The sequence below is a fragment of the Flagellimonas sediminis genome, from assembly GCF_010500845.1.
GTDB lineage: Bacteria > Bacteroidota > Bacteroidia > Flavobacteriales > Flavobacteriaceae > Flagellimonas > Flagellimonas sediminis.
The window spans coordinates 115,344-230,686 of the sequence record NZ_JAAAMI010000003.1 but is presented as its reverse complement, the minus strand read 5'-3'; the positions used below and the strand labels follow the sequence as shown (position 1 = coordinate 230,686).

Genomic DNA, 115,343 nt, shown 5'->3' with positions numbered 1-115,343 from the left:
CCTTCCTTGGGTGTTCAACGCGCCTGAGTTGGTCTACCAGACCCTATTCCAATTCGGTTTCTGCACTTTCTTTGGCTACTTGAATTTGGCCTGGCTCAATTGGAATGGGGAGAAGGGCAACAAACACCTAGTGAAGAACCTGCTTTCCAACGCCGTATTTTTCGCTGTGCTTTTGGCCATTGGTTCCGCCTCTCAAAAGTTGTTTTTCCAGAACGTGACCAATGTAAGGCTCTTTCGTTTGGGGTACTTTTTTAGATTGATCACCAGTTTGGGATTGATCGCCATTTTGGTCAAGATTGTGCTGCTAAATCGGATTCAAAAACGGAAGGAACAGGAGAATGAGCATTTGAAAACCGTCTATTTTGACGCGGAGATCAAAAATCTAAAGGCCCAGATCAACCCCCATTTTTTGTTCAATGCCTTGAGCAGTCTTTCGGCTTTGGTCAGGGAGAATCCCCAAAAGGCCCAAGACTATATAACCCACCTTTCCAAGGTGTTCCGATATTCCCTTGGCAACCACCAAGAGCAACTCATTGGTCTGGACAAAGAGCTGGAACTGTTGGACTCCAACATCCAATTGTTGAAAATGAGGTTCGAGGAAGCCCTTCAGGTGCATATTGATGTCCCGAGGACCCAAGACATCCGATTGCCCCACATGTCCTTGCAACCTTTGTTGGAAAATGCGGTAAAGCACAATTATGTTTCCAAAGAGATTCCCCTGCGTATCGATATTTATCAGGAAAATGGGGCCCTGTTTTTTAGGAACAACCTGAATGAAGCCGTGTACAAAGAACCATCCACGGGAATTGGCTTGTTGAACTTGAACGAACGCTATCAAATTTTGATGGGCCAATCCATAGAAATTGTAAAGACCGAAGCCCATTTTTCCATAAAATTACCTTTAAACCTCTGACCAAATGCCAATAAACATTGCCATAATTGAAGACGAACCGGTCATTGCCAGAAATTTGGAGTTCACCCTTAAAGAACTGGAACCAGAGATTCAGGTGCTGAACAAAATGGACAGTGTAAAGAGTTCAGTTGCATGGTTGCAGGAAAATATGGATGCCTGCGATGTACTTTTTATGGACATTCGGTTAACAGACGGACTCTCGTTCGACATCTTCAAGACTATAAAACCCTCAGTTCCTATCATATTCATTACCGCCTATGATCATTACGCATTGGAGGCCTTTAAAGTAAACGGATTGGATTACATCTTAAAACCCTTTGAAAGGGTAGAAGTGGCCAATGCCCTCGAAAAATTCAGGGAAACCAGAGGTCATAAATTGCCCGGCAATGATAAGATCCAAGAATTGTTGAACTACCTTCAAACGAATGAGAACAAGTCCTATCGGGAGGCATACTTGGTGCATTATCAAAATAAATTGATCCCCTTGCCTGTGGACAAGATCCATTGGTTCTTTACCGAACAGGAAGTAGTCTATGCCCACACTTCGGATGGCAAAAAATATATCATCGACTCTACTTTAGATAAAATCATGACAGAAATATCCCCAAAACGATTTTATAGGGCCAATCGCCAGTTTATTGTGCAACGTTGGGCGGTAAAGGATATTGACTTTTATTTCAACGGAAGATTGATCATCAATGTGGAACCCAAACCCCACGAGAAGATCATCGTAAGCAAAGCCAAGGCTCCAGAGTTCAAAAATTGGCTGGATGAATAAAAATATTCTATTATAGCTTTTATAACGCAATGATCACTCTCATGTAGCATTTGCATTCCTGAAATCCCATGATCAAGTCTGGGGAATTTCAACCCTATTTTTTTCAGCCTCACCCGTTCCCCCTCTACTCTTCTTTTCATTTTGCGCCAACTTCACCAAAAAAACAAGGTTATGCAAAACGATACACGTATTGAACAGGGAGGAGCCATTTTTTTGATTTTGCTGGGTTTGGTAATTTTGGAGATTATCTGGAATTGGAGAAAGGATAAAAAAGCATACGACATAAGGGATACTCTGGCCAATTTGGCCATTTTCTTAGGGTTTCAATTATCGAAAGTCCTCTTTTTTGGATTTCAATATGCCATCATGGGATACCTATCCCAGTTTACATTGTTCCATTTTAAGAGCACCCCTTTGGTCTTCCTGATCAGCTTCGTGGCCGTGGACTTTGTATACTATTGGTACCATCGGTTATCGCACAAAATAAAATTGTTGTGGGCATTCCATTTAGTGCACCATTCCAGTCTGTTCATGAACCTTACCGTGTCCTATAGATTGAATTGGCTCAGTGCCCTGCTCACCCCTTTTGTGGTAGCTCCTCTCATACTTATTGGCCTGCCGTTTGAGTTTATTGCGGCTTCCTTTGGGCTCAACCTGCTCTATCAGTTTTTTCTCCATACCGAAGCCGTGGGCAAGTTGGGTTTTATTGAAGGTCTGCTGGCCACTCCGTCTGCACATCGGGTACACCACGGATCTAATGAGCAATATATCGACAAAAACTTTGGAGGTGTGTTTATGATGTGGGATCGATGGTTCGGCACCTATCAACCCGAAACCATAAAACCCACTTATGGGGTAACCACGGGCTTTATCAGTAACAATCCCTTTGTGTTGGTCTTCAAGGGGTTCGTGGATTATTTCAAAGGAAAAATGGACTACAAGGGATAACAACAGGCTCACCCCTAGAATTGGCAGGTTCGCCTTTTTTCTACCCCTTTGACCCTTGACATAGGAGTAGTTTAGCCAAAAAAAGAAAAAGAAAATTAATCTTAAACCTTTAAAAATCATGAAACATCTAATCTTACCCAAAACAACAATGAAAAGAAGCAACCTAATGATGCTTGGCTTAGCCATTTTGGCACTTTCAGTAGCATCTTGTAGCAAGGATGACGACTCCAATGATGGCACCGAAACCGCCATCACCGAAGAGGAGGCCGCTGAAGCCATGGCCATGGCCGTATCCCCGGAATCTGGTGGTATGGTGGAACAGACCAATCAGGCCATTTACACTTTGGAAGAAGACAATTCTGCTTCCAATAAAGCCGAAGATTACGAGTGTGGTGTGGAATATGGTTCCTCCTACAACATTGCCGGGCAGTCAGGAAGCATTACTTACAGTGCCAGCTTGGTTTGGAGCTGGATCATTGACTGCGGCACAGGGATTATTCCTTCTGCGGCCGATTTTGATCTTACCGGAACCTCCAGCTATGATGGTCCAAGGATCTCTTCAGAGGCCAACACCAGTGCAAGCATCAATATCCAGGACTTAGACGATGCGCAATCCAGCTATGTGGTAAATGAAACATTCACCATGGCAGGTTCACAAGAATCCTTTGTACACAACGAAAATGCCTTTACCAGTACCATTGAGTTTACCACCACGGATCTTACCATCTTGAAGGCCAACTATAATGTGGTCTCAGGAACAGTTTACGCCAGCTTTGTGGGCAAAGCTTCCAATGGTAATACTTATGATTATTCCGGCACCTTGGTATTCACCGGAAACCAGACTGCAATACTAACCATGGGCAGTGGGAACACCTACGATTTGGCTTGGTAGCGTGGTTCCATAATTCTAGAGAAAAAGCCCCTTTTTAAGGGGCTTTTTATTATTTCAAATAATCTGTCTTTAAACTTGGTCTTCCTTGCTATTGATCAAAATCATCCTCAAAAGTAATCTCGTGGTCCCCATTGGAAAGTTGAACGTATTGAATGGAACCTGTTCCCTCGAAAATGTAGCCAAGCCCCATGATATTGCCCAAATCTTCTTTAAAAAGTTCGTTGTAGGCTTCCTCTCCATTTATAAAAATGGTAGCTTTTTTATCCTTGACCCGTATTTCCAAATCGTTCCACTCATAAAGATCAGCCCCCAATTTGGAGAGGTTGTTATCCTTCCCTGATCTATAAATTTCGCCCAACTTATAACTGGCACCGGTCTCACATCCTTTTCCGACCATCCCTACCGAGAAAATATTCTCTGTGGTGACAAGGATCACATTCATCCAAGGACAATTGGAATCTAGGGCATGGTCTGATCTCAACCTCGTCCGAAAGGTAAAGTTATCGGAGGAAACCCCATACTCATCACTATGTGAAATTCGGGACATGAAATGGCGGGATGTATCCACGCCCCTTTTTTTAAGCAGCTCCATAGGCAAGTGCAACATACTATCCGCTATAAAGGATTCCCCTTTAAAATCAATGTAACGGTCATCCGCCTCTGTATAATATACGTGTGGCTCCCAACCGTCACTGATGATATGTACCGGTTGGGTGGCAATTACGTCTCCATTGGCAATCAATTTGGCCCTGTGGTAACCACTTTCATAATAAATGGACGTGTAAACGGATTTCTTCGGATCTATTCTTTCGCGTCGAAAAGCATTCCAGGACTGTTGGATAAAAAAGCTATCGGCCTGTACATGGCTCAGATCATAGTTGAAGATAAAGGTGTTCGGAACACCTTTGTCCACCGTTTTATTGGCAGTAAACGTAACGGGACCATCAATCTTTACGTTACTGGTCCCACTTTTTCCAAAGGAAAATGCCAAAACCACTACTAGGACCACCACAATTCCCGCAGCTACATAAAGTGGCGTTTTGCTCCTGGGCGGGTTCTTGTCCTCCGTAGCAATCGGTTTTTTATGTTGAAGCTTGAAGTCTTGCCAGTTTTTGTATCCCAGCACCTGTACAAGCGCGTTCAAAGTTGCCAACTGGGGTTGGGTCTTGTACCCTCCTTTCCATACCCGTTTTAAGGTGGAAAGACTGATATAGTACCCCGTATGTTCCTCAATATAGGAAGAAAGTTGCTCCAGATCCTTTTGGGTATAACCGTGCCCGTTGCCGAAAGAAAACTTCTCTTCCAGCATTTGCTTACATAGGGCAATATGGTCATTTTCGATGTTCGCCATTTGACAAGTCAAGATATCAATAAAAGCTGAAAATGATAAGGAAATTAACTCATGACCGACTTTTGACCGAGGATTAAACCGCTTTTGCTACCCTTCGTGATTTTTACGGACCGTAGTTTTGGTATTGAATCAAATCAGAAAACAAAATGAAGCAATTTTCTTTTAGCCCTACATGGGCAATTATGTTACTTCTGTCCTTTACTATGATGGGGCAATCGAACAAGAAACTGACCAATCCCGATAGCTGGGAAGTACAGAACCGAGACGTCTCCTTTGACATGGGTGTCATCCATTTGGATGATCGTCCCGGTGATGGAGTTCTATGGTTGAAGGGTTCCGATTTCCATAACGGGACCATTGAACTCGATATTAAAGGAAAGGACAAGACAGGTGCCAGTTTTGTTGGCTTGGCGTTCAACGGAAAAAACGATTCCATCTTTGATGCCGTCTATTTTAGACCCTTCAATTTTAATGATCCCGAAAAACAGGACCATATGATGCAATACATTGCCATGCCTCATTTGGATTGGAAAAAATTACGGGAAGAGTATCCTGGAAAATACGAGAACACCATCTCTCCTGCTCCGCAGCCTAATGATTGGTTTCATGTTACCCTTAACATCAACTACCCAGAAGTGAAGGTGTATGTGAACCATTCCATGACACCATCGCTTGTTGTGGAACAGATCAATCTGAGTGGCCATGGAAAAATTGGTCTATGGGTTGGGGAAAGCAGCGAAGGCTGGTTCAAGAACATCTCCATAAAAGAAAACAAAATGAATTCCCTTACCCATATTTTGATGGACGTAGGACATAACCCAGTGTTCTGGAACGACCCAAAATCCATGAGCATGGAAAATGAAAAAATCGGTAGGGTCTATATGATGTCCGAAGAATTGATGAAGACGGCCAATAACGTCCATGCACAGGTCGATTATGCCTACGGCGAACTCAGTGACGACCTTCTTGCGAACACGGACATCCTGTTCATCCATATCCCGAAGAAAAAATATACGGAAAACGAGGTAAGGGCCATCCATCGGTTTATTGATGGAGGTGGAGGCTTGTTCCTCGTCATGGATAGTGATTACTGGTCTTCCCTGAATGACACCAACGTGAACGACATCATCGCCCCGTACGGAATCCAATATGGGGATGCCATACCCGACAAACTGCCCGGAGGACATACCGTTAAAAGTGAGATTACCGACAAACCCTTAAAGATTTCCTATCACGAAGCCAGAAAAGTATTGGGTGGGACCCCATTCTGTTATGGGGATGAACTGGATAAGGCATATCCTTTTGCGACCTATACAAAAACCATGAAAGGCGGCAAATTGGTTGTCCTGGGCGAAGCCATGGCATCATTGTACATGACCAGTTGGCAAGGGGTTGACGACTATCAATGTCAAGATTTTATGCAAGATGTCTTCAATTGGCTCAAATAGCCGTTGCAGCTTCCATTGCTGGAATAGTATAGAAGTTAAGCCAAGCCTTTTTTCTTAAGGGTAATCACAGAGATTTCGGATTGGATTCAAAATCATTTTAATAAAATAAATCAAGGTTAACATAAAATACCATTGATAACCTAATAACATGTGTATATCTGAAAAGAGTGATAGAATACTTTCTTTTAATTCATGTATCTTTCAGATAAAAACATTACAATGCCCTTCGGTTCAATTGTTTACTTACTACTTGGATTAGTCATTCTTGGTCTCCAATTATTTAATGATTGGAAGAAAAAGAAAAAACAGGTAAAATACATTTCGGCATTTGTTTTCATTTTCTTTTTTGGTTTCACATTTTATGAAGCTTATGAAAATTTCACAAAAGATGAGGATTCGGAAAAAAATCTAGGAAATATCAAGACCCTGACGGAAGATATTATTAAAAATTTGGGTGATATCGATAAAGAATTAGACCAGTCTACCCTTAAATCAAGTAAAATCATAGACGAGGTTTCTTTAATTGAGAGGGAATTGAAAAATTCCAACACACTTGCAAAAGAATTAATTGAAAAACAATTAGATATTAAAAATTACTTAACTGGTGGTGACAGCTTTGTTTATTTTCATTCAGGTCAAACATCATTCGAAAATAAAAGGATTTACTTTTTAACCTTAACCCATTCAGGCGATTATCCACTTGTTAATTTTCGTATACAAATTTACGATAATATTAAATTTTGGGAATTAACGCATGCATCTAATAAAAAGAAACAAATTGACCCTAAAATGGCTAAAGATGCTAGTAAAATTTATGACAGCCTTTATCCGATAATTTATCCTAATAGACGGATAGAATTTCCGGATAAGATATCGAAACTAATTTTTATCCCTGAAAGACATAGTGTTGATTTTGATGTCAGCTTTGAAGGAACTAATGGATATTCCTATCAAAAGTATATACTTTTGGACATATGGGGGCAGCCAGAAAACGCAACGATTTTAAAGAAAAATGGAAAAATAATTTGGTCAGATTGCTACGATGAAGATTTTCCCAAAGGGAAAAATGGAAATATATTATGGTCCAACGCAATGGAGTCTTATGAGATTTTGATTGAAAATAGAAAGCTAAAAGTTAAAGTTTAGCTTTTCTCAAATATCATATCAAGCCTTTTTTCTTAAGGGTGATCACAGAGATTTCGGGCCAAATGCCAAATCGTCCCGGATAACCGATAAAACCAAAACCACGGTTCACGTTGATGAATTGGTTGAATTCGCTATAAATGCCGGCCCAGTATTTGTAGCGCCATTTGGCAGGACTCCATTTTACCCAACCTGGGATTTCCACACCAAACTGCATCCCATGGGTGTGTCCGCTCAAGGTCAAATGGAAATGGTAGTCATCATCGAGCACCACATCTTCCCAATGGGAGGGATCATGGCTCAACAATATTTTAAAGTCGTCATGGGCAATGCCCTCTTTCGCCTTTTGCAGGTCACCCGCTTTTTTGAAGCCTCCGCGGCCCCAGTTTTCAACCCCTAGCAAGGCAATTTTTTGGCCATCCTTTTCCAAATAACGGTTGGAGTTCAAGATGAGGTCAAAGCCCATATCCTTCTGCATAGCTTTGAGGTCTTCAAGATTCTTCGCCTTGGCTTCTTCGGTATCCCAAGAGGCATAATCCCCATAATCATGGTTGCCCAAAATGGAAAATACCCCATCCCTGGCATCCAATCGGGCAAAAACCTCTTTCCAGGGTTCAAGTTCTTCCGATCGGTTGTTCACAATGTCACCTGTGAAGAAAATCACATCACTTTTCTGTTCATTGATCAGATCCACACCATAGGCCACTTTGTTGTAATCATCAAAACTACCGCTATGCACATCGGAAATCTGGGTGATCTGATAATTGTGGAAAGCATCGGGAAGGTCATCGAACTCCAATTCATATTTCAACACCTGATAGTTGTATTTACCGCGGTACATGCCATACAACATGGCGCCGAATGGCAACGAGGCCAACCCAAGGGCCAATCCACTGATGAATTTTCTTCGGGAAGGGAAATGACTTGCATCAGCATTGGACATCCCAGCAATTTTGTTGTACCCGAATCCAACCAAACGAACAATGTCTTCCAACAAAAGGAAAAATCCCAACACCAAGGCCAGCAAAAAGAAGGCGGCAAAGATGCCACCAGCCACCGCCGCCGAACCTTTAAAACCATCCCCTGGCACATAGGCGATTACCTTAATGGTCAGAAAAATGAGGGCTGCCAAAAACAACACAATATAGGCCCAGTGCATCAACGGACTTTTGAACAAGGTCCGGAACGCCTGAAACCCATACGCGGCTAACACCACATAAAGGACAGCAAGGATTACAAATCGAGACATACAATTTTTTTTGCAAAATTATGGGTAATCAACTAGAATCTAGGGCTTTTTAGTATTATTTAACGGCTTGGAGTATCCTTCGGACAGTTTCCACATTGGTGGACGCAAAGGCATTCTCCACCAAATGCTTGGGGGAATTCATACTGATTTTTCCCTGTAGTTCAATACTGTTTCCAAAGGAGGTCCCCGAACAATGCACGGCCCGCAGCCCTATTTTTTTGAACAATACAGCGTTGTCGGGAGACACTCCTCCCCCGGCCATAATGGTCATACTGGTTTGTTTTTGCCATGCTTCCAGAAGGTAAAGCCCCTGTTCCGCAGAAGGGAATTGCCCTGAGGTCAAAACCGTATCCACACCCATTTCCTCCAAAGCTTTCAAACTTTCCATGGGTTGGGCCACCCAATCAAAAGCGCGGTGAAACGTAAAATGCATCGGTTTGGAAAGTTCCACCAAGGCCTTGGTCCGTTCCACATCCACCGAAAAATCTTCCTTCAAAATTCCAGAAACAATACCATCCACCCCTAGTTCCTTACAAGCTAAAATATCGGACTTCATCACCTCGAACTCAGTATCGGAATAGGTAAAATGTCCGCTTCGTGGGCGTAACAAAACATGCACGGGAATGGACAACCGTTCCTTGACCAAACGGATCAGTCCCACAGACGGGGTGATGCCCCCCACCCCAAGTTCGGAGCAAAGCTCAATCCGCTCCGCTCCGGCCTCTTGGGCATTTATAGCGGATTCCAGCAAATTGGCACAAACTTCTACGAGCATATTGCTATATTTAACCACCTTAAAAATAAACATCCCCTGCATGAAACGACGCAAATTTCTGAAAAATTCCAGCCTAACCGCTGCTGGATTGGTTTCTGCCTCGGCCGTGGCCGCCTGTAGAACCGAAAACAAACCAGAAGAAGCTGCTATGGCGACCAATCCTGTCAATCCGATAAAACCTATCGTGGTCTGTACCTGGAACTTTTTAAATGCCACCGATAAGGCTTGGGAAGTGCTGAAATCGGGCGGAACCTCTTTGGATGCCGTGGAACAAGGCGTGATGGTGGAAGAGGCCGATGAGACCAACGAGACCGTGGGCAAGGGCGGCCGACCCGATCGTGACGGCAATGTGACCCTCGATGCCTGCATCATGGACAAGGATGGTAATTGTGGTTCTGTGGTGTATTTGCAGAATATAGTGCACCCCGTTTCCGTGGCCAGAAAGGTGATGGAAGAAACCCCACACATTATTTTGGCAGGAAAAGGTGCCGAGAAATTTGCTTATGAGCAGGGCTTCAAAAAAGAAGACCTGATGACCGAAAGCACCCGAAAACAATACGAAGAGTGGTTGAAGACTTCCAAATACGAGACCACCATCAACATAGAAAACCACGACACCATTGGGATGTTGGCCATTGATGCCAACGGTGACCTATCCGGGGCCTGTACCACCAGTGGTATGGCCTACAAAGTCGGTGGCCGTGTGGGCGATTCCCCCATCATTGGGGCAGGGTTGTACGTGGACAACGAAGTAGGCGGTGCCACAGCAACAGGTGTGGGCGAGGAAGTCATCCGCACCGTGGGCAGCTTTTTGATCGTGGAACTGATGCGCCAGGGTAAAAGTCCACAGGAAGCCTGTGAGGAAGGTGTAAAACGTATCATGAAGAAAAACGAAGGCCGAAAAGATTTCCAGATTGGATTCTTGGCCATCAACAAAAATGGGGAAACAGGCGGGTATTGTGTACATCCCGGGTTTACCTATCGCGAATACAGTGAGAGTGGCCATGTAAATAGGGAAGTGAAGAGTTTTTACAGTTAGATGCTAGACCGCTACGCTTATTAGATATTGGAGCGCTTCGCTTTTAGATACAAGAATCAAGAGGTATTGATACTTGACTCCTGAATCTTGTCTCTTGATTCTTGACCTTTGTTTCTTGATTCTGAAATCTTATATCTGACATCTGATAGCTTTTAAACCGCAATTCGTACTTTTAATCCCCCACCATTTTTTGCTAATTGAACATTGCTAATTGTTTATTGAACATTGATACTAGAATAACATGTCCGAACAAAAACGACTCTTTTTACTTGACGCCTACGCTTTAATTTTCCGTGGATATTACGCCCTGATCAAAAACCCAAGGATCAATTCCAAGGGAATGGATACGTCCGCCATCATGGGGTTTATGAACTCCCTTTTGGATGTGATCAAGCGTGAACAACCCGACCATTTGGCCGTGGCCTTCGATAAAGGAGGCAGTGTGGAACGCACCGAGCTTTTTGAGGACTACAAGGCCAATCGGGATGAAACCCCGGACGCCATCCGGATTGCCGTACCCTATATCCAACAAATTTTAAAGGCCATGAAGATTCCCGTGGTGGAACTGCCCGGGTATGAAGCGGACGACCTCATCGGCACCTTGGCCAAACAGGCCGAACAAGAGGGATACAAAGTATTTATGGTGACCCCCGACAAGGATTTTGGCCAGTTGGTGAGTGAAAATATCTTCATGTACCGCCCTGCTAGAATGGGCAACGGCATCGAGATTTGGGGCATCCCCGAAGTGCAAAAGCGTTTTGGTGTACAACGTCCGGAACAGGTCATCGATTACTTGGGAATGATGGGTGATGCCAGTGATAACATTCCCGGGTTACCCGGTGTGGGCGACAAGACCGCCAAAAAATTCTTGGAAGATTTTGGTTCCTTGGAAGGGCTGTTGAGCAATACCGACAAGCTTTCAGGGAAAATGAAGGAGAAAATAGAGGAAAATGCCGAATTGGGCAGGCTGTCCCGAAAATTGGCCGAGATCAAAACGGATTGCGACGTGCAATTCCATGCCGAGGATTACGAAATGTGTCCGCCTGATGCCGAAGAAGTACAAAAAATATTTGAAGAACTCGAATTCCGACGCTTGAAGGAGCAGTTCCTCAAATTGTTCTCAGGGGAAGTGGAACCCAGTACCCCAGTAACCAGTGCCGAAACGGCAAAACAAGAAGCCAAGGTAGCGGGTAGCGGACAGTTCACCCTTTTTGGAGGCGACCCCTCGGAGGCTGCGGCCACCATCAAGGATGTGAACAGCCGAAAAACCATTGCCGATGTGCCCCACTTCTACCAATCCGTGCAAGGGGGTATGGCCATGGAACTCTTTTTGCAAAACCTGATGAAGCAATCTTCCGTTTGTTTTGATACGGAAACCACTTCCATCAATCCATTGGAAGCGGAATTGGTGGGCATTGCCTTCAGTTGGGCAGCTGGCAAAGGGTTTTACGTGCCTTTTCCCGAAGGGAAAAACGATGCCATGCCCTTGATTGAAAAGTTGCGACCTTTCTTCGAATCGGAAACCATCGAGAAAATTGGCCAGAACCTGAAATACGACATCAAAGTGATGCTGAACTACGGTGTGGAGGTCAAGGGCAAACTGTTCGATACCATGTTGGCCCATTACCTCATCAACCCCGATATGCGCCACAATATGGATGTGCTTTCGGAAACCTATCTCAATTATACCCCTATTTCTATCACCGAACTCATCGGTAAAAAGGGCAAAAACCAATTGAACATGCGTCAGGTGCCGTTGGACAAACAGACCGAATATGCTGTAGAGGATGCCGATGTCACTTTTCAGTTGGCGCAACATTTTGCACCCGAACTGAAGGAAACCGAAACCGATAAATTGTTCACGGACATTGAAGTGCCCTTGCTTCGGGTTTTGGCGGATATGGAACGGGAAGGCATCAATCTGGATGAAACCTATCTGAAAGACCTGTCCAAACAATTGGATACCGATATCCTGCAGTTGGAGAAAAAAATATACGAACTGGCCGGTGAGGAATTCAACATTGCATCCCCCAAGCAGTTGGGCGATATCCTTTTTGAAAAATTAAAGCTGGTTGACAAACCCAAAAAGACGAAAACAGGTCAATATTCCACGGCAGAGGATGTGCTTTCCTATCTGGCCAAGGACCATGAGATCATTCAAAATGTGTTGGACTACCGCGGACTCAGCAAATTGAAGAGCACCTATGTGGATGCGCTTCCGAACGAAGTGCAAAAACACAGTGGTAGGGTGCACACGGACTATATGCAAACCGTGGCCGCCACGGGCCGTTTAAGCAGTAACAACCCCAACCTGCAGAACATTCCCATCCGGACGGAACGGGGAAGACAGGTACGCAAGGCCTTTATCCCACGGGATGAAAACTACCTGTTGCTTTCTGCGGATTACTCCCAGATAGAATTGCGCATTATTGCGGCCTTGAGCGAAGAGGACACCATGATCTCCGCCTTTAAAAATGGGGAGGACATCCATGCGTCCACAGCATCCAAAGTGTTCAATGTGCCGATTGACCAAGTGACCCGCGAACAGCGTAGCAATGCCAAAACGGTGAACTTCGGGATCATTTACGGGGTGTCTGCCTTTGGGTTGAGCAACCAAACGGATTTGAGCCGTACCGAGGCCAAGGACTTGATCGACACCTATTACAAAACTTATCCAAAGTTGCGCAATTACATCAGTGAGCAGATTGATTTTGCCCGCGAGCATGGGTATGTACAAACGGTTTTGGGCCGTAGAAGGTATTTAAAGGACATCAACGCGGGCAACCAGGTGGTGCGCGGGGCCGCGGAACGCAACGCGGTGAACGCCCCCATTCAGGGAAGTGCGGCGGACATCATCAAAATTGCGATGATCAACATCCATAACAAACTTTCCGAAGGAAAATACAAGACCAAGATGTTGCTGCAGGTACACGATGAATTGGTATTCGATTGCTACAAACCTGAACTGGAGGAAATGAAAAAACTCATCAAGACCGAAATGGAACATGCCTATACCCTAGCGGTACCCTTAGAGGTGGAAGTGGGCGTTGGCGAGAATTGGTTGGAGGCGCATTGATAGGTAATTCGATTGGTATGTTTATCCATAATTGTTTTTAGACATATGATTATGATGAGACAATTTGCATCAATTCTTTTACTCTTATGTTTCAACCATTTGTTTTCCCAAAATGATTCGATTAAATCATTGGTGACGGCGACAAATAAAAAGAATTTTGATATTGAGGAGCTTGTCGATTTTGCTGGGGACAATTTAGATTCCGAACTAAGTCTTGCTCGCTTTTTTTATCTATGGATTGGAAATAACATTATCTACGACTATCAACTTCTAGAGGAACTTGAAGAAGGTGTTATATCTAATGAGGATTTTTGGGCAAGTCAAAATGTTTACTCGGTTTACGAGAATCGCAAAGGGGTTTGTGCAGGATATGCACAGCTATTCAAATGGTTCATGAATAAATTCAATATAGAAACCGCTGTCATTTCAGGACACATCAGAGATGAACGAAATCATTATGTTGAAATAGAATCTGATGATAAATTTAGACATGCATGGAATGCAGTGAAATTAGACCAAAAATGGATTCTGCTAGATGCAACATGGGGCACTTCCGGTGATTCTTCAGTTTCTGATTTCTACTTTAATATAAAACCTGAATTAGCCATAATTACCCATTTCCCCGAAAATGATAAGTGGCAACTTTTGGAACGACCATTAAGTCTTCAAGATTTCAATAATTCCAAATTTATTAAACCCATCTGGTTTCAAATAGGATTTAAGAATATCCCAGAGCTTAAACAAGATGATGAATATTATTATTTAGTCTATGAGAGTAACCCAAATAATAATTGGTCTGTGACATTAATGATTGGTGATGACAATGCTACTTATGAATGGATAAGTGACGTTACGTCAATAAATCAAGATGGATTCACATACTTGAGATTCAAAAAATCTGGAATACCTGAAAAGGCATATTACAAACTGGATTTAAAATACAATGATCAGGAAAATGGAACCTCAACTTTTATTTTTAATGTTTTTTATTTCAAAACTTAATTACCAATGGTAATTAAAACTTAAATATTAAGGTTTTAAACAAATACCCTATCTCCAACCTCCTCATTACAAAAAACTCCATAAAATCCTATCTTTAATTTACGGCTCAAATCCCTAACGAGGGTTTATCAAAAATTCCAAAATGAAACCATCCAAAACCATACTTCCCATTATTGTGGTATCGCAGTTTTGCTGCACCTCGCTTTGGTTTGCCGGGAATGGGGTCATGCGCGACCTCATCGTAAATTTTGGTTTGGCCGAAAGTGCCTTGGGCCATTTAACCTCGGCGGTACAATTTGGTTTTATTTTGGGCACCCTCATTTTTGCCGTGCTGTCCATCGCGGACCGGTTTTCTCCCTCCAAAGTGTTTTTATGCTGCGCTATATTGGGCGCCATCTTCAATTTGGGCACCATTTGGGAAGGCAATAGCTTGGGCAGCATCCTGACTTTTCGGTTTTTTACAGGTTTTTTCCTTGCCGGGATCTATCCCGTAGGGATGAAAATTGCCGCTGATTACTTTGAGAAAGGCCTTGGTAAATCGTTGGGCTATTTGGTCGGCGCCTTGGTGGTAGGCACTGCCTTTCCCCATTTGTTAAAGGACATGACCACGGCATTTCCATGGAAATATGTATTGATCGGCACCTCCTCCTTGGCCGTATTGGGCGGTGTTTTGATGGCAAGTCTGGTCCCCGATGGCCCGTACCGAAAACCAGGTCAAAAAATATATGTATCCGCATTTCTACAGGTGTTCAAAAATCCTAATTTCCGTTCAGCTGCATTCGGATACTTCGGCCACATGTGGGAACTGTACGCCTTTTGGGCCTTTGTTCCCGTAATGCTAAAAACGTACAGTATCATCCATGCCGATGTTGCCTTCAACATACCCTTGTTATCCTTCCTCATCATTGCAACAGGAGGTTTTGCCTGTGTGCTGGGAGGGTATTTGGCCCAAGCTTTGGGAACTAAAAGGGTTGCCTTTTTGGCACTGACACTTTCTTGCAGCTGTTGTTTGGTTTCCCCATTGGTATTTGCCCAAGGGGAAGCAATTCTTTTTGTGGCATTCCTGCTCTTCTGGGGTATGGTGGTCATCGCTGACTCCCCCCTATTTTCCACCTTGGTGGCCCAAAATGCCCAACCCGAAATTAAAGGGACCGCGCTCACCATTGTGAACTGTATCGGTTTTGCGATTACCATAGTCAGCATCCAATTACTCACTGGTATAAAGGAAGTGACCGCCTCAAATTCCGTTTACATGCTATTGGCCCTTGGACCCATTTTGGGATTGATGGTTTTATCGAAAAAAAAGCCAACAAAGTGGTATCTTTAATCCTCGCACCACAAACTAAACAACACCTAAAATGAAAACACTACAATTCCTCTCCTTGCTCTTTGCCACCTTGGTTTTGACCAACTGTGGCAATCCCCAACCAGAAACTACCGAAACTCCGGAACCGACAGAAACCGTTGCCCAAACCCGCGAATTTTATCAGCTTAAAGTGTATTCCTTTAGTTCAGAAAGCCAGATAGCCACCACGGACGACTATCTTCAACATGCCTATATGCCCGCCGTAAAAAAACAGGGAATCCAAAATATTGGGGTGTTTAAATTCATCACGAACGAGAAGGACACCGTGCCAAAAACCTATGTGCTTACGCCATTCCAGTCCATGGAGCAATTTTTAGCATTGGAAAATCAACTCAACGCGGATGCTGAATATGTACAAGCAGGCAGTGCCTATATTGATGCACCATATGACAACCCACCGTATGACCATATCGAGTCCATTTTGATGCAGGCCTTTACCGATATGCCCATGATGGAGACGCCCAAGTTGGACGGCCCACGCTCGGAGCGCATATACGAATTGCGCAGCTATGAATCCCCCACCGAAAAACTATATTGGAACAAAGTGGATATGTTCAACGCAGGCGGGGAAGTAGCTCTTTTTGACCGTTTGGGGTTCAATGCCGTGTTTTATGGCGAAGTGATTTCGGGATCTAGAATGCCCAATTTGATGTATATGACCACCCATGCTGATATGGCGACCAGGGATAAAAATTGGGAGGCTTTTGTGGATTCCCCCGAGTGGAAGGCCCTGACCGCCATGCCCAAGTATGAGAACAACGTTTCCCATGCCGATATTTGGTTTTTGTACCCCACGGAGTATTCGGATTATTGATGGAAACACCCAAAATTGAACTCCTTTATTTTACCGGTAAAACCTGCGGGGTCTGCAAAGTATTGAAGCCAAAGTTGCTGGAAGCTGTGCAGGAAAACTTCCCAAAGGTGGACATCCGCGTAGTAGATGTGGAAGAAGAAATCGAATTCACGGGACAGTCCATGGTTTTTACCTTACCGGTCGTGATCCTAAAGTCAGATGATAAGGAAATGTACCGATTTGCAAGAAGTTTTTCGGTGTATGAAGTGTTGGACAAATTAAAGCGACTAAGTGGGGAGTAAATAGTATAAACAACATGATCAACACCTTAAAATCGCTCTTTAAAAGAGACCTGGAAAAACTCAAGACCGAAATTGAACAGTACTCCTCCGAAGAAAACCTTTGGCGAACCGATAAATGCATAGCGAATTCGGCAGGGAATTTATGTTTGCATCTCATTGGCAATCTCAATGCCTTTATTGGAGCCGGATTAGCCAAAACCTCCTATGTTCGGCAACGGGATCTGGAATTTTCTTCAACAAGTATTCCCAGAACTACACTTTTGCGGCAAATTGATGAAACCATTGTTGTAGTTGAAAAGGGACTCAATAATGTGACCGATGACCAATTATCGGGTAATTTTCCGATTGTCATTTGGGACCAACCTACGGGAATGGAATTTACCCTGGTTCATTTATTGAGCCATTTGAATTATCATCTAGGGCAGGTCAATTATCACAGGAGATTACTCGACTGAAACGCAAGGCTATTCCATATTCAATGAGTTGATTTACAGAGCCTTAAATGATGATGTAAAAATTATTTCACGCCCCTAAAATTTCCATCAACGGATCGAACAATTTTATACCTTCATTCGAAAATTCATTACGTATAAAATGATTCATCCAGATACAGAATTACGCTTTATCAGTAACGAAATTGGGTATGGCGTGGTGGCCACCAAGTTCATTCCCGCAGGTACCATTACCTGGGTGCTCGACGAATTGGATCGCGAGTTCACCCCATTGGAACTGCAACGGATGGCCCCTATCTACCAGAACATTTTGGATACCTACACCTTCCGCAACAACAAGGGCAATTATATTCTCTGTTGGGACAACGGTAGGTACGTGAACCACAGTTTCAACTCCAATTGCCTAACCACCGCCTACGATTTTGAGATTGCCATCCGCGACATCCAGCCTGGGGAGCAGCTCACGGACGACTATGGCTACCTGAACATTCCCATGCCCTTTAGGGCAGCGGATGAGGGTACGCGCCGAAAAGTGGTGTACCCCGATGACCTATTGAAATACTACAAGGTCTGGGACAACAAAATCAAAAAGGTGTTCGGTAACATCACTCAGTTGCAACAACCTTTGCGGTCCATTCTTGACGAGGGGCTTTGGGGCAGGATAGAGGACATTATTGGCGGCAAGGAGGAACTGGAATCCATCTTGGCCAATTTTTATAACGGAAACCACATGGAGCATTCCAAATAACCTACCAAAACCAAAAAAGGGCACCCAATTGGGTGCCCTTTTCTTTTCTTTTTCATAGCATTAATTGCCAAAACTATTGGCCAATCGTGGTGCTGGACTTTTGCTCCTCATAAACAAATCCGTAAGCGGTTTAAAGTGTCGCTTCCACTGAAATGGAGCAAAATCGAACCACAATTTAACTTCTAGGGTCTCTCCACCGTTCACCTGGAAACCGTTTTCCACGGCAAAGTCCAAGCGATCGAACTGATTGGCGGATTCTTCGACCCCGTCCTGATAAATGAACTGGTTGCCCCAACCTGCCAAATAAAATCGGAGGGTGGTATATTTCCCTTCGGGAAGGGTCAATACGCTCTTGGAGCGTAAAAAGCTTCCGGAGGGAATACCTTTGATGGAAACAGGGTTCTGACCAGGAAAATCTATTATAAAGTGCTCATTACCTAGTTCGTCCAATGCAGAAAACTTGATAATGTTAAGGGACATTTCAGAAACTTTGAGGGCCTCAGCGGCCTCATTTTTCAAGATCAACTCGGCCCCCTTCTCTGGGGAGGCGTACCAATCCGCCATTACATTTGGGGTGTAAGGCGATGTTGACCATAACGTGGGATAAAAGCTCGTTTTTTTCATAGCTGTATAGTTTAACGTATACAAAGACAAAGTTGCGGTGGTTTTCCTGCCCTCACTTCCAATAGATTGACCAGTTTCTATGCTACATTACCCTAATTATCCTATTTTAAGATTTTATTTGGTTAAAATGACATAATTCAAGAGAAGCTGCATTAAAACTTATTGTCCAATAAGGACAGGTATATCCTAAAAGACTGTATAAAGAATATACGCTATGGCCATATGTCAGCTTTTACCTTTGCCAAAAAGAGTATCTTTCTTTTTTGTTAAGTCAAAAAATGAAAATCAACTATTTTTTTTTGCTACTGGCATTGGTGGCCGAGATTGTAGGCACCGTTGGAGGGTTTGGTTCCTCGGTCTTCTTTGTGCCCATCGGCAATTTTTACTTTGATTTTTATTCTGTCCTGGGCATGACGGCCATTTTCCACCTCTCGAGTAATCTTAGTAAAATATGGCTTTTTAAAAAAGGGTTGGACAAAATGTTGCTCCTGTATATTGGGCTGCCCTCCGTGGTTTTTGTGATCTTGGGCGGATTCATGTCAAAATGGGTAAACAGTGGTGCCCTTGAGATTGTTTTGGGGGTATTCCTGGTAGCCTTCAGTCTTCTGTTTCTTATCAAAAGTGAAATTGTGGTGCTTCCCAACAAAAAGAATGCGATGATTGGGGGTACCTTATCCGGGTTTTCTGCAGGTCTTTTGGGTACTGGTGGTGCCATTCGGGGGCTAACCATGGCTGCCTTCAATCTGGAAAAGAATGCCTTTATCGCCACTTCGGCCTTTATCGACTTTCTAATTGATTTCTCCCGAACCTTTGTTTACTATGAGAATGGCTACATTGGAAAACAGGAACTTACCTATCTTCCCTTTTTATTGGTCATCGGATTAGTGGGAACCTATTTAGGAAAAAGGATTTTGTTCCACATCCCCCAAGAAAAATTTAGGAACTTGAGCTTATTGTTCATCCTGTTCATCGGATTGGCCACCATAGCCAAATTGGCTTTTGATCATTGGAGTCAACTTTCCTCATAATTGTCCCCCATTTGGTCCAACACCTTTAAAAAGATTTCAAATTCAGATGGATTAATGTTTTTCACGGCAATTTTCCGTAATTGTATGGCGGATGGAAGGGTCAAATCCAATATGTGCTGACCATCTGGAGTCAATGCCAATTTAAAACGCTTTTGATCGCCTTCAAATCGGGTTTTGGTAATCCACCCCTTCCGCTCCAATCCACCGATAACACGTGAAATAGTGGCACGGTTTCGGAAATTGCTCTTCACAATATCCCGTTGACTTGCCTTTTTACCCAACTGATGGATTTGGTATAAAATCACCCACTGCTCAATGGTAATGTCCACCCCGAGCGCATCAAATGCAAGCAAATAGGCCTTTTGAATTTTGCGGAGCACCAGGTCCAAGTGTAGACCCATCCCCTGTATTTCATCGATACGGTTGAGCATTCTTCCTTCAATTGCCACAAAAATAGTAATTCAGTTTTTGATGGAGTTTATTGCATGCTGACCACAACCATCAACTTTAACCTAAAATTTGATCTACGAAAACGCTTTCGTATCCAAAAATATGTATTTTTGTTGCATCAACAACAAAATTGACTGAAAAACAAAAACATAGCATATTATGCAAACATCGACCCTAAACAAAACAGCGGATACCTCACAAGATTTCATGCCCATCAATGGCACGGACTATATTGAATTGTATGTGGGCAACTCCAAACAAGCCGCCCATTTTTACAAGACTGCTTTTGGATTTCAGTCTCTGGCATACGCCGGATTGCAAACCGGACTCAAAGACCGTGAAAGTTATGTGGTGGTACAGGACAAGATCCGTTTGGTGCTGACTTCCCCGTTAAAAAGTGGCACCGAAATCGGGAAACATATTGACAAACATGGTGATGGTGTTAAAGTAGTTGCCCTTTGGGTAGACGATGCCACCTACGCCTACAATGCTGCCATGGAACGCGGTGCCAAATCTTACATGGAGCCCAAAGTTGAGGAAGATCAAACTGGAAAAGTGGTTCGCTCCGGTATCTATACCTATGGTGAAACGGTTCACATCTTTGTGGAACGAAAAGATTACAATGGTACTTTTTTGCCAGGTTTCAAAAAATGGGAAACCCCGGATCATAACCCAACATCCACCGGATTGATGTTTGTAGACCACATGGTGGGCAATGTGGGATGGAACAAGATGAACCATTGGGTGGGCTTCTATGAAGATGTACTTGGGTTCCGAAATATCCTATCTTTTGACGACAAGGACATTTCCACGGAATACACCGCCTTGATGAGCAAAGTGATGAGCAACGGCAACGGACGCATCAAATTCCCGATCAACGAACCTGCCGAAGGAAAGAAAAAATCCCAAGTGGAAGAATACCTTGATTTTTACGAGGGTGAAGGTGTGCAGCATATTGCCGTGGCCACGAATGATATCATCAAAACCGTGCGAGAACTTAAAAGTCGCGGTGTGGAATTTCTTCAGGTTCCGGCTACGTATTACGATGCCGTGACCGACCGCGTAGGGGAAATCGATGAGGATATCGCCCCGTTGAGGGAACTGGGCATCTTGGTGGACCGTGACGATGAAGGCTACCTACTCCAGATTTTCACCAAGCCGGTGGAGCCACGTCCAACCATGTTCTTCGAAATCATCCAAAGAAAGGGTGCACAATCGTTTGGAAAAGGTAACTTTAAGGCACTGTTCGAAGCCATTGAACGAGAACAAGAGCTTCGCGGCACTTTACATTGATCAATTGTTAGTGTTACATGCTGCGTTTTAAATTTCAATTACTCAACATTTAGCACTTAGAACTTAACATTAATCCAAATGCCTATATACCACAAACTCGGGAAAATTCCACATAAACGGCATACCCAGTTCGAAAAACCGAACGGAGGGCTCTATTACGAGCAGCTTTTCGGTACTATCGGTTTCGATGGCATGTCGTCCCTGTCCTATCACGTCCATCGCCCTACGCAGGTGAAGGAAATTGGAAAGGCAGTTGATATGTCACCCAAAATTGCGGTGGAAAAGAACATCACCAGTAGAAAACTCATCGGGTTCGATGTGCAGCCCAAAGATGATTTTTTGGAAGCCCGTGAACCTCTTTTGGTGAACAACGATGTGCACATTGGTCTGGCAGCGCCTAAGAAATCCATCACGGATTATTTTTATAAGAATGCCGATGCCGATGAGATGCTCTTCATCCACAAAGGATCGGGAACCTTGAAAACCTTTTTGGGCAACATTCCGTTTGAATATGGGGACTACCTCATCATACCACGGGGCATGATCTACCAAATCGAATTTGATACCGAGGATAACCGTATCCTGTATGCGGAATCCTTTCATCCGATTTATACCCCAAAGCGATACCGAAACTGGTTCGGGCAGTTGTTGGAGCATTCCCCCTACTGTGAACGGGACTATAAACTGCCGCAAGACCTTCAGACCTTTGATGAAAAAGGGGCGTTTTTGATGAAGATCAAAAAGCAGGGCATGTTGCACCAATTGGTGTATGCCACCCATCCTTTTGATGTGGTCGGTTGGGACGGGTATAATTTCCCCTATGGATTTTCCATCCACAATTTTGAACCCATTACGGGCCGTGTGCACCAACCACCACCGGTACACCAAACGTTTGAGACGAGTGCCTTTGTGGTGTGTTCGTTTTGCCCAAGATTGTATGACTACCATCCCAAAGCGATTCCGGCTCCCTACAACCATTCCAATATAGACTCGGACGAGGTATTGTATTATGTGGATGGGGACTTTATGAGCCGCACGGGGATTGGCCCAGGATATATTTCGTTACACCCGGCGGGTATTCCACATGGGCCGCATCCAGGCACCTATGAGGTCAGCATTGGCAAAAAGGGCACGGAGGAATTGGCGGTGATGATCGACACCTTCAAACCGTTGATGGTAACCGAAAATGCCTTGAAAATTGATGATGGCAAGTATTACAAATCTTGGTTGGAGTAAAAAATAATAACTAAGTGTCATTTCGAAATGAGTCCCGATAACTGTCGGGGCGATTGAGAAATCTCAAGTAATTAGATTTCTCACATTCGTTCGAAATGACAAAAAGTATAAGATTCCCGTTTTCACGGGAATGACATAAAAACGCATTCATGATCATAAACATCCCTGAAAACTCAGATTTTTCAATCCATAACATTCCCTTTGGGATTTTTTCCACCGAAGACAGAAGCCCGCGTCTAGGCGTGGCCGTTGGGGAACACATTCTCGACTTGGCCGCCGTGGCGGAACTGGATGTATTTGAATTCAACACCGCTGTATTGGAAAAGGACACGCTCAATGATTTTATTTCCCTCGGGAAGGAGATTACCAATCGGGTCCGAAAAAAAATCCAATATTGGCTAAAGGACGATCAATCCCCATTGGCCGGAAAACCGGAACTTTTTGTAAAACAGTCCGAGGCCCAAATGCACATGCCCGTTTCGGTGGGGGACTATACCGATTTTTACTCCAGTATTGAACACGCCACCAATGTGGGAAAAATGTTCCGCGACCCTGAAAATGCCCTTTTGCCGAACTGGAAACACATTCCCGTGGGCTACCATGGCAGGGCGAGTTCCATTATTGTGAGCGGACAGCCCATCCATCGACCCAAAGGCCAGACCTTGCCCAACAATGCGGATGCCCCGGTATTTGGCCCAACACAGCGATTGGATTTTGAACTGGAAATGGGCTTTATCTGCGGCAAGGATACCCAATTGGGTGATTCCATCTCCACTGAGGATGCCGAGGATTACATTTTTGGATTGGTCTTGTTCAACGATTGGTCCGCCCGTGACATCCAGAAATGGGAATATGTACCGCTTGGACCCTTTTTGGCCAAGAACTTTGCTTCTTCCATCTCGCCTTGGGTGGTAACCTTGGAAGCCTTGAAACCTTTTCAAGTGGCAGGACCAACGCAAGAGCCTAAAGTACTGCCCTATTTGGAATACGAAGGTGACAAAAACTACGACATCAATCTGGAGGTGAGCATTACCCCCGATGGAAGCGAAGAAACCACCGTTTGCCATAGTAATTTCAAGTATATGTACTGGAACATGACCCAACAGTTGGCACACCACACCGTGAATGGCTGCAACATCCATGTGGGGGATATGATGGCTTCGGGAACCATTTCGGGTAAGGAAGACAATTCCTTCGGATCTATGTTGGAGCTGGCCTGGATGGGTACCAAACCCGTAAAAATGAAGGATGGCTCGGAACGAAAATTCATCAACGATGGGGATACGGTAACCCTACGAGGTTTCGCCCAAAATGGCGATATTAGGGTCGGATTCGGGGAAGTTGCCACGAAAGTGCTTCCTGCGAAATAATTCAAAAAAGATTCCCGCTTTTGCGGGAATGACATAACAGTACTCATGATCAAAACCGTAGACCCAACCCAAGTAAGCCAACCGGAACTGCACAGCATTTTGCTCACGGCAGTGGCCCCAAGACCCATCTGCTTTGCCAGTACCATTGACAAAGATGGGAATGTGAATCTGAGCCCGTTCAGTTTTTTCAATGTGTTCAGTTCCAATCCACCCATCATGATCTTTTCACCTTCACGAAGCGGTAGGGACAATTCCTTGAAACACACCCACGAAAATGTATTGGAAGTCCCCGAAGTGGTCATCAACATTGTGAACCACAACATGGCGGAACAGATGTCGCTCTCCAGTACGGCCTATGCCAAAGGGGTGAACGAATTTCAAAAGGCGGGCTTTACCCAAGTGCCCAGTGAAAAGGTACGACCACCCCGCGTGGCGGAATCCCCTGTTTCCTTTGAGTGTACGGTGCAAGAAGTCATCGAATTGGCGCAAACACCCGGAGCGGGCAACCTGATCATCGCCAAAGTGGAGCTTATTCATGTGGACGATGCCTATTTTACCGATGGCATTTTGGACACCGAAAAATTAGACCTCGTGGGCCGCATGGGAGGCAATTGGTACATCCGGGCCATCAAGGATTCGTTGTTTGAAATCCCGAAACCACTCCGCACCCACGGCATTGGGGTGGATGCCTTGCCAAAAGGCATTCGGGAAAGCGAAGTGCTTACCGGAAACAATCTGGGACGATTGGGCAATGTGGAAAGCCTGCCCTCTACCCTAGAAATTGATATTGCCAGTGTGACGGAGCATGCCAAACACCTTTCCAAAAAAGAAATTCATGTATTGGCGAAACGTATTTTGGAAGAAGGGGACACTGATAAGGCCATGGCGTTGTTGTTGTTTGGGGAGCATAAGTAGCGACCCCTAAAGATTGAATATCAATGCAATCAAGCGAAGGGATTTGATATTTGTTTTTACGTTTCAATAAAGGTGGCGTACCTTGAAACTTTCACATCTAGAAACAAATATTTTAAAACCATCCACATCATGAAAAAAATACAATACAAAAAAGACATTAAGGCATCTGCTGAAAAGGTTTACAACACCATGTTGGGCTTGGATACCATTAAGACCTACGAGCAATGGACCTCAGAATTCAACCCAACCTCCACGTATGAAGGAAGTTGGGAAAAGGGATCAAAAATATACTTTGTGGGAACGGATGAAAACGGAAAAAGAGGTGGAATGGTTTCTGAAATTGCAGACAATGTTCCCTTCCAGTTTGTTTCCATCCGCCATTACGGGATATTGGATGGTGATACTGAAATAACCGAAGGTCCTGAGGCTGAAAAATGGGCAGGCAGTCTGGAAAATTATGCTTTACAAGAGCATAACGGCGTAACCACATTAACCGTAGAGACTGATGTGGCAGACGACTACCTTGATTATTTTAACACGACTTGGCCAAAGGCGTTGGACAAGCTCAAGGAGCTTGCTGAAAAATAAGACCTGGGAGGAGATTTGGAAAAGACCGTTGCTTATTTGTTATATGGGTTGGGCTTCAAAAGTTGAAAATAATAATTTCTAAATGTCATGCAAACATTTACAAATCTTCTAAATCAAATATCAGTTATTGCTTTAAAGTTAGGAGATATAGAATTTTCAAAGAGTCATATCGACAATCAATGGCTAGGCAATACACCTGTTGACGAATCCAATATTTTGGAGGAAGAAAGAAGACTAAATATCAAATTTCCAGATGATTACAGGGAATTTCTTTTGATTTCCAATGGGTTTTCCGCTCCCAATGATATTGAGCCAACCTTCGTATCAATAGAAGAAGTTGATTATCTTAAAAATTTGGATAATGACCTAATTGAAATTTGGACCAAAGATGGAATACCCGAAATCGGAGAGGAATTATCAAAAAGTATTGTTGTTGGAGGAATAAAGGAAGAACAATATTTTCTTATCATACCTCCAGATTCCAAAAACCTAAAATGGAGGTATTGGAAATTTGCAAGTTGGATTCCTGGTGAAGAAGAATATACAAGTCTGAACAATTATTTTGAGGAAGTCTTAGATTTTTTGAATCAACAATTAGCAACAGATTCATAAGATGAGATCCATATTAATATTTAAGTTCAATTATCAATGAAAAAAAACATCCAATCCATCTTCAAGCCCCATTTGGAGCCCAAAGAGGTTTATAAGGGAGGAAAGAACATTCCACCCTCAGATAAAAAAATCTACAAACTGTCCTCCAACGAAAATCCGTTGGGGGCATCACCCAAAGCGGTGGTGGCCATGAAAGCGGCCTTGGAGCATATCGACATCTATCCCGACCAAACCGACATTCGCCTGCGGGAAGCCTTGGTCAAGGATTTTGATGGAAAATTAAGTGCCGACCAATTTCTTTGCGGCAATAGCGGTTCGGAAATCATCGATATCCTTTTGAGGGCCTTTATCAATGAAGGAGACGAGGTCATCTATTCCAACCCCTGTTTTTTGCCTTACTCTGTTTTTTCCAGATGGTATGGGGCCAAGACCATTGATATCCCTTTGCTTTCCCCCAACTACGATTTGGACGTAGAAGGGATTTTGAACGCCATTACGGAGCGAACCAAGGTCATTTTCCTCACCAGTCCGAACAACCCAACGGGTACTTATATTCCCAAATCCGTGTTGGACGACTTTTTGGAACGGGTTCCCAAGAACATCCTTATCGTTTTTGATGAAGTATACCGCCACTTTGCGGATGCGGAGGATTATGTGACCGGCCTACCCTATGTTTTGGCTGGACACAATGTGCTTGGTCTGAACAGCTTTTCCAAAACCTACGGTTTGGCGGGACAGCGTATCGGCTATGCGTACACTACCGCCACCATTGCCAACTATATCCGGTTGATCCAAAAACCCTTTTTGTTGCCTTTGACTTCTATTGAAGCGGGCATCGGTGCCTTGAACGATTCGGAGTTTATTGAAAAAACGGTGCAGACGGTTCTCGATGGCAGAACATATCTTGCCCATGAATTTGACAACATCGGCATCAAATACTGGCCTAGCCAAGCCAACTTTTTTATCATCGACCCGCCCTTACCCGAAATGGAATTCACGGATCGGATGATGGAAGAAGGCATTATGGTGCGGCCCGTTTCGCAATTTGGTGCCCCTGGAAAGGTACGCATCACCATAGGTGACCATGAGGCCAATGAGGCTTGTGTTAAATCGATTCGGAAAATAAAACCTTGATTGGATCTGTTTTCTAATCTCTCCTTTCAAATACCAAGGTTACCTGACCAAAATCATCGTCTTCCCCTGTAACCACCAATCTGTCTTTGGTTACAGTTACTGTGGATTCCACTTCTCCATCTTCATCAATGGTCACCAGAGTGTTTCCATCCAAGGTATAGGTGCCCGAAGTGGTCTCGACGCCATCGCAAGTAATGAAAAAACTACTTTCGCTGGCCTCAAAATAAATACCTGTAGTCGCTGTTGAATATCCACCATCCGCGGCGAAGGTAGCAGTAGATGCGAAGCAGTCCAATTCATCCAATAAATTATCGGAAGCAGTACCGTCGTCATTCAGATCAACAGCCTCACCCATGTTAAACTCAATGGCATCCCAAGTACCTACAATGGAGGAACCATCGGATTCTCCATCGTCTGAAGAACAGGAAATTATTAGGGCCGAAGCCAATAAAAGCATGTAAAATCTTTGTTTCATGATTTTAGTTTTAGTTGTGTAATAAAACAACGAACAAAGATTACTTGTAATATTTCGGCTACATGATTTTACAATACAAATCGATACGTGGCTTTTAACAAAAAGATGTTGTGCGGTTTTTGTCCAAAAATGTTATCTCCCAAACTAGGTAAAAGTCCATCGGCCGGATTTCCAGATTGGGTAACGTCTTGGGACCACACCAAAAAGATTTCGGAGCCTGGAATATACTCCCATCGGATCACCAAATTGGAACGGAACTGCACAAAGGAGAAATCGGGGTCATCAAAACTGAAGTCCGTTACACCATCCAGATTTTCATCAACGGAATAGGTTCCATCCGCAAATGATGTTTGAGCTTCATTGTATTGCACAAAACGATCTTCAAAAGTTTGGGCCAAAGGATCGGACACGTGTTTGAACTCGCCATACCTTCCCCTAGAAATAAAGGGTTGCCCCCAATATTGAATGGTCAGGTTGGGATTGATGGTATAGTTCAACCGAAAAGACATGCTTAAAGTACGTTGATCAATCTTCCCATTGAGATATCGCGGAGAGCCATTTACATCATCAAAATTATCAATGAACTGCAGTTTATCATGATTGAGACTCAAGGACGGAAAGGCAGAAATCCTCAAGGCATTAATGGGTTGATATACAAAGCCACCTTCAATATAGTAGGACTTTACAGAATTATCAACCGCCTTTCTCCCCTCATGGAAAACGGAAAACCTGATTTTTTTTCTATTATCCGTATTGATGCCATTCCAAAAACTGAACCATGGCGTTTGTCTTAACCTTGGCCCGCCGCGGAGTGCAAAATTGGAATAATCGACTACTGCATAATTCAGCCCAAGGTTGGTTTGCCAATTGTTTTTCCAGTTTTGCCAGCTATTGGTATTGAACTGCATATAATTATGGTTGCCGCCAAAATCCCAAGCGGTCCAATGGTTATAATTGATTCCTACTTGTCTAAAGGTGTTATCCGGTTTCAGGGTTTGATAACCGATCCAGGTGTAGTGACGGATGTCATCTGCCTGGCGCTGAAAGCCAATATCGTTCAGTTCCAGTTCCGGTGACCTAAAGGTAGCACCTGACTCAAATTTCCAGTGGCCATTCCCTATTTTCCCGATTTGTACATTGCCTCCGGAACCAGTAAGGGAGGTACGGGTTGTATCCACCGCCACATGATCGGCATCTACCCTGTTGAACAAATGGGTGATGGATTGCTGCGTATTGGTGATAGCTTCTGTACTACCCTTAACATGGCTAAACGTAAAATTGCCCCCAACATACCAATCTCGGTTGTTCCACTGGTGCTTAAAATCCAATCCACCGGTAAATGCGCCTTCATGTAAAAAGTTGAGGTTCTGTGGAAGGGTTTCCCTATTGACGGCGGTAAAAATTCCACCGATATACGAATTGCGTTCGTTAAAATCCTTTTGAAGTCTACCTACAAAATAATTGGTGAGCGGTTCCACCATCTCCTTTCTTCTATCTCCTTCCCCATTGATGATCGTAGCCTGTCTTTGTGCTGTCACACTTTCCAACACACCAATGGCCCATCCATTTTTGGTCTTTCCACTGAACTTGGCCGCCCCAATGATCGGGGTATTGTTAGGTTGATCCACAAATTCACCATCGTCCGCATTGGGATATCCTTGGGGACTACGGCCAATTCTCCTTGAGTAAAAGATATTGTCAGAACCAAAAGTGTTCCCTGCTTCGGATTGCGATAGGCGAAAATCGAAGATATTTTTGTTCTCCACAAAAAAGGGTCTTCTTTCCTGAAAGAAAATCTGAAACCCATCCAGTGCTATGGCCGAAGGATCCGCATCTACCTGACCGAAATCGGGATGCACGGTAAGGTCCAAGGTAAGGTCATTGGTAATCCCGATCTTGGCATCCAACCCTCCCGTAATATCATTGTCGCTCCCATCCCTGAAAGGATTTCCTGGCTCTGCCTCATAGGTTTCCATTTTGGCCACGGTGTAAGGTTGAATTTCCAATTGCTTCTGGGGTTCAATGTTCTTCAATCCGTGAAGCTCGCCAAACTCACTGATGAACCCGGCCACATCCCGTGGCAATCGCTGCCAAACGGAACGTTCCTCATCCCTGAAATAGCGTCTCATGACCTGTAGCCCCCATACTTGGTTTTCTTCATTACCGAACTTGATCTGGCTTAGGGGAATGCGCATTTCTGCGGTCCAACCTTCGTCATCAACATTGGTGGCCACATACCAAATGGGGTTCCAGCTATCGTCTTCATTGGAACCGTTGTTGGATTCCAATACATCTCCCTTTACGCCAGCTGCGGTAACGATGAAACCAAAACCGGTCCTTTTGTCATGGTAGCTGTCGATGAAAACACCTATCCAGTCTCCTTCAAATCCATCCCTTCTGGACAATCTTTTTACGATTTTATCGGGTTCGGAATCGTAACAACGTACTCCTATATACAAAGACTTTTGGCCATAAACGATCTTAAATTTGGTCTGATGGCTGGGCGGCGTATTCTCGTCCGGGCGTTGCTCTATAAAATCACTGCCCCACTCCACAAGGTTCCAGGCAGCATCATCCAAAATACCATCGATCACGGGATGGGCCTCTTCAACCAAGGATCGGGTCATGTATATTTTTTTGGGTACTTCTACCTGAGTGGAATCTTGGGCTTTTAGAATAAAAGAAAATAAAAAAAATGAAAGAAAAAGACGCGCCTGTTTCACTTGGTTAGTTTTTTGATTGATTGACACCGTAAAGACCACCAAAAAGGGGAACAGTTACAGTCAATATGTTTTTTAAGGTTTTTTTAACAGAAACAAAGGCGAAATTTGAAGCAGGAAAAGATGCTTCGTGGTAAAATGAAAAAAACAGAAAAAATATTCCCAACCAACCGTTTGTAATTCAATCTAATAATTGTACATTTGCAGCCCGTTTATCGGGATAGGTTATTAAATCAATAATATTCGAGAAGTGGATACATTAAGTTATAAGACTATTTCCGCCAATAAATCTACTGTTGACAAGCAATGGTTATTGGTTGATGCTGAAGGACAGACCTTGGGAAGATTGGCGTCTAAAGTAGCCAAATTGCTTAGGGGAAAATACAAGACCAACTTTACTCCCCACGTTGACTGTGGAGACAATGTTATTGTCATCAATGCCGAGAAGATCACCATGACCGGCAACAAATGGGATGACAAAGTATATTTGAGATATACCGGATATCCTGGAGGACAACGTTCCGCAGGTGCCAAAGAGGTATTGAACAAATACCCTGAGCGTATTATAGAAACCTCTGTAAAAGGAATGTTGCCAAAGAACAAACTAGGCGCAGAAATTTTCAGAAACCTTAAAGTATACGCTGGTGCCGAACACGGGCAAGAAGCACAAAAACCAAAGGCAATAAACTTAAACGACTACAAATAATGGAAGTGGTTCACAAGATAGGCAGAAGAAAAACTGCTGTAGCAAGAGTATATGTTTCTGAAGGTTCCGGTAACATAACCGTGAACAAGAGGGATTTGAACGATTACTTTTCCACGGCCACCTTGCAATACAAAGTAAAGCAGCCCTTTACTTTGACGGAAACCGCAGATAACTATGACGTAAAAGTAAACGTTTACGGAGGTGGTATCACTGGTCAGGCCGAAGCTGTCCGTTTGGCTTTGTCAAGGGCAATGTGCGAGATCAATGAGGAAAACAGAGGAATCCTTAAGCCAGAAGGCCTATTGACAAGGGATCCAAGAATGGTGGAAAGAAAGAAATTCGGTCAGAAGAAAGCCCGTAAGAAATTCCAGTTCTCCAAACGTTAATATTTTTTGGTGCCTTTGCACCCATACAATAAGTTCATTGAAAACCCTGGAAACATTTTTCAGGGTTAAATTTTTAACCAAGTTGTCGTTGTTCCAAAAAGGAAAAGTATCGACTTTTTGGAATTTAGTTTAGCATCTAAATGCATCGGGCGAACCAAAAGTGACCACCAGTGCATTGCTACTACAACGGAACGTAAACTAAGTACTAAAAAATGGCAAGTAAAATTGAAGTAAAAGATTTACTCGAAGCAGGTGTACACTTTGGACACCTAACAAGAAAGTGGAACCCCAACATGGCTCCTTACATCTACATGGAGCGTAACGGGATCCACGTGATCAACCTATACAAAACGGTTGCAAAACTTGAGGAAGCCAACGAGGCCCTCAGTAAAATTGCTGCCTCTGGAAGAAAAATCCTTTTTGTAGCCACAAAAAAACAAGCTAAGGACATTGTTGCGGACAAAGTTTCCAAAATCAACATGCCATATATCACCGAAAGATGGCCCGGTGGAATGTTGACCAACTTTGTGACCATCCGTAAAGCCGTTAAGAAAATGGCTTCCATTGACAGGATGAAAAAAGATGGTACTTTCAACACCCTTTCCAAAAAAGAAAGACTACAGGTAGACCGTTTGCGTGCCAAGTTGGAAAAGAACTTGGGTTCCATTGCCGACATGACCCGTTTGCCAGGTGCCCTTTTTATCGTGGACACCATGCGTGAGCACATCGCCGTAAAAGAGGCCCAAAAATTGAACATTCCGATCTTCGCCATGGTAGATACCAATTCTGACCCAAGGCCAATCGATTATGTGATCCCAGCCAACGATGATGCCAGCAAATCCATCGAAGCCATCTTGGAAGAAGTAACCAAGGCAGTTGCCGCTGGTTTGGCAGACCGCAAAAATGACAAAGCCAGTGACAAGGAAGATGATGAAGACGATTTCTTGGACACTAAAGCTGTTTTGATCGATGAGGATGACGAGGTTCTTGCCGAGGCAAAAAAAGCCAAAAAAGCAAAAGCGGTTGCCGCTCCTAAGAAGGTAAAAGCCGATGAGCTTACCAAAATTGAAGGTATCGGACCAAAAGCTGAAGAGGCTTTGATTGGAAAAGGAATCGCCACTTACGCCGATCTTGCTAAGACCGCTCCTGAAAAAATCAAGGAAATCTTGACCGATGCAAGTTCAACCATGGCCCATTTGGATCCAACTTCTTGGCCAAAACAAGCCAAGTTGGCCGCCGCCGGCAAGTGGGACGAACTGAAAGAATGGCAAGACAGTGTTAAGGGAGGAGTTGAATAAACCGACCTTGATTTAACATTGTCCTAAAACGAAACACTTGAATAGTGTTTTACTTTACATAAATTTTTAAAAAGCATAGAAAAATGGCACAGATTACCGCCGCAGAAGTAAATAAACTAAGACAGACCACAGGGGCTGGAATGATGGATTGTAAAAAAGCTTTGGTTGAAGCTGAAGGCGATTTTGAAAAAGCGATAGAGATCCTTCGCAAAAAAGGCCAGAAAGTAGCCGCCAACAGAGCTGACAGGGAATCCTCTGAAGGTGCGGCCATTGCAAAAGTGAGTGCAGACAACACCCAAGGCGTCGTGATTTCATTGAACTGCGAAACCGACTTCGTTGCCAAAAACGAAAGCTTTGTGAAATTGGCCAACGATCTGGCCGAGCTTGCCCTAGGTTTTGACAGCAAGGATGCATTCCTAGCCGCTTCTTTTGAAGGCATTACAGTTGCCGATAAATTGACCGAGCAAACCGGTGTGATCGGCGAGAAAATCGAAATTGGAAGTTTTGAGAAATTGAGCGCTCCCTTCGTTGGATTTTACATCCACGCTGGTAACAAGATCGCTACTTTAGTAGGTATGTCCGCTAATGTTGCAGGTGTTGCCGAAGCTGCCAAGGATGTGGCCATGCAAGCCGCTGCCATGAATCCAGTAGCCCTTAACGAAGAAGCTGTGGATCAGTCTATCATCGATAAGGAAATTGAGATTGCCAAGGAGCAATTGCGTCAAGAAGGCAAACCAGAAGCAATGTTGGACAACATCGCCAAAGGTAAATTGAACCGTTTCTTCAAAGACAATACCTTGGTCAACCAAGATTTCATCAAGGACAGCAAAGTGAGCGTTGCCCAGTATGTGAAATCTGTTGATGCCAACTTGGTTGTAACCGGTTTCAAAAGAGTAGCTTTGGGATAATCCCGAATTATAGAAATAAAAAAAGGCCCCATTTTAAAATGGGGCCTTTTTTTATGCTTGGATTTTTCCTCATTACTTTGACTTGATCATGATGTCACCATTAAAGGTCTTGAACAAAAGTTCGGGACCTCCTCCATTGATCTTGCCCTTTACCCATTGTTCCAACTTCACCTTATAACTGCCAGATGTCTGCTTTTTGTCAACCAATGGTTTGTTCTCCGAAATGTCCATATCAAAATCGGTGTAAACATCACCCATATCCGATTTGGCCTTTACACTGGCCTTTAAAGCATTGGGGAAGGTCACTTCAACGTTTCCATTGAAACTGCTAAAAGCCATGTCCGTCATATTTCCCATCCTCTTGAAATCCACTTTTACCGGGCCATTGGTCGTATTCGCCGATACGGCACCTTCCACATTCAGAAGGGAAATGCCCCCGTTCACATTGCTGATCTCCAAATCACCGGACACACCAAGCACTGAAATATCCCCATTGTTTACCGTGCTCAATTTCAAGGAGAAATTATAGGGCACCTTGATGTCGAAATCCGTCTCTTTACTCCACATTTCATTGTTGATCCGCACCACATTGTTCTTCTCCTCGGCACTGATGTTGAGTCCAGACCCCCCTACACGCTTCATGCCATTTTTCTCCTTATTGGGTGATTTTCCGTCCTCCGCTACGGCAACCTTAACAATGACCTCCTTTCCTTCGTAACCAGTCACAGAAATAGACCCGCTGATTTGGTTAAGTTCCAATTTTCCTTCTTGCCCTGGATTACTCAAGGGAATGGCAAACAAATCTATTTCCTTTTCCTGTGCGGACAATACGCCTGTAAATAACACAAGGGCACCAATAATTATACTTTTGATCTTCTTCATGACTTGTTATTTTTTTTGATGAATACATTCCCGTTCAAGGTTTCAAAATCAAAATCCACTTGACCGCTACCGATCTGGACCACTGGCCTTGACTCGAACTTGAATTTTGGCTTGTCGCCTTCACCTTCATTTTTACTGGTCTTTACAAATTGCTTGTTGATATCGAAATCCGTGAACATTTCTCCGTTCATGCTTTTGAACGAGATATTGGCAGAGAGTGATTGCTGGTAAGCAATATTGATATCCCCGTTCAAGGCATAGTACCGCGAAGCCACATTGGGATTTTTTGAATATGAAATATCCACATCACCATTAATACAGCTTACCTTGGTTTTTCCTGTGATGTTGTTCAAGGAAATACCCCCGTTTATGTTGTTGGCCTCAACGGAATCGCCATTCGTATTCTCGACCAAGATATCGCCATCGTTAACGGTACTTACATTGATTTTAACTGAATTTGGCACCTTTAAATTAAAATTCAGCTTGTGCTCATAGGGCACGTCATCATTTTTATTGCACCAGTTATAACTTAGCTTATCCTTATCAAATTGTATGTAAGGAGCATCCGGATGGAGAATGATACGATTGCTTTCCGCAATAACTTGGAGCTGCAGTTCCTTTTTTCCCAATTCCAGATCCTCCACATTTTTTGCCGTAATGATACGCTCTACTTCCAGCACCACCTCATTTCCGTTGTAGCCTTCCACGTTCACCGATCCGAATACATTCTTCACTATTAGACTGTTGTGGATATCATTGGTAAGGGCAACACCTTTTTTGATGACCTCCCTAAACTCTTTCTTCTGTGCCTTGGCACCCAACATGCCCACTCCCAAGGAAAGGCACGTTAAAATAAATAACCGTTTCATCATTTTAAAAATTAGACTGTTCGTAATTTGATTTGCGCCCAAAGGGCGGATTGATAAATAAACTATATGATGGATTCAATACTCCTTTCTATTCGTTTTTTGACCGTGGTATCCAACTGTTTTTGCTTCAACAACTGCTTGAAGGGTTCTATGGACGCTTTTTCTTGAAGGGCCACCATCAAATTGGCCAAGGTTATCTGCAAAATGGGTGACTCCTGGTTCGGAATGGATTGCACCAACCCTTGCCTAACCTCAGGTTTGTCCACATAATTGGTCAAGGATTCTATGGCTGCCAACCTCACATTTACATTGGGGTCACTATTGAGTGTTTTTAAAAGTGCCTTGATTACAATATCGTCGGCGTTCTCAAACTTATTGGCTTCACTCACTCCTTGCAAACGTTGGTTGGCCGATGGCTGGTCCAATAGGGTCAATACCAACTTTTGGCGCACCTCTTCGGTTTCATTGTTGGCAGCAATGGTTTGCCTTGGAATCGTTTCCACATCGGGCCTTAAAAAATACCCGAAACCCAAACCGATCAGGAGCAGAAAACTACCGATGACCCATTGTGGCCTAAAAAATACTGAAAGTATGGATGTAAAACTTTGTTTGGGCACCCTTCCCTGTTCCTTTTCCATTTCTGAAGACAGCATGCTAAAAAAGGCATCGTCCATTTTTCCCGAAGGTTCGGGAGTTTGCATGGTATGTAGTAGCTCCCAAGCTTTCAATAATTCATCGTACTTTTCACGATACTCCATACGCTCTTTAAGGAATGTTTCAAATTCCTTTGCTTCGCCTTCTGAAAGGTTTCCGCACAGATAGTCCATCGTCCATATTTCAAACTTTTCTTCCATCATCTCGTTTCCAATTGTAAAAAAATCGTTTTCAAATCCTTCAACGCCCGGTGCACCCTAACCTTGGCAGCTCCTTCGGAACAGCCCAAAATCTCCCCGATTTCTTGAAATTTTAGTTCCCTGTATTTGCTCAACAGCAGTATTTCCTTTTTTTCGGCGGACAGAAGTCCCAATGCCCTTCTCAATAAATGGGCATCCCCTTGCAGATCCATTGCCTCGTTCAAGTAATCCCCCGTTCCCCTATCCACTTGTTCTGGGGACACATTCCTAGAGACTCCTTCACGAGAAACTTTTTTGTGATGATCGTAATGGACGTTTCGGGCCATGCTGAACATCCAAGCGGTAAACGGACCTTCACCTGTAAAGGATTGCCTATACTTTAAAATCCTCACGAACACATTTTGCACCAGATCTTCGCTTAATGAAGGGTTGTTGCCCATATTATAGAAAAATCCAAATAGCTTCTTTTTATGTCGCTCGTAGAGCAGGCCCAACTTGTCCAAGTCGCCACTTTTCACTTTCATCATTAAAACGTTGTCGGTCAGTGTTTGCAATGATTTGTTTTTTGGTCTGTTGAAGGATATACCGTTGTTTTTGAAAAAGGTTACAGAATGTATGCAATTTTTATTCAATCGAATCTCAGGTACACCCCTTTTTCAATAGTTTCCCATAATTTTTTTTGATTATTTTTGTCCCGACTTCAAGAAACCTTCAATGCGATACAATAGAATTTTATTAAAACTGAGTGGAGAGGCCTTGATGGGCAAAAAGCAATACGGAATAGATGGGGACCGTCTGGCCGAATATGCCGATGAGATCAAGAGCGTAGTGGATAAGGGTATTGAAGTGGCCATCGTCATCGGCGGCGGTAACATTTTTAGGGGTCTTGCCGGGGCCAGCCAAGGAATGGACCGTGTTCAAGGGGACCACATGGGTATGTTGGCCACCGTAATCAACGGATTGGCCCTACAGAGTGCTTTGGAGCTTAAGGGCATCCAGACCCGTTTGCAATCTGCCATCAAGATCAACGAAGTTGCAGAACCCTTTATCAGAAGAAGGGCTATACGCCATTTGGAAAAAGGCCGGGTCGTCATCTTTGGAGGTGGAACCGGAAATCCATATTTCACCACAGATTCCGCAGCCGTTTTGAGGGCCATCGAAATAAATGCCGATGTGATCCTGAAGGGAACCCGAGTAGATGGAATTTACACTTCCGACCCTGAAAAAGATAAAAATGCGACCAAGTTCGATTCCCTTTCTTTTCAGGAAGTACTTTCCAAAGGATTGAAAGTAATGGATACCACCGCTTTTACACTAAGTCAGGAAAACGAACTACCTATTGTGGTATTCGATATGAACACGCGCGGAAATTTGATGAAGATCGTATCCGGGGAAAACATTGGAACAGTGGTCAACGTATAATTTGATATTGAACTAAAAAATAAGAGCATGGACGAAGAAGTAAAATTTGTACTTGATAGCGCAAAGGAAAGCATGGATGCCAGCATTTCCCACTTGGAAAAGGCCTTTATAAAGATCCGTGCCGGAAAGGCCAGTCCCGTAATGTTATCTTCCGTAATGGTGGATTATTATGGCTCCCAAACACCGCTTTCCCAAGTGTCCAACATCAATACTCCAGATGCCCGTACCATTTCGGTACAGCCTTGGGAAAAAAACTTGATCGGTGAAATTGAAAACGCCATCATGAACGCCAATTTGGGTTTCAACCCCATGAACAATGGTGAAACCGTCATCATCAGCGTACCACCCCTTACCGAGGAAAGAAGGGTGCAATTGGTAAAACAGGCCAAAGCCGAAGCGGAGGACGCCAAAGTGAGTATCCGTAGTGCCAGACAAGAGGCCAATAAGGAATTGAAATCCCTTGAGATTTCCGAAGACCTTTTAAAAAATGCCGAGGCGGACGTTCAGGAACTTACCAATACCTATATCAAAAAAGTGGACTCCCTGCTTACCGTGAAGGAAGCAGAGATCATGAAGGTTTAAAACTTGATCATTGATAAGCTGCTTTCCTAGGAACACAGCCAATCATTTTTTACCTTTGCGCCCAATTAAACCAAAATGGTAGCAAAGCTCACACAAGGTTTTTGGACCAAGGTCGCACGCATTATTCTTCGAAATAGGATTTTGATCCTAGTCGGCATTGTGGCCGTTACTGTTTTTCTGGCTTTTCAATGGAAAAACATCAAGTTTTCAAATACGGAGGCAAACCTCTTGCCAGACGACCACCCTGCAACCATCCAATACAATAACTTCACTAAAATATTTGGGGAAGAAGGAAACGCCATTGTGCTGGCCGTGAGGGATACCGCTTTGTTCAACCCAGAAAATTTCAACCGCTGGAACCGTTTGGCCAAACAGTTGGACGCCTTCCCGGAAATTGATTTTGTGGTTTCCCTTGAAAACTTGAAGGTTCTGGAGAAGGATGACAAAACCCAGACGTTTGTCATGAATCCTTTCATCAAATCGCCTCCAAAGACCAAAGGGGAAATCGATTCCTTAAAAAATCACCTTTTTAACGAGTTGCCTTTTTACGACAATCTGGTCTACAATGCAAAAAGTGGTACCATTCAGACCATTGCCTATTTGGACAAGGATATCCTGAACACGGCAGTTAGGAACCAGTTTATATTGAACGACCTTGGCGATCTGGTAAAAACCTTTGAAGAGGACACCCAATTGGATGTAAGGGTGTCGGGCATGCCCTATATCCGAACCTGGAATACCAAATCCATTGTGGATGAAATCGGAATCTTCATTGGGGCCGCCCTTTTGGTCACCTCCTTGATTTTCTTCTTTTTCTTCAGGAGTTTCAGGGCCACATTTATCTCCATGTGCATTGTGATTATCGGGGTCATGTGGGCTTTCGGTATATTGGGGTTATTGCAATATGAAATCACGATCCTTACCGCATTAATCCCCCCTCTGATCATTGTGATCGGGATCCCAAACTGTATATTCCTCATCAACAAATACCAACAAGAGGTTAAGAAACACGGTAACCAAGCCTTGTCATTGCAAAGGGTCATTTCCAAGATTGGAAATGCTACCTTGATGACCAACATCACCACTGCTTCCGGTTTTGCCACCTTCATTATTTTGGACAGTGACCTATTGAGGGAGTTCGGTATCGTGGCATCCATCAACATTATTGGAATCTTCGTGCTTTCCTTGTTAATCATACCGATCATTTACAGTTTTATGGCGCTTCCGAAAACGAAACACCTAAAACACCTGAACAAAAAGTGGATCGATCTTTTTGTAGGTAAGATGGAGCACCTTGTCCGTGAGCATCGAATTGCAGTCTATATGGTAACTGTTGGCGTTTTGGTAGTGAGCGTAATCGGTATCAACCAGATGAAAATTACTGGAAGCAGGATTGAAGACTTACCAAAGAACACCGAATTTTATAAGGACATCCAATTTTTTGAAGAAGAGTTCGACGGTATCATGCCCATGGAAATTGTGGTGGATACCGAACGGAAAAATGGGGTGATCAAGCCAGCCACCCTAAAACGAATGGACCAATTGGGAACTGTCATTGATGAAATTCCGGAATTGTCCCGACCCATTTCCATCGTTGATTTGATCAAATATTCAAAGCAGGCCTTTTACAATGGCATCCCAAAGTATTATCAATTGCCCACCAGCCAAGAAAACACCTTCATCATGGATGCAGCCAGGAAGTCATCCACAGAGGGCAATCTTTTGGAAAGTTTTGTGGACAGCACTGGGCAAATCGCCAGATTGACTACCTATATGCAAGATGTGCCCATCGATCGTATGGAAGAAATTGAGAAGGATGTACAGGAGGCCATAACCAAATCCTTCCCTCCGGATAGGTTCAATGTGTACATGACGGGTAAAGCATTGCTGTTCCTGAAGGGCACCAAATATTTGGTTGCAAACCTTGTGATGTCGCTGGCTTTGGCTATCGGCCTAATTTCACTGTTCATGGCCTATTTGTTCCGTTCGTTTAGGATGGTCATCATATCCTTGGTACCCAATTTGCTGCCCTTACTGATCACCGCAGGACTCATGGGCTATTTAGGCATCCCGATCAAACCATCGACCATTTTGGTTTTCAGTATTGCATTTGGGATTTCGGTAGATGACACCATACACTTTTTGGCCAAATACCGGCAAGAACTGGCCACACACAAATGGCACATTAAAAGATCCGTCTATGCCGCTCTACGGGAAACAGGGGTGAGCATGTTCTACACCTCCATCGTATTGTTTTTTGGTTTCTCGGTGTTCATCCTCTCCAGTTTTGGGGGAACAAAAGCCTTGGGAGGTCTGGTATCGGCCACTTTGTTATTTGCCATGTTGTCCAACTTGATCCTGTTGCCTTCCCTACTCCTTTCCTTGGAAAGAAGTATTGCCAACAAAGAGGTGCTTAAAGAACCTCAGATCGACATTTTGCCCAAAGAAGAGGACAATCCCAAGCACAAATCCTAGGAAAAGGGCCATAAATTACACGGTGGCATTGCCATCGTTTTTGTCCAAAAACCTATCTTTACCGACTAAATTACGATAGCCTAACAATGAAGTCTTATTCCATAAAAGAATTGCTAGAAAAGCAGCCCGTAGGAGATTCCGTAGTAGTTAATGGATGGGTAAAAACATTTAGGAGCAACCGATTTATAGCCTTGAACGACGGTTCAACCATACATAATTTGCAATGCGTCGTGGATTTTGAGAAATTGGATGAAACGGTACTCAAACAGATTACGACCGGCTCGGCCCTGAAAATTTCCGGGACGTTGGTGGAAAGCCAAGGAAAGGGACAAAGTGTGGAAATTCAGGCCGAAGATGTTTTTGTACATGGTACTGCCGACCCTGAAACCTACCCCATTCAACCTAAAAAACACTCCTTGGAGTTCTTGAGGGAAAAGGCACACTTGAGGGTAAGGACCAACACTTTTGCCGCGGTAATGCGGGTGCGATCAGCTTTGGCTTTTGCCATCCACAGTTATTTTCAGCAAAAAGGGTTCTATTATATGCATGCCCCGATCATTACCGGTTCCGATGCCGAAGGTGCCGGGGAAATGTTCAGGGTGACCAGTTTGGATGCCAAAAAACCTCCCTTGGATGAAAACGGCAATGTAGATTACTCAGAAGACTTTTTCGGGAAGGAGACCAACCTGACCGTATCAGGGCAATTGGAAGCGGAAACCTATGCAATGGCATTGGGGAAAGTGTATACGTTCGGGCCTACGTTTAGGGCAGAGAACTCCAATACCTCCCGCCACTTGGCCGAATTCTGGATGATCGAGCCCGAGGTGGCTTTCAACGATTTGGCTGCCAACATGGACCTGGCCGAGGATTTCATCAAATCCATCATCCGATACGTGTTGGAGCATTGCAAGGACGACCTTCAATTTTTGGAAGGCCGTTTGTTGGACGAGGAGAAATCGAAACCACAAGCCGAACGTTCCGAAATGACGTTGTTGGAAAAGCTGAGATTTGTGGTGGAGAACAACTTCAAAAGGGTTTCTTATACCGAAGCCATCGATATTTTAAGGAACAGCAATCCCAACAAGAAGAAAAAATTCCAATATATTATTGAAGAATGGGGTGCCGACCTACAAAGTGAGCACGAACGCTTTTTGGTGGAAAAACACTTTAAATGTCCGGTGATTCTTTTCGATTATCCTGCCAAGATCAAAGCATTCTATATGCGATTGAACGAAGATGGCAAGACCGTTCGGGCCATGGACGTACTTTTCCCCGGTATCGGGGAAATTGTTGGAGGATCTCAAAGAGAAGAGCGTTTGGAAGTGCTTCAACAAAAAATCAAGGACCTCGGCATTGATGACAAGGAATTGTGGTGGTATTTGGACCTTCGCAGATTCGGTACGGCCGTACACAGTGGTTTTGGCCTTGGGTTTGAACGTATGGTGCAGTTCGCCACGGGTATGGGCAACATCAGGGATGTGATCCCTTACCCTAGAACCCCGCAGAATGCGGAGTTTTAAATTGAATTAATACCTTTATGGTCAGGAAGATTTCAATTCTATCCTTATGCTGAAACAACATCTACAGTTTAAGCTTTCCCAGAAACTGTCTCCACAGCAGATCCAGCTCATGAAGCTCATTCAATTGCCAACCCAAGCTTTTGAACAACGCTTAAAACAGGAGTTGGAAGAAAACCCTGCCCTAGAAAGTGGAAAAGAGACGGAGATTGAGAACATGGATGATGTTTACGATGACACCTATGACGATTCCGGGGACAACGAGACCATTGAGGCAGATGACATCAATATTGATGATTATCTAAGCGATGACGAAATTCCCGATTACCGCACTCAGGCCAATAACTACAGCTCGGACGATGAGGAAAAAAGCATTCCGTATGCCGCGGGAATATCCTTCAACCAGCACTTGATCAACCAACTCAACACCTTTTACCTAGATGATGAGGAATGGTCCATTGCCGAATTTTTGGTGGGCAGCGTAGATGAAAGTGGTTATATCCGAAGGCCGATTTCCGATATTATGGACGACCTGGCCTTTACCCAAAACATTTATGTGGATGAAAGCAAGATCCAATCCGTGCTCAAAATAGTACAAGAACTGGATCCACCGGGAGTGGCGGCCCGTTCTTTGGACGAATGCCTGATCCTTCAATTGAAAAGGAAAGAGCGAAAACCTTCGGTAGAGTTGGCCATCAGTATCCTTGATAAGTCCTTTGAACAGTTTACCAAAAAACATTACGACAAGCTCATTCAAAAACACCATGTGACCGAGGAAGAGTTAAAGGATGCCATTTCGGAAATAGAAAAACTGAACCCAAAACCGGGTGGCTCCTATTCTGGAGGCACAAGGATGATCGAACATATTGTTCCCGATTTTTCCATCAGAATTGTTGATGGTGAACTGGAACTAAGCCTTAACGGCAGAAATGCCCCTGAACTTCACGTTTCCAGGGAATACAGCAATATGTTGGAAGGTTATAAAAACTCCAAGGAAAAATCCAAATCCCAAAAGGATACGGTACTGTTCATCAAACAGAAATTGGACGCGGCCAAATGGTTCATTGATGCCATTAGACAGCGCCAACAGACCCTGTACATCACCATGAAGACCATCATGGACTATCAGGAGGAATATTTCCTGACGGGTGATGAACGTAAACTGCGACCTATGATCTTGAAGGACATCGCGGATAAGATCGATATGGATGTTTCCACGGTTTCGCGTGTGGCCAACAGCAAATATGTGGATACACCCTATGGCACCAAATTGATCAAGGACTTTTTCTCCGAAGCCATGAAGAATGAACAAGGGGAAGATGTGTCCACCAAGGAGATCAAAAAGATTTTGGAGACCGTAATCGGTGACGAACAGAAAAAGAAACCGCTAACGGATGATAAACTGGCTAAGATCTTGAAGGAAAGGGGCTACCCCATTGCACGGCGTACGGTGGCCAAATACCGGGAACAGCTAGGTATTCCCGTGGCGCGGCTTAGAAAGCAGATCTGATGCGCCATGTTTTCCATATCATCTCGTACATTTTCCATCCACTTTTTATACCATTTGGAGGCACGGTCATCTATTTTGTAATTGCCCCGTACAGCACATTGGAAATTGAAAGTGGGAACATCCTTCCCATCTTCATCCTAACAGTGATCATCCCCATTATCTTCTTTTTGATCCTAAAAAATTTAGGGGTGATCAGTTCCATTTTTCTGCCAACACTCCACGAGCGCAAATACCCGCTTTATATCAGCTGTGTCATCTTTTTGATGATCTTGTACAAGGTAATACCGAATAATTACGTAAACGAGCTCTTTTACTTTTTTACGGGCCTATTGACCGCCTCTAGTGCGTGTCTTATTCTACTTTTTCTCAAATTCAAGACCAGTATGCATCTATTGGGTATGGGAACCCTGTTGACATTCATGATCGCCCTCAGTATCCACTTTGAAAGGAACATCACACTTGCAATCAGCCTGTTTACCTTGTTCACGGGATTGGTGGCCACTTCTAGACTTTACCTAAAGGCTCATGACAGAAATGAATTATTGATAGGTTTTTTGATCGGGTGTTGTTCCCAATTGATCATTTTAAAATATTGGCTATAGGATGTAGAAAATCACTCCTATTCGCAAGGCCCTGATATCGATGGATTCCCCTGTACCAAGCACCGTCCCATTCTTCAATAACGGATTTAGGGCGTAATAGACATGGATGTTCCAGGTATTGTAGCCAAAATTGACCATAATCCCGTACTGCCATTTTTCAATATCATCATTGACAAAACCATTGGTTCCGATATCAGTCACTACCCTTGACCGTGCAGAAAAAACATAACCCAATTTGGCCCCGGCATAAATCCGCCAGAATTTATATTCCTCTGAGGTTGATGTTCTCCAACGAATTTCAAAGGGCAATTCCACGGCGTGGGTACCGAACTTGCTGCGATTAAAATCAGAAACATCCTTTACCTCATACACCAGTGTATTGGCATTTTGGGACACTACAATATTGGAATAATAGGAATTGACGGCATAGCCCAAGCCAAGCCCAATACCAAAATTTCTGCGTTGATTGAAAGGAATATCCTTTATAAAGCCAGCTTGAAGATTATAGGAAAGATTACGCTGCACTACACCATCCGGTTTTCCCAATAGTACATTGTACCCGAACCCTGCATAGAACTGATCCTCCAAATACCTTGAAAGATCCTTTTGATCTGTCTTTATTTCTGTTTGGGCATTGAGTCCGAGGGAAAGAAACCCAAGAAACAACATCCACAAATTCATAATCGATTTACCCATTGTATTTCTATAAACAAAAAACGCTCCAAATTAGTCATTTGGAGCGTTTCCCACTAAATCTAAGCTATTGCCTACTGTAGATTGTTAAAAGCATCTCCCTCATAAGTGGTGTAGTTCACCTTTAGGGCATTCACTTTCCTCAATTCTTGTTTTATATCGGTGATAAGACCCATATTGGCATTCTTATCAACCTTTAATGCAGTAGTCAATACGTTTTGAAGTTCTTGAGGTTTTTTTGCACGCTCCGCCAAAATAAAAGAACCAACTTCGTCCACATTGGCAAATTTATCGTTCAACTGGATTTTTGGTTCAGAACCAAAAACTTTTTGATACTCTTGGGTAGGTTTACCGACATAGATATAGATCACACGGTCCTTTTTTTCCAATTTCTTTATCTCAGTTGCATTAGGAAGCGTGTTCTCAACCATTAAAGAACTGTCTTTCATTGTGGTTACGGTCATAAAGAAGAACAGTAACATGAACACGATATCCGGCAAAGATGCTGTAGACACCGCAGGCAAATCTCCATCCTTCTTTTTTGTAAACTTAGCCATACTAAATTCTAGTTTTAATTGGTTGATGTTTCGGCTTCTGAAAGTTTTTGTGGGAACATATCCTGGATACGTTTCACTTTGTCTTTCAAATCGTCCCTTACCGCAGAAGGTGTTTCTGGGTTCAGGTACTCGGCTTCCATTTTGGTGAAATCCTGTCCATAAAGCTTTTGGGCTTCACGGTTACGCAAATCATTATAGGCACCAACCAATTCGTTCTGTACCGTAATGTAGGTGCTATATTTGGTCTCCCTATCATTTTTCAATGAAATGATGGCCTTTGATGGATTATCAGAGGAAGCAGGATCCTTTTTACCTTTACAATAAGTACAGGAACCATCCGCATTGTTTTCCAAAAATGCGGTAGCTGCAGCCCTTAAATCTTTAAGGTTCATCAAATTATCCTCTACCAACAGTTGACCATTTTTATTGATGTTCACCGTAAAAATGTTCTTCTGCCTTATAATTACTTCTGTATCATCTGGCGGCTCGATTGGTGGCAACATACGGTCCAAACCTGCATCCGTTTCAATGGTGGTGGTCACCAAGAAAAAGATAAGCAAGAGGAAAGCGATGTCTGCCATGGAACCGGCATTGACTTCCGGCGCTGCTTTTCTTCTAGGCATAGTTCTATTTTTACTTTACAAACATTTTCTTCAATCCTGGGAATACCATTAGAACTACCGCTACTACGGTTAGGATGAAGAATACGTTCAATCCCATTCCAATGTTTTTCACAGTTCCTTCTGTGGTTGTGATACCTCTTCTTGCCATTTCCTCAACAACAGGAGCGTTGTTGGAAGAAAGTCCGTAGGATACAGCCACAACAATGGCCAATCCACCTAGGGCAAACAGGGTTTTCTTAAGGCTTCCCGGAGTGGAAAGCAATTTGCTCAATCCAAAGAACAGTGCTGCCACTACGGCAATGGCCAACAAAATGTACATGATAATGAACATGAAGTTCATTGACCCACTGCTGATTGCATTCGGATCTTCCGCTGATGGCAATGAGAACCATAGTACGGCAGAAATCAATCCGATTGCAATGAGTGCTATTTTTACTATTTTATTCATGTTTCCCGATAGTTTTTAATTCCGTAATTATTTCTTGTGCGCTGCCAACATATCAATCAAAGATATAGAGGCATCTTCCATGTCGTTTACGATACTATCGATCTTGGCAATGATATAGTTATAGAAAATCTGAAGGATGATGGCCACGATCAAACCGAATACCGTGGTCAACAACGCCACCTGGATGTCACCTGCAATCAAAGAGGCGCTCAAGTTACCAACAGCGGCGATTTTTTGGAAGGCCTGGATCATACCGATTACCGTACCCATGAACCCAAGCATCGGGGCCACAGCGATAAACAAGGACAACCATGATACGTTTTTCTCCAATTGGCCCATTTGTACACCTCCGTAGGCAACCACTGCTTTTTCAGCAGATTCCAAACCTTCGGACGATCTGTCCAATCCTTGGTAGAAGATGGAAGCAACAGGTCCTTTTGTGTTCCTGCAGACCTCTTTGGCTGCTTCTACACCTCCAGAAGCCAATGCATCTTCCACTTGTTGTTTCAATTTGGCAGTGTTGGTGGTTGCCAAATTCAAATAGATAATTCTTTCAATGGCAACTGCCAATCCCAATATCAAACAAAGAAGTACGATACCCATGAAGGCAGGACCTCCTTGAATAAATTGTTCTTTCAATACCTGGGTGAAACCTTTGCTGGCTTCAGCTTCTTCTTGCAACATTGCTGCAGACGCAGTTGTAGTTCCCATCACAAACATTCCGGCAGCAGCCAGAGTAAAGGATATTTTTTTCATTTTACTTAAAACTTAAATTTAGTTAGTTAATAATGTTAAAGATATAAAAATTTTGCAATTGAAAAACTAAAATACCTTGCAGAGAGGAAGGGATTCGAACCCTCGATACACTTTTGGTGTATACACACTTTCCAGGCGTGCGCCTTCGACCACTCGGCCACCTCTCTATTCCTTCATTTAGGCCGACCAATAAACGAAAAAATAATCAGTTATAGAAATTTGATGCGTTAATTTTACACCATTTCACCACGTAAAGGCGTCTCGTAAATTGTCTTGAACAATGCATCGGGAACACCAGTGCCCAATAGGTACATAGCCTTTGCAATAGCAGCCTCCGTCGTAATATCCTTGCCGTTAATCAGTTGCATCTCCTTCAGCTTTTCACTGGTTTCGTAATGACCCATAAAAACACTGCCACCGGAGCACTGGGTAACATTTATAATGTGCAGTCCATTTTTTACCGCTGTTTTTAATTCTTGTAAAAACCACTCATCCATTGGGGCATTTCCTGAACCATAAGTTTCCAAAACAAGGGCCTTTAAATGGGGTATTTGCAGCACTGCCTTCATCACATCCTGATTGATTCCGGGAAACAATTTGAGAACCGCGACCCGGTCATCCATCTTTTTATGCACCAGAAGGGACTTGTTCTTGGCAGGTTTTTTCAACAAATAGTTATCATGTACTTTTAAATGCACCCCCGATTCCACCAAAGGTGGGTAATTCAAGGAAGCAAAAGCTTCAAAATGTTCGGCGTTGATCTTGGTGGTCCTGTTACCACGATACAACTTGTATTCAAAGTAAAGCCCCACTTCCTGCACCACGGGTTTGCCATTTTCATGCAGCGAAGCAATTTCTATGGACGTGATCAAATTCTCCTTGGCATCCGTTCTAAGGTCCCCTATTGGCAATTGCGATCCCGTAAAAATGACCGGTTTGTCCAGATTCTCCAACATAAAGCTCAATGCGGAAGCCGAATAACTCATGGTGTCGCTGCCATGCAGCACCACAAAGCCGTCATTATCTCTATAATTGTCTTCGATGATGGAGGCGATCAGGGCCCAATATTTGGGATTCATATTGGAAGAATCGATGGGCTCCTTAAAAGAAACGCCTTTTAGCGTACAGTCCAACTGGTCCAGTTCTGGAATGTTCTTGATAAGCTCCTCAAAATTGAAAGCACGCAAGGCCCCGGTTTTGTAATCCTTGACCATACCGATGGTGCCCCCGGTATAGATCAATAATATGTTGGTCTTTTTCTTCATGGGCTATGCTACAAATACCTCCACCGAATTCTGGGTGGTAATTTCAGCAATTTCCTCGACAGGCTTACCATATATATAGGATAACTTTTCCAGCACCTGAATCACATAGGCACTTTCGTTCCGTTTGCCGCGATAGGGAACCGGTGCCAAATACGGCGAATCGGTCTCCAAAACAATATGCTTCAAATCAACTTGATCCAAAAACTGGTCGATCTTCCCGTTCTTGAACGTGGCCACGCCCCCAATGCCCAACTTCATATTGTAGGATAGGGCTTGGTGCGCCTGCTCCAAGGTTCCTGTAAAGCAATGGAAAATTCCAAAAAGGTCATCCCCTTTTTCTTGTTCAAGGATTTCAAAGATCTCATCGAACGATTCCCGGCAATGGATTACAATGGGCAATTGGTGCTTTTTGGCCAAACGGATCTGGTACACGAAGGCTTCTTGCTGTTGTTTCAAAAAAGTCTTGTCCCAATACAGGTCGATACCGATTTCACCCACGGCGTAGAATTTCCGTTTGGCCAGCCACTCTTCTACCAGTGAAAGCTCTTCCTTATAATTTTCCTTTACGTGGGTAGGATGCAGCCCCATCATCAAAAACACGTTTTCAGGATAATCGGATTCCAAATCCAACATGGCCTGGGTATATGTGGAATCGATGGCAGGGATAAAAAAGCGCTTCACCCCGGCATTCAGTGCCCGTTGCATCATGGCATCTCGGTCCTCGTCAAAAGCTTCACTGTATAAATGGGTGTGGGTGTCGGTAATGATCATATCACAAAAATAGATTTATCTTAGTTGTCCCAAAACTTTGTAATGCATTATATGTAAAGATGCTTCGCTTGCTCTCAGCATGACATCACTCAATAAACAATATGACATCATTAAAAAAGTTCCTGAAATCCAAAAACTATATTAAAATTCCCTTGGTGTTCACCGAAACGAACCATTTTGAGATCGTAGCCAAGATCAATGGTATTTCCGGCAAGTTCATTTTGGATACAGGGGCGTCCAATACCTGTGTGGGCATGGACAAGATCGCCTTTTTTGCCATGGCCTCCGAGACCACCGATGTGAAGGCCGCCGGTGCAGGTGCCGTTGAGATGGAAACCTTGATTTCTATCAAGAACACCATCGAAATCGGGAAATGGAAAAAAAAGAAACAAAAAATTGTTGTTTTTGATTTGGTCCATGTGAACCAAGCCTTGGTTTCACACAACGCACTTCCGGTAGATGGAATTATCGGGGCCGATGTCCTTAAAAAAGGAAAGGCTGTGATCGATTACAATAAAAAATGCCTCTACTTGAAAAAGTAAAGGCATTTGTTCCTTACCCCTCGTAAATCCACTTCAACTTCGCTGGGTGGACCCGTCTGGAATGATTTTATTTTATAGCTCCAACGCTTTTTTCACGTTGTTGTCCATCAACAATTCTTCAGGACTTTCCAAAGCTTCCTTAACAGCCACCAAGAACCCAACAGATTCTTTTCCGTCGATGATTCTGTGGTCGTAGGACAAGGCCACATACATTACCGGGGCAATGGCAATGGCACCATCTCGAACAATGGCACGATCCACAATATTGTGCATACCCAAAATACCACTTTGTGGTGGGTTGATGATGGGTGTACTCAACATGGAACCGAATACTCCCCCGTTGGTAATGGTAAAGGTACCCCCGGTCATTTCATCCACGGTGATTTCCCCCTCCCTGGCACGAAGCGCCAAGCGTTTCACTTCGGCCTCAATGCCCCTAAAAGTCAAGTTTTCGGCATTTCGAATTACGGGCACCATTAATCCTTTGGGTCCGGATACGGCGATGCTGATATCACAGAAATCATAGGTAATCATTTCCTTACCATCGATCATGGAGTTCACGGCAGGGTACATTTGCAAGGCACGGATCACCGCTTTGGTGAAGAAGGACATAAAACCTAGGCTTACCCCATGCCTATCCTTGAACTCATCCTTGTATTGGGAACGCAACTCAAATATGGCAGACATGTCCACTTCGTTAAACGTGGTCAACATGGCGGTTTCATTTTTGGCAGCTACCAAACGCTCTGCCACTTTTCTGCGAAGCATGGACAATTTGGAACGGGTCTCGCCACGGTTACCACCAGTTGGGGTACCCATAGATGGAACAGCCTGCACGGCATCTTCCTTTGTGATACGGCCATCCCTTCCTGTACCTGCTACAGATGAGGGGGCAATACCCTTTTCATCCAATATCTTTTTAGCTGCAGGTGAAGGAGCACCAGAAGCATAGGTTTCTTTTTTAGGCTCCGCCTTTTTAGGTTCCGCTTTGGGCTCCTCCTTTTTAGGCTCCGCTTTTTTCTCCGCTTGGGGAGCAGCACCATCAGGTCTTGGGGCACTGGTATCGATAAGGCAAACTACCTCACCAACAGCCACGGCATCCCCTACCTCGGCCTTAAGGGTTATAATTCCGCTTTCCTCCGCCGGAAGCTCCAAAGTTGCCTTGTCCGAGTCCACCTCGGCTATGGCCTGGTCCTTCTCCACGTAGTCACCATCTGCAACCAACCATTCGGCGATTTCAACCTCTGTAATGGATTCCCCTGGTGAGGGAACTTTCATTTCTAAAACCATGCTACTATAGTTTATACTTGTATTATCGAATTAACATATTGTCCTTACTCTTATCGAAGACATACTCCAACACTTGGGCATGTCGTCTTTTGGAACGCACCGCACTACCCGCGGCAGGGGCCCCATAAAATCTTCGGGATGCCACCCTGAATTGCTTGGCCTCGTCCAAATGCATCAACATATGGCCCCAAGCCCCCATGTTCCTGGGTTCTTCCTGAGCCCAAACGATGTCGTCGGCATTCTTGTATTTCTTGATGATATCACGCATTTCGTCCGCTGGCAATGGGAACAATTGCTCCACCCTCACCAAGGCTACATCGTCTCTGTTCAACTCCTCCTTTTTCTCCAAAAGATCATAATAGAACTTACCAGTGCAGAACACCAAGCTTTTTACTTTGGACACGTTGGCCTCGGCATCATCTATAACCATTTGAAAACTTCCATTGGCCATTTCTTCCTTGGTGGAGACCACTTTGGGATGCCTCAACAAACTTTTCGGTGTGAATACCACCAAAGGTTTTCTAAAATTGGCCTTCATCTGTCTCCGCAACAAATGGAACAGGTTGGCAGGCGTGGTTACATCGGCAACGTACATGTTATCCTTGGCGCATAGCTGAAGATATCGTTCCATACGTCCCGAGGAGTGTTCCGCTCCCTGACCTTCATAACCATGGGGCAACAACAGCACCAATCCGTTTTGCAATTTCCATTTGTCCTCGGCAGCGGATAGGTATTGGTCAATGATGATCTGGGCACCATTACTAAAATCCCCAAATTGTGCTTCCCAAATGGTCAACGTTTTGGGGCTTGCCATGGCATATCCATAGTCAAAGCCCATTACGGCATATTCCGAAAGCAAGGAGTTGTAGATATGGAACTTACCGTTCTGGTTGGAACCCAATTCGTTCAACAAGGTAATTTCCTCCTCGTGCATTTCGGTCTTGATCACAGCATGGCGGTGGGAGAATGTTCCCCGCTCCACATCCTGACCTGACATACGCACATCATACCCTTCTTCAATCAACGACCCATAGGCCAAAAGTTCCCCCATGGCCCAATCCAGGTTGTTGTCATCAAAATACATGGCATGACGGGCCTCGACCAATCGTTCCAATTTTCTCAAGAATTTTTTCCCTTCGGGAAGTGCAGTGATGCTTTTGGCAATCTCATCCAACTTCTTAACATCATAAGTGGTATCCATTGCGGAAAGCATCGCCTCTTCGGTCACTTGCTCAAATCCTTCCCACTCATCTTGCATGAAAGGAGTAATCCTGGTTTTTTCTATTTTGCGGGAATCCAAAAGATTTTCTTCCAAATTCGTTTTGTATTCCTCTTCCAATCGGCTCACATAATCCTTGTCGATGATACCTTCTGCCAATAACTTTTGTGCATAAATATCCCTTGGATTATCGTGCTTGGCAATGGCCTTGTACAACAATGGCTGGGTGAACTTTGGTTCATCCCCTTCGTTGTGCCCATACTTTCGATATCCCAACAGATCAAGGAACACATCGCGTTGGTACCTCATCCTATACTCCAATGCAAAAGTGGCAGCATGCACCACGGCCTCTGCGTCATCGGCATTTACGTGAAGTACAGGTGACAGGGTTACCTTGCCCACATCAGTACAATACGTGGAGGAGCGGGCATCCAAATAGTTGGTAGTAAACCCGATCTGGTTGTTAACCACAACATGAATGGTACCCCCGGTATGGTATCCTTCCAAACGAGCCATTTGTATAACCTCATATACCACACCTTGACCCGCAAATGCGGCATCCCCGTGCACCAAAATAGGCAATACTTCGGAGACATTATCACTATGGTCATGGTCTTGTTTTGCCCTAGCAATACCTTCCACCACAGAATTTACGGTTTCCAAGTGGGAAGGGTTGGGGGCAATGTTCATGTTTACCATTTTCCCTGAATCGGTTTCACGCATGGAAGTCCAACCCAAGTGGTACTTTACGTCCCCATCAAAGATGGTCTCTTCGTAATCCTTGCCATCGAACTCGCTGAAAATATCTTTTGGGGATTTTCCGAAGATGTTGGTCAATACGTTCAACCGTCCGCGGTGGGCCATACCCATCACAAACTGTTTCACCCCTTTGTCGGCCGCTTTTTCAATGATTACATCCAAAGCTGGGATCAACGTTTCGTTCCCTTCCAAGGAAAAGCGTTTTTGCCCAACATATTTGGTATGCAAGAAGCTTTCAAAGGAAACCGCCTCGTTCAATTTTCGGAGAATGTTTTTCTTCTCGTCAGCAGTAAAATTGGGGCGATTGTCGTTCACATTCAACCAATCCTGGATCCATTGGATACGTTCCGGGGTGCGGATGTACATATACTCCACACCAATGGAATTGCAATAAATGCTTTCCAAGTGGGCAATGATTTCCTTCAAGGTAGATGGACCAATGCCCAAAATCTTCCCTGCATCGAAAACAGTGCCCATATCATCTTGGGTAAGGCCAAAATTGACGATTTCCAAGGTAGGCTCATATTTTCTACGTTCCCTAACCGGATTGGTCTTGGTAAAAAGGTGACCACGGGTACGGTAGCCGTCTATAAGGCGAATGACCTGAAATTCCTTTTGAAGGGTCTCGGGCATTTCTACCTGCCTACCATTGGTAAGCACGACCATCCCGGTCTTTTCGGATTCAATTCCCAAATCGTCCAAGGAGCTTTCGAGTCCGAAATCAAATCCTTGAAAAAAAGCCCTCCAACTGGGCTCAATACTATCGGGGTTCGTTAGATATTTATCGTACAGCTCCGCAAAAAACGAGGTATGCGCAGCATTTAAAAATGAATATTTGTCCATTCTTTCTGTTTCTCCAAAACTTTATGGAAAATTTTGTCAAAAATACGGGTTTTACCATTCATACAAATGGCTTTTAACCAAATATTGTCCAAAAATTACATCTCTGTTACAGAACTAACGGGAAAGCTGAAATAATGAAATTTTTAACGCAAAACGGCCCAATAAACTAAAAAAAACATAACTTGGTTTCACCTGAAAAACCAACCTAACATGTCCGAACTTAAAAATCGCTATCTCTCCCTTGATGTTTTTCGCGGGTTGGATGTTGCCCTGATGATTGTAGTCAATTCCCCCGGAAATGGCGATACCACCTTTGCTCCCTTGAACCATGCCAGCTGGAATGGCTTTACGCTCACCGACTTGGTATTCCCGACTTTTTTATTCGTTGTAGGGAATTCCATGAGCTTTAGTATGAAAAAATATGAGAGCATGGGCAATGGCGCCGTTTTTAAAAAGATCTTCAAACGGACTGCCATCATTTTCTTATTGGGATTTTTGATGTATTGGTTCCCGTTCTTTGATGATGGACATTTCAAGCCTTTTGAAGAGACCCGAATTTTTGGAGTGTTACAGCGTATTGCCCTGTGTTATATGTTTGCCTCGATCATCCTTCATTTTGTGAAGTCGAAGACAGCTATTTGGTTGAGTCTCATATTTCTGGTGGCTTACCACCTTATCCTGATCGGTTTTGGGGATTTGACCCTGACCGGGAACGCTGTTTTGAAATTGGACGAATGGCTCGTCGGCCCAAAACATATGTACCATGGCGAGGGAATCGCTTTTGATCCCGAAGGGTTCTTGAGCACCTTACCGGCCATTGTGAACGTTATCATCGGTTTCCTAGCCGGGAAGTTCATTCAAAAGAACGGCCAGAATTTTGAGACCATCTCCAAATTGATGATGGTAGGTTTCGCACTTGTCTTTGCGGGTTTGGCATGGGACCTATTGTTACCTATCAACAAAAAATTATGGACCAGTTCCTTTGTACTGCTCACTTGCGGAATCGACCTGGTTGCCATTGCCACTTTGATCTATTTTCTTGATATGAAAAAGACGAAAGGGTGGAGCTACTTTTTTGAAGTATTCGGCAAAAACACTTTGTTCATCTATCTACTATCGGAAGTCTTTGTGATATCACTTCACTCCATCAACACCAATGGCGAATCCCTTTACAAATGGATCGCCGACAACGTGTTCATTTCCTGGTCGGGGGGTTATGTGGGTTCCCTTTTATTCGCCCTTTGGATCATGCTTACCTGTTGGGTAGTGGGGTATTTTATGGACAAGAAAGGTATCTATGTGAAAGTGTGACAAGGTCAGCTACTATATTTGGCCTTGTACCAAACTTTTTGCCATTCGCGCTTCAATACTAAAAAAGCTGCCTCAGCGGCAACATCCACCGCATCGGATGGAGCTATTTTCTTTACTTCGTTTTCCGAAATGTCCACAACATATAATAGGTTGAGGTATTCGGAAAACTTTTCCACTATTAGAAAATAGATTTTTTCATGAAGGAGGCTTTTCAATTCGGCAGGGGTCGCATCCATTGTTATTTGGATGGGCACATTGGCGAGGTCAAAATCCTTTTGGAGCTGGAGCAATAGCTTTTTGTACAATTGTTCCCGTTGAACTACCTCGAGCAGCTCCATACTTGTATTATAATTGGACAGCATATCTTATTTACGTCCAAAAGCCGCTATTAGGATTTATCCTTATCCGAATTTCTTACTTTCCTCTCCCAGTCCCAAGCAGTTTTCATGGCTTCATCCAAAGTGGCCTTAGCTTTCCAGCCCAAAACTTTGTTGGCTTTAGTGGTATCGGCATACGCCTGGATGACATCCCCTGGTCTTCTGTCCACAATCCTATATTTGAGTTTTTGGCCAGATACTTTTTCAAAGCTTTGGATCACCTCCAGGACCGAACTTCCTTTGCCCGTGCCCAAGTTGAACACTTCATAGTTGGACGCATTTTCTCCTTTCAACAAACGCTGTAACGCTTTCACATGTGCCTTTGCAAGGTCTACCACATAAATGTAATCACGGATGCAGGTACCATCTTCCGTTGGATAATCATCTCCAAAAACCGATAATTGTTCCCTTAGGCCGATACCGGTTTGGGTAATGAACGGAATCAAATTTTGAGGTACTCCCAGTGGCAATTCACCAATTTGATTGGATGGGTGGGAGCCGAACGGGTTAAAATATCGGAGTGCTATTGCCTTCAGTTCAGGGTTCACCTTACAGGTATCCCGGATGATTTCTTCACCTATCTGTTTGGTATTGCCATAAGGTGATTCCGCTGGTTTAACGGGTGCATCCTCAGTAATGGGCATCTCATCAGCCTGCCCATAAACGGTGCATGAAGAACTGAAAATAAAATTTCCTCCACCTTTTTTCTCCAATTCCTGAAGAATATAGACCAAAACCCCCAAGTTGTTCTCATAATACAAAAGCGGTTTTTCCACGCTTTCGCCAACAGCTTTGGATGCAGCAAAATGGATGACTCCATCAATGTCGTATTTTCCGAAAAACTCCTGTACCTTCAATTTATCACGAAGATCAAACTTTTCAAAAATGGGTCTTTTCCCGGTAATGGCTTCTATACCGTCCAAAACATCGATGGATGCGTTGGAAAGGTTGTCCACTACGATAACATCAAAACCTTCGTTCTGTAGTTCTACAACAGTATGTGAGCCTATGAACCCAAGGCCGCCCGTAACAAGTATTTTCATTTTATTGGTTTACAAAGTCTATGACCAATTTGGTGATAAAGGCAATCTGCTCCTCATCCAACTCCGTATGCATGGGTAACGAAATCACTTCTTTGACCAATTGGTTGGTCACTGGAAAATCTGCCTCATTGTACCTACCATCCACATATGCCTTTTGCTTGTGAAGGGGAACTGGATAGTACACCCCACACGGAACGCCATTTTCATTCAAATGTTTTACAAGGGCATCCCTTTTTCCATTTATTATTTTTAAGGTATACTGATGAAACACATGGCAATCGCAGGTACTTGGCTGTATTCCACAGGCACAGGAAATCTTGGGCACCACAATATGTTCTTGTCCTTGAAAGGCTTTCGTGTATTTTGCCGCGGATTGCCAACGTTTCATATTGTATCCATCGAGTTTGGGAAGCTTAGCCTTCAGAACGGCTGCCTGAATGGAGTCCAATCTTGAGTTCACCCCAACCACATCATGATAGTAGCGCTCGTACATTCCATGGTTAACAATACCCCGAATGGTGTGGGCCAAATCATCATCATTGGTAAAAATGGCGCCACCATCACCATAACAGCCCAGATTTTTGGAGGGGAAGAACGAGGTGGAAGCCACATGCCCAATGGTTCCCGCTTTTTGCTTTTCTCCATTCTTGGAAGTATAGGTTGCCCCGATGGCCTGTGCGTTATCTTCGATCACATATAGATTGTGCTTTTTGGCGAGATCCATAATGGCATCCATATTGGCACATTGCCCGAACAAATGCACGGGAACAATGGCCTTGGTCTTTGGGGTGATGGCTTTTTCAATGGCCGCGACATCGATGTTGAAGGTATCCGGTTCCACATCCACCAAAACCGGGGTCAGGTTCAGCAGGGCAATTACCTCAACAGTGGCGGCAAAGGTAAAATCGGCCGTGATAACTTCATCCCCTGGCCGCAGGCCCAATCCCATCATACAGATTTGCAAAGCATCAGTGCCGTTTGCACACGGAATCACATGTTTCACGTCCAAATATTCTTGCAGTTCCTTTTGGAACGCATGCACATAGGGACCATTGATGAACGCCGAAGTTTCCAAAATCTCGGCAATGGAATCGTTGACCTCTTTTTTTATGCCCTCATACTGACCATTTAGGTCAACCATCTGTATTTTCTTCATCGGAATTGATTATGCGGCAAAATTAAGAAATTAAGATACCATAACGGCCTCTTGTGGAAAGAATGTATTTTAGCAAAAATTGATGCCCTTGCGTTTTTTGTACAACATTTTGGTCAACATTGCTTGGATTGGATTAAAAGCAATCGCCTTGTTCAAACCCAAGATAAAATTATTTGTCTCTGGCAGAAAGAAGACATTTCCGCATCTTCAGACAAAACTTTCCCCTAATGCCAAGACCATTTGGATGCACGTGGCCTCCCTGGGTGAATTTGAGCAAGGTCTCCCTATTCTGGAAAGACTGCGTTCCAAACATCCCAACCATCAAATAGTGCTTACCTTTTTTTCCCCTTCGGGATATGAGGTAAAAAAGGATACCCCAGTAGCTGATGTGGTGACCTACCTCCCCATCGACACTTCTTACAACGCCAATCGGTTTTTGAATTTAATCAGACCGGAGATCGTCGTTTTTGTAAAATATGAAATCTGGCCCAACTATCTTGATCAATTAAAAAAGAGGGGCACACCTACCTTTCTTGTCTCGGCCATATTTTCCAAAAGGCAGGTTTATTTCAAAGGGTATGGCAGCTTTATGCGAAGGAGCCTAAAAACTTTTTCCCATTTTTTTGTCCAAGACGGAAACTCCAAAAACCTATTGAAATCCATCGGTTTTGAAAATGTTACAGTAGGCGGTGATACCCGACTGGACCGCGTTTCCGAAATCTTGAAAAGGGACAACGGATTGGAGTTCATGGAACGATTCAAGAAAGGGCAATTTTGTTTGGTTGCAGGAAGCACGTGGCCCGAGGACGAGGAAATATTGATCAACTACATCAATTCGGTGCAAGAGCCCATAAAATTTGTCATTGCACCGCATGAGATCAAACCTGTCCATGTGGAAAAAATCACCAATGCCCTTCAAAAAAAGGTGGTCTGCTATTCAGGAATGGATAATACCCGGTTAGAGGAATACGATGTGCTGGTATTGGATACCATCGGTATCTTGACCAAGGTGTACAGCTATGCAGATGTGGCCTATGTGGGAGGAGGATTTGCCACAGGATTGCACAATACCATGGAACCTGCCGTATTCGGAATTCCCATCATCATTGGTCCCCAGTACCATGGTTTCAAGGAAGCTGAAGACTTGGTGGCCAAAGGTGGTATTTCTCCCATATCCGACCAAGCCGGATTTAACAATTTGATGCAGTTATTTACTGGAAATCCAGCAAAAGTAAAGGAACAAGGCAAAATCAATTCCAACTATATCAACTCCAATGTGGGGGCCGCCGATCGCATTCTGGACCATATCTCTGGATTTTTATAAAATTTGGTTAGCTTTAACAAATTTCAACCAACATGGACAAACGTATTTTCAGAATTTCATTGACCGCTGCCCTTGCGGGATTTTTGTTCGGTTTTGATACCGTAGTCATCTCCGGGGCCAACCAACCTATAAAGGAACTTTGGAACACCAACTGGTTTTTGGGGGATTCCATTTTCACTTTCCACGGTATTTTTATCATGTCCATGGCCCTATGGGGCACCGTTTTGGGATCGCTCTTTGGAGGTGTCCCCACAGATCGTCTGGGAAGAAAAAACACCTTGTTCTGGATCGGGGTCCTTTATTTTATTTCGGCCGTTGGTTCTGCTTTGGCGCCAGAAGCCTATAGTTTTTCCCTTTTCAGGTTTATTGGCGGTGTGGGGGTTGGTGCCTCGTCCGTAGCGGCGCCCGTATATATTTCGGAGATATCCACAGCCGAAACAAGGGGAAGGTTAACGGCCATGTACCAGTTCAATATTGTATTCGGGATTTTGGTCGCCTTTATTTCCAATTATCTTATCGGGATCCTGTTTGAGGAGAACGTAGCCTGGCGATGGATGCTTGGCGTGGAAGGCATTCCTGCCCTGATCTATACCTTAATGGTATTGAAAATCCCCAACAGTCCACGATGGTTGCTGATGAAGGAACGTGCCGATGCCATTGTAATGGAATCGATAACCTTATTGGGCATTGAAAAGGAAAGAGCCACCGTTTATCTTTCCGAAATCAAAGTGGCGCTCTACGATACCACTGAAAAACATAAGGAAAAGCTATTTTCGGGCAAGTACAACAAGCCCTTGATATTGGCCTTTTTGATCGCTTTTTTCAACCAATTGTCCGGGATCAACTTTGTGCTGTACTACGCTCCCGAAATTTTAGAACGGGCCGGCCTTGCCTCCGGCGAATCGCTGTTCAGTTCCATATCCATTGGGGTCATCAACCTGATTTTCACTTTTGTGGGCATTGCTTTGATTGACAAATTGGGGAGAAAACAATTGATGTATATCGGATCCATCGGATATATTCTGAGTTTGTCGATGGTCGGATGGTGTTTCTATTCCGGGGCCAGTTCGGTTTTGCTGTTGATCTTTATCCTGATCTTCATTGCCTCCCATGCTGTTGGACAAGGAGCTGTGATCTGGGTATTCATCTCGGAGATCTTCCCCAACAAGGTACGCTCTTATGGACAGGCATGGGGTACAGGGACCCACTGGGTATTTGCTGCCTTGATCACTTTGCTCACCCCAACCTTTCTGGATGCTGAAATTGGGATTTTCAAGGACAATCCATGGCCTATTTTTATCTTTTTTGCCGTAATGATGGTACTGCAGTTATTGTGGGTGATGTTCATGATGCCGGAAACCAAGGGCATCAGCCTAGAGGAGTTGGGCAAATTGCTCAGTGGAAAGAAATCCAAATCCAATTGATTGGTTTACAACACATGCCAAAAATCCATCCTTTAATCGATTATTGGCAATTTGGCCTTGCAGAAACTGCAAATATTTGCGTACATTGATAGAAATAACACTATTATGGCAAATGAAGTTTCTTTTGGGGATAAGCTTATGGTATCCTTTTTAAGGGTGATGGTCTTTATCTTGATCATCATTTTGATCGCAATCCCCGTGTGTATTCTTTTAGACTTTTTGGGGGTGATGGATGCCTTGGGCTTTTCCTAGAAAATAACTTCTTGCTCGCCCATGGACTTGGTAATCAACTTGATGTAGGAATCGATCGCTTTTTCAACATTTTGAGGTTCGGTGACATCTACTTCACCACGCCAGATCAAATCCCTTTCCTTGCCAACGCAGATACAGTATAAGGAAGTTTCTGCATGATAAATGTTGAAACTATCGTAATATTCGGGATCGTAATAAATGTCTTGGTGCTCTAAGTAATCATTGCTGAACCGCACGAGCATTTTGTCAATATTGTTAAGGTGTTCCTTAAAAGTGCTTCTATTTTCTGTACCCACCACCTTTGTGAACAGAATGGCGTCAAACCCTTTTTCCAATAATTGCTCTTCAACATCCTCTATTTCCTTTTCCGATCTTTGGGAAGAGGTAAATTCCACATCGAATAGATCAATGCTGCGCATGGCATCCACGCCCTGCTTTTTCAATTCGTCCACAAACTTGGTCTCGAATTCCATCCTTGCATGGTCATCTCGAAACATCCCCACCACCAAAACTTGGTAAGCATCAAAAAGGACAATATCAGGGTTCTTCCATGTGCCAACGAGCCTGGTAGAGGAGCATCCCGTAAGGAGTAAAAGGCCTATTATGAACGTTTTGAATTTCATTACATTGGATTTAGTATGTCATGCACAGCAATAATCTTTTTTACATCAGTGGGTTGCAAAAGTAGCCTGTCGCTTTTCAAGCTGCTTTCGCAAGTCTTCAATGGTATTGGCCATGGACTTTTCAAAATCATCAGAACTGGATTTGGCAAAGATTCTTGGACCCGGTGCGCTAAGCTCTATCTCGCATACTTTGCCCTCTCCGGATTTATCGTTCTCTGTTTTAAAAAGTACGTTGGCCTTGATCAACCAACTGTATTTTGTTTCCAAACCTTCCAGTTTTTTCATCAACAATTGGGTCAATGATTCACTGGTCATCATTTTCTGATATTGAACATGTACTTCCATGATAATTGTTTTAATATATCCTAAAACTAATACTACAATAATTGGTATTAAATGACAATTATCAGTTCAAGTTTCGATCCATTACCCTAGGAAAAAAGGTTGCCCCGTACTTTGCAGTACCGAAAACCAAAACTCCCCCTCAAGATCGATCTTCTTTCTTTTTTTGGTGACTTCTGAAATGGGTACATAAACGTATTTATTGTTCACCTTACTGGCAACAAACTTGGTCTTACCGGCCATGGCACCATGAACGGCATGATAGGCCAATACACTACAGTATACACTATCGCTGGAGTTGGCAGGTGCACACCTGATAATATAACTGGGGTCGATGTATTTGATGGTTACTGGTGTATTGCGTTCCTTAAAATAGTCACCAATTTTTTCCTTTAGGAACACCCCAATATCTTCATGTTTAATGTTTCCTGAAGCATCTTTGATTTCCTTCCGGTTCTTGAACAATTCTTGACCGGCACCTTCCGCTACCACTATGACGGCGTGCTTTTTCTGTTCCAAACGTTGTTCCAAAGCTTTTAGAAATCCGTTGTCCCCTTCAAGGGAAAAGTTCATCTCGGGCACAAGTACAAAATTTACCACGGGCATGGCCAAAGAAGCTGATGCCGCAATGAAACCACTATCACGCCCCATCAATTTGATGATCGAAATACCGTTATAGGCCCCAGTGGCCTCATTATGGGCATCCCGTAAAATAGGACTGGCCACATCAAAGGCGGTTTCAAAACCGAAAGATTCATCAATGAGATCGATGTCATTATCTATGGTCTTTGGTATGCCCACCACACTGATCTTGGCATTTCTACGGGAAATTTCCTCACCAATGGCATTTACCCCTTTGAGGGTACCATCCCCTCCAATGGCGAACAACATATCCACATGGTTTTTCTGGAGGGTATCCACCATGACCCCAACATCTTGTCCTCCCCTTGAAGAGCCTAAAAAAGTTCCACCAAACTGATGGATGTCCCTTACCTTTTCTGGGTTTAGTTCCACAAACCCATGTCCTTTTTCGGGATTCAAACCTTCATACCCGTATGGAATGCCAATGATCCTCTTCACCCCATAAAAATAATGGAGGGCCATGACCACACCCCGAATCACATTGTTGATGCCTGGGCACAGTCCCCCGCAGGTAACTATGGCCGCGGTGACTTCTTTAGAGTTAAAATAGATATGCTGTCGTGGCCCGGCCTGTTGCAAGCAGATGGGTGCCTCGCCGGTACTAAGACAATGATTGTAATGGGCCAGGGACAGATCGAAGACCAACCGATCCGATTCACTTACAAAATCAAAAAGATTATCCCCTTTTGTGGTGCTCAATTTTATGGGGGAATCGAATTGCGATTCCCCCAATTGTTCAATATTAAAACGATTTGTTATGCTCACTACAATCTTGTTTATAAGTGTTCAGTCAATGCATGGTGTGAATCTATCAAAGGTCCACCATTAAGGATTTCTTCGGAGGCCTGGTTGGCAAACTTGTCAAAGTTGATATGAAAGGCATGTGCCAATTGGATTGCCTTGCTCACGTATGCCCCTTTTTGTAGCCAAGTGTTCATTGGGTCCAAGATCTCCGTGGGTACCCCTGGACAATACTTGGGCATACGTAGTCCAAAAATGGGATGTGTTTCATAATCCACATCATCCAACTTACCCTCCAAAATGGCAGATATCATGCCCCGTGTATATTTCAATTTGATCCTGGATCCTACACCATAGGGTCCTCCGCTCCATCCAGTGTTCAACAACCAAACGTTTACACCAGCCTCAGTCATTTTGCTGCTGAGCATTTCAGCATATACGGTTGGATGTAAAGGCATGAACGGTTCCCCAAAACATGCCGAAAAGGAAGGTACCGGTTCGTTGATCCCCGCTTCAGTTCCAGCAACCTTTGCCGTATATCCGGAGATAAAGTGGTAAGCTGCCTGACCAGGAGTCAGTTTTGAAACTGGGGGCAGAACACCAAAAGCATCACAGGTCAAGAAAAAGATATTGGTTGGGTTGGATGCATAGGAGGGCACTTGAATATTATCAATATGATCGATAGGATAACTCACCCTTGTATTTTGGGTGATGGTACTATCGAAGTAATCCACTTCCTTGGTTCCTTTTTTAAAGACAACGTTTTCCAAAAGGGCCCCTGGACGAATAGCCCTAAAAATATCGGGTTCCTTTTCTTCGCTAAGATCAATCACTTTGGCGTAACAGCCACCTTCAAAATTGAAAATGGTATTTTCCTTGGTCCAGCCATGTTCGTCATCACCGATCAATTTTCGGTTGGGGTCTGCAGAAAGGGTTGTTTTTCCAGTTCCAGAAAGTCCGAAGAAAATAGCGGTATCGCCATTTTCCCCAACATTCGCGGAGCAGTGCATGGGTAGCACCTCTTTTTCCATTGGGAGAATAAGGTTCAGGGCCGAGAAAATTCCTTTCTTCATTTCACCGGTATAGGCAGATCCTGCCACCAAGGCAATTTTCTTGGTAAAGTTCAAGATGGAAAAATTACTGCTCAAAATGCCAAATTCAGAGGGAGTGGGAGCCTCATACCCAGGGGCACAGAGCACCAACCATTCTTCTTCAAAACCATCCAACTCGTTTTCCTCCAACCGTAAAAACATATTCTTGATGAAATAGTTGGACCAGGGATATTCGGTAATGGTCCTCACGTTCATTCGGTATTTGGGATCGGCACACACATAGGCATCCCTTACATAAACTTCCTTGCCCGCCAAATATTTGGTGACCTCATCATACAGTTTATCAAAATTTTCTGGGGAAACGGGTTTATTGATCCTGCCCCACCAGACTTTGTCTGCTGTGTAGTCATCTTTCACCAGAAAACGGTCTTTTGGGGAGCGACCCGTAAATTTACCTGTATTAACACATAGGGTACCATTATCCGTCTCCACGCCCATACCTTGTTCCAAGGTCAATTTTTGCAACGTTTCCGCATCAAGGTTCCAATGAGCCGTCACATGATGCAATCCATACTTGCCTAGGTCTTTGGTTGTGTCCATGTTTTTGTTTTTTGTGGTTAATAGGCCCCAATCCCTTGGAGCCATTATTTAGGTTGTATTAAGTAAGAGAAGGGGCAGTGCCCCTCATCTTTAAAAATGTTATGAACTTTTACCTTATACCATTTCATGGAACATTTCATCAACACATCAATGTCCCGTAATGGCCAGTTTATCTGATTCCGGCCATTAATCCAAGGTTAGAACAGGCACCTCGGAATGAAGGGTCAACAGCTTTGTCAAGCGTCCTTCGGATGGAGTGCTCATCATGGTATGGTTTCTTGGTAAAATGGCCAAAAGGTCAATATTCTTCTCTTGGATATAGGTGAGGATACCCTCTTCCACATCTTGGTTTTTGTTGAAAGTGTGTTCGGCATAAAAATGTTCCAAATAGTACTCCAACAAGTTTTCCGTTTGCTCCTTTATGGCTTCTTCGGCATAAACCGATTCTTTGTAGATGGTCAACACGTGTACCCTAGAATCAAAGGTGCGGGCAATGTCCAATAGAACCCTTAGTACATCCCTGTCATCAATTTTATCCCCGCCCAGTACCAAAGCAATATCCTTGGGTTCGTTGATGGCGCATCCATAGGGAACGGAAATGACCGGACAATTGGCCTGTAGGACCAATTTTGAGGTATTGGTAATGGCCTCATCGGTAATCTTATCCCCCATGGTACCCATCATGATAAGATCGGCATCACTTTTCTTTTGGGCCGAAAGAATGGTGGTGATCACATTACCCGTCTCCGTTGCAAAAGTAGGGGCAACCTTCAACCTTACGCTGATGGATTCCAATACTTTGGCAAAATCGGTTTTAAGTTTTTCCCCATCGTTTTTATCGATGGGCATACTGCTCACATAAAGTGCTAAAATTTCTATGGAACGTTCGGTACCGATAAAGTTGGCCACGTACTCCAAGGCGTTCAAGGAAGCCTCTGAAAAATCAAAGGGTACCAATATTTTTTTAAAACTGCTCATACCTATTTTATTTAATTATTCCTTAACTCCTGATTCAAAAGTAGAGTCGGTCCATGACCTAAAATATGACAGGTGTCAGGTTTTGAACTTTTGCTTGATATTAGGAAATTTTCTGCCCTTTTAAAAGCACTACGGGTTATTTTTTTGACAGCATAATGGTTATATTTAAAAACTTCAAAATTATGTACCCCCAATTATGGATTTAGTAATAGGAATCGACATAGGCGGCACCCAAACCAAAATGGGATTGGTAGACCAAAATGGGAAATGCCACGAAAAGACCATTTTCAGGACCAGGGACTACCCTGACCTCGAGAAATATTTGGACAAGATCAAGGAAACTTCCGATGATCTCATCAAAAATTTCGGGCAACCGGTCAATATCCTTGGATGTGGGACCGGGGCACCAAACGCATCCAGTAAAAATGGCACCATTGAAAATGCGAGCAACCTTGTTTGGAAGGGAAGTGTTCCTTTAGTAAAAAAGCTCCAAGAACGCATGGACATGCCCATCCGGATCATGAACGATGCCAGTGCCGCGGCCTTGGGCGAAATGCTCTTTGGGTGCGCCAAGGACATGACGGACTTTATCGTGATCACTTTGGGGACCGGATTTGGAGCGGGCATTGTGGCCAACGGTCGGTTGATTGATGGTTTCGATGGCTTTGCAGGTGAATTGGGCCATGTAGATATGACCTTGGGAGATGGCCGACTTACCGGACTTGGGGTGAAGGGAGGCTTGGAAGCCTATGTATCGGCCACGGGACTCAAGCGTACCATTATGTATATGCAAAGCAAATACCTTACCGAAAGTAGGTTTCGGGATATTGCCTATAACGACCTTCATGGTGAGGACATTACCAAAGCTGCGGAGGAAGGGGATGAAATTGCCCTCATGGCTTTTGACTATACGGCACGCATCATGGCACTGGCATTGGCCAACTTTACGGCCTTTACCCAACCGGAAGCTTTTGTACTTATGGGCGGACTCACCAATAGCGGCAAATGGATCATGGACCCGTTGAAGGACTATTTTGAAAAATCAGTTTTGGAAGTGTATAAGGGCAAGGTAAAATTGATCCTTTCTGGCATGGAAGGAAAAACGGCCGCTATATGTGGGGCAGCGGCCTTAATTTGGGAAAATCATAAAAATTGATGCGTTTAAATTAATTTTTGTCATTTTAAGAACCTGATTATTATCATGTTTTTTGATTTCGAGGCTAACTACCTTTAACCTAGTTAAATAGTAAAAGTCATGAAACCAAAAAAGAACCCAAATGCCGAAATAGGACGCAATAGTAGTCTTTATTTCATGTTAGGCCTTACTTCGGTATTGTTTGTTACATGGCAATCCTTGGAAGTAAAAGTCTATGAAAAGGAATCCACTGCCTCAGAAATTGTTCAGGTAATGGATGAGCTTAAAGAGGATGTTCCCATTACAGAAATGATCAGAACCACCCCTCCGCCCCCACCACCCTCCGCCCCCGATGTGATCGAGATCGTGGAAGATGTGGAAGAAGTGGAAGAAACCGTTATTGAGAGTACCGAAAGTAGTCAAGACACCTACATTGAAGACGCCATAGTTAAAGTGGACGATGTAAATGTGGAAGAAGTGGAAGAAGAAATAGTGGTACCCTTTGCAATCATTGAGTACGTTCCAGTTTTTCCTGGATGCGAAATCTATCAGACCCAAGAAGAACGCAAAGAATGTTTTAACCAAAAGGTCCAAGAACACATTAAGGAAAACTTCACCTACCCTCCTACCGCACTTGAGATGCACATCACCGGCAGGGTTTATGTTCAATTTGTGATCGATTCCCAAGGTAGGGTCAGTGGCATTGAAAAAAGAGGCCCCGATAGGTTGTTGGAAGATGAGGCAGCCCGCATCATATCTTCCTTACCAAAGGTTAAGCCCGGACAACAACGCGGTAAGGCAGTAAGTGTAAAATACAGCATACCGATCAACTTCATCATGAAGCAATAAGGGTTCCGACAGATGAAGAGGAAAAGGCCTAAAAAATGATTTAGGCCTTTTTTTTTATGTGTTGAACCAATCGGCTTTTTGATAATCTTCAGTCTTTGAGGCCCGCTCCCTGTTCTTGGCCACTAAATGGGTCGCATCAAACTTACGGGCCCTATACCCTAACAAATGCAGGAAGGATCTGGCGAAAAAACGTGCCACCCTTTGATCTACCATCAAAGTGTCCTTCTCCTTGGATTTCCATTGTACCCCGGGCAATTTCACCAATAAATGATCTACTTTGAATCTTCGGAGTTCTTTGGACATCCACAATAAAAATTTGGGAATGGGCCGGATAAAATAAAAACCTTCATTCCCCTGCTCTTGGTAAAGGGGCATAAAAATCTGCCTCCTTTTATGGATTTTCATTTCAATGCCATTTTCTATTGCTATACTTTTCCATTTGGGAACAGATTGAAAGTTGACAAAACCTGGCAGCATTTTAAATTGGCTATGTGGGGCAATAAGATGCTGATGGTAGATTTCATAGAGTTTATGGCTCTCCTTCCCCGTCCCAGAAATGGCCTTTCTTAAGTTTTCCTTCTCTTCGGAAGAAACCAAAATAGTTTCCGTGAGCGCCATGGAGTACCGAATAAAGGCAATGCAGTTTTGGATGGCCTTACCATCGTTGTGCTGACCACTTTCAAACCCTAAGGAAACGTAACCCAGTTCGTTGATATAACTCAAAAGGGCACCCTCTAGGTATTCCTCTATCCCCAAAATGATGGGTAATGGATAATGGGATGCATATTTTCTGTTCAACAAGCTATCGTTCATGACCATAAATGGGATGGTATCACTGGAAGTTGTATGAAGGTCCAAAAAATAGAATGGTGGCTTACTGTTCTCCAATATTCCTTGGAGCAATTGATACAAATGTTTCAGTTCAATTTCTTCCAGGTGCTGGACTTCTTCTTTGCCCATCACGGAGGTTATCCGTTCAGGTAACCAAATCCGGTTCAAATCTTCTTGTTGATACCTTAAGTTTTTGGACAAGGCCCCAAGATTTCCGGTGATGGCATACACTTCACCCTGAATGGGTATATTTTGTGATCTAATTTCCTGAAAAACCTGTCGAAGGGCGAACACGCCTGCAGGCTCATTTCCGTGGATGCCCCCAAAAAAGACCACAGTAGGCCCCCTCGATGTTCCCTGCAAATGGTCAAGGACCCTTTCCATCTTTATGGTTTCATTCAATGCTATGCTATGCACTTTGCACATGCCTAAAGATCTATTTTGCTAATAATGCCCACAATATGGTTGTCCACACAAACAGGAAGGCATCCGATCTGATGGTCTTTCATCAAATTCTTGGCTGTTATAATTTCCGTTTTAGGCTGAACCGTGATCACTTCTTTGATCATGATGTCCGACACCTTGGCTTCCTCCTTGTCCAGTCTTTCCAATTTTTCCATATGGCTCCAAGTAAGTAACCCTACCAATTCACCTTTGCCATTTTCAACTGGAAGATGGTGTATGTTGTTCCATTTCATGATGGCTACCGCCAAATTCGCGTAATCATCTTCATAGAGTTTGATTAGTTTGGTGCTCATGATCTGTCCCACCCAGTGGAAGGATTCAGCGGTCTCTGCCATTCCTTCAATTGGTTTCCATTCATGAACCGGCAATCGGGATTCCTGGTTTTGGTGCATGGACTTGGTCAATTGTACAATAGCACTATCCAGCTTCATTTGACCCCTGAGACCCCTAAAGTTCTTGATCTGCCATTCGGCCCCAGTTCCATTTTTGAGCCTTCCTTCAATTACACCCAATAGTCGGGTGATATCCGCTTCATCTATTTTGAATTTTCGCAATCCTGCATAGGCAATGGGCAAAAGTTCTTCCCGTACCAATTTTTTGGCCGAAACAATCTTGCCCATCCATGAGAACATGGCCTGTCTTCCATTCATCGCTGCCCGAAGGAAATTGAGTTTGGCTTCCCTAAAATCCATCACTGATGGCATGTCGTCAAACTGTGTCGGCCTGCCTGCCATTAACCCTACCCAAAATGCAAAATTGGCCATCTCGTCCAATACTGTGGGGCCAGAAGGAATGTATCTACTCTCAATCCTGAGGTGTGGTTTTCCGTTTCCAACACCATAACAAGGTCGGTTCCATCTGTAAATGGTACTGTTGAAAAGATTGAGGGCCTCCAACTTGGGCACTTTACCGTCGTTCAATAGCTCCAAGGAATTTTGAGTAATGGGTTTGGTCAGCAAAATGCGATGGGTAGAAATATCCTGTTTGAAAATTTCGGCCGCGGAGTTCTGCTGCCACCGTTCCCCAAAACCTACCCGTGCCACTTGTTCCTTTACGGCCTTGGTCCATTTTCGGGTATCGAGACTTTGTTGAAAAAGGGCGATTCGGGTTTCCCTCCAGAGTTCTTTGCCCAAAAGCAATGGCGAATTACAGCAAACGCCCAATACCGGACCTGAAATGGCCTGTGCCCAATTATAGCTCTTACTAAAATTTTCAGGCGCAATCTGCAAATGCAATTGAAAACTGGTGTTGCAAGCCTCAAAAAGAACGGAATCATGACGCAGGGACAATTCATCCGCACCTTTTATCCGTACCATAAAATCATCTCCCCGCCATGTTTTCAATATTTCATTGATCCGATAATACCTCGGTATAGGGGTCATAAAATCCATACCCAGTTCATCTTTGCTGATAGTAGGTAAAATTCCGGTCAACAAAATTTTCGCTCCGGATAAGCCAGCTCTATCATTGGCCTTCTCCAACAAACCTTCCAACTGGTTTTGCATGGAACGGAAACAATCCTGCTCAAGTGTCAAGGGATCAAGGTTGGCTTCAAGGTTGTAACTGGCCAATTCGGTGGTAAAATGGGCATCATCCAATGCCGCAATGACTTCCAAAGATTTAGGTGCCGGCCTATAATCCTGATTGATAAGGCACATTTCCTGTTCAGCACCGATCCGGACCTTGTCGTTTTCAATAAGTCCATCACGAATCATGCGTTCCAAGGCATTGATATCGTCAATCAAATGGGCCACAAACGCTTTGCGTTCCTTCTCATCGAATCGACTTTCGGCAATATGTTCTCCCATGAAATTGGCGTTTAGATCCTCTAGCAATTTCATAAAGTTACTGTACCACAGCACCTTAAAATATGATGGTTGTCAGCCTAACATACCATAAATGGCTCTATTTGTGGCAATACTGACATTTGTCATATTTTCAGAATCCATACCAAGGTAATTTTGGACTATAATGTTAAGGTATGCAGTAATGTGTGAATTAGTTCAAAAATACAATGTGCCCGGTCCAAGGTATACCAGTTACCCCACGGTACCTTATTGGGAAGATGATAACTTTTCTGGAAAAAAATGGCGGTCCAGCGTGTTGAGGGCCTTTGAGGAACACCCTGGTGAAGGTATCAGCATTTATGTACACCTTCCGTTTTGTGAGAGCATGTGTACCTTTTGCGGATGTCATAAACGCATCACCAAAAGGCATGAAGTAGAGGTTCCGTACATAAAGGCAGTTCTAAAAGAATGGGAATTATATGTGGCTCTTATGGAGTCCAAACCCGTGATCAAGGAATTGCATTTGGGTGGTGGAACCCCCACTTTTTTCTCCCCGGAGCATTTAAAAATGTTGATCGAGGGAATCTTACAATTGGGCAAAAAAGCCCATGATATCGAATTTAGTTTTGAAGGACACCCCAACAATACCACCAAGGAACATTTACAAGCCTTGTACGAAGTTGGGTTCAGAAGGGTGTGCTTTGGCGTTCAGGATTACAACTTGACCGTACAACGGGCCATCAACCGGATCCAGCCGTTCGAAAACGTGAAGAAAGTAACGGAGTGGGCAAGAAATATCGGGTATACCTCAGTAGGCCATGACATCATCTACGGATTGCCTTTTCAAAATTGTGATGATGTTGAGCAAACGATCATGAAAACGAATGCACTAAAACCAGACCGCATTGCGTTTTATAGCTATGCCCACGTGCCATGGTTAAAAGGCAACGGGCAAAGAGGGTATGATGAAGCAGACCTCCCTTCCGCAGTGGAAAAAAAGGCCCAATATGAAATGGGCAAAAGAATGCTAACCGAATTTGGATATAAGGATGTGGGCATGGACCATTTCGCCTTGCCTACCGATGACCTGTACTTGGCCTTGATAAATGGCTCCCTGCACCGAAACTTTATGGGCTACACACCATCCAAGACCCAACTGATGATCGGTTTGGGTGTATCGAGCATCAGTGATAGCTGGTACGGGTTTGCCCAAAATGTAAAGAGCGTGGAAGAATATGAGGATTTGGTAACACACGGAGTTATTCCTATTTTTAAGGGACATATCTTGAGTTCTGAAGATGAGTTACTGCGAAGGCATATCCTCAACATCATGTGCCAATTTAAAACAACATGGACCGAGGAGGAAGAGCAAGTGGCGGATTTTCAAAAAATAAGGGAGAACCTATCCGAACTAAAATCCGACGGACTTGTTGAAATCAAGGAGAAATCCATCACCGTTACAGAAAAAGGAAGGCCCTTTGTGAGGAATATCAGTATGGCATTCGATTTAAAATTGCATAGAAAAAAACCAGATACCCGAATATTTTCCATGACCGTTTAACCTAAAAAGCAAAAAAATGAAAAGTATAATTGTACCCGTTGATTTTTCAAATCAGTCCGAAAAGGCACTAAAAGTGGCCGCTTCCCTAGCCAAAGAGCATAGTGCCGAACTCTTGGTGCTCCACATGTTGGAGCTCTCGCCCGCAATTATGGGCGAATCGGGCTATATTTCCCAGGAACAAGTGGTACATCTTATCAAAATAGGAGAAAAGCGATTCACCGATTTTTTGAACAAACCCTATTTGAAGGATGTCAAGATTACGCCCGTGATCAAACATTACAAAGTGTTCAGTGAGGTGAACGAAATTGCCGAAAAGCACAAGGCCGATCTTATTGTGATGGGATCCCATGGTACCGATGGCCTACAAGAAATCTTCATTGGATCGAACACGGAAAGAGTGGTGAGAACTTCCGATGTACCCGTATTGGTAATCAAGGGAGATGTTGAGAGCTTTAAACCCAAAACCTTTGTATTTGCCAGTGATTTTGAGGAAGAAAACCTACCGGCCCTTAAAAAGGCCATGGAAATGGCAGACCTGCTCAAATCCAAATTCCATTTGGTGTACATCAATACACCTGGGGACGAATTTTTGAGTACGGGGGACGCCTATACCAAGATTTCTAAATTTTTGGACGCAGCAGGTATGGGAGTAGCCGTAGAAATTTACAATGATTACACTGTTGAAAAAGGTGTTCTCAATTATAGCGACAAGGTTTCTGCCGATTTGATCGGAATCCCGACCCATGGCCGAAGAGGATTGTCGCACTTCTTTATGGGCAGTATTGGTGAGGACATCGCCAACCATTCCGAAGTACCGGTAATCACCTTTAAAATCTAGTGGATTGCATTTTTGATTGGTTTCATGTGATTCAAGAAAGGGGACAATTCCAAAGAATTGTCCCCTTTTTTTATGCTTATGGTTGAGTCCTTATCCGTGGAATCTTTCAAAGGCCGCTTTCTCCAAAGCTTCCCTATGATCGGGATGTGCTATGGAAATTAGGGCCTTGGCCCTTTGCTGCAAATTCTTTCCGTACAGATCTACCACGCCATGTTCGGTGGCCACATAATGCACGTGGGCCCTTGTAGTGGTCACACCCGCCCCTTGTTGCAGAAATGGGGTGATCTTAGAAACTCCCTTATTGGTAACAGATGGCATGGCAATAATGGGTTTGCCTCCCTTGGACAAGGATGCCCCTCGGATAAAGTCCATTTGTCCCCCAACACCCGAAAATTGTTTGAACCCGATCGTATCGGCACAGACCTGACCGGTAAGGTCAATCTCTATGGCACTGTTGATGGCCGTTACCTTTGGGTTCTTCCTGATTACTGCCGTATCGTTGGTATACGCCGCCTCCTTAAAGTCACAGAGGGGATTGTCATCAATAAAATCATAGAGTTTTCGGGATCCTACGGCAAAACAGCTTACAATCTTACCCTGTTTTACTTTCTTCTCTTCCCCTGTAATCACCCCTTGTTCAATAAGTGGAAGGATGCCGTCCGAGAACATCTCGGTATGGATGCCCAATCTTTTGTGGTTCTCCAAGTTGGCAAGTACCGCATTCGGAATGTTACCGATTCCCATTTGTAAGGTAGCCCCATCTTCGATCAAAGAGGCCACATGGTACCCGATATGTTTTTCCACTTCGGAAATTTCGGTGGGCTCGTGTTCATGGATCGGATGGTCCACTTCAACGGCAAAATCAATTTTATTGATGTGGATGATGCCATCGCCATGTGTTCTTGGCACTCGGGGATTGATTTGGGCCACAACCTTTTTGGCCTTTTCCAGGGCAGGCAGGGTAACATCCACAGAAACCCCCAAAGAGCAATAGCCATGTTTATCTGGAGGTGAAACCTGAATGAAGGCTACATCCAAAGGAATGATGTCCCTTCGGAACAACAGATGGATCTCGCTTAAAAAGATAGGCACATAATCGCCTTTAAAACCGTTCACAAAACCCCGTACGTTGCCCCCAACGAACAAACTGTTCAAACAAAAACTTTCGTTACAGGGCGCTTGGGTATATCTGGCTTCGCCCTCGGTGTGGATGGACACGATTTCAATGTCCTTGATTTCGGTATGTCTGTCGCAAAGCGCATCAATGAGTACGTTAGGGGTCATCGCCGCTCCTTGAAAAAATACTCTGTCTCCAGATTTTACTACACTTACTGCTTCCTGGGCCGTTGTTATTTTCACTTTGGGTATATATATTTTAGGGTTGATGGCATTCAATGGCGGCCGTTACCGTTCCGGAGGACATGGGTTTTGGGGATACATAAGGAATCCCAAGACCAAGTCCCCTTACAATAAACAAAATACCGATGAGCACCACAAATACGGGAATCAATTTTTGAAACTTCATTTTGATGGAATTGCCCAACATGCCTTTGGAATAGACCACGAGGGACATCAAGGGAACGGTTCCCAATCCGAACAGCATCATGTAAAGTCCGCTTTGCAGTGGACCTCCCAATGCAATGGCTCCCAATAGGGCCATATACACCAGTCCACAAGGTAAAAAACCGTTGAGGAACCCAATGGTCAAAAAGGCATCCGGGGTCTTTTTTTTGAGCTCTCCCCCAAGTTTGGACTTTACTTTAGCCAAGATGGAATAGACAGGGGTGAATATTTTATGCCCGTTCAGATATTTACCTGGAATGAGCACCAACAAAATCATAAGCACCCCTATGCCAATAGACAGTTTTTGTTGCATCCCGAACAGGGACAAGCCCTTGCCAAGGAACCCGAACAACATGCCGATAATGCCATAGGCCATCAATCTTCCGAAATGGTAAATGGACAGTTGGACCGTTTTCTTTGCCACGTTTTCATGGTCCAAGGGCAGCATAAAAGCAATGGGGCCACACATGCCCAAGCAGTGCAGGCTTCCCAATAACCCCAAGACCAATGCAGACGTTAACATTGTTAATAGACGAGTTTCTGTTTATGTAAAAAGGGCTTACCTTCGTATTGCCACTGTACTGTAATGTCCCAGCGACCGTCTACCAAGCGATTGTCAGGTATGAGCAAATGTGTATTGGACAAACTTATAGGAAAGTTGGAATCCAAGTGCTTGTTAGACGGTCTATATAGGGACACTGTTCCTGTTATCTTTTGGGGGTCAAAACGCTCCGGAAAGGAAATCACCAAACCTTCTTCTGTTTTTTCAACCTTGAGGTTGGCGTTCATTTCGGTGGCCGATTCCGAGTCGTCTATCTGTTTTTGATAGGATAGTTCCGCTTTGTAATATTCCTCGGTGACCAAATCGTGGTTGGCCCTGTCATCAGTGCTCATCCTTACTACAAAATATAGGATGAAACCGATAAAACCGATAAATGCCAACACTATCCCTGTTCCCCAATTTATTTTCATTTCAATACTATTTAGTTGTAACTCCTTGGTGCCAAAAACTGGGTCACCGTTGTTTCTATTAATTTATCGCCACTGTACACCCCGATCTTCAGCTTATCCTTGTCTCCTGTAAGGGCCGATGCATTGATCTCAATAAACAAGGTACCTTCTGCCAATTGCTCTGCAGGTATGGTAAACTTGTCCTGTGACACCATGATGATATTACCGTTGTGCGACATCAATTTGAACGATACATCCGGGATATCCTTGGTGGTCTTGTTCACCAATTTATAGGTGTACACGTTGCTGATGATGTTGTTATCCTTTCTTTCATACAATTGACCAGGCAATCGCAACACGTTGGCTTCCACCTCATTCCGAAGGAAAAGCATTCCAATCAAAATTCCGATCAATACTACAAGCACAGCGGTATACCCTTTCATACGGGCCGTGAACTTGAACTTATCCTTTTTGGTGATCTCGTCCTCGCTAGCGTAGCGGATAAGTCCCCTAGGTTTGTTGATGCTGTCCATGATATGGTCGCACTCATCAATACAAGCGGTACAGTTCACACATTCCAATTGTGTTCCATTCCTAATATCAATACCTGTTGGGCAAACATGTACGCACTGGAAGCAATCGATGCAATCCCCAAAACCTAAAGCTTCACGATCTTCATTTTTTCGGAATTTTTTACGTCCGTTTTCCGCTTCACCACGTTTATGGTCATAGGCCACCACAATGGATTTGTTATCCAGAAGGACCCCTTGCAACCTTCCGTATGGACAGGCAATGATACATACCTGCTCCCTGAACCACGCAAAGATGAAATAGAATACGCCGGTAAAGATCAACAAGGGTACCATGGTACTCAGGTGTGCCATAGGACCATCGGTGATATAGGCGAGTAACTTATCGCTACCGATCAAGTACGCCAAAAACACGTTTGCAATAAAAAAGGAGATGATGAAAAATACAATCCATTTCAGCACCCTTTTTCTTATTTTTTCAGCATTCCAAGGAGACCTATCCAATCGCAACTGGGCACCACGGTCACCATCGATCCAAAATTCGATGCGACGGAAGACCATTTCCAAAAAAATGGTCTGGGGGCACATCCATCCACAAAATATACGGCCGTAGGCCACTGTGAACAGTGCAATGAAAATGACCCCGATGATCATGGAGATCACCACCAAATGAAAGTCCTGTGGCCAAAATGGAAATCCAAAGATATTGAAGCGACGCTCCAACACATTGAACATCAAAAATTGATGGCTCCTAATTTTGACAAAGGGTGCGGCGATCAAAAAAATCAGCAAAAAGTAGCTTACGTACTTTCGGTAATCGTAATACCTTCCACTGGGCTTTTTTGGAAAAATCCACGCCCTTTTACCTTCTTCTGTGATTGTGCCTATGGAATCCCTAAAGTTCTCTTCCATTGCATGTGCGTTTTATGAAAATTTGCGACAATGTCCTCTATGGACTAGTCCATGGCCACTGTTGTGGAATCCGAAACCTGCTCTACCGGTGGTGTTTCAGATTCCGTTCCTTCCGGTTGCTGTGGCGCATTGGGATCCACCCAGAGATCGCCTTGCGCCTCTTTTGGATTGGCAGGAGTTGTTCCTCCCAATGTTAACACGTAACTGGCCACCTGGGCTATTTCGGCTGGTTTTAGGCTTTGTTTCCAAGCAATCATCCCTTTACCGTCACGACCTCCTTCGGAAATGGTATGGAAGACATTTTTGATGCCCCCGCCCAAAATCCAATACTCATCGGTCAGGTTGGGCCCAATACCACCTCCACCATCTGCCATGTGGCAGGCCACGCAATTGCCCTGGAATATTTTTTCCCCGGCACTCAGATCCGATGCATCGGAAAGGAATTCCACAGTGTTTACATCCACAAGATCTTTAGCGGTTTTTTTGTATTCATCTATGGCCAACTGGGCCGCGGCCACTTCTTGTTCATACTCCAATTTTTGGTCGTAATCGCCCACAATGTGGAAACGTACTAAATAGATTACGGCAAAGATCATGGTACCATAGAACAGGTATACCCACCATGGCGGTAGTACGTTGTCCAACTCGCGGATACCGTCGTAGTTGTGGTCGAGAATGATTTCGCCTTCCTTTTCAATGGAACGGCTACGGGTCAATTTTGACATAACATTTTTGGCCCATGTCCACTCAAATTTCTTGTTCTTGGCGGCAAGGTATTTTTCCTTTCCTTCCGCAGAAAGGGTTTGGAACATGATATTCTCAATGGAACCCAAGATCAGCTCAATGGCAATCAAGATCATCAAGACCAAGAGCATAAAAAACTGCGTAATGGGGTATTCGATGATGGCTGGTTTATCTCCAGAGTCTATAAAATATTCCATCAATCCGAAGATCAAAAAGAATAGTACGGGTACGCGTATCCACCAGGGTGTTCTTGTGCTCATAGTTTTATAGTTTGTTTTGTTGATTGTCGTCTTCTAAAGGCAGCTCGCCCATCTCTTTGATGTGTTCCTTGGTTGCGGTCAATACCCACCATCCCAATAGGACAAAAAATACAAAGAAGATCAGCAGGGAAATCATCGGGTAGTTGGCTACTCCGTCAATGGTTTCCATATGGTTCTTTACGAATTTCAACATGGTTATTTGTTTTGAGATAGTGTTTCTTCAGTATTCTTGATCTTGATATCAGTACCCAATCGTTGCAGGTAAGCAATAAGGGATACAATCTCACGATCACGCATTTCAACAAAATCCTGACCGTTCTCCGCAGCATATTTTTTATCCGCTTCGTAGGTTTTTACAAACTCAGGATCGGAGTACAGGTTTTTCTCGATTTGTTCCGCTTGGGTAGCCATGTTTTCAGGCGCATTGGCAATATCTTCCTCGGTGTAGGGAACACCCAATTTCACCATGGTTTCCATTTTAGCCCGAACACCACTTCTGTCGTGTCTATCCCTGACCAACCATTTATAGGATGGCATGATAGACCCCGCCGATGTGCTTTGCGGATCGTACATGTGGTTCAAGTGCCAGTTATCCGAATACTTACCACCGACCCTAAGCAAATCGGGTCCGGTACGCTTACTACCCCAAAGGAATGGGTGATCGTAAACAAACTCCCCAGCTTTGGCATACTCGCCATATCGTTCCACCTCGCTTCGGAAAGGTCTGATCATTTGGGAGTGACATCCCACACAACCTTCTCTAATATAGAGGTCACGTCCTTCCAACTCCAATGGCGTATAAGGTTTTACACTGGATATGGTAGGGATATTGGATTTCACCAAGATGGTCGGAATAATCTGAACGATACCCCCGATCAAGATGGCAATAGTGGCCAAAATGGTCAATTGAACCGGTTTTCTTTCCAACCAGTTGTGGAAGGTTTCCCCGGTCACTCGCCTTTTGGATACCCTGGCCAAAGCTGGAGCTTCTGCCAATTCATCCTCAACCCTGGATCCAGCCTTGATGGTCATCACCACGTTGTACAACAGCACGAACATTCCCAAAATATAAAGGCTGCCTCCAATGGCCCTCATCCAATACATAGGGATGATCTGGGATACGGTTTCCAAGAAGTTTCCATAAACCAAGGTGCCATCTGGGTTAAAATCTTTCCACATCAAGGCTTGGGTAAACCCGGCGACGTACATCGGCAATGCATACAAGATGATACCCAAGGTACCGATCCAGAAATGGAAGTTGGCCAAACCTTTGGAGTGAAGGTCGGTCTTGAACATACGGGGTACCAACCAATAGATCATACCAAAGGTCAAGAAACCGTTCCAGGCCAAGGCCCCTACGTGCACGTGCGCAATGATCCAGTCACTGAAGTGTGCTATCGCATTCACGTTTTTAAGAGAAAGCATGGGGCCTTCAAAAGTGGCCATACCATAACCGGTAATGGCAACCACCATGAATTTTAGGGTAGCATCACTTCGAACTTTGTCCCATACCCCTCTCAACGTCAATAGTCCATTGATCATACCACCCCAAGAAGGCGCTATCAACATCACGGAGAACACCACACCTAGGTTCTGTGCCCAATCTGGCAAAGCAGAATATAACAAGTGGTGAGGACCTGCCCAGATGTAGATAAAGATCAAGGACCAAAAGTGCACAATGGATAACCTGTAGGAGTAAATTGGCCTATTGGCCGCTTTGGGCACAAAATAGTACATCAACCCCAAAAAAGGAGTGGTCAAGAAGAACGCCACCGCATTGTGACCATACCACCATTGTACCAAGGCATCTTGTACACCGGCATAAACAGAATAACTTTTCAAAGCCGATACAGGCAACTCCAAACTATTGAAAATATGGAGTACCGCTACGGTAACAAAGGTTGCCAGGTAGAACCAAATGGCCACATACAAGTGCCTTTGTCTCCTTTTTAGGATGGTTCCAATCATGTTCCAGCCAAAAACCACCCAGACTACGGCGATAGCCAAGTCAATAGGCCATTCCAACTCTGCATATTCCTTGGAAGTTGTATAACCCAAGGGCAAAGTCAATGCCGCGGACACAATGATCAACTGCCAGCCCCAAAAATTAATGTTGCTCAGCACATCACTGAACATACGGGCCTTTAGCAACCGTTGAAGGGAATAATAGACCCCTGCAAAAATGGCGTTACCCACAAATGCAAAGATCACCGCATTGGTGTGCAACGGACGCAAGCGACCGAAACTCAACCATGGAATTCCATCTGTAACATTGGGGAATAAAAACATGAAGGCCAACAAGAGACCTACCGACATACCCACTACGCCCCAGAGAATGGTGGCGTATAAGAACTTTTGCACGATTTTGTTATCGTAGCGGAACTGTTGTATTTCCATATTTATTGGTTTGTACTATTCTTGTTTGATTTTTGATTATTCAGGTTTGATTTGTCCTTTTCCTTGACAATCTCGTCTTCAAAAAGCATGCGAACGGAAGGAGTGTACGTATCATCATACTGCCCGCTTTTGACAGACAACACAAAGGCCGCAAAAAAAGCCACGGCCACCGTGACACTTATGGCCAACAACACATAAATAACGCTCATACCTACCTTAATTTGAGGGTAAAACTACTGCTATGACTTACTTCAAAAAATGACATTTATCAGATTTCAATATTTTTTAATCCCTTACCCAAGTAATTGGTGGCCAAGGTGGTGAACACCACAATACTGATGGAACTCAGGGGCATTAATATGGCCGCGATCACAGGCTGCAACTGCCCGGTAACGGCAAAGTACAATCCCACCACATTATAGCAGAGGGACAACATAAAACTCATTTTAATGATTTTGACTGCGCCTTTGGACAACTTGATGAACCTCGGCAACAACTTTATTTTGGATGCATCCAAAATTCCATCGCATGCTGGAGAAAACACATTGATGTTCTCCGAAACTGCAATACCCACATCACTTTGGGCCAAGGCCCCGGCATCGTTCAGACCATCTCCAACCATTAAAACGGTATGCTCGTTTTGGAGTTCCTTGATGTACTCCAACTTATCTTCTGGTTTTTGGTTGAAAACCATTTTGGTCTTCTTTGGTAAGATGTTTTCCAAAATGGGTCTTTCCCCATCATTATCCCCTGATAGTACCCCCAAATCCATTTCGCTGGAAAGCGTTTCAAAAATCTCGCCTAGCCCTTTTCGGTAGGTGTTCTTGAAAACAAATCTTCCCTTCACATCCTCATCAGCACTTACATAGACCGCAGTGTTGGTCATGGACGGCGAAGCTTCCTTGCCCACATAACTGGCGGAACCTACTTTTATGGAATGTTCCTTAACTCTTCCTTCAATCCCTTTTCCGGTATGTTCCTGGAATTCATCCAAGGTCATGATGGCGTTTGATTTTAATATATCGTATAAGGATCTGCTCAACGGGTGGTTGGATGCCCTCAAAGTCGTCTTCAATAAAGCCGTTTCTTCCTCTGTCAAAGCCATACCTTCATACACAATGGCTTCCTTTTGATTGGTGGTAAGAGTACCCGTTTTATCGAAAATGGCGGTATCAATTTTGGCCAATCGCTCGATCACGTTGGCGTTTTTGAGATAAAATTTATGTTTACCGAATATGCGTAGGATATTCCCTAGGGTAAACGGTGCAGCCAAGGCTATGGCACACGGACAGGCAATGATCAAAACCGAGGTGAACACACTCATGGCCATATTCGGCAGATAGACCATCCAAAAAACAGTGGCCAAAGTAGCAATGGTCAAAACCGCAATGGTAAACCGTTTCCCTATACTGTCCGTCAGTGATTGAAAATGACTCACCTTGTCTTTGGCGAATACGGAGTTGCCCCACAATTGGGTCAGGTAACTTTGGGAAACGGTCTTGAGCACTTCCACCTCCAACACATCGCCTAATTGTTTTCCACCTGCGAACAATTTTTCACCGGATTCCCTAAAAACAGCCTCGGACTCACCAGTGACAAAACTGTAATCGATTTCGGCATGGCCCTTGATCAAAATTCCATCCACGGGAATGATCTCTTGACTGCGGATCAAAATCCGATCACCTACCTCAACATTATAGATCTGTACGTTTTCTTCCTCCCCTATTTTGTTCAATCGGGTAACGGCAATAGGAAAATAAGACTTGTAATCCCGTTCAAAGGAAAGATAGGCATAGGTGCGTTGCTGAAAAAATTTACCCAACAGCAGAAAAAATACCAATCCCGTTAGGCTATCAAAAAAACCGGAGCCCAAATCGAACACAATATCAACGGTGCTGCGAAGGAACAGGGCAAGGATGCCCAATGCAATGGGCACATCAATATTCAGCATTTTGGAACGAAGCCCTTTGTATGCGGAAATGAAGTAATCCTGACCTGCATAGAACACCACGGGCAATGAAAATGCGAACATCAACCAACGGAAGACCACCTTGTACTGATCAAGCCAAAATTCCTGTACCTCAAAATACTCTGGGAAGGAAAACAACATCACATTGCCGAAGGCGAACCCGGCCACCCCCAATTTATAGATCAGGGAGCGGTCCACTTTTTTACTCTTTTTGTTGTATTCCTCCAATGAGATATAGGGTTCATACCCAATGCTGCCCAACAGCAGCACCAGAGCTTTCAAGGAAAAATCTTTTGTTTTATAGGTAACCCGGATGGTTTTTTGCGGAAAATCGACTTGGGAGACCGTAATGGCCGAATGTAGGCGGTTTAGGTTTTCCAAAACCCAAATACAGGAACTGCAATGTATGGTGGGAATACTTAAACTCACCACCTGAACACCTTCTTCATTGAATTCCACCAATTTTTCCACGATTTCTTGGTTGTCCAAAAAATCGTATTTCTTGCGGATCTCGTTCGGTGTGGTTCCGGCCTTTGCTTCTATTTCATAATACGTGGCCAGTCCGTTGGATGTAAAAATCTCGTAAACGGTCTTGCAACCGTTGCAACAAAAATCCTTATCATCAAACCGAACCCCATGGTTCCCACAATCGTCCCCACAGTGATAACAGGTTGAGTCTGCCATTATACATTTGCTTTACCTGAGACAAATTTGGGACAGTCTGCCTCTTAAAAATATGATATTTATCAGTAAATTGTGGAGACAATACCCGTAATTTTGTTCAATCAGGTAAACTAATCATTATGGAAAGCAGGTGTGAGAATTGTATCATCAGGCAATTTAACTCTCTTCGTGCCATGAGCAAGGAGGAGTTGAAGCATGTCTCCGATTCCAAGATCACAAAGACCATTAAAAAAGGGGAGGCCCTTTTTGAGGAAGGTGATAAACTCAATGGGGTATATTGCGTTCGTAATGGTATTTCCAAGCTTTCCAAACTAAGTGCCAACGGTAAGGACCAAATTGTAAAATTGGCCACCAAAGGTGAGGTGCTCGGTCAACGCTCCGTGATTGCCGAGGAGAGCACCAACCTTTCTGCCATCGCAGTCCAGGATATGGAGGTGTGCTTTATTCCAAAGGAAAGCATTACCAACACCCTTCAAAAAAACCCCAACTTTACCTTGGAAGTGTTGCGCCATATGGCCCACGACCTGAAAGAGGCCGATGACGTAATCGTGAACATTTCCCAAAAAACCGTAAAACAACGTATTGCCGAGGCTTTCCTTTATTTAAAGAACAATTTTGGGGAAGACGAGCAAGGTTTCTTGGCGCTGACCCTCTCAAGGGAAGACATTTCCAATGTGGTGGGAACCGCAACGGAATCGGCCATCCGTATTATTTCCGAGTTCAAAAAGAAAGGCCTTATACATACATCCGGTAAAAAGATCGGCATTAAGGATGAACGCAAATTGATGGAAATGGTGGACGGTTTTTGATTTCTCAATTTCAAACCTGACAATTGTCATAGAATCCCCCTCCCCATAGGTTTAATTTTATCGCATCATATTCTTAGTCAGATGCAAAAGATTTTAATACCTACGGATTTTTCGGAAAATGCATGGAACGCCATTGACTATGCCATGCAATTGTTCCGCAACAAACGTTGTACTTTTTATCTGCTCAATACCTACACACCAGTGATTCCCAGTAGCCGTTTTATGGCGAAAATGGTGGATGGCGTTCGTATTGTTGATGCGGTGAGGGAGAGTTCTGAACGAGGATTACAGAAAACCGTTGCCCGTATAAAAAGTAAGTATGGCAATCCCAACCATACGTTTGAGACCATTTCTTCCTTCAATTTATTGATGGAGGAAGTGAAGGATATTGTGGAGACCTTGGGTATCCATTTGGTAGTAACGGGGACCAAGGGAGCTTCCGGTGTGGATGAAGTTTTTATGGGAAGCAACACAGTACGCATCATAAAGAGCACCAAAAAATGTCCCATATTGGCCATCCCCTATAATTTTGAATTCGTAACCCCTTCAGAGATTGCCTTTGCCACCGATTTCAATAGATTTTACACCACTTCTGAGCTATCGCCTTTATTGGAAATGGCCAAAATGTTCAAAGCCACCATTAGGATCGTACATGTACAATATGGCATAAAGGCCCTTTCGGAGCTACAGCAGTTTAACCTGAACATGTTGAGAAGGTATTTGGGGGATGTGGAACACTATGTGCATACCGTTTCCGAACTCAGCTCCGTTTCCCACACTCTAGAGATGTTCTCCAAAGAGCTGGACATCCATTTGTTGGCGTTGCTGAATTATCAGCACAGCTATATGGAAAAAATGACACGCGAGCCCATTATCAAAAGAACGGCATTCCATACACAGATTCCCTTATTGGTAATTCCGGAATTAGGTATGGAAGGCATTTCCCTTGAAGAGGAACAGGAAGAGGAACAAAAGATGGAATCCCATCGTTAATTGCAAGTCCCTTCCTATCTTTAAGCCCAGGTTTGGTAATACCAAATCCGGGCTTAATTTTATAGCATGACCAAGCAAGACCTTATCGACTGCCATGATCGGATAAAGCCTTTTATCCATATAACCCCTGTGCTTACTTCCCGATTGATCAATGAAATGATCGGCGCACAACTTTTCTTCAAGTGTGAAAACTTTCAAAGAATGGGTGCCTTTAAAATGCGGGGAGCGGCCAATGCCATTATGCAACTAACGGCGGAACAGCGAAAGAACGGTGTGGTGACACATTCCTCAGGTAATTTTGCCCAGGCCCTATCCCTGGCGGCACAAGGCTTGGGCGTGAAAGCCTATATTGTTATGCCCAATACGGCCCCGCAGGTAAAAAAAGATGCGGTAAGGGGCTATGGAGGCATGGTGATAGAATGCGAGCCCACTCTTGAAGCAAGGGAACACGAATCCAAAAATATTGAAGACCAATACGGAGCTACTTTTATACACCCATCCAATGACGATCAGGTTATTTTAGGACAGGGAACCGCCTGTATGGAACTATTGGAGGCCCAACCTGGCCTTGATTATGTTGCAACTCCCGTTGGGGGTGGCGGATTGATCGCCGGCACGGCCCTGGCCGTCCATTATTTTGGTACAAATTGTAGAACCATTGGGGGTGAGCCCCTAGCTACGGATGATGCCTACCGATCGTTGTTGAGTGGTCAAATAGAAACGAATACAACAACCAATACTATTGCTGATGGCTTGAAAACTCAATTGGGCGATCGTAATTTTCCCATTATACAGAAACATGTGGAAAAAATCATCAGGGTAACGGAAAAGGAGATTATTGCTTCCATGCGGATCATATGGGAGCGACTCAAAATTGTGTGCGAGCCTTCCAGTGCCGTTGCATTTGCTGCAGTATTAAACCAAAAGGGGAAATTCAACGAAAAAAAAATAGGGATCATTATTTCAGGGGGCAATGTAGACCTATCGCACTTGCCCTTCTGAAATTTAGGTACCTTTATTTTTGAAATTGAAGTATAAAGGTCGTACCAACATCCTTCAAGCTTTTAACCTCAATTTTACCATCCATGGCCTCAACTTGAGTTTTAACGAGATATAGTCCCAATCCCTTGCCATCAGTAGCTCCGCTCAGCCTTCCGTACATATCAAAAATCTTACGCTCCTTTTCCGGGGTTAGTTCAATGCCGATTCCGTTGTCGGATACCCTTAGGATTATGGTTGAATCGTTTTCTTCTGCAGAAATCCTTATCAAGGGGCGCTCCTCTTCCTTGGAGTAATGTAATGCATTCAGTATCAGATTATAAAAAATATTATTGAAGTAGCTCTTTATACCTTTAATTTCTTCTACTTGAGTAAAATTGGTCTGGATGATGGCATGTTTCTTTTCAATTTCATCAGATAACAATCCGTCCACATCTTTCATGACCTCTTTCATCCTGACTTTCATGAACTGCTCCTTATCAACTCTTTTTAAGGATAAGGATAGATTCAAATCCTTTATGGTTTGATCCAAGGCCTCTGTGGTCAGTTCGATTTTCTTCATGATGTCGTCATTCATGTCATTGGTTCCCCAATCATAAATTTTTGACAACATCAAAAGGTTTGAAATAGGACCCCTTAAGTTATGGGAGATAATCCTAACAAAGTTCTGGAGTTCACTGTTCTGTTGGACAATCTGCTGGTTGGACAGTACATCCTTTGTAATGTCTTGTGTGGTTCCTGACATTCGGTATGGAATACCGTTCATGTCATAAAACGCCCTGCCTATTTGATGTACATATCGTACTTCTCCATTGTTTACCACTATTCTGTGAACAATGTCATGAAGCACCTTATTATTTATGCATCGTTCCACATCCTCTTGAAACACCTGCCGATCTTCCGGGTGGATAATATCGATCAACGCTTCAAAAGTGGCATCGAATTTTCCCGGAACTTGGCCAAAAATATGGAATAACTGGTCCGACCATGTAATCTCATCCTTGACCATGTCCCAGTTCCAATGTCCCAAGTTCGTTATCTCTTGGGCCTCCTTGTAGCGCTGCTCGCTTTCTTCAAGTCGGTGGACGTTATTGATTTCCTTGGTCACATCTTTCTGCCAGATACAGCAACCTATAACATTGCCCGTACTATCCATAAAGGGCTGAAAGGTAAACTCATGGATCATGGTGCAACCATTATGAATAAAGGTATGCTCTGATGTGGTTGCGTACCTATTTAGGGCCTTTTCACATCCTTGTTCGCATGGACTGAAAAAAACGCCCATCCCATAAATGGAACGGAGGTCCATTCCTTTATGGGCCGCACCCAAATGCTCATCTATAAGTTTTTGTTCAAAGGAAGAATTGAAAGCTGTAAGCTTGTAATCATTATCCATAGCCCATACAACATCTCCTCTATCCTCAACAATTTCTACCTTGTTATGAATAAGTACCTGCTTTTCTTTCACTGTTCAAAATATTGAAAATCAGCTTCTGGATTACAGAAATCCACAAATTTGTCACCTGTTATTTAAATGAACTCTGAAGGTAATCCTCTAAATGCGCAATCTGTAAAGGTTTGGTAATAAATTCCTTAACGTACTTTTGGTATTTTTTGGCCTCCTCTTTGTCTGCATCGGATTCAGAGGAAGTAACCAATAACACCTCATTGGTCTCTGGAAAATCTTCAAGCATCATGAACTCCAAAAACTCAAACCCACTCATTTCTGGCATATTAATATCCAAAAGAATCAGGGTTTTCGTATTAGGGTTTTCCCTAAAACGGAGATCATCAAGCGCAAGTTCAGGATTGGTAAAACTCTTAACACGATCTTCCATTCCCATTCTTCTAAAATGGATTGCATTCACCGTGTTTACTAAATCCTCGTCATCAACCAAATAAATTTCCTTGTACATAGATTCTGGCAATAATAAATTAAGTTAGTTTTTAGTTTGAGTGCGTTAAATATCGATAAAAAAACGATAGCTGACAGAAAGTACAACTCCCGATTCAATCTTTTATTGCAAAATTGAACAGGTAAAACGGGCTCCAATTCCACCTTCCCTAAAGCTATGATAGGGATGTTTTTAATTGTAAATAAATGAACGTCAGTGTGATTTCCATTTTGTGCTGATAAAAAATCACATCGTATTTAAAGATATTCATTTTTTTATGAAAAAAAATAAATATTATTCAATTTTTTAGCTTTAATTTAAACAACTGAAATTTTATAAATCAACATCTTCAACTCTATAAGACTGATAACTCCATTACGATCTTCGCCCAATCAAACTTAAATTGTTTTCTGTAGATAGTACATGGCCGAATTATCCGTTACTCGCTTCGTTTACTAATCTTGCAACGGAATCAAAATTATGGTGACAAGGCCTGTGGACTTTGTTTTTTTAGTGAAACCCGGCACGCACATTCAAGTTAAAAGCGGTGGATAACGTACCAATGCAAAAGGGTTAATGTTTGGCCAGTAGTGCTGGATGGTTTATAGAGCTGGTATATATTTTCCCAATAAAAAAAGCTCCCGAAAAAGGAGCTTCATTCTTTGGTGCGGATGACAGGAATCGAACCTGCACACCTTGCGGCACTAGATCCTAAGTCTAGCGTGTCTACCAGTTCCACCACATCCGCGGAAAGGAGTGCAAATATAAATCAATTTTCCGATTTGCAAATCTGATACCTTTAAAAACTTGTTTTTTGTACTTTTAGGGTCGTTTTTAACACATTTATGGAAGACATCAACAACTACATCAACTCCAACAAGGACAGATTCATCAACGAACTTATTGAATTGTTAAAACTTCCCTCCATCAGTGCGGATACCGCTTATTCCCACGATGTTCTGGAAACTGCCAAGGCCGTTGAAAAATCCTTGATCGACGCGGGTTGCGACAATGCCGAGATTTGTGAGACCAAAGGATATCCTGTGGTTTATGCCGATAAGATCATCGACCCCAATTTACCTACCGTTTTGGTCTATGGCCACTATGATGTGCAACCACCGGACCCCATGAACCTTTGGGACTCCCCTCCTTTTGAACCTGTCATCAAAAAAACCGAAAAGCACCCTGATGGTGCCATTTTTGCCCGTGGGGCCTGTGACGATAAAGGTCAGCTCTTTATGCACGTAAAGGCGGTGGAATTCATGATCAAGAACAACCAATTGCCCTGCAATGTCAAGTTTATGATCGAGGGCGAGGAAGAGGTCGGCAGTGATAGTTTGGCCGGCTTTCTGGAAGCAAACAAGGAAAAACTCAAGAACGACATCATTTTGATTTCCGATACCGGGATGATTTCCAATCAAAACCCCTCCATCACCACTGGATTGCGTGGCCTAAGTTATGTGGAAGTGGAAGTGACAGGGGCCAACCGTGATCTACACTCCGGAATTTATGGCGGGGCGGCACCTAACCCTATCAACGTATTGGCCAAAATGATCGCTGCCCTGCATGATGAAAACAACCATATCACCATTCCTGGATTTTATGATAAGGTGCAGATCATTTCCGATGAGGAACGCGCTGAAATGGCCAAGGCTCCCTTCGACCTAGAAGAGTACAAAAAGGCTTTGGATATTGGCGATGTACATGGCGAAAAAGGATATACCACCACGGAACGTTTCGGTATACGGCCTACCTTGGATGTAAACGGTATTTGGGGCGGCTATACCGGAGAAGGTGCCAAAACAGTCATTGCCAGTAAAGCCTATGCCAAAATTTCCATGCGATTGGTGCCCAACCAGGATTGGCATGAAATCACCGATCTGTTCACCAAACACTTTACTTCACTTGCACCAAAAAGTGTAAAAGTAAAAGTAACCCCGCATCACGGTGGCCAGGCTTACGTGACTCCTATTGATAGTGATGGTTACCAAGCGGCGGCCAAAGCCATTGAAAAAACATTTGGAAAAAGTCCTGTGCCTCAACGCACTGGAGGCAGTATTCCGATTGTGGCCCTATTTGAAAAGGTATTGGAAAGCAAGACCATTCTACTGGGATTTGGGTTGGACAGTGATGCCATCCATTCGCCCAACGAGCATTTTGGGGTATGGAATTTCTTGAAAGGGATCGAGACCATCCCCTATTTCTACCAATATTATGCGGAGATGAAAGCCTAGAGCTTCTTCACGTATTTGGTTAGGATGACGATTTGTTGACCGTCTACCTTGCCTTCAATATATTCGGCATTTTCGCGATCCAGGGAAATCCGTCTCACGGCGGTTCCCTGTTTTGCGACCATGCTTGAACCCTTCACTTTCAGGTCTTTGATGAGCACCACATTGTCGCCATTTTCCAATACAACCCCATTGGAATCACGATGCACCACCATGTCCGCGGCGTCCTGACCTTCTCCCGTTGCCTTGGCCCAGACCAAAACCTCATCTTCCAAATACATCATGTCCAACAAATCTTGGGGCCATCCTTCGGATTTTAAGCGGTTCAACATGCGCCATGCAACTACCTTAACGGCATCTTGCTCGCTCCACATGCTATCGTTCAAACAACGCCAATGGTTGGAGTCCACGGTCTCTGGATCTTCAATCTGACTTAAACAGGTGGCGCAGGCCAAAACACTGCCATCCAACCCTCCGGTGGACACTGGTGGCACTTCATAGATCTTCAGATCTTCCGTTGCGCCACAAAGTTCACATTGGTTACCACTCCTGTTCTGTAAATCTTCCAATAATCCCATGTTGTTGTATTTGACCGCAAACTTAACATTTTTGGAAAGTAAAACATCCTATTATCAATTTTAACAAACTCTACATTTGTAGAATTAAAATTTTTATTCTATGTTTGTAGAGCAAAATTAAAAACACCACAGATGCAGTTGTCAAAAGCAGAGGAAGAATTGATGAACATTGTTTGGATGTTGAAGAAGGCCTACATGAAAGACCTTTTGGACGCTTATCCGGAACCCAAACCGGCCACCACCACCGTGGCGACCCTTTTAAAACGGATGGCTGACAAAGGCTTTGTGGCTTACAACACTATTGGGAGAAGTAGGGAATACTATCCGCTGGTAAAAAAGCAGGATTACTTTTCCAAACACGTGAACGGACTCATCAAAAACTTCTTTAACGACAGCGCCAGCCAATTTGCCTCCTTCTTTGCCAAAGAAACAAACTTGAGCAAAGCCGAATTGGAAGAATTGAGAAAATTGATAGACAACGAAATCAAAAAGAAGTAACGATGTTGGTCTTCCTATTAAAATCTACCGCATGCCTAGTCATTTTCCTAGCCTTTTACAAATTGGTGCTGGAAAAGGAAAGCATCCACCAATTCAAGCGATTCTTTCTTTTAGGTGCTTTGATCGCCTCCTTCTTGATCCCAGCCGTAGTCTTTACCGAATATGTTGAAGTGGTACAACAAACTGCCCAAACCACCTCTCCCATCACTGGGCAAATTTCGGACACAGTAACTGGTCAAGTAGTTACAGAAGAGCCCTATTTTGACTTGGAAATCGGATTGTGGATGGTTTATGTTTTGGGTGTTATCGGATTTGGATTTCGATTTTTAAGGAACCTGGCGCAAATCACGCTACGTATCCGCAAAAATCCCAAATTCAAGGAAAATTTTATCACTCGGGTCCTTTTAAGACAATCCCTACCTCCGCATACGTTCTTCAACTATATCTTTTTGAACCAAAAGCAATTTGAGGAAAAACATATTCCCCAAGAGGTGCTCTTACATGAGGAAACCCATGCGAAGCAGCGGCATAGCCTGGATATCCTGCTCATTGAACTGGCCCAAGTCATCTTGTGGTTCAACCCTATCATTTACCTGTTTAAATATTCCATTAAACTGAACCATGAATTTTTGGCGGACAGGGCGGTAATCCAAGGGAACAATGACCATTCCCAATATCAAAATACCATCCTATCGTACTTATCACACGGTAGTTTTGAACAACATCAGTCGACCGGCATTGCCAATGCCATTAATTATTCATCAATCAAAAAACGGTTTACAGTCATGAAAACAAACACATCAAGAAAATCATTTGTATTGAGGAGCCTGCTCGTGCTTCCGCTTACGGCCCTATTATTATTCGGGTTTAGCGAAACAGAGAAAGTCCCTATTGTAAAAAATGCGAGTTCTGAAACGTCCATTTATCCAAAGTCCAGCCATCTAAATGCAGTCGAAGGTTTGTCCCGGAGATCAATAGAACTGGCCGGTTTAGTGGTAGATTCAGAAACCCTATTACCCTTGGAAAATGCAACCATATTGGGGACCGATGGGCAAATTCTCTCCAAAACCGACAACCGAGGTTATTATGCGGTTGAGCTTGAAGTTACAAACCCAGGGGAGATTTATTTTGATTTCTCCGTGGCCAAAGAAGGTTACAATTCAATTGCACAAAAGGAACACTGGGGAGATTTACAGGGCAACATCAGTTCTGCCATGTATTTTGCCATGCGACAAAAGAAGTCAAGTGCAAAAGAGCTTTCTTCCTTGGTAACCAATCCTAAAAATCTGGATTATGAAACAATTCTAACAAGCTATAACCGAGTCAAAGAAGATTTCGAGTTTCACAAAAAGATGGACGAGGCCAAAAAGGGCAATCAGAATGTTTTCATCCAATTAGACGGCCACTACTATTTGGTGAACGATAGTTGGATCAAACTAAATTCCAAGAATGATTTGGTCCTGATTGATGGCAAAACCATTGTGCCCGCCTTCAAATTGAATAAAACCATCAAAAGAAATCAAATAACAGGCATGACACCCTTGGAAACAGGCCAGGGAGCAGGCTTTGCCATATACACGGTGTCTGCCCAAAAAGCCATCGATTTCATCGAAATCTTTATCAATAACAATGGTAAGTTATTGTTTCAAGGGAAGATCGTTCCTTTGGAGGATTTAAAGGAAACACTTTCAAAAGTCAATGAACATCTTTCCTATGATCAACGCAAAAAAATGGTTCGTTCAGTCATACACGTAGAGGTCAAGACTCCAAAAGATGTCATCCAAAAGGTGGATAAAATCCTTTCGGAATATGGTGCTGCCACCATCAACATTGTAGGTCCAGAAGCTTCAACTCAATCCAGTGCCTCCCGCGAGGAGATGAAGGAATACAATGCCTTGGCCAAAAAGTACAATGAAATGGATCGTAACCATATGTACATTCAAAAGCAAGAGGTGATGCGGTTAAAGGAAATCTATGGTAAAATGTCCAAAAAACAACGGGAAGATGCAGAACCCTTCCCTAATTTTCCACCACCGCCACCAGCACCAGATGCACCTGAACCTCCTAGCAATGCTCCTGCAACAGAAGTAACCGTTCATTCTCCTTCTGGCGTTGTGCCGGTTCAGGAACCAACTTCCACCCTACCTGCTCCTCCACCCCCACCAGAGCCCAAATCACCTATGGAGCATATCAAGGAAATGGCAGCCAAGGGAGCCACCTTCATGCATAATGGAAAGGAAATAACCGCCAAGGAAGCCATTAAGGTGTTGGAAAACAATAAAAGGATCAACATCGATTCCAGGGGATCGGATAGTGGCAAACCAATCGTGAAACTTTCCACGGAGCCCATCGTGATAGAAAACTAGACCTTCAAAAAACCCTTATAATGTTAAAAGCCCCTTAATTGGGGCTTTTTATGTAACAAAACTTTCGAAATCACGTTCTAATATCCTATCAATCAAAGAGAACACGATTATGCTACAACGTTTTTTTATTTTTTGCTCCGGAGCCGATACTGAAATTCTAAAAACCTGCTCCAACGGGGAACAGAACAAATATGCCGGTATTGGTGCCACCGTATTCTTCACCGCTGTTATGGCATTCATTGCCAGCGGCTATGCGCTTTACACGGTTTTTGACAATATATACACCTCCATCTTTTTTGGGTTCATCTGGGGGCTTTTGATCTTCAATCTAGATCGATATATTGTGTCCACCATCAAAAAGAAGGACAATTTTAAAAGTGAATTGCTCCAGGCCGCTCCACGGATCATTTTGGCGATCATCATTGCCGTGGTCATCTCCAAGCCGTTGGAAATGAAAATCTTTGAGAAGGAAATCAACCAAGTGCTCTTGGAAGAAAAGAACTCCATGACGTTGAACAACAAGGAGCAACTGGCGCTTCAATACACGCCTAAAATTCAAAGTCTTAATCAGGACATTGCCAACCTGAAAGGGGAAATCGCCACCAAAGAAGCCGAAACCAACGCCTTGTACGACACCTATATTTCGGAGGCCGAAGGCACTGCCGGAACAGGTCTTCTGGGCAAGGGACCCGTTTACAAGGAAAAGCGTGATAAACACGATGCTGCCTTGGCGGAACTCAACACCTTGAAAGAAACCAATGCCGTCAAAATAGCGGGCATAGAGGCCCAAATTACGGCCTTGGAAACGGATTACAACACCGCGGTGACCAACTCCCAACCCATCATCGACGGTTTTGACGGACTCATGGCGCGCATCAATGCATTGGGTAAATTGCCCTGGTTCCCTTCGTTTTTTATCTTTTTATTGTTCTTGGCCATCGAAACGGCCCCGATCATTGCTAAACTGTTGGCTCCCAAAGGGGAATACGACTTCAAATTTGAAGAGCAGGAAAGTGTGGTGGCCACTTGGGTGACCCAAAAAGTGGAACAGCGTAAACTGTTGTTGTCCACCGATGGGGAAATCAACGAGAAAATCTACACCGACATCAAGAACGAGGAGGAACTGTACCAATACAAGAAGAAGAAAGCCGAGGAATTGTTGCGCTTACAGGCCGACTCCTTCCACAATGTGCAGGTAAAGGGCTTATAGCCAAATTTGAGCCCAAAGCCCAATGATCTTACTACGTTATCAATTTAAAAAGTATGTTCATCCATTGGCGATGGAATTTTAACCGGAAAAACCCTAACTTCACTCCTGTCTGCCGACAGGCAGGTATCGGTCGATATCATTCATTGAAACTTATTATATCATTAATGTTAGGAATAATTTTAAAAAAATATGAGAATTTTAAAACCAAAAAAAGTTGCTTTAACAAGTTTAATGTTAATGTTTTTAATCAGTTGTAGTAATGGAGAAGATGGTGTTAATGGAGAAGATGGAGAAGATGGATTAAATAGTTTAATCAAAACCACTCCTGAACCAATAAGTACAAATTGTGAAAATGGAGGTATTAAAGTTGAGACAGGTTTTGATAGTAACCGTAATGGCAATCTTGAAACTGATGAAGTTTTGACCACTAACTTCATATGTAGCATAAAAGGTGATAATAGTTTAATTAATACATCCATTGAATCATCTGGAAATAATTGTACAAATGGAGGTATTAAAATTGATTCAGGTATTGATAATAATAACAATGGGATTCTGGATGATTCTGAAATACAATCAACAAGATTTATATGTAATGGAATAGATGGCGGAATAGATGAACAAATAAGATTATCCTTTGGTAATAGTTTTCTTGTCAGCTCTTCTTCTGACTGGATATTTAGCAACAATGAAACTGAACATTTACTTAAGTTTAATAAATTAAATTATACCAATGTGGATTCAATTGTAGTTGCTACGCGTCTAGCTACAACTAATTCTAGCGTCAAATGCTTTAGTGAATTATTTAACATAACAGAAAGTGCTCCTATTCCGAATACTCAGCTTGAATCTACAGTTTTAAATACAGAACCCTTTGAATATGTCTTTTCAGGGAATATTTACGATGACTTACCGGATAGTGAGATAAATTTAGTCTTAAGAATTCGAAGCGAGTTAGAAGGAACTGCGGTTATTGGAGGATTTCCAACCTATATATTTATTTATAGAAAAATCGAATAAACTAATTCCTAAAACAATTAATGAGACGTAATGCCACGTTGGGGCATTACGTCTCACACATCAATCGATAAGTATAATTCTTTTTTTTGGCTTCATGTAAATCATCAGTACATCCCCTGTGGCAGAAATTCAAAAAGGATCATTTGCGGGCACTAACCCACAATCCCCATTTTTTTCAGGAGGAAGGAGGCATTCATGTTCTGGCAAATGCCTTCCTTAAAACGGTAGTCAAAATAGAGTTCCCCGTTTACGATCTGAGCATCAAAATAATGGTTTTCCACTTGTGGGAGTTTATCGGCCAAGGTGCATAGGCTCAAATCGTGGGTGGCGACCAATCCCGTGGCTCCGGAGCGCACCAATTTTTCCACGAATTTTTTGGAGCCTTCGGCCTTGTCCACACTATTGGTCCCTTTCAAAATCTCATCGAGGACCACAAAACAATTGCCTTTTTCCAGCTCGTCCACAATGTATTTCAATCGTTTCAACTCCGCATAGAAATACGAGGTTTCATCCGCAAGGGAATCCGAGGAACGCATACTGGTCAACAGCCGTACAGGTCTGTATTTCACTTCTTTTCCTTTAACGGGCAACCCCATGTTGGCCATCACAATCTGTAGCGCCACGGCGCGTAAAAAAGTACTTTTCCCGGCCATATTGGCCCCGGTCACAATACTGAATCGGCCCTCATCCAAAGAAAAGTCGTTCAGTACATTCTTTTTTGGATCCACCAAGGGATGACCCACCGCTTTGGACTGCAAGGTCATCGGTCCATCGGTGATTTGTGGATACGTGTGATCGGGATGATTGAATGCATAATTGCCCAAGGAGTTGTAGGCATCAAAATAGGCAATGGCCTCAAACCAACCTTCCACTTGTTTGCCATATTTACCGACCCAATCTTCCACTTGGTAAGCAAAATATAGGCTCCACAAGGCGAGCCCTTGACCGAACATCATAATCAACAAGTTGTTCTGCTGGTCCAACATGGCCATATGTCTGGTGAACTTCTTCAATATCTTAGAGGTCTTTTCACCGTCCAAAATCAATTTTTGTTGTAGATCTTGAAGCAATTCCGAAGTAAATTCCTTTTGCTCCAATTCCGAAATCAGTTTTTGATATTGTTCTATGGTATCCTGGGCTTTGGACACATCTAAGGAGAACCGCAAAATGTTCTTGCCGTACCGTCCCACAATTCCAATCCCTACTAAATACCAATACAACACCAATGCATCGGGAATCCACCCGGAAACAGCAGCAATGATGAGGCCGATAGAGCCCAGGGCAAATGCCGGGGCCACGTATTTGATCCATTTGGGTACGAAGACCACATGTTCCTTCAACCACTTGGAAACCACATGGTGGGGTACTTCGGGATGGGTGCCCCCTGCCAGTGCCGAAAACCGTTGGCGCCATTCGGACATCTGGGCCAATTCTTGAACGGCTTCCTGTTTTTTAACGATGTCCTTTGGATATCCATCCAATAAAAGACCTGCAAAAACTTGGCTCCCCTGTTTCAATGCCGTTCTGTTGGCATATTGATAAAAAGAACCGCGACCAAACAGATCCAAATCTTGGGCATACGGATGTTCGGGTACCAAAAATTCCTTTCCATCCGGTAAATGATGAAAACGCCTAGCCGCCACTTCCAACTCTGTGTTGTTGATGGCAATCAATCGCTCTACATATCCCTTTTGCCATTTTAGATCAGTATATCGTGAAACGAGATATAAAAAACCCGCCAATCCCAAAGGAAAAATCCAGTAAACCAAGCTGGTCGTCCACAGAAAATACATTGCCAAACCCGTCGCCACAAAAACGAGCAACCGCAACGAAGCCAATAGGGCCAATTGCTTTTTTAACCGTTGGAGTTCTTCGTTATGCTTGTCCCGTTGCTGGGTATAAAAAGTCGTAATCCCGTCCATTCAGATTTACTGTAGGTCTTTCAATTCTTGTTGCAGTTTTTTGGTGAGACTGGCAACCACTAGTTCATAGGAATGATCCACCAATTCCCTGATCAGTTGGGGAGGCAATTGTTCCACAAACAACGTGTTCCAATGTACTTTGCTCATATGGTAGCCCGGGGTAATGATCCCATCATAAGTGTCGCGCAATTCTTCTGACCGTTCGGGATCACACTTGAGGTTGCATTGGGAGGGTACTCGCTCCAAGGGCACCAAGGCGAACATTTTCCCCATGACCTTGAAGACCAAAGTCTCGGCATCAAAAGGAAACTCCTCCGTTACCCCTTTTTTAACGATGCAATACTCTCTCAGTTCCTCCACGTTCATGGTCAGATGCCTTCAGAATCGTACACGATGACCTTCTCCCACAAATCCTGACACTCCTCGATAAAGACCAAATGGGGAGGCTCCGTTTGATAAGCCGACTGGTCTTCCGCAGACTCAAATGACAGGATCAACGAGTAGGTAAAGGAATCGTCCACCACGTCACGAGTGGCTTTTGGTGGGGTGCCAATAAACTTGGTCTTGGCATATTGGGAGTTCTCCAAGAACTTCTTTAACGAGGCTTCAAACTTAACCCTATCCGCATGGTTGTTAGGTTCTTTGAACCAAAAATAGACGACATGGGTAAAGGTGGGATCAAAATTACTGTTCATTTCATTTTTGACTTGTACACAACTGGAGGCACATACACCCACCAATAGCAAGATTAAGATTTTGATTTTCATGGTTGTTATTCTTCTATAAATTGTTTTTCCCTGTTCGATATTTCCAAGGCGGAGTAGTCCAGTTTCCAACCTATGGTCTCCACGATCTTCTCCACCACAAAAACGGCTTGTAAGGCTTCCTTCCGCGCTGTTTCCATCAATCCACTTTCGGGTATTTTTTGTTTGATGTGCTCCTTGGCCTCTTGATTCAATTTGGTCAGGTCCGTGGGCGAAAAACTGTTGAAAATACCGTTTTTGATGTCGTAAAATTGAAGGTCCGGCTCAATGGACAGGACTTCCGGTTGCGGAAAATGGCTTAAAATAATCTTACGCTTGTCGTTGTCCGCCTTGAGTTCCAATTTATTCAGGTCGTAACCGATATGCGCCTTTGCTTTGATCACGATCAATGCTTTCTTTTTGCTTTTGAACAGGCTCATAAAACTGTCCTTGGTGTTCTCGTAGTGATAGATTTCGGCAAAATCCCCTTCCACGGAAACCAACTTGCACACACTGCGAATCTTGTTCAAAATTACGGTGGACTGCTGCTCGGTGATTTCCTTGCTCTTCTTCTTTCCAAAAAAGGAGTAGACCCAATACATCAATATTGCACCTAAAACCAATCCCAAAATGCTGTCGATCACTTCGCCCATGTCAATTGCCTATTTCACCCAAATGGGTAAACTTGAATCCTTTGTCATATTTCAGTCCGTAGCCCATGGCCCTGTCCAATGCGGAATGCGAAAACAGGATGATCCCAATGAGCTGGCATAAAGGTATTGAAAAGTAGACACCTGCCAAGTAGACCAAAATGGCCAAACCCTTATGATGAAACAGATTGTAGGTGAAGGCGCCTATCTTGTTGTTGAAAAGATAGCCGACCATGCCAATATCCGGGGCCAAGATCAGCACCAGAAACCACCACCAGGCGTAGTCCAATTGGTTGAAAAGATAAATACCCAATACGAACATGAGGATTTCCTCCAATTTTAGAACGGTCTTCATTTTTCTTCGATTTTATAGAGTACGGGGCGACTGGGACTGGCATCGTTTTCAAATGGTGCCACTTGAAGGTTTAAAAAATAGGTGCCGTCCTTTACCTTGTTCGGCACATAGATCAGTTCCGTGATGGTAGCCTTTTCACGTGGCTTTCCTTTGATGTTCCAAAAGGCATTATGGCACAAAAGTGCCCCACCATCGCGTTCCTTGTCCACCGAAGGCAGGTCGATCAATAAGTGTTCCACCCCTTTTTTCACTAAAAATTGCGCAGCATCTTCCAGTAGGTAAGGTGGATTGGTATCGGAATAGTTTCGGGAGCGTTTTTCTTTGGTGTTGGGCAACGTCCTAATGACCACGGCTTCCCTTTTTTTGTTGCCCAAGGCATATTTCAACTGCTTTTCGGAAATGACAAAATCGTCCCCCATTTGTTCGGGGGCCACGGTGATCACTTCGGCCAAAAAGAAGAATTTTTTCAGTTTTTGGTTGATGGAATGGAACCCTTCGGTGATATGCCCCAAGCATTCCGTGTGCGTTACATGCGAATGCGGATTGAAATAAACATCGTTGAAATTGGTGGAGGCCCCTTCGGTGACCTTGCCCACAAATCCCTCCTCGGCATGGGGCTTTATTTGGGGTGGGCCCAAATACCACGCGTTGATGTTGGCCTCCCCTCCCGAAAGGGCAATGGAGATGTCCAACGGTTTGGAAAGGTCTATCTTGTAATTTTTGGAAAGGTGTTTTAGGGTTGCAATCATGTAACTGGACTTGTTGCAGTAATTAACTCAATTCCCTTGAGAAATGCAATACTAGGCAACTAGAACTTTGATTTAAATCCAGTATCTTCACTTTCAGGTCGATGTAATTCATTAAAAATGAATCATAATTGATATACCTATTACAATTAATGAAAATCATAATTCAAATATTCGCATTTATATATTGCCTTCATGATTTGAGTGGCCAAACACTTTTTGAAAGCGCTTTAAGTGGAAAATCGAATATTGTGGTTAAAACTCCAATTGAGATTTACCATCTTAAGGACTACAATTTAAAAACAAGGGAATTTTTGAATTGGCTTGAGTTGAAACAAGTGGAATTCAATAAAACTGACACCACTGAAATAAAAATGTTAATTGAAAAGGCTAAGACAAATAATCCAATTTTTAACAGTTGGACCACTAAAGAATTGCCAAGAAAAATCTTAATTGATGATAATGACTTTATAAGTTTTAAAAAAGGACTAGATATAGTTCCATGGAAAACGAATTTGAGCAAGAAGAGAATAAAAAAAGAAATTCGGAAATATAATAATCGAGGAAACGACCGGAGAAGTTTTCCTTTATTTATGTCAAGACCCGTTTATTCAAATAGTGGAAATTATGCATTAATTGGGTTTATTAAAGGAAATAGTGGCGGAAATGTCTCCCTCTACAAAAAAGATGATACGCAGAACTGGGAATTTGTTGAAGATATTTATGGTTGGTCAAATTAATAAACACTTATTACCAATTGGAATGTTATTGTTAATTTCAATTTTGTTTTTCTACAATCAAGATTTAATCGGACCTGTTGCTTTTTTGATTGTAGGTGGAGGTTTTTTATATGCTGGATTTTACATTAGAAGTAAAAATCATAAAATTCAGGCCAACGGATTTAGGACTAAAGCCAAAATAGTGGACTTTTCAAAAGAACGATTTAAAGATGCTCATGGAGAATCTCATATTTATCATTTTCCAATAGTAAATTTTACAGACAGAGACGGAATTTCAACAATCCAAAAATTGGACTCAAATGATAACCCAAAAAGACTTAACCAACTGATAGGAATTATTTACTTAAAAAAAGAGAGCGGCGAGTATGAAATAATAAAAGATAACGACTGGTGGGAAAAGAACTTTCCAATTATTATTCTTTTATTCGGAATCCTATTTTCTGGGATTGGAATAACATTGATTATTAGCAAAATCTGAGCTTCAAAAACTTTGAGCTTCTTATCGCCAGAATAAAATGGAATAAAACTGAAACTATTTCACCAAAAACAAATCCGCCGCAATCCCATCCGCTAAAAACTTGCCTTGCTTGGTGGTGCGTAAAATGCCATCTTCCCATATCAGCAATTGCTGTTCAATGAATTTTTCCGATTGTTGCTCCAAATAGTTCGCATAGTTCAGTCCAAATTCCTTAGCAATCTTCTCTTTGGATACCCCCCAAATAGTCCTGAGTCCCGTCATCACATATTCGTTGTACCGGTCGGTCACGGTCAAGGTTTCCTTTTCACTGGGCAAGATTCCTTCTTGGATCTGTTTAATATAGATGGAATTGTTTCGGATGTTCCAAGTTCGGGAATGTCCATCATAGGAATGGGCAGACGGACCAATGCCCATATATTTCTTGCCCTGCCAATAGGCGGTATTGTTCTTGGAAAAATAGCCCGGTTTCCCAAAGTTGGAGATTTCATAGTTCACAAAACCTTGTTCTTCCAACACATCCACCAAAATATGAAACTGCTCCTGTGCCTGACCGTCATCCACTTGGGGCACTGTTCCTTTTTGGATCATTTTTTCCAGTGCCGTTTTGGGTTCCACCGTTAAGGCGTAGCTGGAGATATGGGGCAACCCGAAATCCAGGGCTTTTTGGATGTTTGCCCTCCAACGGTCATGATCCATCCCCGGAATGCCATAAATCAAGTCGATGGTGATGTTATCAAAATGTTTGACGGCTTCCTCAATACAATTTTCGGCTTCTTGGGCATTGTGGGCGCGGTTCATCAACTTCAGGTCTTCCTCAAAAAAAGATTGGATTCCGATGCTGAGACGATTTACTGGACTTTTGGACAGTTGGATGATTCGATCACTGGACAAGTCATCAGGATTAGCCTCCAGCGTGATTTCTGGATCATCCATTACTTTGTAATGGTCATATACGGCTTGGATCAAACGTTCCAGTTCCCGAAGTTCCAAAACCGAAGGGGTTCCTCCACCAAAATAAATGGTCTCGACAACCTCATCACCCAACTCGTTTTTGCGCAGTTCCATTTCCATGACCAAGGCATCCACCATCGCATCCTTCTTCTTCATTTGGGTGGAAAAATGAAAATCGCAATAATGGCAAGCTTGCTTACAAAAGGGGATATGGATGTAAATACCGCTCACTTATTTTCAATTAACAATAAACAATTTACAATTATCATTTGGTCCTTTTGGTGGTTTTGAGAATGGAGAACATGATTTTGGAAAGTTCATCTGCATCAACCATCAATTTGTGGGCAATTTCTTTGGAAATATACTCGGAATCCTTCAACAAGGACAACCAATACTTCACTTCCAGACTTTCTTTGTAGGCAATGGAAATTTTCGCGGAAAAATCGGCGTTGGAAATGGCCCCATTCGCTTCGGATATATTGGCCCCGATGGAAGTACCCGAACGCAGCAACTGTTTGGACAAAATGTATTCCTTGTTCGCGTGAATGATGGATTTGTACAGCTTGATAATTTTCAAAGCAAAGTCATATGACTTTTTCAATAATGGGTTCTCGGCTTGCATAAAGTAGGTTTTGGGATTTTAAAGGACAAAATTGTTTATTGGAAACTGCTTATTGTTAATTGGTCATTGACCATTGTTCATTGTTTATTGATCTTACCAGGGTTCTGTTTAATGAACGCCTCCCAACCGGTGTAGCTTTTACCGAGTTCCACCTTCCCTTCATTATAAAAATGACAAACGGCTGCGGCCAGTCCATCGGTGCTGTCCAGATTTTTGGGCAAGGTTTTCAGTTTCAGTACACTCTGAAGCATTTTAGCCACTTGTTCCTTGCTGGCATTTCCATTGCCGGTTATGGCCATTTTTATCTTTTTGGGCATGTATTCCGTGATGGGAATCTGTCTGGAAAGTCCGGCCGCCATGGCCACCCCTTGGGCACGACCCAACTTCAACATGGATTGGACGTTTTTACCATAAAAAGGGGCCTCAATGGCAATTTCATCAGGATGGAAGGTATCGATGAGTTCAATGGTCCGTTCAAAGATGAGCTTGAGTTTGGTATAGGGATCGTCGTATTTTTTGAGCATCAATTCGTTCATCTGCACAAAGTGCATCTGTTTGTTGATGACCTTGATGATCCCAAAACCCATAATGGTCGTTCCGGGGTCTATTCCCAATATGATTTTTTCCGTAGCCAAAATTTTAAGGGGTATTTAAAACCAGTGGAAGCCTAAACCGAAGACTAACCGGGTTACCGCGTTTCAGGGCGGGTGCCACTGTGGTCAAATCGTTCAAACGCTCGGATATCTTATGGTTGAAATCTGAAATTTCATTGAGCACATCGGTTTTTTCCTCCACGTTCAGCACCGAAATAAAACCGTGTTCGTCCACCAAAAAGTCGATATACACCGTATCATGCAATTCGTGGTCCACTTCAAAGGTAAGTCCGGCCAAGGCTTTGGAAAAGAATTCCAACATCACGCTTTCAAAACATTCCTTTTGCGCCTGCTTGGTCGCTGTTTCATCACAATTGTCGAAATGCGGGTATTGATCCACATCGTTCCAATCAATGGACATAAGTTCCTCATTGACCAGTTTTTGGGTCTTTTCCTCCTTGGACTCAAAGAGCTCGCAACTGGCGAGCAGACCAAAAAGTAAGAATAAGAACAAAAGCTTCCGCATAACAGCCCCGAGAATTTGGCTGAAATTACAATATTTTGAAGAAATCAGTTGCCCGCGTAGTGTATTTCCTCCTTGATCTCCGATACGCGCTTGATCACCCGCTCCTTGATGAAGGGGCTTAACTTGGGGTACATTTCCAACAAGGATTCATAATACTGCAATTTGGTTTTGGGGTCTTTGTAATATTCATCGGCCAAAATACAGAACTGGTAATAGTTACGAGGGTTGTCCTTGTTCTCTTCCCATGCCGTTTTGTAGTAGTCCATCGACTCCTTCGTCTTGTCCTGCAACCGGGCAATTCGGCCCAAGTCGGCATACTCCTTTTCAAAGGTCACCGTTCGCTCCTCAATTGATTTTTTGATGTAATATTGGGCACTGTCCAGTTGTTTTTCCTGAAGGTACACCTGCCCCATACCGGAATAGGCATCGGCCAAGGACCAAGGATCCGTGGCCAACATACGATAGGCTTGAATGGCTTTTTCGGAATCGTAGTTCCGATAATAGCTGAAGGCAGTGCGTTCCAAGATAAAAGGTCTGTTTTCACCAAGCTCCAATAACCGCTCAAACCAAGGAATGGCCTGTTTATGCTGACCGTTGTTGTAATAGGCCTGCGCCTTTAAATTGATCATGGAAATATCATCCTCATAAAATTTAAGCCCTTGGTCGATGTACACCAATGCCGAGTCCCGAATTTCCTGACCCACAAAATATTTGCCCAAAGCATAGAGGCTGCGTAAATGGGTACTGTCTTTGGCGACCGCCTTGCGGAAAGCGGTATTGGCCTCCTCCTGTTTATCCACTGATTCATAGGCACGGCCCAGATAATAAAAGTATTCGGGGTTTTCCTGTCCTTTGGTCACCAGATCGTGAAAGGCTTCCAAAGCAGGTTGGTAGCTTTTGGTTTTTAGAAGGAGTTTGCCCAGTTCAAAACGGGCGATGTCCATGGTAGGTTTCTTGGTCAATGTTGCCTGGTATTGTGCAATGGCCTTGTCAAAGTTCCCGATGGCATTGTAGGCCCTTGCAATCTGAAGGCTCGCATTGGCATCCCCTATTTTGGCGTACTCGTTTATGGCCGAGGTGTAATTGCCCAAAGTGTACAGACTATCCGCAACAGACAAAGCCGATGATTGCGCACCGGCTTTGAAAGAGAACAAAAGAATTGCAATACTGCATATTGATTTTATCATCAAATTAAAATACTTAAGACATTAATAATCTGACACCTTCACCACTTTATTCGGCAAACCTGAATATTGAAATTTTACCACATCAGCTTCATCAACTGCCAAGGAAAAGATACCATTGAAATTTGACATGACCCCAGTATCCTTACCTTCAATTGAAACTATCACTCCGGATAACGGCATGGATTCTTTGTCCATGACAGTCCCTTCAAAAATAGTCTTACCATCTTTTTTTACCCGTTTTCCACTTACCAACAAATAATCCTTGAATCCATTTACTGTTGTGCCTGCAGGTTGAGTTTGCAATCTAAAAGTTATGGGAATAGAATAGGGTACCTTCATTACCTGCCCTTTTTGCTTGCCGGGCAACATTTTAGGTAGCTTTTCTAAAATTCTTTTGGCTTCTTCTTCTAAAATTGGGTGCGGTCCACGTGTTCTAACATCTGTAATGCTCCCATCAACATCTATTACAAAAACGGTAGCCACCCTTCCTTGAATACCTTTCTCCTGGGCAGCTTCGGGATAGTGGAAATTTTTCTTGATGTGATTTTCAAGATTCTCCATAAAGCATTCCTTTTTATCTGCAGCATTTTCACATCCTGGAAAAACAGGAACCTCTTCTATGGTTGCAAAGGGATAACTATCTACATTGGGATTGTTTATCCCGGTTGTCACTGTCCATCCATTCACTGGTTTTGCCGATGCATTGATTTTATTGACAAGAGCCTCAGCGGTTTTCATCATTTCCTGCTTCTCCAATGTTGTTAATGAATCTTTATTGGCAATTTCTTCACTAATAATGGAAAGTCTTCTTTCCAATGGAAGTCGATTTGCTTCATCATTTAAAAGAGAAAGCTTTTCTTGCATTAACTGTTGAACGTCCACTAACTCAATGTTCAGTTGTCTTATTTTATTCGCATCTGTCTCATTGAGGTTGTTATCCAAAAAATCATTTCTTTGATGATTCAGTTCATTATGCTTTTCAATTAATTCTGACAATTCAGCGAAACCAGATTTGATTTCATCATTTTCAATTTCAGGTTGAGAATTGGACTCCTCTGCGTTTTCCCCCTTATTCGATTCACAGGAAGAATAGACCAACATCCCCAAAACCATGGGCAACAACAACACATACTTTAACTGCCAAACGGCTTTTGATCGCTTTTTTGTAACATGACTATTCGTTTTTTGATTAATGATTTATTAAAAAATTGATTGATGAAACTGATATGTTGTGTCTTGAATGCTTCGGATAACAGCATTTCAAAATGCTCCCTTTTATTGTCCTTTACTACCTGGGCATCGGCAATGAACTCGTGCAGTTCGGCCATCCGGTTTTGGTATACGTAGGTCAAGGGGTTGAACCAGAACACGATCCGGGCGAGTTCAAAAAAGAGCAGGTCAAGAGTGTGCCTTTGTTTTACATGCACTAATTCGTGGGCAATGATGTTGGCTTCCTTTTCTTTTTGGATTTCGGCCCCTAAAAAGATGTTTCGGAAAAAAGAGAAGGCCATACTACTTTTTTGTACGGTGATTTTGTCATACTCTGGAAACTGTTGGATGCTCCCCGAGCGTTTTAACCTTCCAATTTGAATCAGTTTAACCACAAACCAAATAATAGACAATACACTTCCCAAAACTAGGACGCTATAATACCATGGAAAACTGGACCAAAAAGAAGTTTCGGCACCTTCGGGCGTCAATACCACCTCATCCAATTGCGTTAGGAATATGGTGACGTTTCCCAACTCTTGTGGCATGGTGGTTTTTAACATTTCAAACTTTACCCAAGGCAACACTAGGGACAATACAAACGTGGTCAGCAGGTACGCCCTGTTCCATTGGAAAAAGGTTTCTTTCTTTAGAAAGAGGTCATAGGTCAACAAAAAGACCAACTGAAAAGCAAGGGTTTCCAAGATATAGGTGATCATTTCTCCTCTTCTTTAATGTTTATCATGATTTCTTCCAGTTCTTTTAGGCTGATATCGTTCTTCTTCATAAAAAAGGACACCATGCTCTTGAACGAACCTTGAAAATATCCATCGACCAAGGTGTTGAGCCGTTGGTTGCTGTACTCTTCCTTTTTCACCAAAGGAAAATATACATGTCCCTTCCCTACTTTTTCATGGGACACGAAGCCTTTGTCCTCCAAAATCCGAATAATGGTAGAGACGGTGTTATACGCAGGTTTGGGTTCCGGCAATTCGTCCAACAGAGAGGCTACATTGGCCTTTTGCAAGGTCCAGAGCAATTGCATAACCTCTTCTTCTGCTTTGGTGAGCTGTTTCATTTCAACTAATTTTTTAGTTCAATATAAAGCAAATATAACTAAATATATAGTTTAAACTAATTTTTTAGTTAAAAAGTGGATAAAAAATCCGCCAAGGTATATTCCCCAGCGGATTCTAGTTTAAAATGAAACCGTGACTTTCCCCCGCAAATAAAAGGGTGTTCCCGGTGTAAAATGGATTTCCTCCACAGCCGTTGGTTCATTAAAAAGGCGGCTTTCCGTGGCAAATTGGGTTTCGTTCCATTCCGTGTCGAATAGGTTCTCCACAATCAAACCAAACGTCCAATTCCTCAGACTGTAGTTCAAGGTGGCATCGGTAACAAAATATCCTTCCGCTACGATGGAATTGTCCTCATTGGCGGGCCTGTCATCTACATACCGATAGCTAATTCCACCTGAAAACCCTTCATTGTTGTTCCCGAGCGTAACACCACCCACCATAGTAAAATCCGGAGCCAATGGGATATAATCCTCACCTTTTGCTTCTTCGGTACTGCGGCCTTGGGTGAAATTAGCGTCGGTGTAGAGGTAAATCCAATCCGAGGGCTGGTACCTTGCCCCTACCTCAATACCCAATCGTCTGGTCTTGCCGCTAGGTTCCACTACCCCAGCATCACCCACGTACACAAATTCCTGATCCAAGAACAGACTCCATAAGGTAGCGTTCAAAACCAATTTGTTCGCTGGCCTAATGATGGTACCCAAATCTACCCCATAAGCCGCAGGCAAGATATCCTTCCCGTTGTTGGCCACTACCACCCTGGCATCATTGGAGTGGAACCCGATTCCCGTTTTCAAGAAAATCTGGGTGTTCTCCGTTGGACTATAGATGGTATTGAACTTGGGACTAAAAGCTACTTTCTCATCACTCTGGTTATCATAAACCGCACTGAGCTTGTTCAAATAATCGAACTTGAAATAATCCAACCGAACCGCAGGTTCCAAGGTGAACTTGCCCGATTTAAAGACTGCCCCTGCAAAGCCGTAGGTATTCACTTCATCCACATCGCCGTAGGCCAAACGCTCCAACAGTTCCTGTCGGTTTCTGGTATGCGAGAGTTCCATATCATCCACGTTATCATATCGAAAACCGATACCAGCATTGTACTTAAAACAGAGTTCTCCCAATTGTGCGGAATTGTCTTGGAACACAGTTTTTGCACCCATCAGAATCCTATTTTCCTTTTGCCTGATCTGATCTCCATTTACAGGATCTTCCAAGAAAAAGGTGAAGTTGGAATAGAGTTCAAAATCATAATGGGACACAAAGGCCATGGTATGGAGCGATTTACCAATCCCAAGGTTCTTGTTATGATCCAAAACAAAATTGGTCCTGCCCGTTTGACCCCCTTCAGTATCATCAATGGCACCAAAACGACCTATCAGTCCTTGGTCAATGGCCCTTTGTGGAATCTGCCCCGATGCATCCCACTTACTGGAAAAATGTGATGCAGTCAACAGCAGCTCCTGATTACCGGGCAAAGCATATCGGTACCTACCCATGATATTGAGACGGTTAAAATTCTGGGGGGAATCGAAAGCTCCATCGGTCAAGTACAGTTCCGAAGCCAAATAGGCTGTACTCTTCCCTTGGTCCAACACATTGAACATCCCCATAAACCTTCGGGTATTGAACTGGCCGACTTCTGCGGAAAGCATACTTTTATCCAAACGCTTCCGTAATCGGAGATCCACATACCCCGCCGTGTTGAAGTCACCCTGCTCCATATAATAAGGTCCTTTGCCAAAGTTTACATTTTCAATGGTCTCTGGAATCACAAAATGGAGGTCGGCATAACCTTGCCCATGGGCGTGGGATACCATGTTCACTGGCATTCCATCCACACTGATGGCCACATCGGTACCGTGGTCCACATCAAAACCCCGTAAAAAGAGTTGTTCGGCTTTTCCTCCCCCGGCGTGTTGACCAATGATCAGTCCAGGGACTTTTCTCAGGATTTCCTGTGATGATTTCACGGGATTGGTCTTCACGTCCACATCTACTACCCTGCTCAGGGCATCCACTTTGGCCACCAGCACCACTTGATCTAAAGAAATGGAACCTTCCTTGAGCACAATGGTCACTGCGTTGTTCAAATCCGATGGGGTGATCACCTTGGTGAGGGTCTCAAATCCCAATCGTGAAAAATAAATGGTATCGCTTACTGAAGTTTGGTCGAGTACAAAATGCCCTGTTCCATCGGAATGGCTGTGTTGGCCACTGGTCTTATTGAAAATGCCCACATCCTCCAATGCAGAACCCGCTTCGTCGACCACTTGTCCTTTTAAATTTTGCGCAGCAATAGTGCCCATGAACAGCATGGACAGAGCCGCCATAAAATATTTCATGTCGTTATCTTTAAAATTGATTTGTAAAAAACTAGTATCTGTCTAGCGCGTCAGAAAAGTTCATTTGAATGTCATGCTGAACAAGCTTCAGCATCTCATAACCAATATCTTTTTCGTTATGTGACCCTGAAACAAGTTCAGGGTGACGGTTTAGGAACTCTTCCGGTAAATCAGCTAAGATTAATTCAGCTGTGTCGGGGAGGCGGTGTGGTCACACCTTCATACCCAACGGAAGTCTTATTGTAGTACACCCAATGGGTTTTGGTATTCGTGGAAAGTATATGCTCAAATACAATATTCTGTCTTTCAACAAAATGTTTGTCAAACTTAAAACTAATGGTGTCTTGTGACTCCTGTTCGTCCTGCTGATTGGCTTGCAACAACTCTTTCAAGGCCTCCAATGCCTCATGGGAGTGCCCGGCCATGGCTTCCAAGGATGTATAATCCACTTCTTCATGTTCGGCAAAAAAACTGTGATGGTGCGTCTTTGGCCCCATAATGTGGGATACCTCGTGCAATCCTTCCAACACCAGACCATTAAAAAGTCCAATAGCATAAAAAGTGCAAAGTAAAGCGTATCCTACCTGTGCAAACCTTGATTTCCCATATGTTTTTGTCGTTTTCAAGACCTATTGACTATCTTTTTCAAATCTACTTACGAAAATTGAAAGCGAAGGGTTTTAATTTCACTTGTTTGTAACATTTGTAGGCTACATTTGTCTAACAGGAAAAGAAAACCATGGACATTGTCTTGTTGATTTTGGGCTTTCTGTTGATGCTGGTCGGCATTTTGGGCAGTTTTTTGCCCGTGTTGCCTGGTCCACCCATAAGTTGGGTCGGACTGCTCCTTCTCTATTTGACGAAAGCTGTACCCGATAATTGGTGGGTGCTTGGCATCACCTTGGTCATTGCCTTAACGATTACCATTTTGGATTATGTGATACCGGCGATGGGCACCAAACGCTTTGGAGGTACCAAAGCAGGCATGTGGGGTACCATTATAGGGTTGCTTGTTGCCATTTTTGTCCCCATTTTTGGTCCTTTTGGAATTATCATCTGGCCCTTTATTGGGGCTTTGGTAGGCGAATTGTTGAACAAGGCCAATCAAAAAACCGCCCTGAAGGCGGCTTTTGGTTCTTTTTTGGGCTTTTTGACGGGTACCTTTATGAAATTGGTGTTGACCGTCATGTATGCTATTTTCTACGTGTTCATTGCCGTGAAATATGCTGGTGAACTTTTTACCTTTAGCTAGTCCAACCACTCTACTTTTTCAGCAATGGGTGTACGACTCGATGGTTCCACCTCGCCATCATAATAACCCATATACAGGAAGCCAAGGCATTTCTCCCCGTCGTTCAGGTCAAAGAATTCACCCATGAATTTGATCAATCCTGGGGATGCCCAATAGCAGCCGATACCCAGTTCGGTACAACACAGCCACATGTTTTGGACGGCCATGGCGGTTGCCGCAATCTCTTCCCACTCGGGCAAACTTTCCATAGGATCGCGTTGCATGCAAATGGCAATGGCAGCAGCGGAACGAACAGCATTGTCTTCCAATTTAGCAATGGTGACCTGCTTTGGTTTGGGGTCCACTGCTTGGTATTTTTGGGAAAGAAATGCCCCCATTTCATCTTTTTTCTTGCCGGTCAATACCTTGAAACGCCATGGCTCCGTTTTCTTATGGGTCGGGGCCCAATTGGCAGCCTCCACAATTTTTTCCAACGTTTCCTTGGCAATGGGTTTATCGTTGTATTGAACGGGAAAAATACTTCTTCTCTTCGCTATAAGATCAAAAATCATGATATGTAATTAAGTTGAATCCCAAAGGTACTGCCCAAAAATGTGTCATCATAATTTCAAGAGCAAATCCATACAGTTTTTTAACGCCGGATTTCGATTGTCAGCTTTCCATACCATGGACAATACCGCCCGTTGCTTTATCCGTTTCATCTCGATGAACTTCACATCCATCTGAAACCCGTGCTGCAAGGTGGTGGGGACAATGGCAATCCCTAATTTGTTTTCCACCAACTTAAAAATGGTCTGCGCATGAACGGATTTATGCGACACTTTCGGCACAAAACCACTATCCTCACAAATACTCAATACCGTGTCATAATACTCGGGGCTGTAATCTTGGGAAAAGAGGATAAAATCCTCGTTGGCCAACTGGTCAATGCTATTAAAGTTATTCATATTAATAGGGTGGCCTTGGGGCAGCACCAAGGAAAAAGTATCCTCAAAAACAGGTTTTACTTCCAAGCCTTTGGGCACTCGGGACATCCTCACAAAACCCAGATCCAGCCTATCGGAAAGGATGGCGTTGACCTGCGCCCGGTTGGACAACTCTTCCAAAGTGGTATGCACCAAAGGGTACTTTTCCTTCAATCCCACCAAAAGATTGGGCACCACGTTCTGCATGGCCGAACCCAAAAATCCAATCCTCACCTCGCCCATATGGCCCTGCCCGATCAGTTTCAGTTGTTTTTTGGTCTGGTCGAGATGGTTCAGGATGAATTCCACCTCTTTTTTTAAAAATTCCCCGGCTGGGGTCAAACGCACTTTCTTTTTGTCCCTCACAAAAAGTTGTGTCTGTAAGATTTCTTCCATCTGTTTGATTTGGGTACTCAGCCCTGGTTGCGAAATGAAGAGCTTCTCTGCTGCTTTTCTATAGTGCAATTCCTCAGCCACAGCCAAAAAATAGATGAAATGTCGAAGTTCTATTTGATAATTCATAATTATTAAATAATACAAAAATAAGTATTGGTAATTATCATATGCAAGAACTAATTTTATATCAAAAGATAACCCATGTCGCACATCAAGACATTTCAATATGGTGAAGACCACTTGACCGCAGGTTTGGCCCTTGGTCTGGCCAAGGGTACCGTTAAAGGAATTTTATCCGACACCTGCCTCAAAAAAGTCAATGCCAGTCAACAAAGGGTGCAGCGTATTGTGGAACGGGGAGACATCGTATATGGCATCAATACAGGTTTTGGTCCTTTATGCAACACCAAAATTTCGAAGGAAGACACCAAAATCCTTCAATCCAATATACTCCAAAGCCATAGTGTGGGAGTGGGCACACCCATTGCCAACCAGTTGGCCAAGATCATGCTTATCCTCAAGATCCACGCACTTGCCAAGGGTTATTCGGGTATTGCGGAAACCACCTTGCAACGCATGTTATGGCATTTGGAAAACGACGCCATTCCGATGGTTCCCAGTCAGGGTTCCGTAGGAGCTTCGGGCGATTTGGCTCCGCTCTCCCATCTGTTCCTTACATTAATTGGATTGGGCAAGGTGGAATATCAAGGAAAGACCATCACCACCCAAGAGCTTTTCCAAAAGACCGGTTTACAGCCTTTGGAGCTGGGGCCCAAAGAGGGATTGGCCTTGATCAACGGCACACAATTTATTGCCGCCCATGGGGTACTTGTGCTTCATAAATTACAGCATTGCCTAAAACATGCCGACATTATCGGCACCATGATGATTGAAGGTTTGCAAGGATCTTTGAAACCGTTTTACGAGGAACTGCACCAACTTCGCCCTTTCAAGGGCAACCAGCATGTGGCAGGTAGGATACGTACCTTATTGCAAGGCTCCGAAATCTTGGAAGACCACATCGATTGCGAACGGGTACAGGACCCCTACTCCCTTCGTTGCATTCCCCAAGTGCACGGAGCATCACGAAATACATGGCTTCATCTAAAGGAATTATTGGAAATTGAATTGAATTCCGTGACCGACAACCCTGTGATCATTGATGATGAACTTACCATCAGCGGGGGGAATTTCCACGGTCAGCCTTTAGCCATGGCTTTGGATTATGCCGCTTTGGCCGCATCGGAAATCGGGAATATTTCAGACCGTCGCATTTACTTGGCACTGGAAGGAAATAGCCCGGGTGTTCCCAAATTGTTGATGAAGGACACCGGCATCAATTCCGGCTACATGATCCTGCAATACACTTCGGCCGCCTTGGCCAGTGAGAACAAGAGCCTTTGCTTCCCAGCTAGTGCCGATAGCATCCCCACATCCTTGGGTCAAGAGGACCATGTGAGCATGGGCTCCATCAGTGGACGAAAGGCCTTGCAAATCATTGAAAACGTTGAAAAAATATTGGCCATAGAACTGTTGACGGCTGCCCAAGCTTTTGAGTATCGAAAACCTTTAAAATCGGGAATAGTTCTGGACGAAATCCATACATTCCTACGAACCAAAGTCGCTTTTGCCGAAAACGATCGTGTGTTTGCAGATGATATCGAGAAAGGAATCGAAATCATCCAAAACCATGAGATCATCGATTTGGTGGATCGTGTGATGCAGGAAAAGAACCTACATTGGAACACGCCCCATCTGGAAGCATTTGAAATATACTAGTATGAAACCACTTTTGATCGGACCCTTTTCCCAATTATTGCCCATGACAGGTTTACCCTTGAAAGGGGCTTTGAAGGACGAACAACTGCTCCTAATTGAAAACGGGGGCATGGTGGTTTCTGAAGGAAAAATCGTGGCCATCGGCGTTTTTGATGACTTGAAATCAAACGAAATGGACATCCATCACGTTGAGGGCAAGACCGTTTGCATCCCCGGATTCGTGGATTCCCATACCCACATCTGCTTTGCAGGAAATCGAGCACGAGATTACGCGTTTAGAAATGCAGGAAAGTCCTATTTGGAAATTGCCAAGGCCGGCGGTGGCATTTGGGACACGGTGACCCAGACCCGAAAAGCCACCCAAG

Annotated in this window: 114 protein-coding genes and 2 tRNA genes (2 of these 116 cut by a window edge); 54 read left to right on the top strand and 62 right to left on the bottom strand. The window is 43.6% G+C overall.

Annotated elements, in window-relative coordinates; translation table 11 throughout:
• The 4 genes from GTK07_RS07980 to GTK07_RS07965 all read left to right on the top strand — a co-directional run.
• Positions 1–913, top strand: partial view of a sensor histidine kinase gene (locus GTK07_RS07980; RefSeq protein WP_163634759.1) — the 3' portion only. It extends 110 nt beyond the left edge of the window; only the last 913 of its 1,023 coding nucleotides appear in the window; its start codon lies off the left edge, out of view; its stop codon occupies positions 911–913.
• 4 nt (positions 914–917) lie between these two features.
• Positions 918–1,691, top strand: coding sequence for a LytR/AlgR family response regulator transcription factor (locus GTK07_RS07975; RefSeq protein WP_163634758.1), 774 nt, complete (start codon positions 918–920; stop codon positions 1,689–1,691).
• A gap of 171 nt (positions 1,692–1,862) precedes the next feature.
• On the top strand, positions 1,863–2,639 hold the full coding sequence (locus GTK07_RS07970) for a sterol desaturase family protein (RefSeq protein ID WP_163634757.1): 777 nt from the start codon (positions 1,863–1,865) through the stop codon (positions 2,637–2,639).
• A 148-nt stretch (positions 2,640–2,787) separates the two neighbouring features.
• The gene (locus GTK07_RS07965) at positions 2,788–3,531 is read left to right on the top strand and encodes a hypothetical protein (RefSeq protein ID WP_163634756.1); all 744 of its coding nucleotides are present in this window, start codon (positions 2,788–2,790) and stop codon (positions 3,529–3,531) included.
• A gap of 88 nt (positions 3,532–3,619) precedes the next feature.
• Here the strand turns inward: GTK07_RS07965 and GTK07_RS07960 are convergent, their stop codons facing one another.
• A complete protein-coding gene (locus tag GTK07_RS07960) occupies positions 3,620–4,882 on the bottom strand; it encodes a LamG domain-containing protein (RefSeq protein WP_163634755.1) in 1,263 nt (420 codons plus the stop codon).
• Positions 4,883–5,028: 146 nt separating this feature from the next.
• On the opposite strand from GTK07_RS07960, the gene GTK07_RS07955 reads away from it, so the two are divergent.
• Together GTK07_RS07955 and GTK07_RS07950 are read left to right on the top strand one after the other, a co-directional pair.
• Complete coding sequence (locus GTK07_RS07955; RefSeq protein ID WP_163634754.1) at positions 5,029–6,330, top strand: 3-keto-alpha-glucoside-1,2-lyase-like domain-containing protein; 1,302 nt, start codon at positions 5,029–5,031, stop codon at positions 6,328–6,330.
• Positions 6,331–6,549: 219 nt separating this feature from the next.
• Positions 6,550–7,476 (top strand): hypothetical protein, encoded by a 927-nt coding sequence (locus tag GTK07_RS07950; protein WP_163634753.1) that lies wholly within the window; start codon positions 6,550–6,552, stop codon positions 7,474–7,476.
• A gap of 13 nt (positions 7,477–7,489) precedes the next feature.
• On the opposite strand, the gene GTK07_RS07945 is transcribed toward GTK07_RS07950, so the two are convergent.
• Both GTK07_RS07945 and GTK07_RS07940 read right to left on the bottom strand, forming a co-directional pair.
• Positions 7,490–8,722, bottom strand: coding sequence for a metallophosphoesterase (locus GTK07_RS07945; RefSeq protein WP_163634752.1), 1,233 nt, complete (start codon positions 8,720–8,722; stop codon positions 7,490–7,492).
• 55 nt (positions 8,723–8,777) lie between these two features.
• A complete protein-coding gene (locus GTK07_RS07940; protein WP_163634751.1) occupies positions 8,778–9,497 on the bottom strand; it encodes a copper homeostasis protein CutC in 720 nt (239 codons plus the stop codon).
• 40 nt (positions 9,498–9,537) lie between these two features.
• Between GTK07_RS07940 and GTK07_RS07935 the strand changes: the two genes are divergently transcribed.
• The 8 genes from GTK07_RS07935 to GTK07_RS07900 all read left to right on the top strand — a co-directional run bounded on the left by GTK07_RS07935 (position 9,538) and on the right by GTK07_RS07900 (position 18,275).
• Positions 9,538–10,536 carry an isoaspartyl peptidase/L-asparaginase family protein gene (locus GTK07_RS07935; protein WP_163634750.1) on the top strand — a complete coding sequence of 333 codons (999 nt, stop codon included), beginning with the start codon at positions 9,538–9,540 and terminating at the stop codon, positions 10,534–10,536.
• A 241-nt stretch (positions 10,537–10,777) separates the two neighbouring features.
• Positions 10,778–13,612 (top strand): DNA polymerase I, encoded by a 2,835-nt coding sequence (gene polA / locus GTK07_RS07930; protein ID WP_163634749.1) that lies wholly within the window; start codon positions 10,778–10,780, stop codon positions 13,610–13,612.
• Positions 13,613–13,663: 51 nt separating this feature from the next.
• Positions 13,664–14,614, top strand: a complete 951-nt coding sequence (locus GTK07_RS07925) for a transglutaminase domain-containing protein (RefSeq protein ID WP_163634748.1) — start codon at positions 13,664–13,666, stop codon at positions 14,612–14,614.
• A gap of 142 nt (positions 14,615–14,756) precedes the next feature.
• A complete protein-coding gene (locus GTK07_RS07920) occupies positions 14,757–15,941 on the top strand; it encodes an MFS transporter (RefSeq protein WP_163634747.1) in 1,185 nt (394 codons plus the stop codon).
• A gap of 31 nt (positions 15,942–15,972) precedes the next feature.
• Entirely contained in the window at positions 15,973–16,794 is an 822-nt protein-coding gene (locus GTK07_RS07915; RefSeq protein ID WP_163634746.1) for an NIPSNAP family protein, read from the top strand.
• A complete protein-coding gene (locus GTK07_RS07910) occupies positions 16,794–17,075 on the top strand; it encodes a thioredoxin family protein (protein WP_163634745.1) in 282 nt (93 codons plus the stop codon). Before GTK07_RS07915 ends, GTK07_RS07910 begins: the two co-directional genes overlap by 1 nt.
• A 14-nt stretch (positions 17,076–17,089) precedes the next feature.
• Positions 17,090–17,530: a DUF1572 family protein gene (locus GTK07_RS07905; protein WP_163634744.1), complete on the top strand. Its 441-nt coding sequence runs from the start codon at positions 17,090–17,092 to the stop codon at positions 17,528–17,530.
• Positions 17,531–17,669: 139 nt separating this feature from the next.
• Positions 17,670–18,275, top strand: coding sequence for an SET domain-containing protein (locus tag GTK07_RS07900; protein ID WP_163634743.1), 606 nt, complete (start codon positions 17,670–17,672; stop codon positions 18,273–18,275).
• Between the two features lie 60 nt (positions 18,276–18,335).
• Here GTK07_RS07900 and GTK07_RS07895 read toward each other — a convergent pair whose 3' ends face one another.
• Positions 18,336–18,899 (bottom strand): hypothetical protein, encoded by a 564-nt coding sequence (locus GTK07_RS07895; RefSeq protein ID WP_163634742.1) that lies wholly within the window; start codon positions 18,897–18,899, stop codon positions 18,336–18,338.
• A 278-nt stretch (positions 18,900–19,177) separates the two neighbouring features.
• Between GTK07_RS07895 and GTK07_RS07890 the strand changes: the two genes are divergently transcribed.
• Positions 19,178–19,927, top strand: coding sequence for a sulfite exporter TauE/SafE family protein (locus GTK07_RS07890; protein WP_163634741.1), 750 nt, complete (start codon positions 19,178–19,180; stop codon positions 19,925–19,927).
• Here the strand turns inward: GTK07_RS07890 and GTK07_RS07885 are convergent.
• Positions 19,912–20,376 (bottom strand): MarR family winged helix-turn-helix transcriptional regulator, encoded by a 465-nt coding sequence (locus tag GTK07_RS07885; protein WP_313790774.1) that lies wholly within the window; start codon positions 20,374–20,376, stop codon positions 19,912–19,914. The two genes, GTK07_RS07890 and GTK07_RS07885, sit on opposite strands and share 16 nt — an antisense overlap.
• A 160-nt stretch (positions 20,377–20,536) precedes the next feature.
• Here GTK07_RS07885 and hppD point away from each other — a divergent pair, with 160 nt between their 5' ends.
• The 7 genes from hppD to GTK07_RS07850 all read left to right on the top strand — a co-directional run bounded on the left by hppD (position 20,537) and on the right by GTK07_RS07850 (position 27,525).
• On the top strand, positions 20,537–21,670 hold the full coding sequence (gene hppD / locus GTK07_RS07880; protein ID WP_163634739.1) for a 4-hydroxyphenylpyruvate dioxygenase: 1,134 nt from the start codon (positions 20,537–20,539) through the stop codon (positions 21,668–21,670).
• A gap of 78 nt (positions 21,671–21,748) precedes the next feature.
• On the top strand, positions 21,749–22,906 hold the full coding sequence (locus tag GTK07_RS07875) for a homogentisate 1,2-dioxygenase (protein WP_163634738.1): 1,158 nt from the start codon (positions 21,749–21,751) through the stop codon (positions 22,904–22,906).
• A gap of 149 nt (positions 22,907–23,055) precedes the next feature.
• Positions 23,056–24,276 (top strand): fumarylacetoacetase, encoded by a 1,221-nt coding sequence (gene fahA / locus GTK07_RS07870; protein ID WP_163634737.1) that lies wholly within the window; start codon positions 23,056–23,058, stop codon positions 24,274–24,276.
• 45 nt (positions 24,277–24,321) lie between these two features.
• Positions 24,322–25,191 carry a flavin reductase family protein gene (locus GTK07_RS07865; RefSeq protein WP_163634736.1) on the top strand — a complete coding sequence of 290 codons (870 nt, stop codon included), beginning with the start codon at positions 24,322–24,324 and terminating at the stop codon, positions 25,189–25,191.
• A gap of 129 nt (positions 25,192–25,320) precedes the next feature.
• Positions 25,321–25,779, top strand: coding sequence for an SRPBCC family protein (locus tag GTK07_RS07860; RefSeq protein ID WP_163634735.1), 459 nt, complete (start codon positions 25,321–25,323; stop codon positions 25,777–25,779).
• Positions 25,780–25,866: 87 nt separating this feature from the next.
• A complete protein-coding gene (locus GTK07_RS07855; protein WP_163634734.1) occupies positions 25,867–26,391 on the top strand; it encodes an SMI1/KNR4 family protein in 525 nt (174 codons plus the stop codon).
• A gap of 36 nt (positions 26,392–26,427) precedes the next feature.
• Positions 26,428–27,525 carry a pyridoxal phosphate-dependent aminotransferase gene (locus tag GTK07_RS07850; protein WP_163634733.1) on the top strand — a complete coding sequence of 366 codons (1,098 nt, stop codon included), beginning with the start codon at positions 26,428–26,430 and terminating at the stop codon, positions 27,523–27,525.
• Between the two features lie 13 nt (positions 27,526–27,538).
• Here GTK07_RS07850 and GTK07_RS07845 read toward each other — a convergent pair whose 3' ends face one another.
• Positions 27,539–28,000: a lipocalin family protein gene (locus tag GTK07_RS07845; RefSeq protein WP_163634732.1), complete on the bottom strand. Its 462-nt coding sequence runs from the start codon at positions 27,998–28,000 to the stop codon at positions 27,539–27,541.
• A gap of 68 nt (positions 28,001–28,068) precedes the next feature.
• Complete coding sequence (locus GTK07_RS07840; protein WP_203583755.1) at positions 28,069–30,627, bottom strand: DUF5916 domain-containing protein; 2,559 nt, start codon at positions 30,625–30,627, stop codon at positions 28,069–28,071.
• A 343-nt stretch (positions 30,628–30,970) separates the two neighbouring features.
• Between GTK07_RS07840 and rplM the strand changes: the two genes are divergently transcribed.
• The 4 genes from rplM (at position 30,971) to tsf (ending at position 34,018) form a co-directional block, all read left to right on the top strand.
• Positions 30,971–31,426, top strand: coding sequence for a 50S ribosomal protein L13 (gene rplM, locus GTK07_RS07835; RefSeq protein ID WP_163634730.1), 456 nt, complete (start codon positions 30,971–30,973; stop codon positions 31,424–31,426).
• Positions 31,426–31,812 carry a 30S ribosomal protein S9 gene (gene rpsI / locus GTK07_RS07830; protein WP_163634729.1) on the top strand — a complete coding sequence of 129 codons (387 nt, stop codon included), beginning with the start codon at positions 31,426–31,428 and terminating at the stop codon, positions 31,810–31,812. The genes rplM and rpsI overlap by 1 nt, the downstream gene beginning before the upstream one ends.
• A gap of 212 nt (positions 31,813–32,024) precedes the next feature.
• Entirely contained in the window at positions 32,025–33,110 is a 1,086-nt protein-coding gene (gene rpsB / locus GTK07_RS07825) for a 30S ribosomal protein S2 (protein ID WP_163634728.1), read from the top strand.
• Positions 33,111–33,193: 83 nt separating this feature from the next.
• Positions 33,194–34,018 (top strand): translation elongation factor Ts, encoded by an 825-nt coding sequence (gene tsf / locus GTK07_RS07820; RefSeq protein ID WP_163634727.1) that lies wholly within the window; start codon positions 33,194–33,196, stop codon positions 34,016–34,018.
• Between the two features lie 72 nt (positions 34,019–34,090).
• Here tsf and GTK07_RS07815 read toward each other — a convergent pair whose 3' ends face one another.
• Genes GTK07_RS07815 through GTK07_RS07800 form a run of 4 tightly spaced genes read right to left on the bottom strand, consistent with a single transcriptional unit; the run spans position 34,091 to position 37,177 of the window.
• Positions 34,091–34,900 (bottom strand): DUF4097 family beta strand repeat-containing protein, encoded by an 810-nt coding sequence (locus GTK07_RS07815; protein WP_163634726.1) that lies wholly within the window; start codon positions 34,898–34,900, stop codon positions 34,091–34,093.
• A complete protein-coding gene (locus GTK07_RS07810) occupies positions 34,897–35,772 on the bottom strand; it encodes a DUF4097 family beta strand repeat-containing protein (protein WP_163634725.1) in 876 nt (291 codons plus the stop codon). Before GTK07_RS07810 ends, GTK07_RS07815 begins: the two co-directional genes overlap by 4 nt.
• 59 nt (positions 35,773–35,831) lie before the next feature.
• Positions 35,832–36,626 carry a HEAT repeat domain-containing protein gene (locus GTK07_RS07805; RefSeq protein WP_163634724.1) on the bottom strand — a complete coding sequence of 265 codons (795 nt, stop codon included), beginning with the start codon at positions 36,624–36,626 and terminating at the stop codon, positions 35,832–35,834.
• Positions 36,623–37,177, bottom strand: a complete 555-nt coding sequence (locus tag GTK07_RS07800; protein ID WP_203583754.1) for an RNA polymerase sigma factor — start codon at positions 37,175–37,177, stop codon at positions 36,623–36,625. The genes GTK07_RS07805 and GTK07_RS07800 overlap by 4 nt, the downstream gene beginning before the upstream one ends.
• Before the next feature lie 160 nt (positions 37,178–37,337).
• On the opposite strand from GTK07_RS07800, the gene pyrH reads away from it, so the two are divergent.
• The 6 genes from pyrH (at position 37,338) to GTK07_RS07770 (ending at position 44,731) form a co-directional block, all read left to right on the top strand.
• On the top strand, positions 37,338–38,045 hold the full coding sequence (gene pyrH / locus GTK07_RS07795; RefSeq protein WP_163634723.1) for a UMP kinase: 708 nt from the start codon (positions 37,338–37,340) through the stop codon (positions 38,043–38,045).
• Positions 38,046–38,072: 27 nt separating this feature from the next.
• Entirely contained in the window at positions 38,073–38,627 is a 555-nt protein-coding gene (gene frr, locus GTK07_RS07790) for a ribosome recycling factor (protein WP_163634722.1), read from the top strand.
• A gap of 75 nt (positions 38,628–38,702) precedes the next feature.
• On the top strand, positions 38,703–41,102 hold the full coding sequence (locus GTK07_RS07785) for an efflux RND transporter permease subunit (RefSeq protein WP_163634721.1): 2,400 nt from the start codon (positions 38,703–38,705) through the stop codon (positions 41,100–41,102).
• An 86-nt stretch (positions 41,103–41,188) separates the two neighbouring features.
• Entirely contained in the window at positions 41,189–42,622 is a 1,434-nt protein-coding gene (asnS, locus tag GTK07_RS07780; RefSeq protein ID WP_163634720.1) for an asparagine--tRNA ligase, read from the top strand.
• A 46-nt stretch (positions 42,623–42,668) separates the two neighbouring features.
• The gene (gene rpoN, locus GTK07_RS07775) at positions 42,669–44,129 is read left to right on the top strand and encodes an RNA polymerase factor sigma-54 (RefSeq protein WP_163634719.1); all 1,461 of its coding nucleotides are present in this window, start codon (positions 42,669–42,671) and stop codon (positions 44,127–44,129) included.
• Complete coding sequence (locus tag GTK07_RS07770) at positions 44,129–44,731, top strand: hypothetical protein (RefSeq protein ID WP_163634718.1); 603 nt, start codon at positions 44,129–44,131, stop codon at positions 44,729–44,731. The genes rpoN and GTK07_RS07770 overlap by 1 nt, the downstream gene beginning before the upstream one ends.
• Here the strand turns inward: GTK07_RS07770 and GTK07_RS07765 are convergent.
• The 8 genes from GTK07_RS07765 to GTK07_RS07730 form a co-directional block, all read right to left on the bottom strand.
• Positions 44,726–45,427: a porin family protein gene (locus GTK07_RS07765; RefSeq protein ID WP_163634717.1), complete on the bottom strand. Its 702-nt coding sequence runs from the start codon at positions 45,425–45,427 to the stop codon at positions 44,726–44,728. The genes GTK07_RS07770 and GTK07_RS07765 overlap by 6 nt on opposite strands.
• 71 nt (positions 45,428–45,498) lie before the next feature.
• Positions 45,499–45,981, bottom strand: coding sequence for an ExbD/TolR family protein (locus GTK07_RS07760; RefSeq protein ID WP_163634716.1), 483 nt, complete (start codon positions 45,979–45,981; stop codon positions 45,499–45,501).
• Between the two features lie 14 nt (positions 45,982–45,995).
• Positions 45,996–46,604, bottom strand: a complete 609-nt coding sequence (locus GTK07_RS07755; protein WP_163634715.1) for an ExbD/TolR family protein — start codon at positions 46,602–46,604, stop codon at positions 45,996–45,998.
• A gap of 10 nt (positions 46,605–46,614) precedes the next feature.
• Positions 46,615–47,052, bottom strand: coding sequence for a hypothetical protein (locus GTK07_RS07750; protein WP_163634714.1), 438 nt, complete (start codon positions 47,050–47,052; stop codon positions 46,615–46,617).
• A gap of 27 nt (positions 47,053–47,079) precedes the next feature.
• Positions 47,080–47,808, bottom strand: coding sequence for a MotA/TolQ/ExbB proton channel family protein (locus GTK07_RS07745; protein ID WP_119638523.1), 729 nt, complete (start codon positions 47,806–47,808; stop codon positions 47,080–47,082).
• A 79-nt stretch (positions 47,809–47,887) separates the two neighbouring features.
• Positions 47,888–47,975, bottom strand: a tRNA-Ser gene (locus tag GTK07_RS07740).
• A 66-nt stretch (positions 47,976–48,041) separates the two neighbouring features.
• The gene (locus tag GTK07_RS07735; protein ID WP_163634713.1) at positions 48,042–49,073 is read right to left on the bottom strand and encodes an asparaginase; all 1,032 of its coding nucleotides are present in this window, start codon (positions 49,071–49,073) and stop codon (positions 48,042–48,044) included.
• Positions 49,074–49,076: 3 nt separating this feature from the next.
• Positions 49,077–49,844 carry a TatD family hydrolase gene (locus GTK07_RS07730; RefSeq protein WP_163634712.1) on the bottom strand — a complete coding sequence of 256 codons (768 nt, stop codon included), beginning with the start codon at positions 49,842–49,844 and terminating at the stop codon, positions 49,077–49,079.
• Positions 49,845–49,945: 101 nt separating this feature from the next.
• Between GTK07_RS07730 and GTK07_RS07725 the strand changes: the two genes are divergently transcribed.
• Positions 49,946–50,386: a retropepsin-like aspartic protease family protein gene (locus GTK07_RS07725; protein ID WP_163634711.1), complete on the top strand. Its 441-nt coding sequence runs from the start codon at positions 49,946–49,948 to the stop codon at positions 50,384–50,386.
• 72 nt (positions 50,387–50,458) lie between these two features.
• Here GTK07_RS07725 and odhB read toward each other — a convergent pair whose 3' ends face one another.
• Together odhB and GTK07_RS07715 are read right to left on the bottom strand one after the other, a co-directional pair.
• On the bottom strand, positions 50,459–51,676 hold the full coding sequence (gene odhB, locus GTK07_RS07720; protein WP_163634710.1) for a 2-oxoglutarate dehydrogenase complex dihydrolipoyllysine-residue succinyltransferase: 1,218 nt from the start codon (positions 51,674–51,676) through the stop codon (positions 50,459–50,461).
• 22 nt (positions 51,677–51,698) lie between these two features.
• Entirely contained in the window at positions 51,699–54,497 is a 2,799-nt protein-coding gene (locus tag GTK07_RS07715) for a 2-oxoglutarate dehydrogenase E1 component (RefSeq protein ID WP_163634709.1), read from the bottom strand.
• 210 nt (positions 54,498–54,707) lie between these two features.
• Here GTK07_RS07715 and GTK07_RS07710 point away from each other — a divergent pair, with 210 nt between their 5' ends.
• Positions 54,708–55,808: an acyltransferase family protein gene (locus GTK07_RS07710; RefSeq protein WP_163634708.1), complete on the top strand. Its 1,101-nt coding sequence runs from the start codon at positions 54,708–54,710 to the stop codon at positions 55,806–55,808.
• Between the two features lie 5 nt (positions 55,809–55,813).
• Here GTK07_RS07710 and GTK07_RS07705 read toward each other — a convergent pair whose 3' ends face one another.
• From GTK07_RS07705 to GTK07_RS07695, 3 genes are read right to left on the bottom strand one after another with little or no spacing between them, the layout of a single operon-like run.
• Positions 55,814–56,146, bottom strand: coding sequence for a hypothetical protein (locus tag GTK07_RS07705; RefSeq protein ID WP_235932697.1), 333 nt, complete (start codon positions 56,144–56,146; stop codon positions 55,814–55,816).
• Between the two features lie 50 nt (positions 56,147–56,196).
• Positions 56,197–57,228, bottom strand: a complete 1,032-nt coding sequence (gene galE, locus GTK07_RS07700) for a UDP-glucose 4-epimerase GalE (protein WP_163634706.1) — start codon at positions 57,226–57,228, stop codon at positions 56,197–56,199.
• 1 nt (position 57,229) lies between these two features.
• Positions 57,230–58,384 (bottom strand): DegT/DnrJ/EryC1/StrS family aminotransferase, encoded by a 1,155-nt coding sequence (locus tag GTK07_RS07695; protein WP_163634705.1) that lies wholly within the window; start codon positions 58,382–58,384, stop codon positions 57,230–57,232.
• Between the two features lie 82 nt (positions 58,385–58,466).
• On the opposite strand from GTK07_RS07695, the gene GTK07_RS07690 reads away from it, so the two are divergent.
• The 3 genes from GTK07_RS07690 (at position 58,467) to GTK07_RS07680 (ending at position 61,384) form a co-directional block, all read left to right on the top strand.
• The gene (locus GTK07_RS07690) at positions 58,467–59,708 is read left to right on the top strand and encodes a 3-deoxy-D-manno-octulosonic acid transferase (RefSeq protein ID WP_163634704.1); all 1,242 of its coding nucleotides are present in this window, start codon (positions 58,467–58,469) and stop codon (positions 59,706–59,708) included.
• Between the two features lie 32 nt (positions 59,709–59,740).
• Entirely contained in the window at positions 59,741–61,132 is a 1,392-nt protein-coding gene (locus GTK07_RS07685; RefSeq protein ID WP_163634703.1) for a sugar porter family MFS transporter, read from the top strand.
• 105 nt (positions 61,133–61,237) lie between these two features.
• Entirely contained in the window at positions 61,238–61,384 is a 147-nt protein-coding gene (locus tag GTK07_RS07680) for a hypothetical protein (RefSeq protein WP_163634702.1), read from the top strand.
• Here GTK07_RS07680 and GTK07_RS07675 read toward each other — a convergent pair.
• The 5 genes from GTK07_RS07675 to GTK07_RS07655 all read right to left on the bottom strand — a co-directional run bounded on the left by GTK07_RS07675 (position 61,381) and on the right by GTK07_RS07655 (position 66,362).
• Positions 61,381–62,007: a hypothetical protein gene (locus tag GTK07_RS07675; protein WP_163634701.1), complete on the bottom strand. Its 627-nt coding sequence runs from the start codon at positions 62,005–62,007 to the stop codon at positions 61,381–61,383. The genes GTK07_RS07680 and GTK07_RS07675 overlap by 4 nt on opposite strands.
• A 45-nt stretch (positions 62,008–62,052) precedes the next feature.
• Positions 62,053–62,352, bottom strand: coding sequence for an HPF/RaiA family ribosome-associated protein (locus GTK07_RS07670; protein WP_163634700.1), 300 nt, complete (start codon positions 62,350–62,352; stop codon positions 62,053–62,055).
• Positions 62,353–62,433: 81 nt separating this feature from the next.
• On the bottom strand, positions 62,434–63,756 hold the full coding sequence (locus GTK07_RS07665; protein ID WP_163634699.1) for an ATP-dependent 6-phosphofructokinase: 1,323 nt from the start codon (positions 63,754–63,756) through the stop codon (positions 62,434–62,436).
• Between the two features lie 11 nt (positions 63,757–63,767).
• Positions 63,768–65,384, bottom strand: coding sequence for a phosphoenolpyruvate carboxykinase (ATP) (gene pckA, locus GTK07_RS07660; protein WP_163634698.1), 1,617 nt, complete (start codon positions 65,382–65,384; stop codon positions 63,768–63,770).
• A 186-nt stretch (positions 65,385–65,570) separates the two neighbouring features.
• Positions 65,571–66,362, bottom strand: a complete 792-nt coding sequence (locus tag GTK07_RS07655) for a universal stress protein (RefSeq protein ID WP_163634697.1) — start codon at positions 66,360–66,362, stop codon at positions 65,571–65,573.
• Between the two features lie 196 nt (positions 66,363–66,558).
• On the opposite strand from GTK07_RS07655, the gene GTK07_RS07650 reads away from it, so the two are divergent.
• Together GTK07_RS07650 and GTK07_RS07645 are read left to right on the top strand one after the other, a co-directional pair.
• Complete coding sequence (locus tag GTK07_RS07650) at positions 66,559–67,518, top strand: ROK family protein (protein WP_163634696.1); 960 nt, start codon at positions 66,559–66,561, stop codon at positions 67,516–67,518.
• 99 nt (positions 67,519–67,617) lie between these two features.
• Positions 67,618–68,346, top strand: coding sequence for an energy transducer TonB (locus tag GTK07_RS07645; RefSeq protein WP_163634695.1), 729 nt, complete (start codon positions 67,618–67,620; stop codon positions 68,344–68,346).
• Between the two features lie 54 nt (positions 68,347–68,400).
• Here GTK07_RS07645 and GTK07_RS07640 read toward each other — a convergent pair whose 3' ends face one another.
• Together GTK07_RS07640 and GTK07_RS07635 are read right to left on the bottom strand one after the other, a co-directional pair.
• Complete coding sequence (locus GTK07_RS07640; RefSeq protein WP_163634694.1) at positions 68,401–69,603, bottom strand: succinylglutamate desuccinylase/aspartoacylase family protein; 1,203 nt, start codon at positions 69,601–69,603, stop codon at positions 68,401–68,403.
• A 2-nt stretch (positions 69,604–69,605) separates the two neighbouring features.
• On the bottom strand, positions 69,606–71,450 hold the full coding sequence (locus GTK07_RS07635; protein ID WP_163634693.1) for a glutamate-cysteine ligase family protein: 1,845 nt from the start codon (positions 71,448–71,450) through the stop codon (positions 69,606–69,608).
• Between the two features lie 181 nt (positions 71,451–71,631).
• On the opposite strand from GTK07_RS07635, the gene hemN reads away from it, so the two are divergent.
• Together hemN and GTK07_RS07625 are read left to right on the top strand one after the other, a co-directional pair.
• The gene (gene hemN, locus GTK07_RS07630; protein WP_163634692.1) at positions 71,632–72,990 is read left to right on the top strand and encodes an oxygen-independent coproporphyrinogen III oxidase; all 1,359 of its coding nucleotides are present in this window, start codon (positions 71,632–71,634) and stop codon (positions 72,988–72,990) included.
• Between the two features lie 16 nt (positions 72,991–73,006).
• On the top strand, positions 73,007–73,828 hold the full coding sequence (locus GTK07_RS07625; protein WP_163634691.1) for a universal stress protein: 822 nt from the start codon (positions 73,007–73,009) through the stop codon (positions 73,826–73,828).
• A 90-nt stretch (positions 73,829–73,918) separates the two neighbouring features.
• Here GTK07_RS07625 and GTK07_RS07620 read toward each other — a convergent pair whose 3' ends face one another.
• Genes GTK07_RS07620 through GTK07_RS07580 form a run of 9 tightly spaced genes read right to left on the bottom strand, consistent with a single transcriptional unit; the run spans position 73,919 to position 83,838 of the window.
• Positions 73,919–75,187, bottom strand: coding sequence for an acetyl-CoA hydrolase/transferase family protein (locus GTK07_RS07620; RefSeq protein WP_163634690.1), 1,269 nt, complete (start codon positions 75,185–75,187; stop codon positions 73,919–73,921).
• A 16-nt stretch (positions 75,188–75,203) separates the two neighbouring features.
• The gene (locus GTK07_RS07615) at positions 75,204–75,914 is read right to left on the bottom strand and encodes a sulfite exporter TauE/SafE family protein (RefSeq protein ID WP_163634689.1); all 711 of its coding nucleotides are present in this window, start codon (positions 75,912–75,914) and stop codon (positions 75,204–75,206) included.
• 2 nt (positions 75,915–75,916) lie between these two features.
• Positions 75,917–76,363, bottom strand: coding sequence for a FixH family protein (locus tag GTK07_RS07610; RefSeq protein ID WP_163634688.1), 447 nt, complete (start codon positions 76,361–76,363; stop codon positions 75,917–75,919).
• 11 nt (positions 76,364–76,374) lie between these two features.
• On the bottom strand, positions 76,375–77,784 hold the full coding sequence (gene ccoG, locus GTK07_RS07605; protein ID WP_163634687.1) for a cytochrome c oxidase accessory protein CcoG: 1,410 nt from the start codon (positions 77,782–77,784) through the stop codon (positions 76,375–76,377).
• 44 nt (positions 77,785–77,828) lie between these two features.
• The gene (locus GTK07_RS07600) at positions 77,829–78,788 is read right to left on the bottom strand and encodes a cbb3-type cytochrome c oxidase N-terminal domain-containing protein (protein ID WP_163634686.1); all 960 of its coding nucleotides are present in this window, start codon (positions 78,786–78,788) and stop codon (positions 77,829–77,831) included.
• 4 nt (positions 78,789–78,792) lie between these two features.
• Positions 78,793–78,981 (bottom strand): CcoQ/FixQ family Cbb3-type cytochrome c oxidase assembly chaperone, encoded by a 189-nt coding sequence (locus tag GTK07_RS07595; protein WP_163634685.1) that lies wholly within the window; start codon positions 78,979–78,981, stop codon positions 78,793–78,795.
• A 2-nt stretch (positions 78,982–78,983) separates the two neighbouring features.
• Complete coding sequence (ccoN, locus tag GTK07_RS07590; protein WP_163634684.1) at positions 78,984–81,185, bottom strand: cytochrome-c oxidase, cbb3-type subunit I; 2,202 nt, start codon at positions 81,183–81,185, stop codon at positions 78,984–78,986.
• A gap of 2 nt (positions 81,186–81,187) precedes the next feature.
• A complete protein-coding gene (gene ccoS, locus GTK07_RS07585; protein ID WP_163634683.1) occupies positions 81,188–81,394 on the bottom strand; it encodes a cbb3-type cytochrome oxidase assembly protein CcoS in 207 nt (68 codons plus the stop codon).
• 59 nt (positions 81,395–81,453) lie between these two features.
• Complete coding sequence (locus GTK07_RS07580; protein WP_163634682.1) at positions 81,454–83,838, bottom strand: heavy metal translocating P-type ATPase; 2,385 nt, start codon at positions 83,836–83,838, stop codon at positions 81,454–81,456.
• 119 nt (positions 83,839–83,957) lie between these two features.
• Between GTK07_RS07580 and GTK07_RS07575 the strand changes: the two genes are divergently transcribed.
• The 3 genes from GTK07_RS07575 to GTK07_RS07565 all read left to right on the top strand — a co-directional run bounded on the left by GTK07_RS07575 (position 83,958) and on the right by GTK07_RS07565 (position 86,642).
• Positions 83,958–84,647, top strand: a complete 690-nt coding sequence (locus tag GTK07_RS07575; RefSeq protein WP_163634681.1) for a Crp/Fnr family transcriptional regulator — start codon at positions 83,958–83,960, stop codon at positions 84,645–84,647.
• An 81-nt stretch (positions 84,648–84,728) separates the two neighbouring features.
• Positions 84,729–85,640, top strand: a complete 912-nt coding sequence (locus tag GTK07_RS07570; RefSeq protein WP_163634680.1) for a universal stress protein — start codon at positions 84,729–84,731, stop codon at positions 85,638–85,640.
• Between the two features lie 66 nt (positions 85,641–85,706).
• Entirely contained in the window at positions 85,707–86,642 is a 936-nt protein-coding gene (locus GTK07_RS07565) for a pyridoxal-phosphate dependent enzyme (protein ID WP_163634679.1), read from the top strand.
• A gap of 13 nt (positions 86,643–86,655) precedes the next feature.
• On the opposite strand, the gene GTK07_RS07560 is transcribed toward GTK07_RS07565, so the two are convergent.
• The 3 genes from GTK07_RS07560 to GTK07_RS07550 all read right to left on the bottom strand — a co-directional run bounded on the left by GTK07_RS07560 (position 86,656) and on the right by GTK07_RS07550 (position 89,282).
• Complete coding sequence (locus GTK07_RS07560; protein ID WP_163634678.1) at positions 86,656–88,107, bottom strand: sensor histidine kinase; 1,452 nt, start codon at positions 88,105–88,107, stop codon at positions 86,656–86,658.
• A gap of 58 nt (positions 88,108–88,165) precedes the next feature.
• Positions 88,166–88,555, bottom strand: a complete 390-nt coding sequence (locus tag GTK07_RS07555; protein ID WP_163634677.1) for a response regulator — start codon at positions 88,553–88,555, stop codon at positions 88,166–88,168.
• 642 nt (positions 88,556–89,197) lie between these two features.
• Positions 89,198–89,282, bottom strand: a tRNA-Leu gene (locus GTK07_RS07550).
• Positions 89,283–89,379: 97 nt separating this feature from the next.
• Here GTK07_RS07550 and GTK07_RS07545 point away from each other — a divergent pair.
• Positions 89,380–90,768: a dipeptidase gene (locus GTK07_RS07545; protein ID WP_163634676.1), complete on the top strand. Its 1,389-nt coding sequence runs from the start codon at positions 89,380–89,382 to the stop codon at positions 90,766–90,768.
• On the opposite strand, the gene GTK07_RS07540 is transcribed toward GTK07_RS07545, so the two are convergent.
• Positions 90,765–91,343, bottom strand: a complete 579-nt coding sequence (locus GTK07_RS07540) for a PhnA domain-containing protein (RefSeq protein WP_163634675.1) — start codon at positions 91,341–91,343, stop codon at positions 90,765–90,767. The genes GTK07_RS07545 and GTK07_RS07540 overlap by 4 nt on opposite strands.
• A gap of 132 nt (positions 91,344–91,475) precedes the next feature.
• Between GTK07_RS07540 and GTK07_RS07535 the strand changes: the two genes are divergently transcribed.
• The 4 genes from GTK07_RS07535 (at position 91,476) to GTK07_RS07520 (ending at position 96,437) form a co-directional block, all read left to right on the top strand.
• Complete coding sequence (locus GTK07_RS07535) at positions 91,476–91,841, top strand: BlaI/MecI/CopY family transcriptional regulator (protein WP_119638483.1); 366 nt, start codon at positions 91,476–91,478, stop codon at positions 91,839–91,841.
• A 2-nt stretch (positions 91,842–91,843) separates the two neighbouring features.
• A complete protein-coding gene (locus GTK07_RS07530; RefSeq protein ID WP_163634674.1) occupies positions 91,844–94,207 on the top strand; it encodes a M56 family metallopeptidase in 2,364 nt (787 codons plus the stop codon).
• A gap of 109 nt (positions 94,208–94,316) precedes the next feature.
• On the top strand, positions 94,317–95,417 hold the full coding sequence (locus tag GTK07_RS07525; protein WP_163634673.1) for a DUF4407 domain-containing protein: 1,101 nt from the start codon (positions 94,317–94,319) through the stop codon (positions 95,415–95,417).
• A gap of 189 nt (positions 95,418–95,606) precedes the next feature.
• Entirely contained in the window at positions 95,607–96,437 is an 831-nt protein-coding gene (locus tag GTK07_RS07520) for a DUF7151 family protein (RefSeq protein WP_163634672.1), read from the top strand.
• A gap of 152 nt (positions 96,438–96,589) precedes the next feature.
• Here the strand turns inward: GTK07_RS07520 and GTK07_RS07515 are convergent, their stop codons facing one another.
• Genes GTK07_RS07515 through GTK07_RS07490 form a run of 6 tightly spaced genes read right to left on the bottom strand, consistent with a single transcriptional unit; the run spans position 96,590 to position 100,856 of the window.
• Positions 96,590–98,359 (bottom strand): MutS-related protein, encoded by a 1,770-nt coding sequence (locus GTK07_RS07515; protein WP_163634671.1) that lies wholly within the window; start codon positions 98,357–98,359, stop codon positions 96,590–96,592.
• A 6-nt stretch (positions 98,360–98,365) separates the two neighbouring features.
• Positions 98,366–98,725: an MmcQ/YjbR family DNA-binding protein gene (locus GTK07_RS07510; RefSeq protein ID WP_163634670.1), complete on the bottom strand. Its 360-nt coding sequence runs from the start codon at positions 98,723–98,725 to the stop codon at positions 98,366–98,368.
• Between the two features lie 2 nt (positions 98,726–98,727).
• Positions 98,728–99,126, bottom strand: a complete 399-nt coding sequence (locus GTK07_RS07505; RefSeq protein WP_163634669.1) for a Dabb family protein — start codon at positions 99,124–99,126, stop codon at positions 98,728–98,730.
• 5 nt (positions 99,127–99,131) lie between these two features.
• Complete coding sequence (locus GTK07_RS07500; protein WP_163634668.1) at positions 99,132–99,755, bottom strand: DUF4230 domain-containing protein; 624 nt, start codon at positions 99,753–99,755, stop codon at positions 99,132–99,134.
• A gap of 1 nt (position 99,756) precedes the next feature.
• On the bottom strand, positions 99,757–100,107 hold the full coding sequence (locus GTK07_RS07495) for a DUF4260 domain-containing protein (protein ID WP_163634667.1): 351 nt from the start codon (positions 100,105–100,107) through the stop codon (positions 99,757–99,759).
• A complete protein-coding gene (locus tag GTK07_RS07490; RefSeq protein WP_163634666.1) occupies positions 100,104–100,856 on the bottom strand; it encodes a cyclase family protein in 753 nt (250 codons plus the stop codon). Before GTK07_RS07490 ends, GTK07_RS07495 begins: the two co-directional genes overlap by 4 nt.
• 149 nt (positions 100,857–101,005) lie before the next feature.
• Between GTK07_RS07490 and GTK07_RS07485 the strand changes: the two genes are divergently transcribed.
• Together GTK07_RS07485 and GTK07_RS07480 are read left to right on the top strand one after the other, a co-directional pair.
• A complete protein-coding gene (locus tag GTK07_RS07485) occupies positions 101,006–101,593 on the top strand; it encodes a hypothetical protein (protein WP_163634665.1) in 588 nt (195 codons plus the stop codon).
• Positions 101,565–102,071, top strand: coding sequence for a DUF3592 domain-containing protein (locus GTK07_RS07480; RefSeq protein WP_163634664.1), 507 nt, complete (start codon positions 101,565–101,567; stop codon positions 102,069–102,071). The genes GTK07_RS07485 and GTK07_RS07480 overlap by 29 nt, the downstream gene beginning before the upstream one ends.
• A gap of 54 nt (positions 102,072–102,125) precedes the next feature.
• On the opposite strand, the gene hemW is transcribed toward GTK07_RS07480, so the two are convergent.
• From hemW to GTK07_RS07430, 10 genes are all read right to left on the bottom strand, one after another.
• On the bottom strand, positions 102,126–103,253 hold the full coding sequence (gene hemW / locus GTK07_RS07475) for a radical SAM family heme chaperone HemW (protein WP_163634663.1): 1,128 nt from the start codon (positions 103,251–103,253) through the stop codon (positions 102,126–102,128).
• A gap of 34 nt (positions 103,254–103,287) precedes the next feature.
• On the bottom strand, positions 103,288–103,644 hold the full coding sequence (locus GTK07_RS07470; RefSeq protein ID WP_163634661.1) for a four helix bundle protein: 357 nt from the start codon (positions 103,642–103,644) through the stop codon (positions 103,288–103,290).
• Between the two features lie 77 nt (positions 103,645–103,721).
• Positions 103,722–104,279: a crossover junction endodeoxyribonuclease RuvC gene (gene ruvC, locus GTK07_RS07465; RefSeq protein ID WP_163634659.1), complete on the bottom strand. Its 558-nt coding sequence runs from the start codon at positions 104,277–104,279 to the stop codon at positions 103,722–103,724.
• Positions 104,280–104,283: 4 nt separating this feature from the next.
• On the bottom strand, positions 104,284–104,763 hold the full coding sequence (locus tag GTK07_RS07460; RefSeq protein ID WP_163634657.1) for a hypothetical protein: 480 nt from the start codon (positions 104,761–104,763) through the stop codon (positions 104,284–104,286).
• A 44-nt stretch (positions 104,764–104,807) separates the two neighbouring features.
• Complete coding sequence (locus GTK07_RS07455; protein WP_163634655.1) at positions 104,808–105,950, bottom strand: tetratricopeptide repeat protein; 1,143 nt, start codon at positions 105,948–105,950, stop codon at positions 104,808–104,810.
• Positions 105,951–105,971: 21 nt separating this feature from the next.
• Complete coding sequence (locus GTK07_RS19250; RefSeq protein WP_235932739.1) at positions 105,972–107,063, bottom strand: energy transducer TonB; 1,092 nt, start codon at positions 107,061–107,063, stop codon at positions 105,972–105,974.
• Between the two features lie 20 nt (positions 107,064–107,083).
• Entirely contained in the window at positions 107,084–107,878 is a 795-nt protein-coding gene (locus GTK07_RS07445; protein WP_235932692.1) for a M56 family metallopeptidase, read from the bottom strand.
• Positions 107,875–108,237, bottom strand: a complete 363-nt coding sequence (locus GTK07_RS07440; RefSeq protein WP_163634653.1) for a BlaI/MecI/CopY family transcriptional regulator — start codon at positions 108,235–108,237, stop codon at positions 107,875–107,877. The genes GTK07_RS07445 and GTK07_RS07440 overlap by 4 nt, the downstream gene beginning before the upstream one ends.
• 120 nt (positions 108,238–108,357) lie before the next feature.
• On the bottom strand, positions 108,358–110,586 hold the full coding sequence (locus tag GTK07_RS07435; protein WP_163634651.1) for a TonB-dependent receptor: 2,229 nt from the start codon (positions 110,584–110,586) through the stop codon (positions 108,358–108,360).
• Between the two features lie 185 nt (positions 110,587–110,771).
• Positions 110,772–111,212 carry a hypothetical protein gene (locus GTK07_RS07430; protein WP_163634649.1) on the bottom strand — a complete coding sequence of 147 codons (441 nt, stop codon included), beginning with the start codon at positions 111,210–111,212 and terminating at the stop codon, positions 110,772–110,774.
• A 113-nt stretch (positions 111,213–111,325) separates the two neighbouring features.
• Here GTK07_RS07430 and GTK07_RS07425 point away from each other — a divergent pair, with 113 nt between their 5' ends.
• Positions 111,326–111,838, top strand: coding sequence for a DUF456 domain-containing protein (locus tag GTK07_RS07425; protein ID WP_163634647.1), 513 nt, complete (start codon positions 111,326–111,328; stop codon positions 111,836–111,838).
• On the opposite strand, the gene GTK07_RS07420 is transcribed toward GTK07_RS07425, so the two are convergent.
• Positions 111,835–112,389: a nitroreductase family protein gene (locus tag GTK07_RS07420; protein ID WP_163634645.1), complete on the bottom strand. Its 555-nt coding sequence runs from the start codon at positions 112,387–112,389 to the stop codon at positions 111,835–111,837. The genes GTK07_RS07425 and GTK07_RS07420 overlap by 4 nt on opposite strands.
• A 48-nt stretch (positions 112,390–112,437) precedes the next feature.
• Complete coding sequence (locus GTK07_RS07415) at positions 112,438–113,325, bottom strand: LysR family transcriptional regulator (protein ID WP_163634643.1); 888 nt, start codon at positions 113,323–113,325, stop codon at positions 112,438–112,440.
• 75 nt (positions 113,326–113,400) lie between these two features.
• Here GTK07_RS07415 and hutH point away from each other — a divergent pair, with 75 nt between their 5' ends.
• Positions 113,401–114,978 carry a histidine ammonia-lyase gene (gene hutH / locus GTK07_RS07410; RefSeq protein ID WP_163634641.1) on the top strand — a complete coding sequence of 526 codons (1,578 nt, stop codon included), beginning with the start codon at positions 113,401–113,403 and terminating at the stop codon, positions 114,976–114,978.
• A gap of 1 nt (position 114,979) precedes the next feature.
• Positions 114,980–115,343, top strand: the beginning of a protein-coding gene (gene hutI, locus GTK07_RS07405) for an imidazolonepropionase (protein ID WP_163634639.1). Its footprint extends 869 nt past the window's final position; the window shows 364 of its 1,233 coding nt (coding positions 1–364); it begins with the start codon at positions 114,980–114,982; its stop codon lies beyond the right edge, outside the window.

What these genes read in the sequence shown, in the direction of transcription:
- GTK07_RS07910 (WP_163634745.1), top strand. Translation starts at nt 16,794, where the DNA reads ATGGAAACACCCAAAATTGAACTCCTTTATTTTACCGGTAAAACCTGC.
- GTK07_RS07865 (WP_163634736.1), top strand. Translation starts at nt 24,322, where the DNA reads ATGATCAAAACCGTAGACCCAACCCAAGTAAGCCAACCGGAACTGCAC.
- asnS (WP_163634720.1), top strand. Translation starts at nt 41,189, where the DNA reads ATGAAGTCTTATTCCATAAAAGAATTGCTAGAAAAGCAGCCCGTAGGA.
- GTK07_RS07965 (WP_163634756.1), top strand. Translation starts at nt 2,788, where the DNA reads ATGAAAAGAAGCAACCTAATGATGCTTGGCTTAGCCATTTTGGCACTT.
- GTK07_RS07760 (WP_163634716.1), bottom strand. Translation starts at nt 45,981, where the DNA reads ATGGCTAAGTTTACAAAAAAGAAGGATGGAGATTTGCCTGCGGTGTCT.
- GTK07_RS07495 (WP_163634667.1), bottom strand. Translation starts at nt 100,107, where the DNA reads ATGAAGACCGTTCTAAAATTGGAGGAAATCCTCATGTTCGTATTGGGT.
- GTK07_RS07770 (WP_163634718.1), top strand. Translation starts at nt 44,129, where the DNA reads ATGCGCCATGTTTTCCATATCATCTCGTACATTTTCCATCCACTTTTT.
- GTK07_RS07755 (WP_163634715.1), bottom strand. Translation starts at nt 46,604, where the DNA reads ATGCCTAGAAGAAAAGCAGCGCCGGAAGTCAATGCCGGTTCCATGGCA.
- GTK07_RS07850 (WP_163634733.1), top strand. Translation starts at nt 26,428, where the DNA reads ATGAAAAAAAACATCCAATCCATCTTCAAGCCCCATTTGGAGCCCAAA.
- GTK07_RS07715 (WP_163634709.1), bottom strand. Translation starts at nt 54,497, where the DNA reads ATGGACAAATATTCATTTTTAAATGCTGCGCATACCTCGTTTTTTGCG.
- GTK07_RS07685 (WP_163634703.1), top strand. Translation starts at nt 59,741, where the DNA reads ATGGACAAACGTATTTTCAGAATTTCATTGACCGCTGCCCTTGCGGGA.
- GTK07_RS07425 (WP_163634647.1), top strand. Translation starts at nt 111,326, where the DNA reads ATGGACATTGTCTTGTTGATTTTGGGCTTTCTGTTGATGCTGGTCGGC.
- GTK07_RS07680 (WP_163634702.1), top strand. Translation starts at nt 61,238, where the DNA reads ATGGCAAATGAAGTTTCTTTTGGGGATAAGCTTATGGTATCCTTTTTA.
- GTK07_RS07735 (WP_163634713.1), bottom strand. Translation starts at nt 49,073, where the DNA reads ATGAAGAAAAAGACCAACATATTATTGATCTATACCGGGGGCACCATC.
- GTK07_RS07730 (WP_163634712.1), bottom strand. Translation starts at nt 49,844, where the DNA reads ATGATCATTACCGACACCCACACCCATTTATACAGTGAAGCTTTTGAC.
- GTK07_RS07540 (WP_163634675.1), bottom strand. Translation starts at nt 91,343, where the DNA reads ATGGGATTATTGGAAGATTTACAGAACAGGAGTGGTAACCAATGTGAA.
- GTK07_RS07950 (WP_163634753.1), top strand. Translation starts at nt 6,550, where the DNA reads ATGCCCTTCGGTTCAATTGTTTACTTACTACTTGGATTAGTCATTCTT.
- GTK07_RS07570 (WP_163634680.1), top strand. Translation starts at nt 84,729, where the DNA reads ATGCAAAAGATTTTAATACCTACGGATTTTTCGGAAAATGCATGGAAC.
- GTK07_RS07745 (WP_119638523.1), bottom strand. Translation starts at nt 47,808, where the DNA reads ATGAAAAAAATATCCTTTACTCTGGCTGCTGCCGGAATGTTTGTGATG.
- ccoS (WP_163634683.1), bottom strand. Translation starts at nt 81,394, where the DNA reads ATGAGCGTTATTTATGTGTTGTTGGCCATAAGTGTCACGGTGGCCGTG.
- GTK07_RS07640 (WP_163634694.1), bottom strand. Translation starts at nt 69,603, where the DNA reads ATGTGCAAAGTGCATAGCATAGCATTGAATGAAACCATAAAGATGGAA.
- GTK07_RS07750 (WP_163634714.1), bottom strand. Translation starts at nt 47,052, where the DNA reads ATGAATAAAATAGTAAAAATAGCACTCATTGCAATCGGATTGATTTCT.
- rpsI (WP_163634729.1), top strand. Translation starts at nt 31,426, where the DNA reads ATGGAAGTGGTTCACAAGATAGGCAGAAGAAAAACTGCTGTAGCAAGA.
- GTK07_RS07765 (WP_163634717.1), bottom strand. Translation starts at nt 45,427, where the DNA reads ATGGGTAAATCGATTATGAATTTGTGGATGTTGTTTCTTGGGTTTCTT.
- GTK07_RS07815 (WP_163634726.1), bottom strand. Translation starts at nt 34,900, where the DNA reads ATGAAGAAGATCAAAAGTATAATTATTGGTGCCCTTGTGTTATTTACA.
- galE (WP_163634706.1), bottom strand. Translation starts at nt 57,228, where the DNA reads ATGAAAATACTTGTTACGGGCGGCCTTGGGTTCATAGGCTCACATACT.
- GTK07_RS07485 (WP_163634665.1), top strand. Translation starts at nt 101,006, where the DNA reads ATGAAAATCATAATTCAAATATTCGCATTTATATATTGCCTTCATGAT.
- GTK07_RS07920 (WP_163634747.1), top strand. Translation starts at nt 14,757, where the DNA reads ATGAAACCATCCAAAACCATACTTCCCATTATTGTGGTATCGCAGTTT.
- odhB (WP_163634710.1), bottom strand. Translation starts at nt 51,676, where the DNA reads ATGGTTTTAGAAATGAAAGTTCCCTCACCAGGGGAATCCATTACAGAG.
- GTK07_RS07975 (WP_163634758.1), top strand. Translation starts at nt 918, where the DNA reads ATGCCAATAAACATTGCCATAATTGAAGACGAACCGGTCATTGCCAGA.
- GTK07_RS07470 (WP_163634661.1), bottom strand. Translation starts at nt 103,644, where the DNA reads ATGCAAGCCGAGAACCCATTATTGAAAAAGTCATATGACTTTGCTTTG.
- pckA (WP_163634698.1), bottom strand. Translation starts at nt 65,384, where the DNA reads ATGGACACAACCAAAGACCTAGGCAAGTATGGATTGCATCATGTGACG.
- GTK07_RS07970 (WP_163634757.1), top strand. Translation starts at nt 1,863, where the DNA reads ATGCAAAACGATACACGTATTGAACAGGGAGGAGCCATTTTTTTGATT.
- GTK07_RS07695 (WP_163634705.1), bottom strand. Translation starts at nt 58,384, where the DNA reads ATGAAGAAAATACAGATGGTTGACCTAAATGGTCAGTATGAGGGCATA.
- GTK07_RS07945 (WP_163634752.1), bottom strand. Translation starts at nt 8,722, where the DNA reads ATGTCTCGATTTGTAATCCTTGCTGTCCTTTATGTGGTGTTAGCCGCG.
- ccoN (WP_163634684.1), bottom strand. Translation starts at nt 81,185, where the DNA reads ATGGAAATACAACAGTTCCGCTACGATAACAAAATCGTGCAAAAGTTC.
- rpsB (WP_163634728.1), top strand. Translation starts at nt 32,025, where the DNA reads ATGGCAAGTAAAATTGAAGTAAAAGATTTACTCGAAGCAGGTGTACAC.
- hemN (WP_163634692.1), top strand. Translation starts at nt 71,632, where the DNA reads ATGTGTGAATTAGTTCAAAAATACAATGTGCCCGGTCCAAGGTATACC.
- GTK07_RS07710 (WP_163634708.1), top strand. Translation starts at nt 54,708, where the DNA reads ATGTCCGAACTTAAAAATCGCTATCTCTCCCTTGATGTTTTTCGCGGG.
- GTK07_RS07940 (WP_163634751.1), bottom strand. Translation starts at nt 9,497, where the DNA reads ATGCTCGTAGAAGTTTGTGCCAATTTGCTGGAATCCGCTATAAATGCC.
- GTK07_RS07895 (WP_163634742.1), bottom strand. Translation starts at nt 18,899, where the DNA reads ATGAAAAAAACGAGCTTTTATCCCACGTTATGGTCAACATCGCCTTAC.
- GTK07_RS07530 (WP_163634674.1), top strand. Translation starts at nt 91,844, where the DNA reads ATGTTGGTCTTCCTATTAAAATCTACCGCATGCCTAGTCATTTTCCTA.
- GTK07_RS07675 (WP_163634701.1), bottom strand. Translation starts at nt 62,007, where the DNA reads ATGAAATTCAAAACGTTCATAATAGGCCTTTTACTCCTTACGGGATGC.
- GTK07_RS07645 (WP_163634695.1), top strand. Translation starts at nt 67,618, where the DNA reads ATGAAACCAAAAAAGAACCCAAATGCCGAAATAGGACGCAATAGTAGT.
- GTK07_RS07900 (WP_163634743.1), top strand. Translation starts at nt 17,670, where the DNA reads ATGATTCATCCAGATACAGAATTACGCTTTATCAGTAACGAAATTGGG.
- ccoG (WP_163634687.1), bottom strand. Translation starts at nt 77,784, where the DNA reads ATGGAAGAGAACTTTAGGGATTCCATAGGCACAATCACAGAAGAAGGT.
- GTK07_RS07525 (WP_163634673.1), top strand. Translation starts at nt 94,317, where the DNA reads ATGCTACAACGTTTTTTTATTTTTTGCTCCGGAGCCGATACTGAAATT.
- GTK07_RS07810 (WP_163634725.1), bottom strand. Translation starts at nt 35,772, where the DNA reads ATGATGAAACGGTTATTTATTTTAACGTGCCTTTCCTTGGGAGTGGGC.
- GTK07_RS07670 (WP_163634700.1), bottom strand. Translation starts at nt 62,352, where the DNA reads ATGGAAGTACATGTTCAATATCAGAAAATGATGACCAGTGAATCATTG.
- GTK07_RS07500 (WP_163634668.1), bottom strand. Translation starts at nt 99,755, where the DNA reads ATGGGCGAAGTGATCGACAGCATTTTGGGATTGGTTTTAGGTGCAATA.
- GTK07_RS07960 (WP_163634755.1), bottom strand. Translation starts at nt 4,882, where the DNA reads ATGGCGAACATCGAAAATGACCATATTGCCCTATGTAAGCAAATGCTG.
- GTK07_RS07595 (WP_163634685.1), bottom strand. Translation starts at nt 78,981, where the DNA reads ATGTTGAAATTCGTAAAGAACCATATGGAAACCATTGACGGAGTAGCC.
- GTK07_RS07855 (WP_163634734.1), top strand. Translation starts at nt 25,867, where the DNA reads ATGCAAACATTTACAAATCTTCTAAATCAAATATCAGTTATTGCTTTA.
- GTK07_RS07600 (WP_163634686.1), bottom strand. Translation starts at nt 78,788, where the DNA reads ATGAGCACAAGAACACCCTGGTGGATACGCGTACCCGTACTATTCTTT.
- GTK07_RS07455 (WP_163634655.1), bottom strand. Translation starts at nt 105,950, where the DNA reads ATGATAAAATCAATATGCAGTATTGCAATTCTTTTGTTCTCTTTCAAA.
- GTK07_RS07435 (WP_163634651.1), bottom strand. Translation starts at nt 110,586, where the DNA reads ATGAAATATTTTATGGCGGCTCTGTCCATGCTGTTCATGGGCACTATT.
- GTK07_RS07415 (WP_163634643.1), bottom strand. Translation starts at nt 113,325, where the DNA reads ATGAATTATCAAATAGAACTTCGACATTTCATCTATTTTTTGGCTGTG.
- GTK07_RS19250 (WP_235932739.1), bottom strand. Translation starts at nt 107,063, where the DNA reads ATGGTTTTGGGGATGTTGGTCTATTCTTCCTGTGAATCGAATAAGGGG.
- GTK07_RS07460 (WP_163634657.1), bottom strand. Translation starts at nt 104,763, where the DNA reads ATGCGGAAGCTTTTGTTCTTATTCTTACTTTTTGGTCTGCTCGCCAGT.
- GTK07_RS07535 (WP_119638483.1), top strand. Translation starts at nt 91,476, where the DNA reads ATGCAGTTGTCAAAAGCAGAGGAAGAATTGATGAACATTGTTTGGATG.
- GTK07_RS07935 (WP_163634750.1), top strand. Translation starts at nt 9,538, where the DNA reads ATGAAACGACGCAAATTTCTGAAAAATTCCAGCCTAACCGCTGCTGGA.
- GTK07_RS07580 (WP_163634682.1), bottom strand. Translation starts at nt 83,838, where the DNA reads ATGGCAGACTCAACCTGTTATCACTGTGGGGACGATTGTGGGAACCAT.
- GTK07_RS07510 (WP_163634670.1), bottom strand. Translation starts at nt 98,725, where the DNA reads ATGAACGTGGAGGAACTGAGAGAGTATTGCATCGTTAAAAAAGGGGTA.
- GTK07_RS07515 (WP_163634671.1), bottom strand. Translation starts at nt 98,359, where the DNA reads ATGGACGGGATTACGACTTTTTATACCCAGCAACGGGACAAGCATAAC.
- GTK07_RS07925 (WP_163634748.1), top strand. Translation starts at nt 13,664, where the DNA reads ATGATGAGACAATTTGCATCAATTCTTTTACTCTTATGTTTCAACCAT.
- GTK07_RS07440 (WP_163634653.1), bottom strand. Translation starts at nt 108,237, where the DNA reads ATGAAACAGCTCACCAAAGCAGAAGAAGAGGTTATGCAATTGCTCTGG.
- GTK07_RS07875 (WP_163634738.1), top strand. Translation starts at nt 21,749, where the DNA reads ATGCCTATATACCACAAACTCGGGAAAATTCCACATAAACGGCATACC.
- GTK07_RS07615 (WP_163634689.1), bottom strand. Translation starts at nt 75,914, where the DNA reads ATGTTAACGTCTGCATTGGTCTTGGGGTTATTGGGAAGCCTGCACTGC.
- GTK07_RS07445 (WP_235932692.1), bottom strand. Translation starts at nt 107,878, where the DNA reads ATGATCACCTATATCTTGGAAACCCTTGCTTTTCAGTTGGTCTTTTTG.
- GTK07_RS07805 (WP_163634724.1), bottom strand. Translation starts at nt 36,626, where the DNA reads ATGATGGAAGAAAAGTTTGAAATATGGACGATGGACTATCTGTGCGGA.
- GTK07_RS07625 (WP_163634691.1), top strand. Translation starts at nt 73,007, where the DNA reads ATGAAAAGTATAATTGTACCCGTTGATTTTTCAAATCAGTCCGAAAAG.
- GTK07_RS07635 (WP_163634693.1), bottom strand. Translation starts at nt 71,450, where the DNA reads ATGGGAGAACATATTGCCGAAAGTCGATTCGATGAGAAGGAACGCAAA.
- GTK07_RS07845 (WP_163634732.1), bottom strand. Translation starts at nt 28,000, where the DNA reads ATGAAACAAAGATTTTACATGCTTTTATTGGCTTCGGCCCTAATAATT.
- GTK07_RS07490 (WP_163634666.1), bottom strand. Translation starts at nt 100,856, where the DNA reads ATGATTGCAACCCTAAAACACCTTTCCAAAAATTACAAGATAGACCTT.
- GTK07_RS07705 (WP_235932697.1), bottom strand. Translation starts at nt 56,146, where the DNA reads ATGGAGCTGCTCGAGGTAGTTCAACGGGAACAATTGTACAAAAAGCTA.
- rpoN (WP_163634719.1), top strand. Translation starts at nt 42,669, where the DNA reads ATGCTGAAACAACATCTACAGTTTAAGCTTTCCCAGAAACTGTCTCCA.
- GTK07_RS07650 (WP_163634696.1), top strand. Translation starts at nt 66,559, where the DNA reads ATGGATTTAGTAATAGGAATCGACATAGGCGGCACCCAAACCAAAATG.
- GTK07_RS07655 (WP_163634697.1), bottom strand. Translation starts at nt 66,362, where the DNA reads ATGAGCAGTTTTAAAAAAATATTGGTACCCTTTGATTTTTCAGAGGCT.
- GTK07_RS07505 (WP_163634669.1), bottom strand. Translation starts at nt 99,126, where the DNA reads ATGAAAATCAAAATCTTAATCTTGCTATTGGTGGGTGTATGTGCCTCC.
- GTK07_RS07840 (WP_203583755.1), bottom strand. Translation starts at nt 30,627, where the DNA reads ATGACCCGATCCTTGGTTGAAGAGGCCCATCCCGTGATCGATGGTATT.
- GTK07_RS07520 (WP_163634672.1), top strand. Translation starts at nt 95,607, where the DNA reads ATGAGAATTTTAAAACCAAAAAAAGTTGCTTTAACAAGTTTAATGTTA.
- GTK07_RS07915 (WP_163634746.1), top strand. Translation starts at nt 15,973, where the DNA reads ATGAAAACACTACAATTCCTCTCCTTGCTCTTTGCCACCTTGGTTTTG.
- GTK07_RS07610 (WP_163634688.1), bottom strand. Translation starts at nt 76,363, where the DNA reads ATGAAAATAAATTGGGGAACAGGGATAGTGTTGGCATTTATCGGTTTT.
- frr (WP_163634722.1), top strand. Translation starts at nt 38,073, where the DNA reads ATGGACGAAGAAGTAAAATTTGTACTTGATAGCGCAAAGGAAAGCATG.
- hutH (WP_163634641.1), top strand. Translation starts at nt 113,401, where the DNA reads ATGTCGCACATCAAGACATTTCAATATGGTGAAGACCACTTGACCGCA.
- GTK07_RS07575 (WP_163634681.1), top strand. Translation starts at nt 83,958, where the DNA reads ATGGAAAGCAGGTGTGAGAATTGTATCATCAGGCAATTTAACTCTCTT.
- GTK07_RS07420 (WP_163634645.1), bottom strand. Translation starts at nt 112,389, where the DNA reads ATGATTTTTGATCTTATAGCGAAGAGAAGAAGTATTTTTCCCGTTCAA.
- GTK07_RS07890 (WP_163634741.1), top strand. Translation starts at nt 19,178, where the DNA reads ATGAAAATCAACTATTTTTTTTTGCTACTGGCATTGGTGGCCGAGATT.
- GTK07_RS07565 (WP_163634679.1), top strand. Translation starts at nt 85,707, where the DNA reads ATGACCAAGCAAGACCTTATCGACTGCCATGATCGGATAAAGCCTTTT.
- GTK07_RS07785 (WP_163634721.1), top strand. Translation starts at nt 38,703, where the DNA reads ATGGTAGCAAAGCTCACACAAGGTTTTTGGACCAAGGTCGCACGCATT.
- GTK07_RS07955 (WP_163634754.1), top strand. Translation starts at nt 5,029, where the DNA reads ATGAAGCAATTTTCTTTTAGCCCTACATGGGCAATTATGTTACTTCTG.
- GTK07_RS07545 (WP_163634676.1), top strand. Translation starts at nt 89,380, where the DNA reads ATGGAAGACATCAACAACTACATCAACTCCAACAAGGACAGATTCATC.
- GTK07_RS07555 (WP_163634677.1), bottom strand. Translation starts at nt 88,555, where the DNA reads ATGTACAAGGAAATTTATTTGGTTGATGACGAGGATTTAGTAAACACG.
- fahA (WP_163634737.1), top strand. Translation starts at nt 23,056, where the DNA reads ATGATCATAAACATCCCTGAAAACTCAGATTTTTCAATCCATAACATT.
- GTK07_RS07905 (WP_163634744.1), top strand. Translation starts at nt 17,090, where the DNA reads ATGATCAACACCTTAAAATCGCTCTTTAAAAGAGACCTGGAAAAACTC.
- pyrH (WP_163634723.1), top strand. Translation starts at nt 37,338, where the DNA reads ATGCGATACAATAGAATTTTATTAAAACTGAGTGGAGAGGCCTTGATG.
- GTK07_RS07690 (WP_163634704.1), top strand. Translation starts at nt 58,467, where the DNA reads ATGCCCTTGCGTTTTTTGTACAACATTTTGGTCAACATTGCTTGGATT.
- GTK07_RS07725 (WP_163634711.1), top strand. Translation starts at nt 49,946, where the DNA reads ATGACATCATTAAAAAAGTTCCTGAAATCCAAAAACTATATTAAAATT.
- polA (WP_163634749.1), top strand. Translation starts at nt 10,778, where the DNA reads ATGTCCGAACAAAAACGACTCTTTTTACTTGACGCCTACGCTTTAATT.
- GTK07_RS07860 (WP_163634735.1), top strand. Translation starts at nt 25,321, where the DNA reads ATGAAAAAAATACAATACAAAAAAGACATTAAGGCATCTGCTGAAAAG.
- tsf (WP_163634727.1), top strand. Translation starts at nt 33,194, where the DNA reads ATGGCACAGATTACCGCCGCAGAAGTAAATAAACTAAGACAGACCACA.
- hppD (WP_163634739.1), top strand. Translation starts at nt 20,537, where the DNA reads ATGCAAACATCGACCCTAAACAAAACAGCGGATACCTCACAAGATTTC.